Below are 109352 nucleotides of genomic sequence, written 5' to 3' on the forward strand. Positions count from 1 at the left end.
GATGTTCGTGATCTAAGCAGTCAGATCATCGCAGGTCGGAGGCACCTTCTTCAGTTATCGATCTTCAGAGTGAAATACCGGCTGAATAGCCGAGGCCGACGCGTTCGGGTGGGCGGTCTACCGGTTCCCGCCGAGGAACCCGCCAGGCTCAGCTCGCGCACCAGCTGAGATCCTTCTGCTCATGAGCACACCACCAGACGGATTGCCCATCTACCGAGTCCTGACCGGCCCGGACGACGCCGCGTTCTGCCAACGTGTGAGCGAAGCGATCGGTCTTGGCTACGAACTCCACGAAGGCCCCGCCATCACCTTCAACGGTGAGAACGTCATCGTCGCCCAGGCGTTGGTCTGGCGAGCACGCACGCCGTAGGTCAGTCGAGCGAGGTGTCGCCCATCGACTCGAGCACCAGGCGCAGCAGCCCCGAGAGCTGATCACGTTCGGCGGGGCCGAGGACGGCCAGCAGCCTGCTTTCGTTCTCGACGTGCAGCCCGACCAGCTCGTCGATGAGCCGCAGCCCTTCGGGGGTCAGCCTGATCCGCACGGACCTGCGGTCCTCGCTGTCGCGGATGCGCTCGACCAGCCCCTTGGCCTCCATCCTGTCGATCCTGTTGGTGATCGCTCCCGAGGTCACCATCGCCGCCTTGAGCAGCGAGCCCGCCGTCAGCTCGTACGGCGGGCCCGATCGCCGCAGCGTGGCCAGCACGTCGAACTCGAAGCTCTCGAGTCCGTGCTCGGCGAAGAACCGCTTGAGCGCCTGCTCGACGAGCCGGGTCAGCCGCGAGAGCCGTCCGACGACGCCCATGGGCCAGACGTCGAGGTCGGGCCGCTCCCTGTTCCACTGTGCGATCACCGCGTCCACCGCGTCGCTCATAGCCTGTCCTCTCAACGGAAATAATCTCAACGTTCACAGACTTGACGTTCACACGAGCATGATGATGTTATCTCAACGTTGAGATTATCAATGAGAGGTGATGGACGTGGCCACGATCGAAGCCCCACCGATCGAACGCACGCGTTACACGACGAGCGACCTGGCCCTGACCGCCCTGGCGCCGGTGAGCTGGGGAACCACCTACGTCGTCACCGCGACGCTGTTGCCGCCCGACCGGCCGCTGCTCGCCGCGACCTTGCGAGCGTTGCCCGCCGGACTGGTGCTACTGGCCATGACCCGTCGCCTGCCACGCGGTTCGTGGTGGTGGAAGGCCACGGTGCTCGGCATGCTGAACTTCGGCGCTTTCTTCCCCCTGTTGTTCTTCGCCGCCTACCGGTTGCCCGGCGGCGTCGCGGCCACGATCGGCTCGGTCCAGCCGCTGGTCGTTGCGCTGCTGTCGATGCTGATCCTGCGGTCGACACCGGCCCGCGCCGTGCTGTACGCCGCCGTCGCGGGCACCGGCGGCGTGGCCCTGCTGACACTGACCGCGCAGGCCCGCCTCGATCCGCTCGGCATCGCCGCCATGCTGCTGGCCACCTCGCTGATGGGGGGCGCCATCGTCCTCACCAAGAAGTGGGGTCAGCCGGAGTCGCCGCTGGTCATGACCGGCTGGCAGCTCACCATCGGCGGGCTCGTCCTGGCACCGTTCACGCTGGCGGTCGAGGGTCTGCCCTCGGCCTTCACCGTCCAGAACCTCCTCGGCTTCGCCTACCTGGGCATCATCGGCACCGCCCTCGCCTACGCGCTGTGGTTCCGCGGCATCGACCGCCTCGCGCCCACCTCCGTCTCGTTGCTCGGCCTCACCAACCCGCTGGTCGCCACCCTCGGCGGCCTGGTGGTGCTCGGGCAGACCCTCACCGGCTGGCAGATCGCCGGATTCGCCATCGCGCTCGGCGCGCTCGTCGCCGGCCAGACCCTGAGCAGGAAGTCAGCATGACCACCACCGTCTTGTCCACCGACCGGGTCCCGTTGAAGACCTGGCTGGCCGTCGCCGCCGTGGCGGTCGGCACCTTCTCGGTCGTGACCGTCGAGCAGTTGCCCGTGGGCCTGCTCACCTCCATCGGCGGCGACCTCGACATCACGGAGGGTACGGCCGGCCTCATGGTCACCGTGCCGGGTCTGGTGGCCTCGGCTGCCGCGCCCCTCCTCCCCGTGGCCATCCGCCGCCTCGACCGGCGTGTGGTGCTCATCGGCCTGCTCGGCCTCATGGTCCTGGCCAATGCGATGTCGGCCTTCGCGCCGAACTTCGCCGTCCTGCTGGCTTCACGCTTCCTCGTCGGGGTGAGCATCGGCGGGTTCTGGGCGCTGGCGGCCGGCATCGCCGTACGGCTGGTGCCTGACAGGCACGTTCCCCGCGCCACCTCGCTGACCTTCGGAGGGGCGACGGCGGCCAACGTGCTCGGCGTCCCCGCGGGCACGCTGATCGGCGGGCTCACCGACTGGCGGGTGGCGTTCGCCGCCGTGGGCGTGCTCGGCCTGCTCGTGGTCGCGGGCCTGTGGCTGCTGCTGCCGCGACTGCCCGCCACCGAGCCGGTACGGCTGCGCGCGCTGCCCCGGCAGTTCCGCAACCCCGTCGTCAGGACCGCGGTCCTCTCGACGTTCCTCCTGGTGAGCGGTCACTTCGCCGCCTTCACCTTCGTGAGCCCGATCCTGCAGGGCATCTCGGGCGTCAGCGAGAGCATGATCGGCCCACTGCTGCTCGCTTTCGGCGTCGCCGGTGTGGTCGGCACCTTCGTCGCGAGCGCGGGAGCTTCACGCGACGTCAGGAAGACCATCATCACGCTCGGCGTCGCGCTCGCGGCGATCATGGCGCTGTTTCCCCTGCTCGGTGGCAGCCCGCTCACCGGGTCGGCGCTGCTGATCCTGTGGGGCCTGGCCTTCGGCGGGGTGCCGGTGGCCGTACAGACGTGGATCTTCAAGGGCGCGCCCGACGCGGCGGAGGCGGCCACCGCGCTGAACACCTCGGTGTTCAACCTGGCCATCGCGCTGGGAGCGCTGCTGGGTGGCCTCTTCGTCGACGCGGTCACCGTCACCGGCGTCCTGTGGTTCGGCGCGCTGCTCACGGTCCTGACCTCGCTGGCGGTGTGGCGGACCAGAGACGCCTGACCGGCCGGAGCCGCCAACGGTGGAGGGGGCCGTGGGATGCCACGGCCCCCTCCACCGAAGGTCGGCTACGGCCGGGTCAGCCGCGGCCGGTGAAGAAGGCCCTGACGTCGGCGGCCAGCACCTCGGGTACCTCGTGCGCGGCGTAGTGGCCGCCCACCTCGTAGGTGTTCCACTGCTCGATGTTCTTGTGGTCGCGCTCGGCGAAGCGGCGGATCGACTGGAAGTCGTTGGCGAAGCCCGCCAGGCCGATCGGGACCGTGGTCGGCTCGGTGGGGTGCTCGGACTTGGCGTCCTCGTAGTAGAACCGGATCGACGAGCCCGCGGTGCCGTAGAACCAGTGGATCGCGATGTTGGTCAGCGTGAAGTCGCGGTCCAGGTGCCCGCCGATGAGCTGCCCCATCCAGCCGAGCAGCCCCGCAGGGGAGTCGGCGATCGCGTGGGCCAGGGTCTGCGGCGACTGCGACTGGAGCTGGTTGAAGGCGCCCATGTTCTCCCAGAACCACTGCAGGTGCCGCATCGCCGCCTGCTCCTGCTCGGTGAGGTCCTGCAGCTCGGCGGGGTCGCCGGAGGGGAAGGAGAAGATCTGCGTGACGTGCAGGCCGACGACGTTGCCGGGGGCGATCCTGCCGAGCTCGGGCGAGACCAAGGAGCCGCCGTCGTTGCCGACCGCGCCGTACCGCTCGTAGCCCAGGCAGGCCATCAGCTCGGCCCACGCCTGGGCGGTCCTGTACCTGTTCCAGCCCTTCTCGCTCGTCGGCCCCGAGAACCCGAAGCCGGGCAGGGAGGGGATGACCAGGTGGAAGTCGCGCGAGAGGTCCTCGATCACGTCGAGGTACTCCACGACCGTGCCGGGCCAGCCGTGCGTGAGGATCAGCGGGAACGCGTCCTGCTTGGCCGAGCGGACGTGGATGAAGTGGATGTTCTGTCCGTCGATCTCGGTGGTGAACTGCGGGTGGGCGTTCAGCTTCGCCTCCCAGGCGCGCCAGTCGTAGCCGTCGCGCCAGTACGCGACCATCTCCTTGACCCACTCGACGCTCACGCCGTACTCGGAGTCGGTGCCGGGGATCTGGTCGGTGAAGCGGGTCAGCGCGAGCCGCGCCTGAAGGTCGTCCAGGTCGGCCTGCGGGATCTCGACGCGGAAGGGGCGGATCTCGGACATGGGCTTCTCCTCTGAACGGAACAGCTTGTTCTGTTCCAATAATAGCAGAGTAAAGCATTCCGTTCCACTCGAAAGAGACGCGTCCCTCCACTACGGGACCATCAGGGGGAAGTACCATCAGCGAATGATCGAAAATACCGAAACCGTGCCAGGGTGGCTTGCTCCAGACGAGCTGGAGTCGATGCGCGGGCGGATGCCGATCCTCTACGTCGACGCCGTCCCCGTGCGGGTCGACGACACCGGCGTGGTCACCCACGTCGGGCTGCTGCTGCGCATCTCGGCCGACGGCACGGTCAGCAGGGCGCTGGTCTCCGGGCGGGTCCTGCACCACGAACGGATCCGCGACGCGCTGCTGCGCCACCTGGAGAAGGACCTCGGGCCCGTGGCGCTGCCGCACATCCCGGCCTCGCCCCAGCCGTTCACGGTGGCGGAGTACTTCCCGACGCCCGGCGTCACGCCGTACCACGACCCGCGCCAGCACGCGGTGTCGCTCGCCTACATCGTTCCCGTGGTCGGTGACTGCAGGCCCCGCCAGGACGCGCTCGACCTGGTCTGGTTCACGCCCGAGGAGGCGGCCTCGCCGATGGTGCAGCAGGAGATGATCGGCGGGCAGGGCGTACTGCTGAAGCAGGCGCTCGCCTCCGTCGGCCGCCTGCCCTGACCCTGCCACCGCCCGGCTAGGAGATCGCGTCGAGGGCGGCCGACAGCCTGGTCAGCGCCTGGAGGGCGGCGCTCCACTCGGCCTCGCCCAGCTCGGCGGCCAGCCGTTCGGCCAGCTCCTGGTGCCCGGGATCGATCCTGCTGACGGCGGCCAGCCCCTCGGGAGTCGGCCGCAGCAGTTTGGCCCTGCGGTGGGCCGGGTTGGGGAGGTATTCCGCCAGCTCCTTCTCCACCAGCAGGTCGGCGATGCGCTGCACGCCCTGGCGGGTCATCCCCATCTCCCTGGCGATGCCCGCCACCGGCAGCGGCTGCTTCAGCACCGCGCCCAGCACCTGCCACCAGGAGGCGGTGAGGCCGGCCGGTCTGGCCAGCCCCTCCGCCACGGCCATGAACTGCCCGTTGAGCCGGAAGGCCGTCACCGCGGTCGTCGACAACAGCTCTCCCGGGTCGCTCACGGCGCCATCAGCACCTCGATCGCCGACGCGTCGCTGTGCTTGAACAGCCTGAACCACGCGTCGAGCTTGTGCGGCGGGAAGACGTCGAGCCTGGCCAGGACCTCCCTGGCGAAGGCCACGGGCTCGGTCGGCCCCGCCGTGATCAGGTCGCCGTCGGTGACCGCGTCGGCCTCGACGTAGTGGTCGGCGCCGTTGTAGCCGTCGACCTGCACGTAGCCGGGGAAGGCGCTGGTGTGGTCGCGATCGTCGAGCAGCCCCTCCCTGGCCAGGCCGGGCACCGCGCCGCAGATGGCCGCGACCGGCACGCCCGCGGCGAGGAACTCGGCGGCCTTCTTGGCGAACGCGCCGTTGCCGCCCTCGTCCCAGAGGTCGGCGCCGGGCAGGATCAGCATCGCGCTGTCGGCCGGAGAGAGCTGGTCGAGCGTGATGTCGGGCAGGATCCGCGTGCCGCCCATCGTGGTGACCGGGTCGGTCGTCTCGGCCACGGTGACGATGTCGTAGTGCTCGCCGCGCACGTGCGCGGTGGCGTATCCGGTCTCCCAGTCGGCGAGGGTGTTGTAAACGGCGAGGTGAACGATTCGCTTCATGGCAATAGCTTGTCATATCGACAACATGTTGTCAATCGAAAATCTGCGAGGATGGACCCTATGGCAGAGATCGTCGGCGGCGGACACCCGGTCAACGACGCCGAACGGCGCGTGATCGCCCATCTGCGCGACCACGCGCCCGACGACTGGTTCCTGCTGCACAACATCGAGATCCCACGCCGCGGCGATCTGTTCGAGGTCGACCTCATCGTGCTGACCGGCCACTCCCTCGTGGTCATCGACGTCAAGGGCACCAGAGGCCGCATCGAGGTGTCGGGCCAGCGCTGGTTCCCGCCGCGCAGGGAGGCGTTCGGCTCGCCCGTGGCCAAGCTGCGCGGCACCGCCAGGGCGCTGAAGGGCCTGCTCGTCGACAAGCACCGCGAGCTGGAGCGGGTCTACGTCGACAGCCTGGTCGTGCTGTCCTCTCCCGACGCCGAGCTGGTCGATCCAGGGGGGCGCGAGCTGGCCAACGTCGCCTACCTGCATTCCCTCGTCGCCACGCTGGCCGACCCCGGCAGGGTACGGCGGGGCGGCACCCACGACGCCAAGCCGTACCTGCCGAAGATCCTCGACGCGCTCAACGCCACCGTACGGCGCAGCACCGCCCCGCCCAGGTTCGGCAACTGGGAGGTCGCCGAACGGCTCGGCGGCGACAGCAAGGTGACCGAATACCGCGCCTTCAACGCCACGGTGCCGGGCAGCGAGACCGTGCTGCTGCGCGTCTACCAGGCCGACCCCATGGCCGACCAGGAGCAGCGGGCGGCCGAGCGGCAGCGCATCGCCAACGCCTACGAGTCGTTGACGCGGATCCCCGCCCATCCCGCCGTCGTCAGGTCGCGCGACTTCTTCGCCATCGACGACGAGAGCAGGTTCGTGCTCGTGCTGGACGACGTCCACGGCAGGGCGCTCCATCTGAAGCTCCAGGAGCGCAGGAGCGAGCTGATCAAGGGGGCACTGCGGGGCATGCTGTCCGGCCTGGCGCACGTGCACGCCCACGGCGTGGTCCACCGGGCGCTGACCCCCGCCTCCGTGCTGGTCACCGAGGAGGGGCAGGCGATGCTCACCGGGTTCGACTACGCCAAGGGCGCGCCCAGGGCCTACACCGTGGCCAACGAGCTGAGCAACGTCCTCGACGCCCAGTACGTCGCCCCCGAGTGCCATGACCGGCCCGACCTCATGACCGAGGCGTCCGACGTCTACGCGGCCGGCGTGATCGCCCACCAGCTGCTGCCCGGCGACGCCGACGGCCTGCTGTCGGAGATGCTGCACCCCGATCCAGGCAAGCGGCCGAGCGCGGCCGAGGCGCTCGCCGTGCTCGACGGCGCCCCCGTGGCAGCCAGGCAGGGGCGGATCAGACGCCTTCTGCGGCGAGTGATCCCCTGAGCGCGACGGCCTCGCTCAGATAGCCGCTGGCCAGCTCCACCCGGCCCGCCGAGCGGTACAGCTCGCCGAGGAGTTCGGCCGAGGAGGCCTGCCCGCTGCGGTCGCCGAGCCGCCTGAAGACCGCCAGCGCGCGTTCGAGCCCCGTCGAGGCGTGGACCAGCTCGCCGCGCGCGGCCTGCAGTCCCGCCAGGCGTTGCAGCGCGTAGGCGCCGCAGTGCAGGTCGCCCAGGCTCTCGAAGATCTCCAGCGCGCGTTCGACGTGGTGGCCGCCGAGCTGGACCGACACGCACCCTTCCCGGTGGACGTCGCCGAGCTCCTGGGCCAGGCGCAACGCCTGGCCCAGCCAGTGCGCGGCCTGGGCCTGGTCGCCCGACTTCAGCCAGACCCTGCCGATGGCCTGGCGGGTGTAGGCCGCGCCGGGCAGGTCGCTCATCGAGTCGAACATCGCCAGGGCGCGGCGGAAGTGCGACAGCGCGGTGGGGTGCCGCCCGCGGAACTGCGCGACGGCGCCGAGCCCGCACACGGAGGTGGCCTCGGCCCTCATGTCGCCGAGCTCGCGGAAGGCCTGGCGGGCGCGGGCGAACATCTCCTCCGACTCGGCGTAGCGGTCCTGGTAGAGGCAGACCTGGGCGAGGCCGCGCAGCATGGCGGCCTCGCCGTACCTGTCGCCCGCGACCCTGGCGGCGGCCAGCGCGGTGCGGTGGGTGCGCTGCCAGGTGTCGAAGTGGCAGCGCAGGTCGAGGTAGGGGACCATCGCGGCGGCCAGCCCCCACGCCTGTTCGGCCAGGCCCGCGGACGCGGCCAGGCCCACGGCGTCCTCCAGCGCCCCGTGCTCGACCTCGAACCAGGCCAGCGGGTCGGCGGTGAGCATGTCGAGGGCGCCAGGCGGCTGCCACCAGCGCTGCGCGGCGGCCGAGCTGAGTGTGAACACCGTGGGCGGCAGCTTGGCGATGGCCAGCTCGGCGGTCGCGGTCCATCCGGCGACGACCCTGGCGAGCGCCGCGGGGTCGGGGCGCTGTTCGAGGGCGTGACACCGGACCAGGTCGGGAAGCTGGAAGCGCGGCTGGCCGAGCCGGTCGGTGCCGACCAGCCGTAACAGGTCGGCGTCCACGAGGGCGTCGCTGACGTCGTCGGCGAGGTGCCGGTCGAGGACGGCGTCGACCACCCAGCCGGGTATCGCGGCGCCGCCCAGCCTGCCGAGCGTGTGGAGGGCGCGGGCGGCCTCCATCGGCAGGCCCCGGTAGCTGTGGTCGAGGCCGGTGCGCACGTCGAGGTCGCCGATGCGCAGCTCTCCTATCCTGCGGTTCTCGTCCATGAGCCGGTTCTGGAACAGCGCGAGCGACCAGCCGGGGCGCGCCGCCAGCCTGGCCCCGGCGATCCGTACGGCCAGCGGCACGTACCCGCACGCCCGCACGATCGCCGTGGCCGCCTCAGGCTCCCGCGCCGTCCGCGCCTGGCCGACGATCCTGCGCAGCAGGTCCTCGGCCTCCGGCCGCGACAGCGGCTCGAGGTGGACCTGGAGCGCGCCGGGCAGCGAGGTGAGCTTCGACCTGCTCGTCACGATCACCGAGGACCCGTGGCCGGGCAGCAGCGGGCGCACCTGCGAGGCGTCCATGGCGTCGTCGAGGACCACAAGCATCGGACGGTCGGCCAGGATCGAGCGGTAGAGGGCCGAGCGCTCGGCGGCGCCGTCGGGAACCGAGGTCGCGCCCAGCGCCCTGAGCGCCTGGGCCAGCAGCTCGGCGGGGTCGGTGGTGGCCATGCTGAGGAACAGCTGTCCCGCGGGGAACCGGTCGGTGAGGGCGTGGGCGGCATGGACGGCCAGCGCGCTCTTGCCTGATCCCGGCGGCCCCGAGATCACCGCGAGGGGCACGGGTGCCGCCAGCGCCACCGACTCGCTCACCCGGCCCACGAAGTCGGGAACGTCAGGAGGAAGCTGGCGCGGGACGGGCGCGACCACCTCGGCCACCCTGACAGTGCCGGTGGCCGCGCCGGGCGGCGGCTCTCCCTCCAGCACCCTGGCCTGCACCTGGCGCAGCCCCGCTCCCGGCTCGACGCCCAGCTCGGCGACCAGTTGCCGCCTGATCGCGGTGTAGCAGGCCAGCGCCTCCGCCTGCCGCCCGCTCCAGTGCAGGGCGAGCATGAGCTGCCCCCACAGGTCCTCGCGGAAGGGATGCTCGGCGCACAGGGGACGCAGCAGGGCGACCGCCTCGCCGTACGCGCCCTGCTCCAGGAGGGCGGCGATCAGCTCGCGGGCGGCGGCCAACCGTACTTCATGGAGGGGGGCGAGCCTGCGCGCCCACATCGGGTGGTCGGGCAGGTCGGCCAGCGGCGCGCCGCGCCACAACGCGAGCGCGGCGGCCAGCGAGTCGGGGTCGCGGCCGGCGACCAGCCGCTCGAACCGGAGCAGATCGAGATCCTGGGGGGCGACCTCGATCAGGTAGCCGGACCCTTCCGCGCGGATGCGCGCGCCGAGAGAGGAGCGCAGGGCGCTGGTGTAGGTGCGCAGGTTCGCCTGGGCCGAGCGGGGCGGGCGGTCCCACAGCACCTCGACCAGCAGGTCGGCGCTGACGAGGTGGTTGGAGTCGAGAAGCAGTGTGGCCAGCAGCATGCGCGGCTTCCTGCCGGAGATGCGCAGTGGCCGCCCTCCGGCCCACACCTCCAGCGGGCCGAGCACATGGAAGGACACCATGGCAGCCCTCTGTACGTTTTTTGTGCGCATTATTCCCACCCTGGGCCCTGACAAGCCATGTCCGGTGTGGAAGGGGTCCCAGTGAAACTCACAGCAGTCGCCATCGCGGGCTTAGCCCTGTTCTTCAGCGTCGCCGCCGCCGACCCTGGAACGGAGGGCGGCGACCCGCCCAACGAGGTCACGGCCGAGGTGAGCGTCATGGCCACCAACTTCCAGCTGCCCTTCCCGTGCGGGCAGGCGTGGACCGGCAACTCCAGCGCGAGCAGCGCCCACCAGTCCTGGGAGATCGACTTCAACAGGGGCAGCACGCCCGACGCCGACCTCGGCGACCCCGTGCTGGCCGCCGCGTCGGGCACCGTGGTCATCTCCGCCCACCAGGGCTCGACCAACGGCTACGGCAACCTCGTCAAGATCGACCACGGTGGCGGCTGGTCCACCTACTACGCCCACCTGAACGTCCGCTCGGTCAGCGCGGGCCAGGCCGTCTCCCAGGGCCAGAAGATCGGCACCGTCGGCAACACCAGCAAGCCGGGCAACAACATCTCCCCCCACCTCCACTACGAGGTACGGCTCGGCAGCAGCTACCCGTCCAACATCCAGAAGGCCGTCTTCAACGGCACGACCTTCGGCTACCCCGTCCAGACGGTCACCTCACGCAACTGCGGCGGCAGCACCAACCCCTACACCCCGCAGGAAGTCTGCGGCGCCGGCTACAGCGTGATCGACTCGGCGGCGCTCGGCTCCTCCGGCACGGTCTACCTGCTCTACAACAGCGGCAACGGCTACAACTGCGTCACCACCATCAAGCACACCTCCCTCGGCACCCCCACGGCGACGACCGCCTACCTGGAAGTGCAGGGCAGTAGCAGAATCACCGACTCCGGCAACTTCGGGTACTACGCGGGACCTGTACGCGCCTCCGCCGCGAACAAGTGCGTGAAGTGGGGCGGCAAGGCGGGCTCCTCCACCTACGACAGCCCCTTCGAGCACTGCGGCTGATCGTCTTCGGCGGGACCTCCACAGCGTGGTGGGGGTCCTGTTCCATGTCGTCACACGGTGTCGATGAGGTCGACCACGTAGACGAGCCTGGACCCTCCGGGGACCGGCATCCCGCCCGTCGTCAAGCCTGCCTTGGCGACGGGGGGCGCGGTGATCGCGACCCTGCTGCCCACCCGCCTGCCGGTCAGCTCCTCCACCCAGCCCGGCGGCACCGCCCCTTCCTTCAGCACGACGGCGCTCGGTCCGCCCCTGTCGAAGACCTTCCTGCTGGGCCAGCGGGCGCCGACGTACCGCACGACCACCCTGTCGCCGGGCGCCACCGTGGGCCCCGAGCCGTCGATCAGGACGCCAGAGCGGAGGGTGCGGGGCAGGTCGGGCAGCCGCCGGCCGACCAGTCTCGCGTCCGGCGGATAGCCGGCCAGGATGTCGAAGACCAGCACCAACGTCTCGTCGCCGTCGGCGTGCCCCGGCACGCCGTGCGGGCCGTACCCGAGGCGGGCGGGGGTCACCAGCATCACCCTGCTGCCGACGGGACGGTCGAGCAGCGCCCGCTCCCACGCCGGCGAGACGTGCCTGCCGTCGAGGACGACCGTGGTGGGCTGGTTGGTGTCGTAGGTCGTCAGGTACGGCTTGGCGCCGTCCCACCGGCGGATCTCCACCTCGGTCAGCACCACCTCGCCCCTCCTGGTGCGCGGGCCCGTCCCCTCCGACAGGACGCTCACCGTCGGGGTGGTGGGTTCGGGGCGGGAGGGCAGCTCGATGACGGGCCGCTCCCCGAACGCGCCGACCACCGTGGGCGTGGCGGTGGAGGCGCAGGAGACGGCGAGCAGCAGGCAGAGCAGGACGATCGGGCGCACGGTGATGACGTAGCCGCGATCGCCCCAAGCGACTCCTGACCGCCCTCCATCTCCGCGCAAACAGGTAGTTCGTCTCGCGAATTGTGCGGCGCCGGAATGTACCATGGTCACGTGGCTAGAGATAACGAGGGCCAGATCGGGGTGGTGGCCGGGCTGGTGCGGTCGACGTTCCTGGTGAATGCCGTGTACGCCGATTCCGCCAGGGAGTACGGCATCACCTCGCAGCAGGGCCAGCTGCTGTGCGTGCTGATGGCCCAGCCGTACGGCATGAGCGAACTGGGCGCGGTTCTGCGGCTGGCGAAGTCGAGCCTGACCGGCCTGGTCGACCGCACCGAGCGCAACGGCCTGGTCGACCGCAAACCGGACCCGCAGGACTCGCGTGCGGTGCGGGTCACCCTCACCCGGCGGGGCAGCAGGCTCGCCGAGGAGTTCTATGTCGAGACCTGCCGGCGCATCGAGAAACTGACGTCGGGGCTCGCCGCCGGCGAACGAGACGCGCTCGCCGGTCTGCTCGGCCGCGTCGTGCAGGACAACGCGGTTCCCGTGGTCTTCATGGAACCCGACGAAGGAGCCGCCGTCGACCGGAAGCAATAACACCGATCCGCCGGAGGAGTTGCAGTTCGTAGCACGAACTAATATGGTTCGTAGCACGAACTGCAACTCCTTGTCTGTGGAGGCGTGAAATCATGAGTCGTACGGTTGCGATCATCGGCGGAGGTTACGGAGGATCGGCGCTCGCCAAGGCGCTGGACCCCGAGGCCGACGTCGTCCTCATCGATCCCCGTGACGCGTTCATCAACTCGGCGGGGTCGCTGCGGGCGCTGACCCAGCCCGACTGGGCAGGCAACATGTTCTTCCCCTACGACGAGTGGCTGACGCGGGGCACGGTGATCCACGACCGGGCGGTCTCGGCGGACCCCGGCGGCGTCACCCTGGCCTCTGGACGGCGGGTCGAGGCCGACTATCTGGTCCTGGCCACCGGCTCCAGCTACGCCTACCCGGCCAAACCCGTCGCCGACTCGACCGACGAGGTTCTCGACGACCTCCGCCGAACCCACAAGGAGCTGGCCGACGCCGAGCGGGTGCTGATCCTCGGCGCCGGGCCGGTCGGCCTGGAGCTGGCCGGAGAGATCAAGGAGGTCTGGCCGCACAAGCACGTGACCATCGTCGACCCGGCCGAGCGGCTCCTGCCCGCCTTCCAGCCGGAGCTGCGGCAGGACTTGCACCGCCAACTCGACGAGTCGGGCATCCAGCTGCGGCTGGGCGCCGGCCTGGCCGTACCGCCGCCGACCGAGCCCGGCCAGGTCGGGGCCTTCACCGTCGCCACCACCGGCGGGGAGGACATCACCGCCGACATCTGGTTCCGCGCCCACGGGGTGCGCGTCAACAGCGACTACCTCGCCGACGGCCGGCTCACGACCCGCACCCCGCAGGGACAGGTGCCCGTCACCGAGACCCTCAACGTTCACGGCTACGACCACGTCTACGCGATCGGCGACATCACCGACGTCGCCGAGGCCAAGATGGCCGGATACGCGATGCAGCACGCCGAGGTGGTGGCCCGGAACATCACCGCCCAGCTGCGCGGCGAGCGGCCCACGGCTGCCTACCAGCCCCTGCCCCATCCCATGATCCTGCTCCCGCTCGGACCGCGGGGCGGTGTCGGCCAGCTGCCCAGCCCCGACGGCCCGGCCGTCGTCCCGACCGAGACGGTCGTCGCGTACAAGGGCGCCGACCTGTTCACCGCCCGCTTCACCGACCAGTTCGGCGCCTCCTGAAAAGCGGCCTCCTGGAAGCGGCCGCCTGAAAGCGCCTCCTGAAACGAAGGAAAGAACATTGTCCGGACAGAAAGTCGTCTTCGGTTTCGGCGCGCATAGCGGCATCGACGAGGTGCCGGAGCTGCTGCGCATGGCCGAGCAGGCCGACCGCTACGGGCTCGATCTCTTCTCGCTGTCGGATCATCCCTATCTCGGCGGGCGCCTGGACGCCTACGCCGCCCTCGGCTTCGTTCTGGGGCGGACGGCGCGCATCTCCGGCTTCGCCAACGTCACCAACCTGCCGACCAGGCCCGCTCCCATGCTGGCCAGGACGGTGACGTCGCTGTCGGCGCTGTCGGGAGGCCGCGTCGTGCTCGGCATGGGCGCGGGCGGGCTGTGGGATCGCATCGCCGACATGGGAGTGCCGCGGCTGTCGCCGGGCGACGCCGTGGACGCCTTCGAGGAGGCGATCACCCTGGTCAAGTCGCTGTCGGGTGGCGGCCCTGCGGTCACCTACCAGGGCGACCACTACCAGGTGCGCCAGATCGAGCCCGCTCCCGTCGCCGCGCCTCCCGTGTGGACCGGATCGGTCGGCCCGAAATCCCTGGCCGCCACCGGCCGGGTGGCCGACGGCTGGATTCCCGGCCACGCTGCGGACTGGCTCAGCGAGCGATACCGGGCGTCGCGGCCGGTCATCGACGAAGCCGCGGCAACCGTGGGCCGCGATCCGCGGGAGATCCGCACGGTCTTCAACTTCCCCGGGCGCATCACCGACCGGCCGCTGCCCGCCACGCGTGACCGCGACGGCCGGTGGGTCGGCGGCTCCGTCGGCCAGTGGGTCGAGGAACTGACCGGAGCGGTGCTGGAGCACGGCGCGTCGGGCTTCGTGCTCTTCTCCGCCGGTCACGGCAGTCCGGACCTCGACGTCCTGGCCCGCTGGGCCCGAGAGATCGTCCCAGCCGTCCGCGAAGCGATCGCGAAGGAAACCGGCTGAGCCGTGGTCCTGGGCCTTGTACCCGCGCTGGGGCGCTCGGAGGGCGAGGGCCGGAGATGGGCGCGAGGGGAGTCGGCTCACGGGCACACTGGAGTGCTGTGAGCCGGACGAACCTGGCGCGCAGGGTCGCGGATGCGGCCGAGATCGCGCTCACCACCCGCAAGTACGTCACCTTCCTCGACGTCGTGACCGGCCTGCGCTGGCTGCACAGCCGCCACGTCGACACCTGGCGCCAGGGCCGGGCCGCCACACTCGCCGAGCTGGCCGCAGTCGACGACGCCCGCCTGGCCGACGCCGCCGCGGCGCTCGGCGTGTGGGCGCGGTCCAAGGGCCTGCGCCCGGTGGAGACGCCGTACCTGTCGGGCGGCAGGGACCGCCGCGAGCTGCGCTTCACCACCGAAGGCGAGCAGGGCGCGTTCAGGGTTCACTGGATCTCCCCCGACCTCAGCGACGCGCGCGTCAGGCAGCTCACCGAACGGCAGAGCAAGGCGCCCGACCTGGTCGTGGTCGCCCCGCTGCAGGTGTGGGAGTGCGCCTCGTGCGGCGACACCGGCCCGTACCTGATCATGGAGGACGACCACCCACTATGCCTGACCTGCACCGACCTCGACCACCTCGTCTTCCTCCCCTCGGGCAACGCGGCGCTGAGCCGCAGGGCCAAGAAGGAGAGCGTGCTGTCGGCGGTGGTCGTGCAGTTCAACCGGCGGCGCAAGGTCTACCAGCGCCAGGGCGTGCTGGTGGAGGAGGCCGCGCTGGCCCGCGCGGAGGAGCAGTGCCTCGGCGACGAGCAGGCGCGCGAGGCCCGCAGGGTGCGCGACCGCGAGCGCCGGGCCGAGCAGGACCTCGACTACCAGGCCAGGATGGCGGCCGAGATCGTGCGGCTGTTCCCGAACTGCCCGCCCGAGCGCGCCGAGTCGATCGCCGTCCACGCCGCCCTGCGCGGCAGCGGCAGGGTCGGCCGTACGGCGGCCGCCAAGGCCATGGACGAGAACGCGATCACGCTCGCGGTCGTGGCCTCGGTCCGCCATCTGGACACTGACTACGACCGGATGCTGATGGACGGTGTGCCCCGCATGGAGGCGCGCGACCGCATCCGGCCGGTGATCGAGGCCAAACTGTCGGAGCTCAGGGGTACAAATCAAGGATGAGCGACTGGCACGCCGCCCGGAAGGCCATCCACAACTTCGCGCTGAGCCTTCCCGAGACCCACGAAGACTTCCCGTGGGGCGAGAGCGTCATCAAGGTCAACAAGAAGGTGTTCGTCTTCCTCGGCATCGACGAGCCGACCGACAAGTGGAATCCGGCGTTCGGGGTGAAGCTGCTGTCGGAGGCGCACGGCCACGCGCTGACCGTCGAGGGCGCCGAGCCCAGCGGCTACGGGCTGGGCAAGGCGGGGTGGGTGACGGTCCCGTTCGAGAGCGAGCTGCCGGACACCGAGGTGCTGCTCGACTGGGTGGAGGAGAGCTACCGGGCGATCGCCCCGAAACGGGCGATCAAGCTACTGGACGGCCAGGCGCAGCGCGAAACCGACCAGTAGCACGCCGGTGATCCGTTCGACGCGCCGCCGTACGCGGGGGGTGCGCAGCAGCGCGCCCAGCCTGTCGATCACGAGCACGTAGACGAGGAACCACAGGAAGTACAGCCCCGCGAAGACGGCCGACAGCAGCAGCGCGTCGTCGGGCCCCTTCATGAACTGCGGCAGGAACGTCACCTGGAACAGCAGCACCTTCGGGTTGAGCACGTTGGAGAAGAAGCCGTTGCGGATGTGCCGCTGCCCCGCGGCCTGCGCCTCCTGCGGCCTGGCCCGAAACGACTGCACACCCAGCCAGAGCAGGTAGGCGATGCCGATCCACCTGAGCGCGGCGAATGCGGTCGGTGAGGCGGCCAGCAGCGCCGACAGGCCGAGCGAGGCGGCGGTGGCGTGGACCGTGAGGCCCAGCAGGCCGCCTGCCATCGTGAGCAGTCCGGCGATCCGGCCGTGCGTGAGGGAACTGCGCATGATCAGGGCCGCGTCGGGCCCGGGGATCATGATCATGACAAGGGCGGTGACCGCGAAGGTCAGCAGCATGGCGGGGGTCTCCCGGAAGCTGGGCGCGCTCCGGGAGACCCGCGGGTGTGCAGGCCGCACGGAACCGCGGACGTACATGGGGCGCCTTGTGGGCGCCCTTGATGTTACTTGTCCGAGTTCCGGTACGGCGCCGCGGGCTTGCCCAGGGTGGGGGCGCCCAGCAGCTTGGCCGAGGAGACGGCGTAGATTCCGTCGTTGGTGAACACCCAGACGATCTTGCGGTCCCACTCGACGTAGATGGCGTGGGTCTGGTTGCCGAGCGCGTAGTCGGGGACGTTCTTGCTGAACCCGCTGGGCACGAACTGCGCGACCCGCTTCGGCTTCCGCACGTCGGAGGTGTCGAAGAACTGCACGCCCGCGTTGTAGAAGGCGTAGGTCAGCAGGCCCTGCTTGGGGTCGCCCGGCGAGGTGTAGGAGCCGGAGCGCTTGGGCCCGAAGCTGCCGCCCCGCTGGCAGTAGTCGGCGAACTTGGCGTCCGCCACCGGCTCGGGCCTGGGCAGCGTGCCGACGATGCGCGGGTGGCGCGGGTCGCGGGCGTCGACCTGGAAGACGTCCTTGTACGGCTCGTGGCAGTCCTCACCGAGCGGGTAGCCGGAGACGTAGACCATGCCGGTCTTGGCGTACTGGGAGACGTCCACGTTGTCGGCCTCGGTGCCGCCGACGGACATCGGCAGGTCGAGGTGGCCGACCTCCTTCATCTTGGCGGGGTTGGAGATGTCGAGGATCGACAGCCCGAAGCCGCCCATCGCGGCGAAGCCGTACTTGCCGGAGACGAAGAACGGCATGCGCGCGCCCATCCACGAGGTCTGGTTGCCGCAGCGCGGGTTCTTGGCGTAGGCCGCCTCCTCGCCCGCCACCTGGCCCTTGCGGTGCCATTCGCCGACCTTCTTCGGGTGCTTCAGGTCGGACATGTCCCACGCCTGGTAGCCGGGCGAGTAGAGGTAGGTGGGCACCTCGTTGTTGCGCCAGGTGTCGAGCGGGGCGACGGCGATGTACATGTACTTGCCGCCGGTCCAGTACGGCACGTCCAGCGAGCCAGAGCCCTGCTGCACGCCCGGCTTCGGGTCGGTCAGCGTGGGGTCGGTGGTCACGGTGGACAGCAGCTTCCAGTCCTTACGGCGCGGGCCGTCGAGGCGGTAGACCTTGAAGCCCTTGAAGGTGGTCTCGCCGCGCAGCTCCTCCACGCCCTTGGGGTTGTGGAACTTGGTGCGGTCGTGGGCGTCGCCGAGCTGGTCGACCTGGCGCTTCTGCTCGAAGGACTGGATCATCACGTAGTGGCCGTCACGCCACTGGATCGTGGAGGCGCCCCAGTAGTCGGCGCTCTTCCAGTCCTTGCCGGTCAGCTTCTCGACGATCTTCACCTTGCGCACGTCGGTGACGTCGTAGACGCGGGCCTCAGTGCGGTCGTACTGGAACAGGTAGCGGCGGCCGTCGAAGTCGACGACGTTCTGCCAGGTGTGGAAGTAGTCGGGGGTGAAGTCGGGGCCGCGGTAGGCGGCCTCGAGCTTGATCGGGCCCTCGACGTAGCTCTTCGGGTCGTAGCCCTTGGTCTTGGGGAAGAGGTCCTGCGCGCCGCCGGGGAAGCGGAAGCGCTCCTCGCCCGCGGGGGTGAGTGCTGGGTGGCGGAACGAGCCGTCGAGCTGCATGCCGTACTCGCCGGGGGCGGGGTCGCTGGGCCGGCGGTCTCCGCAGACGGTGGGGAAGTCGTCGCCGGGCTCGGCCTGCGCGGGGGCGGCCACCAGCAGGCTTGCCAGGCAGGCGGTGGTGGCGAGAGTCGCTCTGAACATCTTGTGACCTTTCGGGGGATGCACACCAGAGTGGTGGGTGTGCATCCCGTTCCCCAATGCCTGGTTCCGCGTTACGGAACCAGGCATCCAGGCTCAGGTGACCGCGAGCCGCTGGGTGTACTTCTCGTCGCGCCACAGCTCCTTGCCGAGCACCTCCAGCAGGGTCTGGGCGGCGTCGTAGACGTCGACGTGCCTGATGTACAGCGGCGCGAACCCGAAGCGGAGGATGTCGGGCGCCCTGAAGTCGCCGTGCACGCCTCTGTCGATCAGCGCCCGCATCACCGGGTAGCCGTCGGGGTGGTAGAAGCTGACCTGGCTGCCCCTGCGCTCCGGGTCGCGTGGGGAGGCCAGCTCCAGCGCGTCGCCGACCAGGTCGACGAAGAGCGAGGTCAGCCGCACGCTCTTGGCCCTGACCTCGGCCATGTCCACGCGCTCCCACACGTCGAGCGCGGCCTCAAGCGCGGCGAACGACAGCACGTGCGGGGTGCTGACGGTGAAGCGCCTGATGCCGTCGGCGGGGCGGAAGCGCGGCTCGAAGGCGAACGGCTCGGCGTGGCCGTACCAGCCGGACAGGACGTTCTCGGCGGCCTCGTGGTGGCGCGGGTTCACGTAGAGGAACGCGGGCGCGCCTGGCCCGCCGTTGAGGTACTTGTAGGTGCAGCCGATGGCGAAGTCGGCCTGCGAGACGTCCACCCGCAGCGCGCCCACGCTGTGGCAGAGGTCCCAGATCATCAGCGCGCCCGCCTCCTGGACGCGCGCGGTCACCTCCGGCACGTCGTACCGCTCGCCGGTGCGGTAGTTGACCTCCGACAGCAGCACGGCCGCCACGTCGTCGCCGACACCCTCGGAGATGTCGCGGATCTGGCAGCCGAGCCCTTCCAGGATGTAGTTGTCGGTGGGGAAGTTGGTCACGTCGGCGACGACCACGGGCCTGGACGGACGCAGCCGCATCGCCGCCGCCACCGCCTGGTGCACCGCGATCGACGTGGTGTTGCCCACCACGACCGTCCCGGGGCCCGCGCCGATCAGCGGGGCGAGCCGGTCGCCCGTGGTGAGCGGCTGGGCGTACCAGCCCGCGCTGTTCCACCCGCCGACCAGCTCGCGGCCCCACTCCTCCTCCACGGCCCTCCGCACCCTTTCCGAGGTACGGCGGGGCAGCGCGCCAAGGGAGTTGCCGACGAGGTAGACGACGCCCTCGGGCAGCACGAACTCGTCCCTGAACTCCCTCAGCGGGTCGGCCGCGTCAAGAGCCAGGCAGTCTTCACGATTCACGGTATTTCTCCAAGAAAGGTCTCGGCATTGCCTCCCAGAATCCTGGCGCGGGCCCGGTCGGAGAGGAAACCCGCCCCCTTGACCAGCTTCCCCACGGGAGACTCGCCGAGCGGGTAGGGGTAGTCGGAGCCGAGCATCACCCGGTCCTCCCCCATGGTGTCGACCAGCAGCCGCAGCGCCCGCTCGTCGAAGACCACGGAGTCGACGCTGAAGCGGTCGAGGTAGTGCGAAGGGGGGTGCTCCGAGGTGCCGATGACGTCGTTCCTGCGATGCCAGGCGTTCTCGAAGCGGCCCAGCCAGAAGGCGAACGAGCCGCCGCCGTGGGCGAAGCAGATCCGCAGCGTCTCAGGCACGCGGTCGAAGACGCCGCCGAGGATCATGGCCAGGATCGACAGGTGGGTCTCGGCCGGCATGCCGACCAGCCACTGCGCCATCCACCTGTCGAGCCTCGGGCCCGTGGGCAGGTCCCACGGGTGGACGAACACGGGCGCGTTCCTGTCGGCGCAGTGCCGCAGGAACTGCACGATCCCCTCGTCGTCGAGGTCCCTGTCGCCGACGTGGTTGCCGATCTCGACTCCCCTGTGGCCGGCCGCCAGGCACCTGTCGAGCTCCTCGCAGGCCAGGTCGGGGTCCTGCAGCGGCACCTGGCAGAACGGGATCAGCCTGCCGCCGTCGCAGATCTCCAGCGCGAGGTCGTTGAAGATCCGGGCGACGTTCGCCGCCTCCTTCGCCGGGCGCTCGTAGGCGAAGAACACCGGCGTCGGCGAGACGACCTGCCGGTCCACGCCCATCGTGGCCAGGCGGACCTCGGGATCCCAGCAGTCGTCCTGGATCCTGCGGAAGTCGCGGTCGTTGACGACGATCATCGCCTCGCGCTCCGACTCGATCCGCAGCCGGGGCGCGCCGGGCCAGCCCAGGTCGGGCCAGCCCTTGGCGACGTAGTGCGTGTGGACGTCGACGATCACGCGTCAGCCCTTGCCGGGGTGCAGCGCCCCGCAGTTGTCGCAGGTGCGCGCCTTCTCGTCGGTGTAGAACGCCTCGAAGACCGGCGGCAGGTCCTTGACGATGTCGCGCACCTGCAGCTCCACCTCGTGGACCACGGCGTCGCACTCCTGGCAGTACCACCGGAACTTCTCCAGCGTGCCCTCCTCGCGGATCCTCTCGATCACCAGGCCGATCGAGTCGGCCTCACGCTGCGGGGAGTGCGGCAGGTTGCCGGGCAGCAGCCACATCTGGCCTTCGCGGATGTGGACGGTGTCCGGGCCCTCGGGCGTCATGACGTTGAGGTGCATGTTGCCCTTGATCTGGAAGAACAGCTCCTCGTAGGGGTCGACGTGGAAGTCGGTGCGCTGGTTGGGGCCGCCGACGACCATGACGATGAAGTCGTCCGCCTGCTCGAAGACCACCTTGTTGCCCACCGGCGGCTTGAGCAGGTGCGCGTGCTCGTCGATCCACTGGTTGAAGTCGATGGGCGGAATCATGCTCACTCCTCTGTTAGTGGCGAGTAGGCGACGGCCTGCATCTCGATCAGTAGATGAGGGTGCGGCAGTTGGTGGACTGCCACCGTGGTGCGGGTGGGTCCGGTCTCGTCGAAGAACTCGGCGTAGACCTCGTTGTAGCCCTTGAAGTCGTTCATGCTGACCAGATACGTGGTGATCTGGACCAGGTCGTCGAGGCTCGACCCCGCGGCCCGCAGGATGTCGCCGATGTTCTCGATCACCGCCCTGGTCTGCACTCGGATGTCGAGGTCCGTAGTGCCCATGGCGTCGACCGCCACGCCCGCGAACGTGTTGTCCGGCCGCCTGGAGCTCGTCCCCGACACGTAGAGGAAGTCTCCGGCCCGCCTGACGTGCGGGAAGCGCCCTCTCGGCGTCGCCTTCCCCTCGACCAGCATCACAGCGCCACCTTTCCGAGCCGCTGGATCTCCACCTCGACGTGCGCGCCGGGCCGTAGCGGCTCGGCCGGGGTGGCCGCGCCCGCCAGCAGGATCGCGCCCTCCTCGATCACCAGCCCCACCTGTACGGCCAGCCGCGCCGCCTCGACGATCGCCCTGCGCGGGTCGCCAAGGATGGCCGCCGTCGACCCGACGTGCGCGGTCCGGCCGTCGATCGTGAAGACCACGCCGAGGTTCCAGTCGTCGACGTCGTAGGGCCGCCACGGCCCGATCGTGTAGCCCGCGGCCGAGGTGTTGTCGGCGATGACGCTCTCCAGCGAGAACCTGAAGTTCTCGTAGCGCGAGTCGATCACTTCGAGGCCCGCCGCGACGGCCACGACGGCGCCGGGCCTGGCGGCGTCCTCGACGCTCTCGATCCTGCGCCCGACCAGGTAGGCCACCTCGGGCTCAACCCTGGGATGGATGTACTTGTCGTGGTCGACGACCGCCATCGACGGGGTGAGCCGCCCCAGGATGAGGTCGTTGACGCCCATCTGGCGGCGTTTGCCCTCGCTGGTGAAGCCCAGCTTGACCCCCGACAGGGGCTCGCCGCGCAGCCTGACGACCTCCTCCTGGACCTCGTAGGCGGTGGCGACGTCGAGCTCGTCCACAGGCTGTGGAATGGGCATCCGGGTGAGCGCGGCCTCGTGCAGCGCCTGGGCCAGCTTCATTTCGTCAGGTCCAATGCGATATCGACGATCATGTCCTCCTGCCCGCCGACCATCCTGCGGCGGCCCGCCTCGGCGAGGATCTCGCGGGTGTCGACGCCGTAGCGCTGGGCGGCGGCCTCGGCGTGGCGCAGGAAGCTGGAGTAGACGCCCGCGTAGCCGAGCGTCAGCGTCTCCCTGTCGACCCGCACGGGGCGGTCCTGCAGCGGCCTGACCAGGTCGTCGGCCGCGTCCATGAGCGCGTAGAGGTCGCAGCCGTGCGCCCACCCCATGAGGTCGGCCACGGCGACGAACACCTCCAGCGGCGCGTTGCCCGCGCCCGCGCCCATCCCGGCCAGCGAGGCGTCCACGCGGGTGCAGCCGTTCTCCACCGCGACCACGGAGTTGGCGACGCCGAGGCTGAGGTTGTGGTGGGCGTGGATGCCGATCTCGGTCTCGGGCCTGAGCGCGTCGCGGTAGGCCCTGATCCGCTCTCTGGCAGCGTCCATGGTCAGGCCGCCGCCCGAGTCGGTGACGTAGACGCAGTGCGCGCCGTACGACTCCATCAGCCTGGCCTGCTCGGCCAGGACGGCGGGCGGGGCCATGTGCGCCATCATCAGGAACCCCGCGACGTCCATGCCCAGCTCGCGGGCGGTGGAGATGTGCTGGGCGGAGATGTCGGCCTCGGTGCAGTGGGTGGCGATCCTGACCGACGTGACGCCGAGCGCGTGGGCTTTCCTCAGGTCCTCGATGGTGCCGATGCCGGGCAGCAGCAGGGTGGTGAGCCTGGCGTTCTGGACGGCTCCCGCGACGGCCTCGATCCACTCCTCGTCGGTGTGGGCGCCTGGGCCGTAGTTGAAGCTCCCGCCCGCCAGGCCGTCGCCGTGCGCGACCTCGATCGCCGCCACGCCCGCTGCGTCGAGCGCCCTGGCGATGGCGACCGCCTGGTCGATGGTGTAGCGGTGGCGGATGGCGTGCATGCCGTCCCGCAGGGTCACGTCCTGCACGTAGATGCGCGCGCTCATGCCAGGCCTCCCTCGTCGGCGTGTGCGGCTCCGACGGTCAGCGCGGAGGTCTCGGCGAGGCGTTCGGCGGTGCGCAGCGCGGCCGAGGTCATGATGTCCAGGTTTCCTGCGTAGGCGGGCAGGTAGTGGGCCGCCCCCTCCACCTCCAGGAAGACGCTCACCTTCGTCCCTCCACGCGCGCCCTGCGCCAGCGTCCACACCGGCTCGTCGTCGGCCACCGGCGTGAACTGCACCTCCTGCTTGAGCCGGTAGCCGGGCACGTACTCCTGCACCGAGGCCACCATCGCCGCCACCGAGGCGGCCACCTCCTGCTCGTCGCACGACTCGACCAGGCAGTAGACGGTGTCGCGCATGATCAGCGGCGGCTCCGCCGGGTTGAGCACGATGATCGCCTTTCCTCGGGCCGCGCCGCCGACCTGCTCCAACGCCCTGGCGGTCGTCACCGTGAACTCGTCGATGTTGGCCCGCGTGCCAGGTCCGGCCGACTTCGACGCGATGGACGCCACGATCTCCGCGTAAGACACCCTGGCCACCTTCGACACCGCGGCCACGATCGGGATCGTCGCCTGGCCGCCGCACGTCACCATGTTGAGGTTGGGCGCCGCCAGGTGGGCGTCCAGGTTGACCGACGGCACCACGTACGGGCCGAGCGCGGCGGGCGTCAGGTCGATGACGCGCTTGCCGTACGAGCTGACGACGGCGGCGTTGTGCGCGTGGGCGCCCGCCGAGGTGGCGTCGAGCACCACGTCGACCGCGTCGAAGGACGGCATCGATACGAGCCCCTCGACGCCCGAGGCGGTCGTCTCCAGACCCCTGCGCCGCGCCCTGGCCAGCCCGTCGGAGGCGGGGTCGATCCCCGCCATCGCCACGACCTCGACCTTCTTCGACAGCAGGGCCTTGAACATCAGGTCGGTCCCGATGTTGCCGGAACCGATGATCGCGATCCTCACCCGAACACCGCCCGCACCGAGCCGAGCCCGTCGATGATCGCCTCGAACGCGTCGCCTTCCTCGACCGGCACGACGGGGCCGAGCGCGCCGGTCAGCACGATGTCACCGGCGCGCAGCGGGTAGTCGGTACGGCCGAGCGTGTCGGCCAGCCAGACGGCCGCGTTGAGCGGGTGCCCCATGCAGGCCGCGCCCGCGCCGGTGGACACCTCCTGCCCGCGCCTGGTCATCGTCATCCCCGCCAGGCGCAGGTCGAGCCCGCGCGGCCCGACCGGCGTGTTGCCGAGCACGAACGCGCCGCTGGAGGCGTTGTCGGCGATGGTGTCGGCCAGCGTGATGTCCCAGTCGGCGACCCGCGAGTCGACGATCTCGATCGCGGGCAGCAGGAAGTCGACCGCCCTGATCACCTCGGCGACCGTGAACGGCCCGCCCACCAGGTCCTGGCCCAGCACCAGCGCGATCTCCGCCTCGGCCCTCGGCTGCAGGAACCTGTCGTACGGCACGGGCAGCCCGTCGAGGTAGGCCATGTCGGCGAACAGCATGCCGAAGTCGGGCTGGTCCACCCCGAGCTGCTTCTGCACCGCGAAGTTCGTCAGGCCGATCTTGCGCCCGACCAGCCTGCGCCCCGCGTCGAGCGCCCTGCGGGTGTTGATCTCCTGTACGGCGTAGCCCTCGCCCGCCGTGCTCACGAGGTCCCTGACGGGCGCGCACGGCTTGCCCGAGCGCTGGGCCTCGAGCAACCGGTCGGCCGCCTGTGTGCGGACGTCGACCGCCTCTGACCACTCGTCGTTCATGCGCCACCTTCCAGCTTGATCGTGATCGTCGTCGGCTCGGAGTAGAAGTCGAGCGACTGGACGCCGCCCTCCCGGCCGATGCCCGACAGCTTGACGCCGCCGAACGGGGTGCGCAGGTCGCGCAGGTACCAGGTGTTGACCCAGACGAGCCCCGCCTCCAGTCGCTGGGCCACCCTGTGCGCCCGGTCGAGGCTGCTCGTCCACAGGGTGGCGGCCAGCCCGTAGTCGGAGTCGTTGGCCAGCGCGACGGCCTCGGCCTCGGTGTCGAACGGGGCCACGTGGCATACCGGGCCGAAGATCTCTTCCCTGTTGAAGCGGGAGCTCTCCGGCAGCCCGGTCACCACGGTCGGTTCCACGAAGTAGCCGGGACCGTCGGGGGCGCCGCCGCCGGTGAGGAACTTCGCCCCCTCGTCGCGGGCGAGCGCGTAGTACGACAGCACCTTCTCCCTGTGCTGCGCGGAGATCATCGGCTGCGGGGTGACCGACGCGGCGCGCTCGGCCAGCAGCGCGCAGAACTCCTCGAAGATCGGCCGCTCGACGTAGAGGCGCTCGGTGCACAGGCACACCTGGCCGCCGTTGGTGAACACCGACCTGACGCTGCCCTCGACCGCCTTTTCGAGGTCGGCGTCGGCGAAGACCAGGCCCGCGTTCTTGCCGCCCAGCTCGAAGGAGATCGGCTTGACCCGGTCGGCCACCGACTTCATGATCGTCGATCCGGTGCGGGTGGAGCCGGTGAACGTCACCCCGTCGACTCCTTCGTGGGAGACCAGGAGCTGGCCCGCCTTGCCGTACCCGTGGATCACGTTGACCACACCGGGCGGCAGGCCGACGGAGGCGCAGATCTCGGCGAAGAGCGCGGCCGAGCCGGGCGTGTTCTCCGACGGTTTGACCACGACGGTGTTGCCCGCGACCAGCGCGGGGCCGAGCTTCCACGTCATCAGCAGGAACGGCAGGTTCCACGGCACGACGACCGCGACCACGCCGAGCGGCCTGCGCACGGTGTAGCTGAGCACGTCCGGCAGGTGGAAGGCCTCCGCCGGGCGCTGCGCGGCGATCTCGGCGAAGGCGCGGAAGTTGGCCGCGCCGCGCGGGATGTCGAGCGTGCGGGTCTGCTCCAGCGGCTTGCCCGTGTCGGCGATCTCGGCGGCCACCAGGTCGTCGAAGCGCGCCTCGATCCCCTCGGCCAGACGGCGCATCCACGCGGCCCGCTCGGCCACCGGCAGCGCGGCCCAGCCGGGCGCCGCCTCGCGCGCCGCGCGCACCGCCCTGTCGACCACGGCCTGGTCCGCCTCATGGACCTGCCTGTTCACCTGCCCGGTCATGGGATCGTAGGACGGGAACGGCTCGCCTTCGGCCACCCACGCGCCCCCGATGAAGTGGGCTACCTGCTCAAATGACATCATTCCTCCACCTAGGGGTATAGAACTTCCCGGCGGTTTCGGACAAGAATGCGTTCCGTGACACGGAACACCGACCGTCTGTCGATGCTGGAGAAGTCATGGCTGGTTCTGGACGCGTTCCGTCCGACCGGCGGCCCGCTCCGGCTCATCGACGTCGCCCAGCACTGCCATCTGCCCAAGACCACCGCCTTCCGGCTGCTCACCGAGCTGACCGAGATCGGCGCCGTCGCGCGCCGGGAGAACGGCTACTACCTCGGCCGAAGGTTGTTCGAGCTCGGTAGCATCGTCCCTCTCGAACGCGACCTGCGCCACGCCGCCCTGCCGTTCATGCACGATCTCTACGAGGCCACCCGCGAGACGATCCACCTGGGCGTCCGCGACGGGCTCGACGTGGTCTACGTCGAGAAGATCCGCGGCCAGGAGTCGTTCTCGCTGCCCTCACGGGTGGGCGGACGGCTGCCGCTCAACTGCACCGGCGTCGGCAAGGCGCTGCTGGCCTACTCCGGCCCCGAGTTCATCGAGGAGGTGCTGTCCCGGCCGCTGCGCAGGCTCACCCCGCACTCGATCGTGGACCCCAAACGGCTGGAGGAGGCCATCGGGCAGGTCCAGGCCGCGGGCCTGGCCTACGAGCGGGAGGAGGCACAGCTCGGCGGTGCGTGCATCGCCGCGCCCGTCTTCAGCGGCGGCACCGTCGTGGCCGCGCTGTCGGTGTCGGTGCCGCTGGCCCGCTTCCACCCCACCCGGCTGGCACCCGCGGTGAAGACCGCCGCGCTGGGGGTGTCCAGGGCGCTGACGAGATCGATCTAGCGGTCGTGGCTGCGCTAGGCGCCCCCGCCAGCACCGTAGCCACTCGTGAGTCGCGGGTCGGGAGATGCCCATCTCGGCGGCCACATGTGCGACGGGGCGGGCGGCCATGAACGGTCAGCCGGGCGTTACGGTGAGACACGAAGCCTCCGTGTGTGCTGCAGATTTCGACATCTACACCACACCGGAGGCCCCTTTGTTGATCAAGTACCGTGGTCAATACACCTAGCGGGCCGGACGGAGCGTGGCGGGCGGGTCGTGCCGGGTGAACGCCGGGGGCATGGCCTTGTCGGCTCCGCTCAGGAAGTCCAGCGGTGCCTGATACTCCGGGCCGATGGCGCGGGCCGCGGCATTCATCCGGCCGGGGTCCGTGGCCGGCCACTTTCCTGTGTCGATGCGGGTCAGGAGGGTCTGCAGGGTGACGATCTCTTCCGCCGCACTGAGCGCGCAGTGGCTGCCGCGGCTGAGGAAGACCTGGCGGAGCCGGACCCCAACCGGGGTGGGTGAATTCATCGACCCTGGCTCGCATCCCCGGGGGTGTAGGTGAGAACGACGACGCCCGAGGCGAAGGTCGTGGTCTTCACCAGCTTCAGGTGGGTGGTGTCGATACCGTCGAGAAGGCGACCGCCGCTGCCGGCGACGACGGGGCAGATCCACAGGTGATATTCGTCGACGAGCCGGTGCTCGAGCAGCGTTGTGTCGAGCTCACCGGTGCCGAACTTGAGGATGTTCTGCCCGGGCTGCTGCTTGAGCTTGGCGACCTCGTCGGGCACGTCGCCCTTGATGATGGTGGCGTTCCAGGTGGCCTCGGTGAGGGTGCGGGAGGCGACGTACTTGGGCAGCGTGTTCATCCTGACCGCGTAGTCACCCTCGACAGATTCCAGTCTCGGCCAGCTCCGCGCGAATCCCTCGTAGGTCTCCCGCCCCAGCAGCAGCGCGTCGGAGGCGAACAGGAGCTCGCGCGCATACGCCGAATATTCTTCATCCCAGTACGGCGCGCTCCACTTTTCCGCGGAGCTGATGACACCGTCGATGCTCATGAACGTGGACTCGATCAGTTTTCTCATGGTGGTCTCCTTCAGCGGGTCGGCTGGTAGGTGAGCAGGATCGCGCCGGTGGCGAAGGTCGTAGAGCCGACGAGCTCGACCGGGGTGGCGCTCTCCTTGCGGAACAGCGGCTCGCCCGCGCCCTTCAGCACGGGGTAGATCAAGATCTGGTACTCGTCGAGCAGTCCGGCCTTGGCGAGCGCGTCGGTCAGCCGCCCGTTGCCCCAGATGAGGATGTCGCCGCCGGGCTGGTTCTTCAGTTCGGCGACCCGCGCGAGGAGGTCCTCGCCCGGGATGACGACGGTGGGGCTCCATACGTCGGTGTCGACGGGCTGGGAGGCGACGACGTATTTGGTGATGGCGTTGACGTGGTCGGCGAACGCGTCCCCGCTCATGTTCGGCCAGGCCTGTGCCATGCCCTCGTAGGTGACCCGGCCCAGGAGCAAGGCGTCGGCGGCCATGGTCATCGTGATGGCGTACGACTCGGTCTCCTTGTCGGAGTGCTGCGTCGACCATTCGTGCGGGTTGTCGATGAAGCCGTCGAGCGTGGCGTGAGTGGAAGCGATGATCTTTCGCATGAGGTCCCCTTGTCTCGGTGGGACCTATACTCACAAGCGGCTGTTTTGGCTGGTAGTGCACAGGTTCACCAGGTGGGTGTGAAGGATTCACATGATCCGTGTGATGGTCGCCGAGGACGTTCGCATCCTGCGGGAGACCCTGACCGCCGTCCTCGATCTCGAGGACGACCTCACGGTGGTGGCCGCGGTCGAGCGGGGCGACGAGATCGAGCCGACCGCTCTCGAGGTGCGGCCGGACGTTGCCGTGCTCGACATCGACCTGCCGGGGATGGACGGGCTGGAGGCGGCAGCGGTCCTCCGTGACAAGCTTCCGCACTGCCGTACCGTCGTGCTCACCGGGCTGAACAAACCGGGTCACCTGCGCAGGGCGCTGGAGGCGGGCGTCGCGGGCTTCCTGCTCAAGCACTCGCCGCCCGACGAGCTGATCGAGGCGATCCGTCAGGTGGTCGCCGGCCGGCGGGTGGTGGACCCGCAGCTCGCGCTCGCCGAGCTCGAGCGGGCGGAGAGCCCGTTGACCGTGCGTGAGGCCGAGGTCCTGCGGATCGCCGCCACCGGCGCGGAGCCGGACGAGATCGCGAAGACGCTGTTCCTGAGCCTGGGAACGGTGCGCAACTACCTATCGTCCACGATCATGAAACTAAACGCTCGCAACCGGGTCGACGCCATCAAGATCGCTACCGACCAGGGCTGGCTGTAGAGGTACGGTCGCCTCCAGCACGAACCGGTCTCCGCGCATCCCGGCGGACAGCTCGCCGCCGACCGCGCGCACCCGCCTGGCCAGGCTTTCCAACCCCATGCCTGGTGGCGAAGCCGCGTCCGGCCCGACCCCGTCGTTGGTCAGGCGCAGCCGCACTGTGCCGGCAGTCACCTCAACGGCCAGCTCGGACCGTACGGCCGCGCTGTGCCGTACGACGTTGGTCGTCCCCTCCCTCAGCACCGCCGCGAGCGCCGCATCAGCGGCGGCGTCCAGGGACAGCGGCGGCACCGAGCTGCGTACCTCGACACCCGCAGCGGTCAGCGCCCCCGTCACGGTCTCGATCTCGTCGGCCAGCGAGATCCCGCCCGGGCCCGCCGCGACGGATCGCATCTCCGTCAACGCCTGCCGCGCCGCGTCGATCGCCGCCGACAGCTCTTCCCGTGCACGGCCCGCATCCTTGTTGAACAGCCGGAAGGCCAGCTCGCTCTTGAGCACGACCACGGAAAGCCTGAGCCCGAGGAGATCGTGCAGATCTCTCGCGAAGCGGAGCCGTTCTCGCGCCACCTCGGTCCGCGCGAGGTCGGCCCGCGCCACCTTGAGCGCCACCACCAGCTTCCCCGTCGCGACCAACCCGAACACGATGAGCGCGCGCTCGGCGACCCACACCAGCTCGTAGACCGGGCTCAGCACCGTGGAGTCACCCAGCTGCACGGCCCACAGCCCCATCACGCCGCCGGTCAGCACGGACACCACGACCCAGCGCAGCCAACCGGACAGCAGCACGAGCCCGACACCCGGCAGGAAGTACACCAGGTGCCACAGCGCCAAATCGAAGATCCACAAAGGTCCAGCAGCCGGTACGGCCAGCGCCACCAGCATCAGGACAGGCCGCCTGATCGTCCGCCCGGGCACACATGCACGCAGGAACAGCAGCACGAACACCGCCAGCGCGACCCAGAAGATCACATCGTGCAGCACCGGAACGTCGACGCGGAAGATCCTCCGTACCTCATTAGGCACGATCATGAGACAGATCGTCGCGACGCCCAGGACAGTCACCCCGATGGTGGTCAGGTCATCGGCCACCGGCCTGAACTCCGGCGCGGCCTCCCGGCGATGCCCATGGGCGACGGAACGCGTCTCGCTCAGCGCCGCCCTCGAAGTGTCCAGGCTCGATGCCAACCGCTCACGTGCGTCCGCCGGTCGCTCGGCTTCGAGCACCTCCTGGCCACGGGCGACGATCCCCTCCAGACTCCCGCCCACGCGCTCGTTCAGCTGCCTGGCGAAAGCCAGCCGCTCGCGCGTGACCTCGGCTGCCGCGAGCCCCGCCCGCGTCCGCTGAAGATCGGTGACCAGGTCGGCGAGCCGCGCCACCACGAAGAGCGCGAGCCCGACGAACGCCGCCTGCCCGATCGCCAGATACAGCGCCTCGGCCACTCCGGAACCGTCCAGCAGCGTGGCTAGGGCCTGGGCGGCCAGGACGAGCGCGAAACCCGTCCACGCAAGCCAGCGACGCCTGATCAGCAGCAGGATCGCGGCGGCTGTGAAGCCGGAATTGCCGTACCAGGTGTCGGTGTACCACACCATGCCCAGAGCGGTGAGCACCACCTGCGCGGCCAGCGTCCACGGCCAGCCCGCCGGCCGCTTCGCCGCCGACCAGCGCACGCAGTTCCGCAAGTGCAGCGCCAGCAATGCCACCAGGAGGACCGATGCCACCGGCCGCTCGGCCGGCTCCCCATTGACGATCCCGACGAACCCGCCGAAGGCGAACCCGCAGCTCGCCACCACCGCCACGAGCCGCGCCACGCGCAGCGCCGACTCCGAGGGCACAGAGGAGTCCACGGAAACCCTCCAAGAGCAGACATTTCGGGCAGACTATCTCGGTCCGGCTCGGGTCACCGACCGTGGCGGTTCCGCGCGGACGATTCGGCTTTCCTTCGCGACACTTTTGTGTACCACTGCATGATGGCTCCGTGGGCCGAACGTGGGACTTGTGGGGACATGTCATCGTCGCGGGATTGCTGGGGATTCCGCTTGCCGTACTGGCGGCTCTGACGCTGGCTCGCGCCCGGCGTGGGCGCGGGCACCCCGCGCCCACCCGCACGGCGATCGCCGACGTGGGCATCGTCGCAGGCACGGCCCCGTGGATCTGGATGATCCTCACCCCGGCGAGCGGTCAGAGCGGCGTCAATCTCGTCCCGTTCAGGGACCTCACCTGGGTCTTCTCCTCGCCGCCCGCGACGGTGTTCGTGCAGGTCGGCGGCAATCTGCTGGTCTTCGCCAGCCTGGGCGCGCTGCTTCCGGTCCGTTCGGCGCGCTTCGCGGGCCTGGCCCGCGTGGCGGCCGTGGCGGCGGGCGCCTCGGTGACCGTCGAACTCCTGCAGTACGGCCTGCGCCTCGGCCGCTTCTCCTCGATCGACGACGTCCTGATCAACACGGCTGGGGCGATCGTTGCCGCTTTGATTACTCGCCGCTGGTGGCGCCCCCAATAGTGGCCAGGACCGTTCCACGGTAACGGCCCGAGAAAACTCGCGACGGTCACCACACGGGCACGATCCACTCAAAAGAAGCTCGGGACCATCCTCCGTATCTGTGCGATCGTGGACAAGGCGGGGCAAGTTCTCTGGAGACGCCAAACCTGGTTGGTGACAGAGGGTGATCAAACGTGTCTGAATCCCCGGTACCTCAGGAGCCCCCGATCTATCGGCGCATCGCAGACGGCCTGCGCGCCAGGATCCTGTCCGGCGAACTGCGCGACGGGGACCGACTACCGGGCGAGAACGCGCTCATGGCCGAACACGCAATCGCACGCGCCACCGCCCGCCAGGCGCTGGCCGTACTGATCAACGAAGGGCTGGCGGTGCCGAAAAGAGGTTCGGGGGTTTACGTGCGACAGTTCAAGCCGATCCGCAGGCACGGATCGCGACGCCTGTCCCGCGAGCACTGGGGTCAGGGGCAGGCGATCTGGGACGCCGACACGCGCGGCCGTCCCTTCACCGTGGACGGGGTGGAGGTGGCACGCGCGCGGGCGAGCGAGGCGACCGCCGCCGTCCTCGACAGCGCGGAGGTGTGGATCAGGCGCCGCAGGTACTCGGTCGACGCCCGGCCGGTCCAGCTGGCCACGTCCTACTTTCCCGCCGACCTGGTGGAGGGCAGCGCGATCACGCTGCCGGACACCGGGCCAGGCGGCGTCTACGCCCGGCTGCGGGACCTCGGCCTGCCGCCCGCCCATTTCACCGAGGAGGTGCGCGCCCGCATGCCCCAGCCAGGGGAGGCGGGCCTGCTGGAGCTGCCCGCGGGCACTCCGGTGATCGCGATTTGCCGTACCGCCTACACCTCGGGCGGCCTGCCCGTCGAGTACAACGAGATGGTTCTCGACGCCGCGTCCTACGTACTCCAGTACGACTTCGATGCTTAGGTCAAGCCGATTTGTCAAGCGATAGGTTGACCTGTCCCCCGCGATCATTGATTTCTCTAGAGATGTGCCGCACCTTCTAAGTGAAGGCACCACACGTGGGGGACCCGGAAAGGGTGACCAGATGTCCTTTGACCGGCATCTCGCCGAGATCGCCCTGGAGTACCCCCACTGGACCATCTGGCGGAGCGACGCTGGCCGCTGGTGGGCCACCCGGCACCACCCGCTGAGCGCCGAACAGCGCGATGCGGGATGTGCCATGACCATTGACGCCGACGACCCCGAGGGCCTTCGCGAACAGTTGAGGGACCAGGAGAGGCGGGCCGGGCCCGCCCCTTGACGCGCGTGCTGTGGATCGTTCGAGGCGGGGGATCCACGGCACGCGCCCGGCCTCGTCATGAGGCCACGAGCAGCCCGGTGCCGGGTTCAGCGTCTCGGCGGCTCCGGCACCGGGCCCCCAGGCGCGGAAGTCTCCGACCCTATCGGGGGCGGGGGCTTCCGCCCTAGCTTGTCGGCCTCTCGTCTACTTGTGCGCCAGCGTGCCCAGGTTGACGTCGGTGTCGTCGGAGACCTGACGCCGCTCCTCCAGCGCCTCGGCGGGCTCGTCCTCGACGATCATCCGCACGTCGTCGACCTCCTCGACCGTGACCTCATCGACCGCGTGCTCCTCAGCCGGGGGCTCGATGGCCGGGGGCTCGACCACGTCCTCGACCGCGGGCTCGGCGACGACGGGGATCAGCGGTCCTGCGGTGTTCTCCCTGCGCATGAGGTCGCCGAGCACCGAGCTGATCTCGTTGAGCCGCCTGACCACCTCGCCGTGGGTGTCGGTGAGGTAGGTGACCCGCCGGCCCGCGTGCTCGTCGAGCGCGTTGACCCGCTGCTCGGCCGCCGCCAGCGACGACTGCGCGTGCGCCTGGGCGCTCGCCACCGTCGTCTCCGCCTCGGCGCGCGCGGCCGCCAGGGTGGACTCGGCCTCCTCGCGAGCGCTCTCGACGGTCTGCTCGGCCTCCATCCTGGCCGACGTGAGCATCCTGTCGGCCTCGTTCCTGGCGGCCCGTACCGTCTCCTCGGCCTCGGCCCGCGCGGTGGTGAGCGTCTCCTCCGCGTCGGCGCCGGCCTGGGCCAGCATGCGCTCGGCCGCGCCCGTCGCCTCGCCCACGCGGCGCTCGGCCTCGGCCTGGGCGCTGGTGAGGATGTTGTCGGCGGTCTCCCGGGCGGAGGAGACCATCCGCTCGGCTTCCATACTGGCCGACTCGCGCAGCCTGTTGGCCTCGGCCTGGGCGTCCTCCCGCTTGGCGGCCGCCTCCTCCTCGCCCAGCTTGAGGATCTGCGCGAGCCGGGGGCTGAGGTCCTCGTAGCTCTGGGGCGCCTCGACCATCCGGCGTCTGGCCTCGGCGAGCTCGATTCGGCCCTGCTCCGCCTGGTCGATCGCTCGTGCCAGCCGCTCCTCCAGATCCCTGATCTGGTTGCGGGAGCGGATCATGTAGTCGTGTACCTGACGACGGCTGTAGCCGCGCATGACGACTTCAAAGGAGTCTTCCTGCATCAGGTCGGGAAAGCTCTCGTGCTGGTTTGTCATGAGGAGTACCTAGGTGGGGAGCTTGCGGTTTGTGAGGGTCCGACAACGACGTGTCAGGAGACGACTTTCCTGCCATCTGCCCAAGTCCGCAACCCGAACGCCATACCTGCCCGGAGAATCCTGATGGGAAACGCGCCCTGCACGCCCGCTCAGCGGCCGCCGAGCTGGCCAGGCACGATTCTCGCCAGGTGCGACAACTACGATGTCCAAGATGTACATCGCAGCCCTGGACGACAGTGCAATTCCTGACATTCACCCAGACGCCTATATCGCACCGGGCGCGGTTGTTGTCGGGAACGTCAGAGTAAACCGTGGAGCCAACATCTGGTACGGCTCGGTCCTGCGCGGCGACGACGAACGCATCGAGATCGGCGAGGAGTGCAACGTCCAGGACCTGTGCTGCCTGCACGCCGACCCGGGCGAGCCTGCCGTACTGGAGCCGAGGGTGAGCCTCGGACACAAGGCCATGGTCCACGGAGCGCACGTCGAGACCGGCGCGCTGATCGGCATTGGGGCGATCGTGCTCGGCGGCGCGCGCATCGGGGCGGGCACCCTGGTCGCGGCGGGCGCGCTGGTCGGCCCCGGCAAGAAGATCCCCTCAGGCGTGCTCGTGGCGGGCGTGCCCGGCAAGATCGTCCGTGAGCTCACCGATGACGACCGGGCGAGCTTCGCCGAGACCCCCGACCGGTACATGGCCAAGGCCCTCAGGCACCGGCGGGCGTCAGCAGTTTGACCAGCACGGCGTCGGGGACCGTCATGAGGTCGCCCTCCGGGGTGGCCGGGCGCAGGAAGCGCACGTAGTCGACGGTCATCCTGAGGTCGGGGACCCCCTTGATCGTCTTGGCGGCGTTGGCCTTGGCGGCGTCCTTCTTGAGCGCGCCGAAGCTGTCCCAGTCGGTGTAGCCGGTCACGCCCCACTCCAGCACCTTCGGCAGGTCGGGGCGCAGCCACCGCTGCCCGACCTTCCACGCGCCCGCCTCCTCCTTGTACAGGGCGGTGACCACGGTTCCCGTCCTGGCCAGGATCAGCTCCATCCAGCCGCTCTCGACCGGCACCTCCTTCGGCTTGGAGCTGCCGTTGAGCGTCGCCTTCAGCTCGACGCGCCCGGCGTTGTCGCCCGTGCCGGTGGTGACCGAGACCCAGTTCGGTTTGTCGTTCGACTGCGGCACCCGCAGCATCGCGCCGCCCAGGGAGAACTTGCGCCGCGGCGAGCCGTTCTTCCTGCCCTCGACCTTGACCCTGGTGTGCAGCACGATGTCGCCCGCCAGCTCCTGGTAGACGAAGGGGCCGCGGAAGCCGTCGAACCAGGTGGAGGTGGTGGGTTCCAGGTAGAGGGCACCCTTGGCGGTGGCGTTGACGTCGATCTTGGCGAGCCTCTTGTGGTCGCCCTGGGTGTCGCTCAACCTGCTCCACACCGTCAGGTCGGCGGCGCTGGCGAACTCGCTGGAGGCGGAGCCCACCTCGCCGCCCGGATCGGGGGCGCTGACGTCGGCCACGGTGAGCGCCCTGGGCTTGGCGGACGGGCTCGGCTCGGCCGTACCGCACCCCGCGAGGGCACAGGCAGCGAGCAGCGTCACCGTGATCTTGACTCTCATAATGGGACATTCTGCCGCGTCACAGGGGCGGGCTACGATGCCGCCATGCGGTTCACGGCCATCGAGGCGGACGTCCGCGCCATGGTCACGGACCCGCGCTGGGCGACGCTTCCCCTCCCGACCAGGGCCAACGCCATCGCAGCCAGGGTGCTGGCCACCCCCGACGGCGGCCGGTGGGTCTTCGGCGCGCACGCCCGCTGGTACCTGCAGGATCCGGGCGACGGTCGCTGGCACCTGTCCGCGCCGCCACGCAACTGTCCCGCCCGCGTCGAGCACTACGCGGGGGTCCTGCTGCCGCACCTGGTGCCCAGCGGCCCCGACTTCGCCGTCGGGCACTGGTCCAGCCAGGCGTTCGTCGGCCCCGACGTGCCGTCGGCGCTCACCTCGGAGATCCGCGCTCTGGTCAGGGCGAACGGCAGGCGCTCGGTCGACGCCTACCCGCTGACCTCCTTCGGCGAGGTCTTCGCCGCCGACGTGCCGAGCACGGTGGCGGCGATCTGGGCGACGATCATGTGGTGCGCCTACGCGCCCGCCTTCGACGGCAACGAGCAACTCCTGTCGGTGTTCGGCGAATACCTGGGCCGCCCGCTGCCGGGCGACGAGTGGGTGCGCTGGCTGCCGTCCCCGCCGCTGAAAACCCTCGTCACCCTGTACGGCGAGCGCGTCCGCTCGGGCGCTCCCCGCGCGGCGTTGCGCCTAGCCGCCCTGATGGCCGACACGGCGGGGATCGTGGCCGCCGACGCGCGCTTCCGCCCGAGGGCCGAGGCGCTCATCACGATGCTGGAGCCCGCGCTCCGCAACCCGTCCCTCGACCACCAGACGGCCACGGGCCCGCTGCCCCGCCTCGCTCCTGCCGCGCCGCCCGCCCCTGCCTCGACCGGGCCGTTCCCTCCCCCGCCTCCGCTCGCCGCCACCGGGCCGTTCCCGCCCCCTTTCGCGGCCACCGGACCCTTCCCGCCCCCGCCAGGCCCCGGCCTCACCGGGCCGCATCCGGCCACCTGGCAGACCACCACGGGCGCGCACCCCGGAGCACCCGTCCCCGGCGACCCGCATGCCACCGGGCCGTGGCCGCCCACCGACGCCTCGGGGTGGCCACCAGGCGACGCCCAGGGCTGGCCCCCGGGTGACTCCTCGGGAGGGCTTCCAGGCGACCCCTCCGGATGGACCTCCGCCAGCAACTCGGGAAGGCCCCCGGGCGACCCCTCCGGAAGAACCTCCACCGGCGCCCCGGGAAGGCACCCGGGCGACCCCTCCGGAAGAACCTCCACCGGCGCCCCGGGAAGGCCGCCAGGCGACCCCTCAGGAAGGATCTCCTCCGGATCCTCGGGGAGGGCCGCCTCCGGCCAGGGAGTCGATGACAAGGCCGCCAGAGACGCCGACAGGGCCCTGCGCGGGACGTGGCTGGCCAGGGTGCCCGATCGCCTCGCCCGGGCCGTCCTCGCCGAGACCAACCCCGGAGAGCACTTCCGCCACACCGTCGGTGACCTCCTGGAGGCCGTGGCCTTCTCCCCCGACCCGCACCGGACGGCGGCCGCGCTGCTCGCCGCCGACCACGCCGACGCGCCCGAGGGCCTGCCGACCGTCGCGGCCTGGCTGGATCACCGGCTGCGCCAGGCGCTCCACGTCCAGCTCGCCGCGCCGAGGGGCGAGCAGACCGAGCCCGACGGGTTCGAGGTGGGTCCGCGGTGGCTCGACGCCGTACCGCCGACGAGGGACGGGGCGGCCGCGGTGCTGGGCGCCGCCTACGCGGCGGGGCTGGCGTGGTGTCGGCTCACCCGCACGCCCGCGCCCGAGCGGGGTTTCCCTGGGGCCGCCGCGATCGTGCACAGGCTCATCCATGAGCGCGACGATCCCCACCTAAACCACTAATCTCGTTATTTCACCCTTACTAGGTAAATATCGTTCTAGAACGAGAATTCGCCGAATTGTGATCTCGGAAACGGGAAATGATCCTTGTGGGGGCAGGATGGCGCCGCAAGGAATGACCCCGATGGGCCATGTCGCCGGAACGGCCTCCGCCGTAACCTCGAAGAGGGTGTGGGCTGCGGAAGGAAGGACGACGCGGTGGGGCACGACGATCTGGACTCTCGGGTCCACGACCGTGTCGCGTTGGACGAGATTGCGCTCTACGCCGAGGTGCTGACCGCCGTGGCCATCAGCGAGCGACGGCTCACCTTGGACGAACTCGACGACGCGCTCGGATTGCGGACTTCAGCGGGACGCTGAAGACCATCACATTGACCTAGTCCCGGACTCCCGCGGGGTCCGGGACGCGGCTTTTCACGTAGCTCCCCGAAGCCCGGGATGACTAGTCACGACCGTACGAGCCGGGCGATCGCCGCCGACGCCTCCTTGACCTTCGCCTCGGCCTCGGGCCCGCCGGTGCTGATCGCGTCGGTCACGCAGTGGGAAATGTGCTCCTCCAGCAGCCCGAGCGCCACCGCCTGAAGCGCCCGCGTCGCCGCCGAGACCTGGGTGAGGATGTCGATGCAGTAGGCGTCGTCCTCCACCATGCGCTGCAGACCCCTGATCTGACCCTCGATCCGCCGCAGACGGGTCAGATAGGCCTGCTTCTCTCCGCTGTACCCATGCATGCATCAAAGGTACCCAGTCAACGGAGCCCGGCGATCAGTCCTTCCCAGAGCGCCGAGACCTCGGAAGCCTCGTGCCTGGAGGCCGTGTCGAGCGCTCCCGCCGCGAGCGACCTGCGCCTGCGGTCGTCGTCGATCAGCGCGAGCAGCGCCGCGGCGTACATCTCGATCTCCCCTTCGGGCACGAGCACGCCGTTGTAGCCGGTGACGATGTACTCGGCCGGACCGCGCGCGCCGTCGAATCCGACGACGGGCACGCCGCATCCCATCGCCTCCAGGACGGCCATGCCGAGCGTCTCGGCGCGCGAGGTGGTCGCCACGATGGACGCCTTGGCGAACTCTCCCGCAAGGTCGGGCGTCGTGCCCATGAAGTAGACGTGGTTGTGCAGGTTCAGGTCGCGCACCAGGTCACGCAGCCTGCGCTCCTCGGGGCCGCCGCCGTACAGTCGCAGCCGCCAGTCGGGGCGCTTGTCGGCCACGATCGCGAACGCCCTGATCAGCCGGTCGTAGGCGCGGGTGGCGACCCAGCGCCCGCCGGTCGCCACGATCCTGTTGTCCATCCTGGAGCGCGGCCAGAGGCCGCCGGGCAGCGCGTCGGGCACCGCGCGGACGGCGGGCCCGCCCTCCAGCAGCCGCTCCCAGTCCTCCCGCCCGCTCTCCGTGGCCGTCACCACCGCGTCGAGCCGCGGGTAGTACCGCCGCACAGGACCGGGTACGGCAGGCCGCCCCCACTCCCGCGCGATCTTGAGCAGCTCCCTCGGCGCGTACCTGGCCGCCTGGACACTGATCGCGGGCCTGGTGGTGATGAGAACGTCACTCCTGAGCGTGCGCAGCAGCCGCCACAGCGCCACCTCCGTGCGCATCTGCCCGCGGGGCAGCAGATGCCTGGCGCCCGGCCTGGCGTCGATGAGCGAACGCATCCGCACCTCGCCGCTGACGGCGAAGAACGGCTTCTCCTTCTGCCGCCTGACGCTGATCACCTCGACCTCGTGCCGCTCGGCCAGGTCGGAGGCGAGGTTGAGGATCGAGCGGACGTCGCCGCGCATGCCGTATGCGGAAGGGAGCACGAGGCTGACCTTCACGCGCCCACCTCGATCCGCAGCTCGTCGTCGGCGGTGTAGCAGGGACGGACCGGCACGCCGTCCACGCGTAGCGCCGGATAGTGCAGGCGGCGCCGCTTGCCGTCCACGTCGTCGAGGCGGGAGGCCAGCCGCAGCGGCGTAGGCACGCCCTCCACCTCCAGCGACGGCTCCCAGGTTCCCATGCCCTCGGGATCGGCGGAGACCACGTCGACCAGCGAGACGGCGGCGTGGAAGCGCACGCCCTGCACGGTCGCGGCCGCGGCCACGGTCGTGCCGCCTTCGTGGGTGTGCCTGCGCTGAAGGGACAGCCTGGCCTCGTGCCTGGAGTCGTCGTCGTCGAGCCCGGTGTAGGCGAGCAGGCCGGTGACCTCGAACCGGCCCTCCCTGAACCAGATCGCCCGAACCTCGGCCGCGGGCTCGGCGGCGGCGACCTTCAGCGCCAGGTAGCCGTTCCTCGTGCGGTAGGCACGGTAGGCGACGGTCCGCTTCGACAGCGCGTAGGTGTCGAGGTGGTCGAGGGAGAAGCCGGGATCGACGCTCCTGATGCGGGTGCGGCCCTCCTCCTGGCACAGGTAGGCGTCCCAGCGACCGGCCGAGAGGGTCAGCGGCGCCAGGCACACCGCGAGCGTGGCGTCGCGCCGCACCCCCGACGTGCCGAGCGCGACCTCCCGCTCCACACCCGTCGCGCGATGGCGCAGCACCAGCTTCGTACCGGGTGGCAGCGGACCTTCGATGGCCAGTCGCAGGGAGAGCACGTCAGCCAGGGTGACTTCCGCGTCGGTCACGACGACGCGCATCCGCAGCCCCCTCCCCGTCGAATGAAGCCATGCGACGTTGAGGTTACCGTGATTTTCCCGTTATGTGGAGAAAGCTTTTCGGTCTCTTCGCCCGCCTGACGTGCGAAAGTCCGCAACACGCGGTGTTGCGGACTTCCGACTCAGCCCTTGACAGACTTGATCAACAACTGGGCGACGTCGACGACTTCGAGGGATTCCTTCGCCTCGCCGTTGTTCTTCTTCTCGTTGATCGCGTCACCGAGCATCACCATGCAGAACGGGCACGCGGTGGAGACGGTGTCCGGATTGGTGGTCAGCGCCTCGTCCACCCGCTCGGTGTTGATGCGCTTGCCGATGCGCTCCTCCATCCACATGCGGGCGCCACCGGCGCCGCAGCAGAAGCCCCTGTCCTTGTGCCGGTGCATCTCCTGGGTCTGCACGCCCGGCACCTTCGACATGATGTCGCGCGGCTGGCTGTAGACCTTGTTGTGGCGGCCGAGGAAGCACGGGTCGTGGTAGGTGATCTTCTCCTCGATCGGGGTGATCGGGGTGAGCTTGCCCTCGTCCACGAGCTTGGACAGCAGCTGGGTGTGGTGCACGACCTCGTAGGTGCCGCCGAGCTGCGGGTACTCGTTGGCGAGGGTGTTGAAGCAGTGGGGGCAGGTCGCGACGATCTTCTTGACGCCCGCCTCGTTCAGCGTCTCGATGTTCTGCTGGGCGAGCATGTTGAACAGGAACTCCATGCCCAGACGGCGGGCCGGGTCACCGGTGCACGCCTCGGCGGGCCCCAGCACCGCGAACTTCACGCCGGCGATGTGGAGCAGTTCGGCGACGGCCTTCGTGGTCTTCTTCGCCCGGTCCTCCAGCGCGCCCGCGCAGCCCACCCAGAACAGGTACTCGGTGTCCTCGGGCATCTTCTCGTCGATGAGCGTGACCTCGAAGTCCAGCTCCTCGATCCAGTCGGCCCGCTTCATCTCGGACATCCCCCACGGGTTGCCCTTGTTCTCCAGGTTCTTCACCATCACTCCCGCCTCGGACGGGAACGACGACTCGACCATCACCTGGTAGCGGCGCATGTCGAGGATGTGGTCGATGTGCTCGATGTCGACGGGGCACTGCTCGACGCAGGCGCCGCAGTTGGTGCACGACCACAGCACGTCAGGGTGAATGATGCCTTCCTCGCCGACCAGCGGCTTCTCCAGCAGCGCGAGCACGTCGGTGTCGGCGTGGCTGGTGTCGCCCTGCAGCAGGTACGGCGCGACCTTGAAGGCGTGGTCGCGCTGGTCGAGGATGAGCATCTTCGGCGACAGCGGCTTGTCGGTGTTCCACGCCGGGCACTGCGACTGGCAGCGGCCGCACTCGGTGCAGGAGTAGAAGTCGAGGAAGCCCTTCCACGTCGTGTCGCCGATCTTGCCGCGGCCGAGCCGTTCGGGATCGAGGTCCTCGTCCTCGAAGTCGACGGGCTTGCCGTCGATGCGCATCTCGGGCGCGGCGCCGAGCCCGTCGGGCCGGCGGGAGAACAGCACGTTGAGCGGCGCGGTGAAGATGTGCAGGTGTTTGGAGTTCACCACGATGACGAGGAACACCAGCATGAAGCCGATGTGCAGCAGCAGCGCGATCTGCTCCAGCAGGTGGCTGGCCGGCAGCACCTGCCCGAGCGCCAGCGACACGAACGCGCCGCCGTCGTAGGGGAGGTTGCCGTTGGCCGCCGCCACGCCGCGGGCCAGGAACAGCGTCCAGATGATGTTGAAGATCATGAACAGGACGAGCCACGCGCCGCCGAGGTGCGAGCCGGAGAAGCGCGACTTGCGGCCCAGCGTCTTCGGCGAGTTCTTGACCCTGATCACCGCGAACGCGACCAGGCCGAGCAGGCAGGCCACCGCGATGAAGTCCTGCAGGAAGCCCAGCACCGACCACTGCCCGATGAGCGGGATGTGGAAGTCGGGCCTGCCGGTGATCGCGCCCTGGATGACCGCGCCGTAGGCCTCGATATAGACCGTCAGGAGGATGAAGAAGGCCCACATGACGAAGAAGTGCGCGACGCCCGAGGGAGTCCACTTCAGCAGCTTCTTCTGCCCGAAGACCTCGACGAGCTGCGCCTTGACCTCGGCGCCCGCGTTCGCCTTGGCGTACTCGATGCGCTCGGGCGCGGGCGGGCCCACCGTGGCGAGCTTGAACAGGAACAGCGCCCGGCGACCCGCGACGGCGACCGCGGCCACGGTCATCGCGAGCCCGATGATGGCTACCCAGAGCACGTGTCCTCCCACTGACGGCGTTGGCTGCCCATTTATCTTACCGACGGGTAACTTTTGGTCGGTACGGCCCGCCGCGACCATAGTAGAACGATGCTCTACGGCACCAGATAGCGCTGTACGGTCGGGCCGAGCAGCTCCACCAGATCCTCAAGATCGGCCGAGGCCAGCGGTTCGAGCCTGAGCACGTATCGGGCCAGCACCACCCCGATGAGCTGGGCGAACGCCGCCTCGATCCGCAGGTGCGAAACCCCCAGACCGTCGGCCACCCGGTAGAGCAGCGCGTTGGTGACGAACTCCCGCATCATGCCCACGACCTGCTCGTTCGTCATCGCCGAACGCATGAGCGCGAGCACCGGCGTCCTGGCCCGCTCGTCGGCCGTGACGGTGAGGATGAGCCTGACGAGGCGCTCGCCGACCTCCTCACGCGGGCCGTCCAGCAGCTGCCCCAGCACCTCGACCGGGTCGAGCGGCAGCTGCATCGCCGCGACGAACAGGCCCTCCTTGGTCTCGAAGTAGTGGTGCACGAGCGCGGGGTCGACGGCCGCCTCCCTGGCGATGCCGCGGATCGTCGCCTTGTCGAACCCCTTCTCCGCGAACACCTGCCTGGCCGCGTCGAGGATGTCGCCCCGCGTGTCGGAGGCCCCCGGCCTGCGTCCCGTGCGGCGCTTGACGGTCATCGGCCGACCGCCAGGTAGACGCGCATGGGAACGGTCAGCACGCCCTCGGGGAAGACCCGCAGCAGCTCGGCCCGCTGCATGGCGACCAGCTCGTCTGCGGCCTCGGCCGCCATCGTCACCATGTAGGAGTGGGAGCGCAGGTCGAGCAGGAAGTCGTCGACGGCCACCAGGCGCGTCCAGTGCAGCCAGCGCTCCTCGACCGGCAGCGCGGCGGCGATCCGCGGCACGCCCCACTCGGGCAGCGCCGGGCCCCAGTAGGTGGGGCACGACTCCGCCAGGCGGACCTCGTAGGCGGCCAGCCAGTCCGCCTGGCCCGCGTCGGTCGTGTTCCACCAGGCGGCGATCGCCCCGCCGTCGCGCAGCACCCGCCGCGCCTCCGCGACCGAGACCGCCGGGTCGAGCCAGTGCCACGACTGGGCGTAGGTCACCAGGTCGGCGCTGCCATCCCTGATCGGGAGCACGTTGCCGTCCCCCTGGACGGCTGCCACCCTGGAGCCGCTTCCCTGGACGGCGGCCACCCTGGGGCCGTCCCCTTGTACGGCGGCCACCATGGGGCCGCCCTCCGGCATGGTGGCGCCATCGCCCTCCTGGTGGACCACCGGCATCGCGGCGCCATCGCCGGGGAGTTCCTCCGGCGCCTGGGGCAGGGCCGTGCCGTCCCCCGGGAGCTTCTCCGGCGCCAGGGGCAGGGCCGTACCGTCGCCCGGCAGGTCCTCGGCGCGGGGCTCCGCCGTACTGACCGGAAGGTCGCGAGCCACCAGCCGCGCCAGCATCTCGCGCCCGGGGTCGAGGGCCACCACGCGGGCTCCGCGCTCCCGCAGGGCGCGCGCCGAGATGCCGGTGCCCGCGCCGACGTCGACCACCGTCGCGCCCGCCAGCTCCACGCCCGACATCTCACCCAGGGCGCGGAACAGCTCGTCGGGGTAGCCAGGACGGGCCGCGTCGTAGGCGTCGGCGACCCGGTCGAACACCCTGCCCAGCGCGCGGGAGGGGCCAGTGACACTCATGAGAACACTTTGCCCCACGCCGCGCCCATCTAGACGCCGCTCACGCGACGCCGCCCATCTGGACGCCGACTCATCCCGACACCGCTCATCCGGACCCTGCTCATCCGAACGCCGCTCATCCGGACGCCGCTCATCCGGACGCCGCGAGATGCAGCCTGGCGAAGGCGAGCCCCTCGGCCAGGTCGTCGATCCTCTCGGTACGGCTGACCGCCTTGCGCGTGTTGATCTCCAGCACCACCAGCCCGTCGAACCCGGTGTTCGCCAGCCGTTCGAGGATCGGCGCGCAGGGCTGGTTGCCCCTGCCGGGCACCAGGTGCTCGTCCTTGTTCGACACCCCGAGGCCGTCGGCCAGGTGCAGGTGCGCCAGCCTGTCGCCGAGCTTGACCGCCATCTCCATCGCGTCGGAGCCCGACACCGCCGTGTGCGACAGGTCGAGGGTGACCTGTGGGAAGGCGTAGTCGATCGGGTTCCAGTCAGGTGAGTACGGCACGACGTCGTTGCCCCGCGCCTTCAGCGGGAACATGTTCTCCACCGCGAAGGCCACCTCGGTCTCCTCGCGCATCCTGGCCAGGCCGTTCTCGAAGTCGCGCGCGTAGTCGCGCTGCCAGCGGAACGGCGGGTGGACCACGACCGTCTGCGCGCCGAGCCGCTCGGCCGCCTTCTGCGCCTTGAGCAGCTTGGCCCACGGGTCGCGCCCCCACACGCGCTGGGTCACCAGCAGGCAGGGCGCGTGGATCGCCAGCACGGGCACCTGGTAGTGGTCCGACAGCCGCTCGATCACGTCGATGTCCTGGCTGACGGGGTCGGCCCCCACCATGATCTCCACACCGTCGTAGCCGAGACGCGCGGCCAGCTCGAAGGCATCAGGGGTACGTTCCGGATATACCGAAGCCGTGGACAATGCGATCTTCGCATTGGGCACGCGGATGACATCTGCCACGCTGCCAGCCTACGCGCGAGGCCGTACGGTGGGGTTCATGCCGCGCATCGCCCACGGAGCCATCCCCAGCCCCAACATCTGGAACACCCCCACGATCTACGAGCTGGAGAACCGCGCGGTCGACCCCGACGGCGCGGCGAACGCGGCGATGCGCGCGATCCGCCCATGGGACGGCGCGACCGTGCTCGACATCGGCTGCGGCAGCGGTTACCACCTGCCCTCCTTGGCCGCCTCCGCCGCCTCGGTGATCGGCGTCGAACCCCACGGCGACCTGGTCGGCCTGGCCCGCCGCCGCTGCTCCGCGCTGGCCAACGTGACCGTCCACGCCGCCACCGCACAGGCGCTGCCGCTGCCCGACTCGAGCGTCGACGTGGCCGTCGCCCGGTGGGCGTACTTCTTCGGGCCAGGCTGCGAGCCGGGGCTGCGCGAGCTCTCCCGAGTGGTACGGCGGGGCGGCGCGGCGTTCGTGATCGACCTCGACGCTTCCAGGGGATCGTTCGGCAGGTGGTTCCACCGGACGGTGCCCACCTACTCCCCGAAGGACGTGGAGAACTTCTGGTCGCGGCAGGGCTGGAAGCGCGACGAACTCGACCTGCGGATGGTCTTCGAGCGCAGAGCCGACCTCGAGGCGGTGCTGCGCATCGAGTTCACGCCCGAGGTGGCCGAGGAGGCGATCAGGGAGACGAGCGGGGTGGAGCTCGCCTACCCCAACGTCCTGCGCTGGCGCTACTTCTGACCCGGCTTGACCTTGACACCGGCGTCAACGTTTAGCGTGGGGGGCATGCGGATCGGAGAGCTGGCCGAACGAACCGGCGTGAGCGCCCGTTCGCTGCGCTACTACGAGCAGCACGGGCTGCTCAGCGCGCGCAGGGAAGCGAACGGCTACCGGGAGTACAGCGCCGAGGACGTGAAGCTGGTCAGCGAGATCCGCTCGCTGCTCACCGTCGGGTTCACGCTCGAAGACGCGCGGCCGTTCGTCGACTGCCTGCGCGCGGGCCACGCGACGGGCGCCTCGTGCGCGGAGTCCGTCGCGGTCTACCAGCGCAAGCTGGCCGAGATCGACGACGAGATCCGCCTCCTGCTGGCCAGGCGCGCTGAGGTGGCGGGGCAGCTCACCGCCGCCTGCCCGGGATGTTTCGCGAAGGAGCAACATGATCAAGCTGACGACTGACAACTTCGAGGAGCTCGTGCTCAAGAGCTCCGAGCCGATCCTGGTGGACTTCTGGGCCGAGTGGTGCGGGCCCTGCAGGATGGTGGCGCCCGTCCTGGACCAGATCGAGGCGGAGCACGGGCTGACCATCGGCAAGCTCAACACCGACGAGAACCCCGAGATCATGACGCGGTACGGCGTGATGGGCATCCCCACCCTGCTGCTGTTCGAGAACGGCGAGCCGGTCAAGCAGGTCGTCGGCGCCAAGCCCAAGCGCCTGCTGGAAGCCGAACTCGGCCTCACCTGAGCCCATCCGGCCGCACTCCCGGCCCAGACCCGCCCGACGCCCCTCTCCGGTCGCCGAGGCGGAGAGAGCGCGGCCGGGCCGCCCGACCAAAGACACCCGCCAGGCCGTCCAGCCGGGCCGTTCGACCGGGAAGACGCCCGCCCGCGGTCCCCGGGGGCTGACCGCCGTGACGTCCAAGGTGTGACCGATGTGCCGCCTGGGGTGTGCTCATCGGGGTGCGGCGGATTGTCGGCGGTGCAGGCTCATCGACTTTACTGGTTACTCCTAGTGTTGCTTATGTATCGTTCTGTTCATGGAGTTGCTGTGCACGTCCAAAGCCACCAAGTGTCCGGGTGTTCACCCGATGACGCTCACGGCCCGCCTGCACGGGATGCGCAGCGCGCAGGCCCGCAACCGGCTGCTCGCAGCGACAGGCCAGTACCCCGACAGCGGTCATAGCGCGTGAGCCGGAAACTCCCGCTCGCCGATGGCGAGACCTGCCGCACCGCGTGCGCACCCGCTCTGCTGCGTACCGGTGTGGATGAGAAGACCGGCGAACTGCTGTCTGCCACTGCGCTGGCCGAACGTGTGGGCTGGTGTATGGATCTGGTGTCCGGCATGGTCAGCGCGCTGACCGTCGAGCACTGGAACACCTGCGACGTTGACATGCTGGCCTGCGGGATCGACGCGGGCGGCAGGAAGCTGCCGTCGAACGCGTGGATGGCGCTGCGCCGCCTGGGCTGGACCGTGACCGCAGCGGAAGATATCCGGGTCAACGACCGGATCGTCCGCATGGCCCAGGAGCAGGCCGGGCGCGCTCTGCGGGCGGCGAAATGGCGGGCCGACCTGACCGCCGGTGTCCTGGCCACCTGGCCCGCCGACCCAGCCGAGCGCATCGCCGAGGAGTGGGACCGGGTACGTCAGGCGGTGCCCGGCGGGCAGCATCTGCCGTCCAGTGTGATCAAGTCCCGCACCCGGCAGGTGTCCGCCTTCGCCCGCAAGGACGGGCGGCTGCCGGTCGATGTGTACGAGCTCGAAGCCGCGCCCCGCGTCGCACGCATGCTGCTGCTGGCGGCCTGCGACCGGCAGCAGGCCACCATCGAACGCGCCGACACATCCGGCCGCGCCCTGGTGCGCCTCCAACTGCCCACCCGGCCGGACCCGCGCTCCTACCAGGACTGGACATGGGTCGCCTGCCCGATCACGCTACCGCCGACGATCCCGGCCTCGGCGGTGCTGCACCTGCCCACCCTGCGCATCCACGCCGGCCGGGTGCGGGCCGATCTCGCCTACACCCACGCCGTCCCCCAGACCGCCCGCACCGGACACACGATCGCGCTCGGCGTGGACTGGGGCTTGAACACCCTGCTCAGCGCGGGCGCGGCACGCCTGCACGACGACGGTCGTATCACCACCATCGGGGCCGGGGCTCAGTTCCGCGCCGCGGGAATCCTGGCCAAACAACACCGGCTGCGCCGCCTGTCCGAGCGCCTGCACGCCAAGGCCGACCACTACCAGCGGCTCATCGGCGCAGACGAACAGCACCCGCTGACCGCCACACACACGGTCCTGGCCGAGGAGATCCGGCACGTTTCCGACCGCCGGTCGAACCTCAACGACGCTCTGGCCTGGGCCGCCGCCCGCTGGACCGTTGATCAGGCCATCGCCGCCAAGGCGAGCGTCATCTACGTCGAGGACCTGCGGTCGATGGAAGCCAAGGGTATGGGCCGCACCCACAACACCCGCCTGTCCCAGCAGGTGCGCGGGCAGATCGCCGACCGTATACGGCACCTGGCCGCCGAGACAGGTATCGCCGTCGTGACCGTCCCGGCGCGCGACACCTCCAAGCACTGCCTGCAATGCCTGGAGGTGTTGCGACACCGCAAGGCCCCCGACCGGCCCACCACACCCGGCTGGAAATGGGCCAGCTGCCCCAACCCCGCATGCGGCTGGCAGGGCGACCGCGACCACGGCGCGTGGCGACGCATCGCCGCCCGCGGCCTCACCCACCAGGCCACCACCGTCGTCGACCGCGCCAGCAATGTCATGTCCATCCGCACGGTGGTGGACGAGCTCGAAACCCGCGCCGTCATCACCCCCACGAAGACCAGCCGGAGCGACCGGTCCAAGACCGGCCCCACCCGGCACCAGCCAACACGCCCCGCGCCCAGGCGACACGGGGCACCCTCCCCCATCGGACCTTCGGGTCCGGCGGGCCAGCGTCCGGAGGGACACGCACCAACGGGCCGGATCCGGCTGCCCCGCGCAGCCCATCGGCACCAGGGCGTGACAACGATCAGCACACCCATCCCCCGACACCGGCCACGCGGGGTAGCACTGGGCGCGGGCTTCCACCTGCACGCTCACGCCACCCCGCCACGGTGGGCAGAACCCGTGTCAGAGACTATGTCTGACATAGGATCCCTAAACTGATCTGAGACGCTAGCCTGCTCGGCATGGCACCGAAGACCGCACAGAAGCCCGGATACCGCTGCGCCGAGTGCGGTTGGCGCACCACGAAGTGGGTCGGCAGGTGCGGCGAGTGCCAGGCGTGGGGCACGGTCGACGAGGAGGGCGCCAGAGCGGGCGTCAACGTGGTGCAGCCCGGCGCCACGAACGGCCCCGCCGTACCCATCGGTGACGTCAAGGCGGAGATCGCGGCCGCCCGCACCACCGGCGTCAGCGAGCTCGACCGGGTCCTCGGCGGCGGCCTGGTCCCCGGGGCGGTCCTGTTGCTGGCCGGCGAGCCGGGCATCGGCAAGTCCACCCTCCTGCTGGAGGCCGCGGCGCGCATCGCCGAGCGGGCCACCGTCCTCTATCTCACGGGCGAGGAGTCGGCCGCCCAGGTCCGGCTGCGCGCCGACCGCATCGGCGCGATCCGCGACAACCTCTACCTCGCCGCCGAGACCGAGCTGTCGGCGCTGATGACCCACGTGGAGAAGGTCCAGCCCCAGCTCCTGATCGTCGACTCGGTGCAGACCGTCGGCTCCGCCCAGGCCACGGGCGTTCCCGGCGGCGTGACGCAGGTGCGGGAGGTGGCCGCCAATCTCGTACGGCTGGCCAAGGAGCGCAACATGGCCACCGTGCTGGTCGGCCACGTCACCAAGGAGGGCTCGATCGCGGGCCCGCGCACGCTCGAGCACCTCGTCGACGTCGTGCTCAGCTTCGAGGGCGACCGCCACTCCAGGCTGCGCATGGTCCGCGCGATCAAGAACAGGTTCGGTCCGACCGACGAGGTCGGCTGCTTCGACCTTCACGAACGCGGCATCGAGGGCATCACCGACCCGAGCGGCCTGTTCGTCTCCCGCCGCAGCGAGCCCGTGCCGGGCACCTGCGTCACCGTCACCGTCGAGGGCACCAGGCCGCTGCCCGCCGAGGTCCAGGCGCTGGTCGCGCGCACCGAGGCCCAGCAGCCCCGCCGCACCTCCTCGGGCCTCGACCCCTACCGGGTGCAGATGATCCTGGCCGTCCTCGAACGCAGGCTCAACGCCAGGCTCGGCGGATGCGACGTCTTCACCGCCACTGTCGGCGGCATCAAGCTCGCCGATCCCGCCGTCGACCTGTCGGTCATGCTCGCCGTGGCCAGCGCGGCGGGCGACAAGCCGCTCCCCCAAGGGCTCATCGCGCTGGGCGAGGTGGGGCTGGCGGGCGAGCTCAGGCCCGTGCGCGACGTCCGCCGCCGGTTGTCGGAGGCCGCGCGGCTGGGATTCAAGCGGGCGCTCGTCCCGCGCGGCTCGCTGGAGGAAGGCGGCCGCCGCCGTCCCGGCGAGCAGCGCGCGCTCGTCCCCGTCGGGCCGGTCGCGTTCGCGCCGGGGTTCGAGGTGATGGAGGCGGAGAACGTCTGGGACGCCCTCACCCACGTCACCTGACCCACCCTGACCCAGCCCCCTCGGTCGATCGTCGCGACAACCTTCAACCGTGGTCCACGGGCGGGCGCGCGTAGTCTGCCCCGGCCGCCTCCTGCCGGTTCATCACGGCAACGGTTGGATAACGACTTCGCGGACAGGGCGACGCCCGTCGTGCTCCGCATCGTCATGAGAGGTGATGAATTCGCGTGGAAGGGGCAGGAGGAGGGCGGTCCATGGGATCCGACGTAACGGCGGCCGGCCCCGTGGGCCCGCAGTAGCGTGATGGACGGCGCGGCACCGGCGGACCACGGTGGCCTATCGTCGGCTTGCCGTACGGACGGCGGAGGGTCGTCGCCGTGACAGCGGATCGCACCCTGACCGCGGTTCGATCGCACCGACAGCGGGCCGATCGCCTGACTCCGGGTCGGTCGCCTGACTCCGGGTCGGTCGCCTGACTCCGGGTCGGTCGTCTCGCCAGCGGGGCGCCGCACTGACTGCGGGCGTCGCGCTGACTGCGGGCGTCGCACTGACTGCGGGCGTCGCACTGACTGCGGGCGTCGCACTGACGGCGGCCGTCGCACTGGCCGCGGTTCGCCGGGAGACGGAGGCGAGGTTGTCCTGCGGGAAACGCGGTCTGTCCTGCGGGAAAGGCATGCCCGGCGCAGGGCCGCTCCACGATGAGGGTGGGGTTGGTGAGACTGCGGGTGCGGCACACAGGTTGGCCGGTAAGCTGGATTTGAATAGGACACGGGGGTCAGGTGGCAAACGACAGGAGTCTTGACGACCGTCGTCGTACAGCCCTCGCCTCGGTTGCTCCCGGCACTCCGCTGAGAGACGGTCTGGAGCGCATTCTGCGCGGCCAGACGGGCGGGCTCATCGTGCTCGGCTACGACAGCGTAGTCGAGGAGCTGTGCAGCGGCGGGTTCGAGCTCGACGTGGAGTTCTCCGCGACGCGGCTGCGCGAGCTTGCCAAGATGGACGGCGCGATCGTGGTGCGCCACGACAATCACAAGATCGTGCGGGCGGCGGTCCATCTCGTGCCCGACCCCTCCATCCCCACCGACGAATCGGGCACCAGGCACCGTACGGCGCAGCGCGTCGCCAGGCAGACCGGCTTCCCGATCATCGCGATCAGCAAGTCCATGCGGATCATCGCCCTCTACCTCGACGGCATCCGCTACGTCCTGGAGGAGTCGGCGGCCATCCTATCCAAGGCCAACCAGGCCCTGGCCACGCTCGAACGCTACAAGCACCGCCTCGACGAGGTCTCCGGCACCCTGTCCGCCCTCGAGATCGAAGACCTGGTGACGGTCCGCGACGTGGCCGCCGTCGCCCAGCGGCTCGAGATGGTGCGCAGGATCTCCGAGGAGATCCAGGGTTACGTCGTCGAGCTCGGCACCGACGGCCGCCTGCTGTCCCTGCAGCTCGACGAGCTGGTCGCGGGCGTCGACTCCGACCGTGAGCTGATCGTGCGCGACTACCTTCCCGCCTCGTCGGCGCGTACCAAGCGCAAGGTGAGCGACATCCTCCACGACTTCGACAAGCTGTCGGCCAGCGAGCTGCTCGACCTGTCGGCGGTGGCGCAGGTGCTCGGACGCGGCGCGAACGAGACGCTCGACAGCCCGGTCAGCCCGCGCGGGTTCCGGCTGCTGGCGAAGGTGCCCCGGCTCCCCGCGGCGGTCGTCGATCGGCTGGTGGACCACTTCGGCGGGCTGCAGAAGCTGCTGGCGGCCAGCGTCGACGACCTCCAGGCGGTGGGCGGAGTCGGCGAGTCCAGGGCCAGGAGCGTGCGCGAGGGGCTGTCCCGCCTGGCGGAGTCCAGCATCCTCGAACGCTACGTGTGACCCTGCCACACTGACCCGGCGCCGTTTCCTGACTCCCCACCGGAACACGGTGGTGCCGCGTGGCCCGGATGGTCTCGAACCCACACCGCCCCCTCATCACAAGAGACGGCGGCCTTGCGGAGCCCCCGGAAACGCTTGCCCAGCGACCACCTTCTCCCACGAGACCGCCACGAGACCGTCCCCCGGCAAGCCCAGAGACCCCACGAGCCCGGAGACCCACCGAACCCCGGCGAGAGACTGGGGTCAGCGGAGGTGGAAGACCGCCTTGCGGCTGCGCATGCCGCCCGTCCGCACCACCGCGACATACGTGCCCGGCAGCGCGGCGGCCCGCTCGCCCGAACAGTCCGCGCCCGACCGGCGGCGATCCCAGTCGAGGCTGCGAACGTATGGGATGCCCCGCTCCAGCTTGCGGATCTCGACCCCGTCGCCGCTCACGCAGTCGGACGTCGACCACACGCGGTCGCTGCCCGACGTGATCCGGATCTCCATCGCGCGCGGCCCCACATCGGCCGTGCACATCACCGGGCCGGTGTTGACCAGGGTGAGCATGAAGGTCGGCTGCGTCTGCGACGAGTAGACCTCCTGCCGCTGCTCCAGGTTGAGCACCAGGTCCTTCTCCTCGCACGGCATCCCCGCCCTGCGCACCCGCTGCGTCTGCGTCGGCGATGGCGAGGGGGACGGCGACGGCGAAGCCGTGACACGCGCCTTCGACGGCTTCGGCGTCGGCGTCATCGTCACGGACGGCAACCCCGCGAGCACCGGCTCCGCCGACGGCGTCGCCGCCTTCTCGGCGTTCGAGGCGTGCTGCGGCCCACCCGTGGCCGAACACGCCCACGCGACGAAAGCCACCACGACCAGCACCGCGACGAGTACGGTCATCCGCCGACGCCAGTAGACATCCCCAGTGCCGCCACGCAGGGTATCCGGATCCATACTCACAGGATGCTGATGACGCGCGCACGGAGGGTGACGACACGCCGTAACCCACTAGTCTGAGCGGGTGGCCGACCCGAACCTCCTACGAGAGCCGATTCTCGACTGGTACGCGGACAATGCCCGCGATCTCCCCTGGCGTCGCCACGACGCCGCCCCCTGGGGAATCCTGGTCAGCGAGATCATGCTCCAGCAGACCCCCGTCGTCCGCGTCCTGCCGGTGTGGGAACAGTGGATGCACCGCTGGCCCACTCCCGCCGACCTCGCCGCCGAACCCCCCGGCGAGGCCGTACGCCACTGGGGCCGCCTCGGCTACCCGCGCAGGGCGCTGCGCCTGCACGCCTGCGCCAAGGCGATCACCGCCGAGCACGGCGGCGAGGTGCCTTCCGACCACGCCACGCTGCTCGCCCTGCCCGGCATCGGCGAGTACACCGCCGCCGCCGTCGCCAGCTTCGCCTTCGGCGGCAGCCACCCGGTCCTCGACACGAACGTCCGGCGCGTGCTGGGGCGAACCGTCCGCGCGGAGGAGTACCCGCCGACCGCCACCACGGCCGCCGAACGCCGCCTCGCCCACGACCTGCTGCCCGCCGTGGGCGCGCCCGTGTGGGGTGTGGCGGTGATGGAGCTCGGCGCCCTGGTCTGTACGGCACGCAGCCCCCAGTGCGAGCGGTGCCCCGTCCAGGCGCAGTGCGCGTGGCGGCTCGCGGGTAAACCACCCGGCCAAGCGCGCAAGGGACAGACGTACGACGGCACCGACCGACAGTGCAGGGGACGCCTCCTGGCGGTACTCCGCGCGGCCCACGGCCCGGTCCCGAAAACGGCGCTCGACGCGGTCTGGGACGAACCGATCCAACGGGAACGCGCCCTCGACGGGCTGATCACCGACGGCCTGGCCGAAGTCCTGGCCGACGGCACCTACCGCCTCCCCACCTGACCGACCCTCGCCCCAGGCCCTCGCCCGGTCGACAGTTCGCCGGTCAGGCGGCCAGTTGGAGACCCAGGGAGGTGAGGTTGGTGCGGGCCCAGTCGAGCTCCTCGGCCAGCAGCGACACCAACGCCCCCGGCCCCTTGGCGCGTCCCGGCACAGCCAGGTTGTGGGTCTCGACCTCGATGTGCGCGGTGCCGTTCACCGCGCCCGACAGGATCGCCGTCAGCGTGTCGTGCAGGACCGCGCCGGTGTCGGTGTGGTTGTGAACGTGTCCCAGCTTGACCACGGGCGCACCGACCTCGGCCAGGCCACGCAGCGCGGCGCCGGATTCCTCGCCGCCACCACACGCGAGGTGACAGGCGTCGAGACACACGCCGAGGTGCTCGGAGTCGATGCCGCCCACCCGCTCAAGGGCCTGCTCGGTCGTCTCGAGAACGCACCCGGGCCACGGCTCGAAGCCCACCCTGATCGTCTTCCCCGTGACGCTGTGGATGCCGCGCAGCTCGCGAGCCAGGCGCTCCAGCCGACGGGTGGCGATGGAGTGCAGGTCGGCGGGCCAGTCGCGACGCCAGCCGATCGGGATGGTGGAGATGCTGCCGAACCGCACGTCCTCCGGCAGCAGGAACGCGAGAATCTTGGCGAGGGCCATCGTGTAGCGGTAGCGCTCGGGCTTGGCCCAGTCGGGACCTGGGACTTCCTGGTTGCGTCCGCCGGTGCCGTTCAGGCTGACCACTTCGAGACCGCGCTCGTCGAGGGAACGGCGCAGCCGTACGAGCTCGATGCGGTCGGCGACCAGGTGGTCGGCCACGGCGGGTGAGAGCCACAGCCCGACGCCCATCCGCTCCACGCCGAGGCGCTTGCGCACCGGCACGGCGTAGCGGGTCAGATGGGCGATCAGGTTCTCGAGGTCCTCCGCGGGGTGCACGCCGGCGTTGTAGGCCAAGTGAACGAGCGTTCCGTCGTCGTGACGCAGGCGCATCGGCTTCCTCCACGGCTTGCACTGGGGTTGTGTCCATCGCCCGGACGTGCCGAGCTTGCCCGCCCGACGGGGTCCTCCGCGTCCGCCCTGAGTTGATTCCTGACTACGCCTCAGGGATGAGCCCCAACGTAGGGACGCCTTCTTGTGGGTCACTTGTGCGGGACTTGGCAGGCTTTGCTCTACGAATTGTAGTACTACTTCCGGTGGCGGTATAGCCGATCTCCACCTGGAGTCACCAATCTGACATCAAACCGATGCGCCCGCCGTCCGCCTGGCGCCGGGACCCGTTCGAGAAAGCCGACATCGTACGGCCCGGCGCACGCCACCCCGGCGGGAGCGCGGCCTGTGCGGCCCGGCGTACACCGTGGCGGGAGAAAGCCGAGTCCTGTACGGCCCGGCATACGCCGTCCCGGTAGCAGCAGCCCTGTACGACCGCGCGTAGCCGTAGCGGGAGGGAACCCAGGTCCTGTAGGGCCTCACGTGCGCCGTTGCGGCGGGAGGCGAAGTCCTGCTGGGCGGCGCGCCTTCGGCGGACGGAACCACGTGCCGGACGGAGGCGCCAGACCGGCTTGCCGTACAGACTGGCGGATATCACCAGGTGATCAATCCGCATGTCGTCACAAGGCGATCAACCAGCACGCGACGCAGGCCCGGCTCCTCACCTCGGCCCCGCACCCCGGCCGGCGGATTACGCGGGACACCATCACGGTGGGCAGCGGTCCTGAGGAGTGGATGGTGAGTGCGGCTCGGCGGATCCCGAAACAGAAGTCGGTGTGGCCCGGAACGGAGAAAGACGCCGGGCCCGCGTGGAAGTTCCACGCGGGCCCGGCGGAAAACCCCTGCGCTAGTTCTGGATCGGCTCCGCGATGGCGGCGGCCGAGTCGGGAACGCGCGAGGCGGTCTCTCCGGTGAAGGTGAACTTGGCGTTGTCGCCCTCGCCCTCGATGTCGACCTTGACCACCTGGCCGGGACGCAGCTCGCCGTACAGGATCTTCTCCGACAGAGAGTCCTCCAGCTCGCGCTGGATCGTACGGCGGAGCGGACGGGCGCCCATCACCGGGTCGTAGCCGCGGTCGGCCAGCAGCTGCTTGGCGGCGGGCGAGACGTCGAGCCCCATGTCGCGGTCCTTCAGCCGCGCGTCCACCATGGCGAGCATCAGATCGACGATCTTGATGATCTCGTTCATGGTGAGCTGGTGGAAGACCACGATGTCGTCGACACGGTTGAGGAACTCGGGCCTGAAGTGCTGCTTGAGCTCCTCCTGGACCTTCGACTTCATCCGGTCGTAGTTGGAGTCCGCGTCGTTGGACTTCGCGAACCCGACCCCGATGCCCTTGGAGATGTCCTTGGTACCGAGGTTGGTGGTCATGATGATGACCGTGTTCTTGAAGTCGACCACCCGGCCCTGGGCGTCGGTCAGGCGACCGTCTTCCAGGATCTGCAGCAGCGAGTTGAAGATGTCGGGGTGGGCCTTCTCGATCTCGTCGAACAGGACCACGGAGAACGGCTTGCGCCGCACCTTCTCGGTCAGCTGGCCGCCCTCTTCGTACCCGACGTAGCCGGGCGGGGAGCCGAACAGCCTGGAGACGGTGTGCTTCTCCATGAACTCCGACATGTCCAGCATGATCAGAGCGTCTTCGTCGCCGAAGAGGAACTCCGCCAGAGCCTTGGACAGCTCGGTCTTACCGACGCCCGAGGGGCCGGCGAAGATGAACGAGCCGCCGGGACGGCGCGGGTCCTTCAGACCGGCGCGGGTACGCCGGATGGACCGCGACAGGCCCTTGATGGCGTCGTCCTGGCCGATGATCCGCTTGTGGAGCTCGTCCTCCATGCGGAGCAGGCGCTGGGACTCCTCCTCGGTCAGCTTGAAGACCGGGATGCCGGTGGCGGTGGCCAGGACCTCGGCGATGAGCTCCTGGGTGACCTCGGCCACGACGTCCATGTCGCCGGCCTTCCACTCCTTCTCGCGGCGCTCACGCTTGAGCTGGAGCTGCTTCTCCTGGTCGCGGAGGGCAGCCGCCTTCTCGAAGTCCTGCGCGTCGATCGCGGACTCCTTGTCGCGGCGGACGTTGGCGATCTTCTCGTCGTACTCGCGCAGGTCCGGCGGAGCGGTCATCCTGCGGATGCGCATCCGGGAACCGGCCTCGTCGATGAGGTCGATGGCCTTGTCGGGAAGGTAGCGGTCGCTGATGTAGCGGTCGGCCAGCTGCGCGGCGGCCACCAGCGCGTCGTCAGTGATGGACACGCGGTGGTGCGCCTCGTAGCGGTCGCGCAGACCCTTGAGGATCTCGATCGTGTGGCTGAGCGACGGCTCTGCCACCTGGATCGGCTGGAAGCGGCGCTCCAGCGCGGCGTCCTTCTCGAGGTACTTGCGGTACTCGTCGAGAGTGGTGGCGCCGATGGTCTGCAGCTCGCCGCGGGCCAGCATCGGCTTCAGGATGCTGGCGGCGTCGATCGCGCCCTCCGCGGCACCCGCACCCACGAGCGTGTGCAGCTCGTCGATGAACAGGATGATGTCGCCGCGGGTGCGGATCTCCTTGAGCACCTTCTTCAGGCGCTCTTCGAAGTCACCGCGGTAGCGGGAGCCCGCCACGAGCGCGCCGAGGTCAAGCGTGTAGAGCTGCTTGTCCTTCAGCGTCTCGGGGACCTCGCCCTTGACGATCTTCTGCGACAGGCCCTCGACGACGGCGGTCTTGCCGACGCCGGGCTCGCCGATGAGAACGGGGTTGTTCTTGGTCCTCCTGGAGAGGACCTGCATGACCCGCTCGATCTCCTTCTCACGGCCGATGACCGGATCCAGCTTGCCCTCGCGGGCGGCCTGGGTCAGGTTGCGGCCGAACTGGTCGAGCACCAGGGAAGTGGAAGGCGCGGACTCCTGCGGGCCACCCGCGGCGGCCGGCTCCTTGCCCTGGTAGCCGTGGAGCAGCTGGATGACCTGCTGCCGCACACGGTTGAGATCGGCTCCAAGCTTGACCAGCACCTGGGCTGCCACACCTTCACCCTCGCGGATGAGCCCGAGCAGGATGTGCTCGGTGCCGATGTAGTTATGACCCAGCTGCAAAGCCTCACGGAGCGACAGCTCAAGAACCTTCTTGGCCCGCGGGGTGAACGGAATGTGCCCCGACGGAGCCGATTGGCCCTGGCCGATGATCTCCTCGACCTGCTGACGCACACCCTCAAGGCTGATGCCGAGGCTCTCCAGAGCCTTGGCGGCTACGCCCTCACCTTCATGGATCAAGCCAAGAAGAATGTGCTCAGTGCCGATGTAGTTGTGGTTGAGCATCCTGGCCTCTTCTTGGGCCAGGACGACAACCCGCCTCGCTCGGTCGGTGAACCTCTCGAACATCTCGTCGCTCCTCACAGAGCGGTCAGTCAGGCCGGTAAATCCGGTCCCGTCCTCCCGCATGCTAGCCCTGGCTCGGCGAACCATGCCTCTTGCCGCTGACACGCTCTATAGCAGAGACGTTCCCCGAGAGCAGGGCGTTCACCCTCCATCCAACTACCTACTGGGGGTGCTGTGTTCCCGATACGCCGCAAGCGAACGACGTTTGACGCGCAGATCATCGCCCACGCGACCTGCCCGGTTATCACGGGCAAACAGGATCATGCGCTTATGGCGACCTCCGGGGTTCAAGGCGATCGGCATAAGCGCATGATGTCAGTGGGCTGCTTCGTACTTCTCCACGATCGCGGAGGAGATGCGGCCCCGCTCGCTGACCTGGAGGCCGTGGGCCTTGGCCCACTGCCGAATCTCGGAGCTCTTCTCACGGCTCATCGAACGCGCACCACCGCGCACCCGGCGACGGGCGGCAACGGCGCCCGACTTGCGAGCGGACGACACGAAAGGGGTCAGCGCGTCGCGCAGCTTCTTGGCGTTAACGTCGCTGAGGTCAATCTCATAGGACGCTCCGTCAATGGCGAAGCTGACCGTCTCATTGGCCTCGCCCCCATCGAGGTCATCGATGAGAATCTCCTGGATCTGCTTGGCCATCTACGGAATCCTTTCCCGGAGCATTGTTTCATTGTCACGCCAAACATATACCCGAAAAGGCGACGAGACAATTCAGCGCTTCGCGGATTCCCTGACCGAGGAGTCAGATCTGGTTCCCGCGGAGCCGTCCTGTTTGGACGACGCCCGACGGCTGCATTCCGCCCCCACTCCGCCTCATGGGGTTTGTGGGAGACGCGCCCTTTATGCACGAGCCGCCCGCTGGCGGACGGGCCACGGCTGTTGTCGACTCTCCGCCCCGACGATAGCGCCCCAAAGACGGCGACCACCTGGCGGGGTGTGGGACCTAGCCTAATGCCAGTCTCTCCAGAGTTCTTACCCGATCGCCCGGAAAATCCTGAAAAATCGGCGTCTGGGGGTAGATGCACACTTCAGCGAGGGTCTTTGATCATCAAGGAACCCGCCCACCTGTCGTGCAACCCCCGCTGCAAGGGCTTGTCGATCAAGATAGACAGCCCCACGGCGAACACGAGGATTCCCACAACGAGATTGACGACAGGAATCTCCACCAGCACCAAGGGCCCGGGATAGAGGAGCGCGCGTTTCGACAGATCCGCCAGCGACAGCCGCCGCCCCGGCGCGGGCGCCAGCCTAATTTTCATGATCGCTTTCCCGAAGGTACGGCGCCGCCGGTAATGAGCCAGGCAGTCATAGCCCGCATAAGCCAGCCCGACGACGAGCCAGGCCGAGAACCCGGGCAGCCAGTCGCCATAGACGGCCAGCAACCCTACAGTCCGCCACAAGGCCCAGGCCGCGATGAACAGAATGTAATAGAAGACCCCGACCACGAGGCCCTCAATACTTCGCGCGACGAGCCGTTCCCACCAATCAGCCGGTACGGCCCGCACGCCCGGCGGCGGCGCGACCATAAGCCCCATTCTGTACGAGCGCCGACGGCGATTACAGGGCCAAGACACGAAAACGGGGACCGGCGTCAAGCCGGCCCCCGTTTTCCCGCGTATACGGTTACTTGATCTTCACGACCACAGTTCCCGCGACCTTGTCGGCGAAGGTCTGCTGCAGCGGCTTGTCCCAGAGCTGGGAAGCGCCGTTGACGCCCACGGCGGCGAAAGCGAGAAGCCCGCCGACCACCGGCACCGCATTCAGGATGACGCCACCCCAGGTGACGCCCGCCCGCTTGAGGGCGACGTCGCTGGACAGGCCACCCGGAGGCACGGAGCCCCCGACCGGGACGATCTTGATGCCCATGACCATCTTGCCGAGAGTCTGGCCCTTGGACTTGGTCAGCAGGAACTCGTAGGCCACGTAGGCCAGTGCCGCCACGACCGCTGCGATCGCCGACACCACGATCGTGCTCAGGCCGCTCGTGGCGCCGGTGCTGAGGTCGTAGGTGGCCACGAAGATGATGGCCAGGATGATGCCCAGCACGAACCAGACGATTCCGAAGATCACGCCGTCGACGATGCGGGCGACCAGGCGCTGCCACCACTCGGCGAGCGGGGCGGGCGCGCCGGGCGGCTGCACTCCGGCCGGCGCCCCGTAGGGCTGACCGTAGGCGGGCTGCCCGTAGGCGGGCTGCTGGCCGTAGCCGGGCTGGCCGTAGGGCTGCTGCTGCCCGTAGGGCGACGGCTGGCCGTAGCCGGGCTGCGACTGGCCCTGCTGCCCGTAGCCGGGCTGCTGGCCGTACCCGGGCTGCTGTCCCGAGGGCTGACCGTAACCGGGCTGCTGGCCGGACGCGGGCTGCCCGTAGCCGGGCTGCTGGCCCTGCTGCTGGCCGTAGCCGGGCTGCTGACCGTAGTCGGGCTGGCCGCCGGGCTGCTGACCCGAGGAGGCCTGCTGGCCGTAGCCCTGCTGCTGGCCGTACTCAGGCTGGCCGTAGGAAGGCTGCTGACCGTAGCCGGGCTGCTGGCCCTGCTGCTGGCCGTAACCGGGCTGCTGACCGTAGTCGGGCTGGCCGTAGCCGGGCTGCTGGCCAGAGGAGGCCGCCTGCTGCCCGTAGCCGGGCTGGCCGTAGGGGGGCTGCTGGCCAGAGGGCTGGCCGTAGCCGGGCTGCTGACCCTGACCGTAGCCCTGCTGGCCGTATCCCTGCTGCTGCTGGCCGTAGCCCTGCTGCTGGCCCTGCTGCTGGCCGTAGTCGGGCTGGCCCTGGGGCGGCTGGCCGTAGCCGCCGCCCTCATGGCGGTAGCCCACGACCGTCACGTCAGGATCGGGCTGCTCGCCCGGGCGTCCCGCGTTCTGCTGACCGTATCCGGAATTGTCATCAGGTTGATCCTGCGGATACGGCGGCTGTCCAGTGCTCACCGTGTCACCTCGCTTCGATGGCGCATGTGGCACATGTCAGGACACATGCTTGCTGTTGCCCAACGTATCGACATGAGTATCAACAATCACCTTTCCCCTTGGTCAACCCCATAGTCAACTGCGTCCAGATGGAGCAACATCCTGGTGTTGCCAAGGGTGTTGGGCTTGACGTGCTCGAGGTCGAGAAACTCGGCCACACCCTCGTCGTAGGAGGCCAGCAACTCGGCGTAGACCTCGGGCGACACCGGTGTCCCCTGGATCGGCACGAAGCCGTGCCGGGCGAAGAAGTCGACCTCGAACGTCAGACAGAAGACCCTGCGAAGCCCCAGGTCACGGGCCGCTGCCACGAGCGCGGTAACAATACGGTGACCGATTCCTGAACCTTTGACGGCGGGGTCCACGGCGACCGTGCGAATCTCGGCGAGGTCCTCCCAGAGCACATGGAGCGCGCCGCAGCCGACGACCTGGCCGCCGCGCTCGGCGACCCAGAACTCCTGGACGTCCTCGTACAGCGTGACCGTGGCCTTTTCCAGCAGCTTGCGGCCCGCTCCCGCGTAGATGTCGACCAGGCGTCTGATCGACCTGACGTCCGGCGTGCGGGCCCGCCGTACGACGATCTCGGTGTCCTGCATTGTGCGCTCGACGACCTGCTCCATGGCCCTTCAGCGTACCTAGCTCGTTTCGGCCCACCCTTAACTACCGTCACATGACTCACTGTGGCTGGGCGAGCACGTTACGCATCCCTGCACGACAAACCCGACAAACCTTCGCGAATCTCGGTAAAAGCTTTGCAATCCCCTGGTCGATCGGGCTTTTGCGTGATCTGTCCGTGATCCTTTGGATGCGCGTCCTCTACTGGATTGGCAGTTCTGGTTGAGCACGAACCTTGCTTGCACTAGTGTCCACCGACGATGTCCCCCGCGCGCCAAGGCGTGGGGGCGCGCCTAATCCCCCCAACACGGGGAGCCGGGGACCCGCCGGCGGCCGCCAGTCGCCAAGGGGTGAGTCCGAGCCACGCTCGGTAGGGCTGCTCCGGCCCGAACCCGTCAGCTAACCCGGTCGGCGACTACGAGAGGAGCTGGTTGGTGAAGCGCAGGCGCAGCCGCGAGGGGAAGTCCGCGGGCGAGCACGCCCGCCCCCACGAACCCGGTTCCCGCCGGATGCGGTTCGCGATCGTGGGCGCCGCGATGGCCGTCCTGGCCCTCACCACGCCACTCGGTACGGCCACAGCCGACCCCAAACCCACGCTCAAGGAGCTCGCCGAGCAGGTCGAGAAGCTCCACAACGACATCGAGACGCTCACCGAGCAGTACAACGGCCAGCGCGAGAAGCTCAAGGGCGTCAAGAAGTCCGCGGAGAAGGCCAAGAAGATCCTGGCCACCAGCGAGGCCGACCTGGCCGCCAAACGCGCGCGGGCCACGATCCTCGCCGAGAGCACCTACATGACCGGCGGCTTCTCCAACGGCCTCGCCTTCGCCAGCTCCGCCGACCCCGACGCCTTCCTCGACGCCGCCGCCACCTCCTACGCCCTCGGCCAGCAGCAGGGCCAGGAGGTCAAGGAGCTCGCCGAGTCCATCGCCGCCGCCGAGCAGGCCAGGGCGACGGCCAAGTCACGCCTGGCCGAGGTGCAGAAGCTCGTCGACGACCTGGACGGCAGGCGCGACAAGATCTCCTCCATGGTGGCCAAGGTCGAGAGCAGCCTGTTCAGGCGCGCGCTCGGCGAGGCCGGGCGGCCCGGCACCCGCGCCACCAAGGTCAACCTGCCGATCGTCGGCAGCGGCAAGGCGGCAGCCGCCGCGCGCTGGGCGCTGACGCAGCAGCTCAAGCCGTACGTGTGGGGCGCCGAGGGCCCGAGCTCCTACGACTGCTCCGGCCTGGTCATGGCCGCCTACCAGCGGGTCGGCATCAGCCTGCCGCACTACACGGGCGACCAGTGGACGTCTGGCACCCACATCACGCGCGAGCAGATGCGCCCCGGCGATCTGATCTTCTTCTACAGCGACCTGCACCACGTGGGCATCTACATCGGCGGCGGCATGATGGTGCACGCGCCCCGCACCGGCGACGTCGTCCGGATCGCCTCCATCGCCAACCGGCCGTTCGCGGGAGCCGTACGGATCGCCGACTGAAGCAGCCGGTGAGAGCCGACCAGAGTCGGCTGGAGCCGACGAGATGCCGGGTCAGATGAGTCTTCGGCGTGCCGCCCAGGCCACCGCCTCGATCGCCGTGGCGACGCCGATCCTGTCGCAGATGACGCGCAGGCGGCGACGGACCGTGCGGCCGCTGATCTCCAGCGTCCTGCCCACGCGGTCGACCGTGACGCCCTTGGCCAGCTCCGCGAGGAGATCCAGGTCATCCTGGCTCAGCACGACTCCGTCGTCGGTGAGCACATCCATCGGGGCCCTCCCCCCAACAGCACAACTCGGCGACGTCTCGGCCCGAGCAAGCTGCTCGTCTCGCAGACGGTAAACGCATACGGGAAAGGTCGTCAAGGTCGTTTCGTGCGGCGCTTGACGGCCGCTATTGACTTGATCATTTCTATATGAAGAACTCGCGTGGCTTGTGGTGCGAAGAACGGTCCACAACCGCCTTACAGGAAACTGCCCTTATCCCGAATTGGCGTCATACCGTTCGCGGGCGCGCTCGACATCCTCGATGTGGTTCTCGGCCCATTCCTTGATCGCGGCGACAACCGGCAGCAGACTCGTTCCGAGTGGCATCGGCTACTTGTCTGGGTCGGGGCCGTACCACTGGAGGGGTTGGCCGGTGACCTGGGCGATGCATTCGAAGTCGCGGTCTCGGTGGAGGAGTGTCAGACCTTGGAGTTCTGCTGTGGCTGCGAGGACGAGGTCGACAGGGCCTGCGATGCGGTGATGTCCTCGTTTGGTGAGGGCTTCTTGGACTTTCCAGCCCCTGTCGTAGGCGCGGTCGTCGATGGGGGTCCAGCCGAACAGCAGGCGCATGTCCTCGATGCCCTGCTCGCGGTCCGCGATGGATCGAGCACCGTAGAAGAACTCGAACTCGGTGATCGGGCAGACGGCGATGAGTCCTGCAGAAGCGGCCTGGTCCCAGCCGTACTGGTCGGCGTCGGGGAGTATGAAGCGGGCGAGGGCGCTGGTGTCGATGAGGAACTGGGCCGCGTTCATCGGCGGTAGTTGCTCTTGTCCTCGAAGAGATCGAGGTCGAAGCCGCCTTCGGCGGCGATGGCGCGGAGTCTGGTGAGCGCGAGAGCCCGCCGCCGATTCTCCAGCACCTCACGGAGAGCCGTGTTGACAGTCTCCTTCTTGGTGCTGGTTCCAAGTGCCTTGGCGACGTCGGCGACCAGGTCGATCACGGTACGGCCCATGATGCACCACCTTGGATATCAAGTGTTCCTCCAATGATATCCAAGGAGGGCCTGCACCCCGAGGGTCAGTGGGTGGGCTTCACCAGCGGGAACAGGATCGTGTCCCGGATGTTCTTGCCGGTGAAGGCCATGATCATCCGGTCGATCCCCACCCCGACACCACCCGTCGGCGGCATCGCGTACTCCAGCGCCTGCAGGAAGTCCTCGTCGAGCTGCATCGCCTCGAGGTCGCCCCCGGCGGCCAGGATCGACTGCTCGGTCAGGCGGCGGCGCTGCTCGATCGGGTCGACCAGCTCGGAGTAGGCGGTGCCGAGCTCGGTGCCGAACCCGATCAGGTCCCACTTCTCGGTGAGCAGCGGGTTGTCGCGGTGCTGCCGGGTGAGCGGCGAGGTCTCCAGCGGGTAGTCCATGACGAACGTCGGCTGGATCAGCGTGTGCTCGACGAGCTCCTCGAACAGCTCCTGGACCAGCTTGCCCTGGCCCCACTTCGGGTCCCAGTAGATGTCGCGCTTGTCGGCGTACTTCCTGACCTGGTCGAGCGAGGTCTCGGTGGTGACCTCCTCGCCGAGCGCGGAGGAGACCGCGCCGTACAGCGAGATCCGCGGCCACCGCGCCTGGCCGAGGTCGATCTCGACGCCGTCGTGGACGACCACGGTGGTGTCCAGGGCGGCCACGACCGCCTTCTGGTACATCCGCTGCGTGAGGTCGGCCATGTCGTTGTAGTCGAGGTAGGTGCCGTACGCCTCGAGCATCGTGAACTCGGGGTTGTGCGTGGAGTCCGCGCCCTCGTTGCGGAAGTTGCGGTTGATCTCGAAGACCTTCTCGATGCCACCGACCACGAGCCGCTTCAGGTAGAGCTCGATCGCGATGCGGAGGTAGAGCTCCATGTCGTAGGCGTTGATGTGCGTCTTGAACGGACGCGCCGCCGCGCCGCCGTGGATCGGCTGCAGCATCGGCGTCTCGACCTCGAGGTAGCCCTCCTCGTGCCAGAAGTCGCGCACCGCCCTGACCGTGGCGCTGCGGACGTGGGCCATCCTGCGCGCCTCGTCGTTGACGATGAGGTCGACGTAGCGCTGCCGTACCCGGGCCTCGGGGTCGGTGAGGCCGACGTGCTTCTCCGGCAGCGGGCGCAGGCACTTGGAGGTGATCTGCCAGCTGTCGGCCAGAATGGACAGCTCGCCGCGGCGGGAGGTGATGACCTCGCCCTCGATGCCGACGTGGTCGCCGAGGTCGACGTCGTGCTTCCAGGCGGCCAGCGACTCCTCGCCGACCTTGTCGAGGGAGATCATGACCTGCAGGTCGCCGCCGCCGTCGCGCAGGGTGGCGAAGCAGAGCTTCCCGCCGATGCGGTTGAGCATGACGCGCCCCGCGACGCCGACCTTGTCGCCGGTCGCGGTGTCAGGGTCGAGACCCTGGTATTTCTCCCTGATCTCGGCGTTGGTAGCCGTGCGGGGAAAGGTCACCGGGTAAGGGTCGACGCCCTCGGCGCGAAGGCGGTCGAGCTTCTCCCTCCGGATGCGCAGCTGCTCGGGAAGTTCGTCGCTCACAACACCAAAGGGTACCGATATGGCGGGATGCAAGAGTTCGTCAGCTCTTTGCAAAGGGCGTGCAAGGAGGCGGGGTTACCACTGACTCAAGAGCCCGGGGGGATCCGGCAGGGAGCCGGAACCGTAGGGCTCAAGGAGAAGATCATGATGAAGAAGCTCGCGACAGGCTTCCTCGCAGTGGCCGCCACCGGCACACTGGCCCTGTCGCTCCCCGCCCCCGCGAACGCCTCGACCACCACCACCACCGCCTCCTCGTCGAACTCGTCGAACTCCAACTCCTACGACTACGAGGACTACTGGGGCTCGTACTACTCCAAGTACGGCCTGGCCAAGGCGCGCGGCTGGATCGGCGTCGACGGCGACTACGAGGACGGCAACTCCGTTCACGTCACCGGCCGGCTCTACGACCTCGACGACAGGACCTACAGCCAGGGTGGCAAGTGCGCGTACGTGAAGTTCCAGGCGGCCGACGACGAGTACGACTGGTACCAGGTCTACTCCCGCTACTACTGCGGCTACCCGGGCTACAAGAAGTTCGAGTTCCACGAGGACGACGTGTACGCCCTGCGGGCCAAGGTCTGCCAGTACAACCCCTTCACCCACAAGGTCAGCAAGTGCGGCAAGTGGCAGGACCTCTACGACTACGAAGAGATGTGATCACCACCGCCGCAGGGCCCCTTCCTCGAAGGGGCCCTTTCTCATGTCGCGTTGCGGTTGTAGATGAGCCTGAGCCCGATGAGCGTGAGCCACGGCTCGTGCACGTCGATGGAGCGCGACTCCCTGACCACGAGCGGGGCGTGACCGCCGGTCGCCACCACGGTGACGTCGTCGGGGTCGTCGGCGAGCTCTGCCGCCATCCGCTCCACGATGCCGTCGACCTGCCCGGCGAAGCCGTAGATGATGCCGGACTGCAGCGCCTCGACGGTGTTCTTGGCGATGACCGAGCGCGGCCTGATCAGCTCGACCTTGTGCAGCTGGGCTCCCGCGGCGGCCAGCGCGTCGACGGAGATCTCGATGCCTGGCGCGGTGACGGCGCCGACGTACTCGCCCTTGGCCGACACCGCGTCGAAGGAGGTCGCGGTGCCGAAGTCGACGATGATGCAGGGCCCGCCGTACTGGTCGATGGCGGCCAGGGAGTTGACGATCCGGTCGCTGCCGACCTCCTTGGGGTTGTCCATCCTGACCGGCACGCCGGTGCGGATGCCGGGCTCCACGATGACCGCGGTGACGTCGCCGTAGTAGCGGCGGCACATCTCGCGCATCTCGTTGAGCACCGAGGGCACCGTCGAGCAGATCGCGATGCCGCTCACGTCGGCACCCTTCAGCAGGGGCGACTGGCCCAGCAGCCCCTGCAGGACGACCGCGATCTCGTCGGCGGTACGGCGGGCATCGGTGGCGATCCGCCAGTGCTCGATGACCTCCTCGCCCTCGAAGAGGCCGAGAACCGTGTGCGTGTTGCCGACGTCGATCGCGAGCAGCATTTAGTTCCCCCGTAGATCCAGGGCTATGTCAAGCGCAGGTGCCGAGTGCGTAAGCGCTCCCACAGCAACGTAGTCCACGCCAGTTTCGGCCACATCACGGGCCGATTCCAAGGTCAGCCCGCCACTTGATTCGAGCCGGGCCCTTCCGTCGACGAGCTTCACCGCTCGGGCCAGCTCTTCCACGGTGAAGTTGTCCAGCAGGATCTCCTCGGCGCCCTCGGCGAGGAGGGGCGCGATCTGGTCGATCCGGTCCACCTCCACCTCGATCGGGAGGTCCGGATACAGATCTCTCACCTTGCGGAAAGCCTCGGCGACGCCCCCCGCGGCGACCACGTGGTTGTCCTTGATGAGCGCCGCGTCCGACAGCGACATGCGGTGGTTGACGCCGCCGCCCGCCCTGACGGCGTACTTCTCCAGCGCCCTCAGCCCCGGCAGCGTCTTACGGCTGTCGCGCACCCTGGTGCCCGTCCCCTCGACCGCCGCGACCCAGCGGGCGGTGAGCGTCGCGATGCCCGACAGGTGGGTGAGCAGGTTCAGCGCGGTGCGCTCGGCGGTGAGCAGGGCGCGCGTCTCGCCCTCGACGGTCATGAGCACGTCGCCGCGGCGCACCCGCTCGCCGTCCTTGACCCGGCGCTCGACGGCGGTGACGCCGAGCCTGCGGAAGACGACCTCGGCGACGGCCAGGCCCGCGACCACCCCGTCGGCACGAGCCACCACGTCGGCGGTCGCGCTCTGGCCCGCGAGGATGGTGGCCAGGGAGGTGACGTCCCCCGCCTCCTGCAGGTCCTCGGCGAGCGCGCGTGAGACGACCTCGTCCACGGCGGCCGGGTCGAGCCCCGCCGCCGCCAGCTCCTCGGCCAGCCGCGGCGCTGTCCCGTGCGGCGTGTAGGTCATGGCCAGTCCTTCCGGTGTCAGCGTGATGTCCAGGTGTCCGAGCCAGTTCTCGTCGTCGCGGTCGGGGTGGTCCTCCCGCCAGTGCGAGCCCCTGGTCTCCAGGCGCGCGTGGGCGGCGGCCACCAGGACCGAGGCCACGGTGAGCAGGTTCGTGGTCTCCCACGACTCCACGCACGGCTGGACGGCCACCGGGGTCCACCTGGCGTCGCGCAGCGCGATGCCGGTCTCGGCGACCGAGGACCTGCTGCGCAGCACTCCGGCGCCCCTGCTCATGTGGGCCTGGATGCGCGCGCGGGCCCTGGGGTCGACCAGGCCCTCCTCGGGGGCGGCGGTCACGGGCTCGCCGGGGGCCGGCCGTACCTGGTGGATGTCCTCGGCGATGCGCTCGGCGAAGACCAGCCCTTCCAGCAGCGAGTTGGAGGCCAGCCGGTTCGCGCCGTGCACACCTGTGCAGGCGACCTCACCGCAGGCGTACAGGCCCTCGATCGAGGTACGGCCGCGCAGGTCGGTTCTGACGCCGCCGCTGGCGTAGTGGGCGGCGGGCATGACGGGGATCAGCTCGGTGGCGGGGTCGAAACCGTGGTCGAGGCAGATCCCGTAGATGGTCGGGAAGCGGCTCTTCCACGTGTCGAGGCCGAAATGGCGGCCGTCGAGGTAGACCTGGCCAGGCTGGCGCATGATGGCCTTGGCCACCACGTCGCGCGGCGCGAGCTCGTCGGTGAACCTCTGGCCCTCGGCGTCGACGAGGTAGGCGCCCTCGCCGCGCACGGCCTCGGAGATCAGCGGCTGCTGGCCGGTCGAGTCCTCCCCCAGCCACAGCACGGTGGGGTGGAACTGGACGAACTCCAAATCCCTGACGACGGCTCCGGCGCGCAGCGCGAGCGCCACGCCGTCGCCCGTGGAGACCACGGGGTTGGTGGTGGAGGCGTAGACCTGGCCCATGCCGCCGGTGGCCAGCACCACGGCCCTGGCCCGCACCTGGCCCACGCCGTCGCGCGCGCCCTCGTCCATGACGTGCAGCGTGACGCCCCTGGCCCGGCCCTGGGCGTCCTTGACCAGGTCGAGGACGAGCGCGTGCTCGATCACCTCGATCGTGGCGTGCGCGAGCACCGCCTCGATGAGCGTGCGCTGCACCTCGGCGCCCGTCGCGTCGCCGCCGGCGTGCACGATGCGGTTGCGGTGGTGGCCGCCCTCGCGGGTGAGCTGGAGCTCGCCCCGCTCGTCGGTGTCGAACCTGGCGCCCCTGGCGATCAGGTTGCGCAGCGCGCCAGGCCCCTCCGTCACCAGCGTCCTGACGGCCTGCTCGTCGCACAGGCCCACGCCGGCGACCAGCGTGTCGTCCAGGTGCTCGGCGGGCGAGTCCGCGGGATCGAGCACGGCGGCGATGCCGCCCTGCGCCCACCTCGTGGAGCCGGACGACAGCACGTCCTTGGTGACGACCAGGACCTTCGCGGTGGGTTCGAGCTCGGCGTAGCGCAGGGCCACGGTCAGCCCGGCCACTCCGGAACCCACCACGACGAGGTCGGCGTCGACCGTCCAGCCTGCCGCGGGGGCGGTGAGCTTCATGGGGATCGCCGGTGCGCTCATGGGGGACCTCCTCATATTTCGTCAACATGACGATAACGCCCGGCGGCCCGTGGTCCCTTCCCGCCCCCCTGGTTTCAGATGTGGACTTCGTCTCCCCGTACGGCTCCCTCCACGGCCGCCGCGAGGTCGGAGCCCAGGTCGACGATGCGGTTGTCGCGGTCGACGTGGACCACCCGAGGCGTGAAGACGCGCGCCTCGGCGTCGTCGAGCTGGCCGTACGCGATGATGATCACCAGGTCGCCGGGAGAGACCAGCCGGGCGGCGGCGCCGTTGATGCCGATGATCCCCGACCCGCGCGGTCCGGTGATCGCGTAGGTCACCAGGCGGGCGCCGTTGTCGATGTCGACGACGTGCACCTGCTCGCCCTCCAGGAGGCCGGCCGCCTCCATCAGGTCCTCGTCGATGGTGAGCGAGCCCACGTAGTGCAGGTCGGCCTGCGTGACCGTGGCTCGATGGATCTTGGACGTCATCATGGTCCTGAACACGGGGGGCCTCCTCAGAACGTCACAAGGACGTTGTCGATCAAGCGGGTGGTGCCGACTCTAGCCGCCACCGCCAGGACCGCCTGACCGGCGAAGGAGTCGGGAACCTCCGCGAACGTCGCGGGGTCGACGAGCACGAGATAGTCGACCGCGAGCCCCGACGCGGCCAGCTCCGCGGTCGCCGCGGCGCGCACGGCGGCGGGGGCGCTCTCGGCGGCTCCCGCGCGCAGGGCGCGCGACAGCGCGAGCGCGGCCCGCCGGTCGTCGGGGGCGAGGTAGCGGTTGCGGCTGGACAGGGCCAGGCCGTCAGGCTCGCGCACGGTGGGGGCGCCCACGATCTCCACGGGCACGTCGAGGTCGGCGACCATGCGCCTGATGAGCGCGAGCTGCTGGGCGTCCTTCTGGCCGAACACCGCGACGTCGGGCCGGACCAGGTTGAACAGCTTGAGCACCACGGTGAGCATGCCGTCGAAGTGCCCGGGGCGGACCGCGCCCTCGACGATCGTGCCCATCTGGCCGGCCGAGACGCCGACCTGGCGGTCGGGGCGGTACATGTCGTCGGCCGAGGGGGCGAAAACCACGTCCACCCCCTCCTGCGCGCAGACGCCGAGGTCGGCGCCGAAGGTGCGGGGGTAGCGGGAGAAGTCCTCGCCGGGGCCGAACTGCAGGGGATTGACGAAGATGCTGACCACGACCTGGTCGGCCAGCGTGCGGGCCAGCCGCATCAGCGAGCGGTGACCCTCGTGCAGCGCTCCCATGGTCGGGACGAGCGCCACACGCCCCGAGGAGCGGGCTTTGTCGAGGTCGGCGCGGTCGTGCGCGACGATCGGTTCCACGGTGTCCTCCTAGACAGATCAGGTCCAGGCGGAACGTCCCGGCCCGATCAGGTCCACATGTTCCCCCCGAGCGCGTCGAGCAGTCGCTCGGCCGCCTCGGGCTTCAGCAACCCGGCGGCGAGCGCCCGGTCCGCCGTGAGCCTAGCGAGTGCCACGTATGCGTCGGCAGCCTCAGGAGCCGCCAGGATGAGCGCGTCGACGTGCTTGCGCACGGTGCCCGCGTCGCCGCGCACCACGGGCCCCGTCAGCCCCGAGATGCCGAGCCTGAGCACGTTGTCGAGCGCGGCCCCGAGCAGCGGCCCCAGCATCCGTCCTGGGTGCTCGACGCCGATCCTGCCCAGCAGCTCGGACGACTCGGCGATCAGCGTCACCATGTGGTTGGCGGCGTTGGCGAGGGCCGCGTGATAGAGGGCGCGGTCGGCGTCGGCGATCCAGACGGGCTCGCCGCCCATCTCGATGACCAGCGCCTCGGCGATCGGGCGCAGCGGCTCGGGCGAGGTGACGCCGAAGGAGATGCCGGTGATCCTGTTGAGGTCGTCGTCCCTGCCGGTGAAGGTCATCACGGGGTGCAGGGCCAGCGGCAGCGCGCCCTCCTGGGTGGCCGGATCGAGTACGGCCAGGCCGTACGCGCCGCTGGTGTGGACGAGCAGCTTGCCGCGCAGGTCGGCGCCCGTGGCGGCCAGCCCGGCGACCAGGCCGGGCAGCGCGTCGTCGGGGACGGTGAGCAGGATCAGCTCGGCCCTGGCGACGACCTCTTCGGGGTTGAAGGTGCGGGCACCGAGCCGCTCGGCCGCCCAGCGCTGCGAGGTGTCGGAGACGCCGCTCGCGGCCACGACCCTGTGGCCGGCCCTGGCCAGCGCGGAGCCGAGCACCGAGCCCACCCTGCCCGCGCCGAGCACGCCGACGGCCAGCCGTCCCGGGCGTTCCCCTGTGTCCATGACGTCGCGCTCCCCTGCCATCCAACACTGCTGACCAGGGTAACCGCCGCTTCTCAGCGGCCACGGTCATGGGTCTTTTGCCGCATGTTGGGCGGGGACAATGCCCAACAATGGCATACAAACAGGACACCCCCGCCAGAGGGCGGGCGTCGAGCCGCGGTGACTCGGCGCCCGCCCGCGCACGCGGGCGCACGAGAGGGCCGACCCTCCGCCGATGGGCCGGCCCTCCCGGTGCGCCAAGCGCGCGGCTGTCACATCACCAGTGGTTGACCACCGAGGCGCCGCCCTTGCAACCGGCGACGGCCACGCCGAAGAGCGCCACGGCGTTGCCGCACACGTTCACCGGAATCGAGATCGGCGCGATGATCTGGTTGCCCGACAGGATGCCGTTGTTGCCGCTGGTGACGTTGTCGGCGTGGGCGGCGGGGGCGCCGAACGCCATCATGGCCAGCACGCCCGCGACGACGGCAGACTTCTTGAACATGGGGGATGTCCTCTCATTGCGCGGCACGAGGCCGCGTTACGGGTGCGTGCACCAGACGATCGAGCCGCACCCAGGTAGGCTCGGAGCGATCGTCCGATGACACCGGGTAACCGTAGCGCAAAGCTGCGACAGGGAGTAGTCATTACATCACCGAGCGTGCCACGGGACGACCATGAGATCATCCGTGGCATGTGGCTCACCTGGCGGGCGGCGATGGAGCGGGCGCTTTACGGTGAGAGCGGCTTCTACCTGCGCGAACGACCCTCGGGACACTTCCGCACCTCGGTCGGCGCCTCGTCCGTCTTCGCCGGGGCCGTGCTGACCCTGCTGCTGCGCCTCGACGCCGAGCTCGGCCGGCCCGACCGGCTCGACCTCGTCGACATCGGCGCGGGTGACGGAGCGCTGGCCGCCCACGCGTCGGCGGCCGCCCCGCAGGAGCTGCGCGCCAGACTGAGGGTCACGGCGGTCGACCTCTCCTCGCGTCCAGCGGGCCTGCCCGAGGCGGTCGCATGGAGCCACACCGTCCCGCGGGGCATCACCGGCCTGGCGATCGCCAACGAATGGCTGGACAACATCCCCTTCGACGTCGTGGAACAGACGGCGGCGGGCCCTCGCCTGGTACTCGTCCACACCGAGACCGGCGAGGAGCGGCTCGGCCCTCCGCCCGCCGACGACGATCTGCGCTGGCTCGAACGGTGGTGGCCGCTGCGGTGCGTGGGCCAGCGAGCCGAGGTCGGCAGGTCGCGGTGCGCGGCGTGGGCCACCGTGGTCGAACGACTCGACAGGGGTCAGGCGATCGCCGTCGATTATGCACACCCTGTGGATAACCGTCCGTCCCGCGGCACACTCGCCGGATACAGGGATGGTTCGGCCGTGACGCCCATACCCGACGGGACCTGCGACATCACCGCACACGTCGCACTCGACGCGTGCGCGGACGCGGGCCGGCGAGCCGGTGCGATATCCACAACCTTGTCCACACAGCGCGACATTCTGCGCACTCTCGGAGTGACCGGCGTCCGCCCCTCACTCGACCTCGCCCGGACCGATCCAGCCGGGTACCTGAGAGCGCTGGCACGCGCCTCGCGGGAGGCCGAGCTGGTCGACCCGACAGGGTTGGGGGGATTTGGGTGGCTCAGCCAGATACGTTAGACGCGTGGAGATCGAACAGACCCCGCTTCCCGGCATCGGGCTCAAACACGAGTTCAGCACCCAATCAGGTCGCCACGTCGCCGTCGTCTCACACCGCTCGGGACGCCGCGACCTGGTCATCTACGACCGGTCGGATCCCGATCGGGCGTGCGAAGCCATACAACTCAACGACGAAGAGGCCGACGCGCTGGTCGAGCTGCTCGGGGCGCCCCGGATCGTCCAACGGCTCAACGCGCTCCACCGCGAGATCGAGGGCCTGGTCAGCCTCCAGCTGACGATCGTCGCCGGCTCGCCGTACGACGGAAGGACGCTGGGCGACGCGCGCATCCGCACCCGCACCGGCGCCTCCGTGGTGGCCGTGGTGCGGGGGCCGCAGGTCAACGCGAGCCCGACGCCCGACTTCAGGTTCACCGCGGGAGACGTCGTGGTCGTCGTCGGCGACGCCGAGACGACCCATGCCGCCGCCGACGTCCTCACGGACGGCTGATGCGAGACCTGCTCTCCCCTCCGTCAGAGGCAATCTGACGTGCACGACACCGCAATAGTCTTCCTCGAACTCGGCGGAATCATCCTCGGTCTCGGCGTGCTCGGCGCGCTCGCGATGCGCGCCGGGATCTCCGCCATCCCCCTCTACCTCATCGCCGGCCTCGCCTTCGGCAAGGGCGGCATGCTCCCCCTCGCGACCAGCGAGGAGTTCATCGCCATCGGCGCCGAAATCGGCGTCGTGCTCCTGTTGCTGACGCTCGGCCTGGAGTACAACGCGGGCGAGCTCGTCTCCAGCCTGCGCGGCAACGCCAGGGCGGGCCTGGTCGACATCGTCCTCAACGCGGCCCCCGGCGCGATCGCGGCGCTGCTGCTCGGCTGGGGCCCGGTGGCCGCGGTCGCCATGGCGGGCGTCACCTACGCCACCTCCTCCGGCATCACCGCGAAAGTCCTGTCGGACCTCGGCTGGATTGGCAACCGCGAGACACCCGTGGTCCTGTCGCTGCTGGTCTTCGAGGACCTGGCGATGGCCATCTACCTGCCGTTGCTGACCGCCATGCTGGCCGGCGTCTCGCTGATGACGGGGGCGATCTCCCTGGCCATCGCCCTGGGTACGGTGACCGTCGTCCTGGTGATCGCGCTGCGGTTCGGCAGGTTCATCGAGGCCTTCGTCTCCAGCCCCAACAACGAGGTGCTGCTGCTGAAGGTGCTCGGCCTGGCCCTGCTGGTGGCCGGCATCGCCCAGGAACTGCAGGTGTCGGCGGCCGTCGGCGCGTTCCTCGTCGGCATCGCGCTGTCGGGCGAGCTCGCCCACGAGGCCAGGGCGCTGCTGATGCCGCTGCGCGACCTGTTCGCGGCCGTGTTCTTCGTCTTCTTCGGCCTGCAGACCGATCCCACGAAGATCCCGCCCGTGGCGCTGCTCGCGCTGCTGCTCGCGGCGGTCAGCATCGTCACCAAGCTGCTGACCGGCGCCTACGCCGCGCGCAGGGCGGGCATCGCCAAGGCGGGCCGGATGCGCGCGGGCATCGCGCTGGTGCCGCGCGGCGAGTTCAACATCGTCATCGCGGGACTGGCGGTGGCGGCCGGAGCCCATCCCGACCTCGGCCCCCTCGCCGCCACCTACGTGCTGATCCTGGCCGCCTTCGGCCCCCTGGCGGCAAAGCTGGTGGAGCCGATACTCACACGGACACGTCGAGCGACCGAAGCCCTCGAATGATGTAGCCGGGGTTCCAGACGGGCTCGCTCGTCAGCTCCATCGCCGGCGCCCTCCTCAGGAGGGCGCCGAACGACTCCACCAGCTCGATCCTGGCCAGCGGCGCGCCCAGGCAGAAGTGGATGCCCGCGCCGAACGAGATGTGCGGGTTGTCGGCCCTGCCGACGTCGAGCGTGTCGGGGTCGGCGAAGACCTCGGGGTCGCGGTTGGCCGAGCCGAACAGCAGGGCCACCTCCACACCCTTCGGGATGGCCACGCCACCGACCTCGATGTCCTCCAGCACCCAGCGCTCGAACATCTGCAGCGGGGTGTCGTAGCGCATCAGCTCCTCGATCGCCGTGGGCAGCAGCGAGAGGTCCTCGCGCAGCCGTACCAGCTCGGAGGGGTTGCGGAACAGCGACCACCAGCCGTTGCCGGTGACGTTCACGGTCGCCTCGTGACCGGCGTTGAGCAGCAGCACGCAGGTGCCGACCAGCTCGTCCTCGGTCAGCTCCTCGATCTGGGCGAGCGCGCTGATCAGGTCCTCGCCCGGGTCGGCCTTGCGGGCGCGGGCGAGCTCCTTGAGGTAGTCGGAGAACTCCGACGCCGCCCTGACCGCCGTGTGCTGGGCCTCGGGCGAGGGGTTCAGCTCGTACATGCCGCAGATGTCGGCCGACCACGGCCGCAGCAGGTGCCGGTCGGCGTCGGGGACGCCGAGCATCTCGGCGATGACGGTCACCGGCAGCGGCTCGGCCACCTCGGCGATGAGGTCGCCGCCGCCCTTCTCGACGAAGCCGTCGACCAGGTCCTCGACGATCGCGCGGACCCTGGGCCGCATCGACTCGACCATGCGGGGCGTGAACGCCTTGGACACCAGGCGGCGCAGGCGGGTGTGGACGGGCGGCTCGACGTCGAGCATGCCCGCCCTGACCACCCGCCAGAACGGCTCCTGGAACTCCGGCTCGGGCTCGCGCCCGAACTCCTCGTGCGTGGCCAGATGCAGGTAGGACCGGCCGAGACGGCGGTCTCTGAGCAGCGCGTTGACGTCCGCGTGCCTGGCGATCAGCCACTGCCCCGTGGGCTCGAAGAAGCTGACGGGCGCCTCGCGCCGCAGCTCGTCATAGACGGCGTACGGCGAGGCCACAAAATCCGGATTCCAAGGATCAAAGCGCACTACTGCATATTAGATTCGGCTTTCGCGTGCCTGCTCCGCATCCGGATGTTGAGCATCTCGACGATCACCGAGAACGCCATCGCGAAGTAGATGTAGCCCTTCGGGATGTGCTGGTCGAGGCCCTCGGCCAGGAGCACGACGCCGATCAGCACCAGGAACGACAGCGCCAGCATCTTGATGCTCGGGTGCCTGTCGACGAACCTGCTGATCGGCCCCGAGGCGAACAGCATCACCAGCACCGAGACGACGACCGCCGCGACCATGACGCCCAGGTCGTTGACCATGCCGACCGCGGTGATGACCGAGTCGAGCGAGAACACGATGTCGAGCACCATGATCTGCAGGATGACCGAGGTGAACGAGGTCACCTTCCGCTCCTTGCCGTCCGTGCTCTTCAGCTCCATGCTGTGGCCGATCTCCAGCACGCTCTTGGCCAGCAGGAAAAGCCCGCCGAAGATGAGGATCAGGTCGCGCCCCGAGATCTCGTGCCCGAAGACCGTGAAGAGCGGCTCGATCAGCTGCACCACCCAGGACAGTCCCAGGAGCAGCAGCAGGCGTGAGATGAGAGCGGCGGCCAGGCCGAGGACCCTGGCCCTGTCGCGCTGCTCGGGCGGGAGCTTACCGGCCAGGATCGAGATGAAGATGATGTTGTCGATGCCCAGCACGATCTCCAGGGCGACCAGGGTGAAGAACCCGATCCAGATCTGTGGGTCTGCCACCCAGTCCAACATCATGTACCTCCTTGGTTCGCTGTCCCCAACCCCAACGAGTCGATCGCCCCAGAAGTTCGCGGCTTGCGAAGTGGCACCCCGTGTCGGTTATAGTTCCGGCGTAGGTCATGAGTGCCAGCGCTTAGCCCCGGCTTGCTGGCCGGCAACCCTCGCGTCCGCGGCGGGGTGCCCCGGGTGAAGACCTGGTCCGTCACGAGGTGTGGCGGGCAAGCGCGGGCTCCGATGCGCCACGGCCAGGGGTCCGACAACCCTGGAAGGGCTGTGCCGTGTCCGTTGCGACGATCTCCATTCCCGTGCAGGTCAAGGTGCTGGGCGAGGACCTCGAGGTGCCCGTCAAGGGTGGCCGCCTGGTCTCCTACGCCAACCTCGACTACGCCGCCAGCGCGCCCTGTCTGGAGCCGGTCAGCGCCGCCGTCGCCGCCGCGCTCCCGGCCTACTCCAGCGTCCACCGCGGCGCGGGCTACGCCTCCCAGCTGACCACCGCTCGCTACGAGCAGGCCCGGCACACCGTCCGCGCGTTCGTCGGCGCCCGCACCGACGACGCGGTCATCTTCACCCGCAACACCACCGACGCCACCAACCTGCTGGCCAGGTGCCTTCCCGAGGGCACCACGACCGTCGTCTTCGACACCGAGCACCACGCGTCGCTGCTGCCGTGGCAGCGGGTCGTCCGCCTCGCGCCGCCCGCCTTCCCCGGCGAAGCCGTACGGCAGGCCGACGACGCGCTCGCCGCGATCGAGGGCCCCAAGCTGCTCGTCGTGACCGCCGCCTCCAACGTGACGGGCGAGCTGTGGCCGATCGCCGCGCTCGCGCACATCGCCCACCGGCACGGCGCCCGCATCCTCGTCGACGCCGCCCAGCTCGTCCCCCACCGCAAGCTCAACCTGACCGCGCTCGACCTCGACTACGTCGCCTTCTCCGGCCACAAGCTGTACGCGCCGTTCGGCGCGGGCGTGCTGATCGGGCGGCGTGACTGGCTGTCGGACGGCGAGCCGTACCTCAAGGGCGGCGGCGCGGTGAAGTCGGTGGGCACGCTCGACGACGCGACCACCGAGTGGCACGAGGACGCCGAGCCCCGGCACGAGGCGGGCACCCCGAACGTGCTGGGCGCGATCGCGCTGGCCGCCGCGTGCGACGCGCTGACCGCGACGGGATGGACGCCGCTGGTCCGCGAGGAGGAGCGGCTGATCGCCAGGCTGCGTGAGGGGCTGGCCGCCGTCGAGGGGGTGCGCGAGCTGTCGCTGTGGGGGCCGGAGCACCCCCGCGTCGGCATCGTGTCGTTCGTCGTCGACGGCTACACCGCCAGGGAGGTGGCCGAGGCGCTGTCCACCGAGTACGGCATCGGCGTGCGCGACGGCAAGTTCTGCGCGCATCCGTTCGTGCGGCACCTGCTCGATGTATCTGACGGTGGCTGTGAGGACGGCACGGCGTCGGCCGTCCGGGCCTCGATCGGCATCGGCACGACCGAGGAGCACGTCGACCGGCTGATCATCGCCCTGCACGACCTGGCCGCCCGCCGCCAGGGCTGAATCGCCCGCCGCTGAGGCCGGACGACACGTCACTGGGGGCGGGTGGGCGCGTCCGGCGGCAGGTCGTCGCCGCGCCGCGGCAGGTCCTGGTCGCGCCGCGGCAGGTCTTCTCCTCGCTGCGGCAGGTCTTCGTCGCGTCGCGGCAGGTCTTCGTCGCGCCGCGGCTCGTCGAAGATGTCCATGGGGGCTCGCTCGTCGGCCCGCTCGGCCTCCCGCCGCTCGGCCTTCTTCCTGGACGAGCGGACGAACAGGCCGTCGACGCCGAAGCGGCCCCCGCCGAGCGCCATCAGCAGCAGGCAGCCCGCGGCGAGCGCGCCGACCAGCTCCCAGCCACCCTCCGACACGAAGACGCCCTTGCCGGCGTGCACGAACACCAGCGCGCCCACCATGTCGGCGAACAGGGCGAGCGCCGCCAGCCGGACCAGCGCGCCGATGATCAGGAAGGCGCCGCCCACCAGCTCGGCCGCGGCGGCGAACGTCGCCGACAGCTCCGGCAACGGGACCCCCATCTTGGTGAACATCCCCGTGACCGCGCCGAGCCCGCTCTGCCACTTCTGCCAGCCGTGGGCGACGAAGATCACCCCGATCACCACGCGCGCCACCAGCGCAGCCAGATCGAAAGCTCCTTGTTTCATGGGCCCTATCTCCCCGCCGCCACCTGGCGAAATGCGCAAATAGACCATTCCTTGACTGGATCACTAACAGCGCCAGTGGCAGCATGACGGTATGGAAGAACGCGTGGTCGGCATCGGAGCTGGCGCCAAGGAGCTGGCCACGGAGGACATGATCCTCAACATCGGCCCCCAACACCCCTCGACGCACGGTGTCCTGCGGCTGCGCCTCACCCTCGACGGCGAACGCATCGCCACGGCCGAGCCGATCATCGGCTACATGCACAGGGGCGCGGAGAAGCTGTTCGAGGTCCGCGACTACCGGCAGATCATCATGCTGGCCAACAGGCACGACTGGCTGTCGGCCTTCGCCAACGAACTCGGCGTGGTAATCGCCACCGAACGCATGCTCGGCATGGAGATCCCCGCCCGCGCCGTCTGGACCCGCACCCTGCTGGCCGAGCTCAACAGGGTGCTCTCCCACCTGATGTTCCTCGGCTCCTACCCGCTCGAACTCGGCGCCATCACCCCGATCTTCTACGCCTTCAACGAGCGCGAACGCATCCAGGGCGTCATGGAGGAGATCTCGGGCGGCCGGATGCACTACATGTTCAACCGCGTCGGCGGGCTCAAGGAAGAGCTGCCCGCAGGCTGGCTCGACCGCGTCACCGCGGTCGTCGCCGCCACCCGCGCCAAGGTGCCCGACATCGAGGACCTCATCCTCGGCAACGAGATCTTCCTGGCCCGCACCCGCGGCGTCGGCGTCCTCGACCGCGACACGATCATGCAGTACGGCGTGAGCGGCCCCATCGCCCGAGCCTCGGGCGTCGACTTCGACCTGCGGCGCGACCAGCCGTACCTCGCCTACGGCGAACTGCCCGTCAAGGTCGTCACCCGTACGGCAGGCGACTGCCACGCCCGCTTCGAGGTCCTTCTCGAACAGCTCAAGGTCTCCCTCGACCTGGCCGACGCCTGCGTCGAGCGGCTGCGCGCGCTCCCCCAGGGCCCCATCAACCAGCGCCTGCCCAAGGTGCTGAAGGTGCCCGAGGGCCACACCTACGCCTGGACCGAGAACCCGCTCGGCATCAACGGCTACTACCTGGTCTCCAAGGGCGACAAGACGCCGTGGCGGATGAAGCTGCGCTCGGCCTCCTACAACAACATCCAGGTGCTGCGCGAGATACTGCCAGGGCACCTGGTCGCCGACATGGTCGCGATCCTCGGCTCGATGTTCTTCGTGGTGGGTGACATCGACAAGTGAGGGACAAGTACGTCGACTGGCTGCGCGCGGTCAGCCTCATCACCGTGGTCGTCTGGCACTGGGCCTTCACCATCCTCGTCTGGACGCCCGAGGGCCCCTCCCCGACCAGCCCTCTCGGCTTCACCTCGGGGCTGTGGATCCTCACCTGGCTGTTTCAGGTGCTGCCGCTGTTCTTCTACGTCGGCGGGCACGTCCACCTGCTGTCCTGGCACCGGGCCTGCGAGCGCGGCACCGGCATCGGGGCGTTCGTCTGGCGGCGCATCAAGGCGCTGGCCGTACCCGGCCTCGCCCTGACCGGCGTCTGGTTCGCCATCGGCGCGGCCGTGACCACGCTGTTCGACGTGCCGTGGATGTGGCGGGTCGTGCTGCTCGTGCTCAGCCCGCTGTGGTTCCTCATCGTGTACGTCATGCTGGTCGCGCTGCTGCCCGTCGCGCTGTGGCTGCACCGGCGCTACGACGTGCTCGCCCTCATCTGGCTCGGCGGCGCCGCCCTGGTCGTCGACGTCATCCGGCTGCGCTACCACGTCGAGTGGGTCGGCTGGCTCAACATGATCCTGGTATGGGGTCTGGCCCACCAGGCGGGCTTCTTCTACGACAGGGTCGTCATCCTGCCCCGCCGCTACGACTACGCCATCCTGTGGACCGGCCTGTTCGGGCTGTTCGGCCTGGTCTACTCGGGCCTGTACCCAGGCTCGATGGTCGGCGTGCCCGGCGACAAGCTGTCGAACATGGCCCCGCCCACCTTCGTCATCGTGGCGCTGCTCATCTTCCAGATCGGCCTGGTGGAGGTGCTCAGGCCGACAATGGAGCGGGTACTGGAACGGCCCCGGTGGAAACAGGTCAAGGAGACGGTCAACCGGTTCGCGCTGCCGTTGTTCCTGTTCCACACCACGGGGATGGCGATCGCGCTGGGGGTGTGGTGGGGGCTGTTCGGCTTCCCTTCGGCCGACCCGCGACCGAATCTGATGTGGTGGCTGGAACGGCCCCTCGCCATCATCGGCCCCCTGGTGTTCACCCTCCCGGTCATCTACCTGTTCTCCCGGAGGAAGAAAGCAGACCCCGCCCCCACGCCCTCCTGATCCGCACAACAAATGCATGACAAATGTTGAACGCTGGGCTAGCATCGAAACATGATGGCGAACATCGGATTCAGGGCGACCCCTGACGACGAAAAGATCATCAGGGCGGCCATGCGGGAGGGTGAACGGACCAGCGACGTCATCCGTCGCGCACTCCGCCTCCTTGAGCGCGAGGTCTGGCGCGAGCGGGCATGGGCCGACATGGAACGGCTGGCTGACGAAGATCTCTCCAACGAAGAGGACGCCTGGTGATACGCGGCGCGGTCTACCGGGTCGACTTCGGCGAATCCAAGCGCGGACACGAACAGCGTGGCCGCCGCTACGGGCTCGTCATGAGTCATGCCCCCGACAACTGGAGCGTGGCCACCATCATTCCCACCTCCACCAAAGCTCAGCCCGCCGTGTTTCGACCCAGAATCGACCTGTGCGGGACGCAGACATGCTTCCTCGTCGACCAGATCCGGAGCGTGGACACCGCCTTCATCCACGGCGCGCCGGTCTACTACCTCGGGCGAGACGAGATGGCCGAGATCGAAGAAGCCGTCGAGCTCTACCTCGGTCTCTGAAGCTCGTCCTCGGGGTCCTTGGGGACGCGGCAGGAGTTCTCCAGGTACAGCCCCGCCACCACCAGCACCACGCACGCCACGAACGACCCCGTCGCGACGAAGAACTCCGCGCGCGGCGTCTCCCTGGTCAGCAGCTGGACCGTCGTCAGCGAGAACCCGGCGAAGACGCCAGCGAAGACCGCGCCCGCGTACGCCGAGGCCTTGCCCAGCGCCGCGAGCCGTGCCACGGCCAGCGGCTCGACCGGCTTGGTGTCGGGCTTGCGGGCGATGCGCGCACGCGTCATCCAGCCGCTGTAGAACTCGCCGATCGCCAGCAGCAGCACGGTGGGGATCGCCGTCCACGGCACCAGCGGCAGGTCGGCGTAGAACTGCCTGACGATCAGCCAGGACGCCAGGGCGACGACGACCAGCACGCCTACCAGGACGGCGGGACGGGTCGGAGTCAATCCGGCCCCTGCAGCTTGAGGTCGTCGCGCAGCCGTACGCCCGACTGGTCGAGGCCCGCCAGCAGGTCGGCGACGGGCCCGCGGCCAGGCACCACGGCCGAGGGGTCGGCCTCCGACCACGGCACCAGCACGAAGGCGCGCTCGTGGCAGCGGGGATGCGGCAGCGTCAGGTCGGGGTCGTCGGAGACGACGTCGCCCGCGGTGATGATGTCGACGTCGAGCGTGCGCGGGCCCCAGCGTTCGGCGCGGACCCTGCCGAAGGCGTTCTCGACGCTCTGCGCGCGGTCGAGGAGGGTTTCGGGGGTCAGCTTGGACTCGGCGATGACGACCGCGTTGAGATACGGCTTCTGGTCGTCGGGGCCGCCGACGGGATCGGTCTCGTAGACCGGCGAGACCGCGACGAAACGCAGCCCCGGCGCGTCGAACAGCGAGTCGATCGCATCCTGGAGGGTCTGGAACCGGCTTCCGAGGTTGCTGCCGAGTGCGAGGACGACTTTCATGCACGGCTCCGCAGGATCGTGACGGCCACGTCGTCGAAGGGCAACGGGATCGGGGCCGACGGCTTGTGCACCGTGATCTCGGCCGCCCGCACGATCTCGCTGGCCAGGCAGAGCTCGGCCAGCCGCTCGGCGAGGGTCTCGATCAGGTTGACCGGCTCACCTTCGACGATCTTCGTCAGGTCCTGGGCCAGCTCGCCGTAGTGGACGGTGCGGGTGACGTCGTCGGCGTCGGCCGCGGGCCTGGTGTCGAGGAACAGCGTCGCGTCGATCACGAACTCCTGGCCGAGCTCGCGTTCGGCGGGCAGCACTCCGTGGCGGCCCCGCGCGCGCAGCCCCTTGAGGGTGATCCGGTCAGCGGTCACGTTCGGCTTCCTCCTCCTCGTCCTCGTCGTCGACCTGCAGCACGGGCGAGCCATGGTGCATCCACAGCCGCCAGCCCTTGCCCGACCGCACATAGACGTTGCTGGCCACGACCTTGCCCGCGGCGAAGCTGGCCTCACCCTCCTCGCCCGCGGTCAGGATGTTCTCCACGCAGGTCAGGATCGCCAGATCGCCCAGCACGGTCGTCTGCACATCGGTGAGCACGAACTGGATGTAGGTCGTGTTGGCCATGATGAGCGCCCACGAGCGCAGCACCTCGGCCCTGCCCGCCAGCATCGACCAGCCCGGGTGCACGCACGTGACGCGGCCTTCGAGTGTGTCTTCGGCCCAGATCTCGGTCATCTTGTCGAGGTCGGCGTCTTCGATCGCGGTGTAGAACGCCTGGTTGATCGTCTCGATCGCCACGGTGTCGACACTCATCGGCCGGCTCCTCGCTTCCAGGCGGCCGCCACGCGGACGGCGTCGGCGTTGGGACCCACCTCGTGCACCCGCACGCACCACGCGCCCGCCTGCGCGGCCAGCGCCGTCACCGCGGTGGTGGCGTGGTCGCTGCGGCCGAACGGGCGCGCGGCGCCGTCGGCGTCGGCCAGCAGCCTGCCGAGGAACCGTTTGCGCGAGGCCCCGATCAGCAGCGGGAAGCCCAGCTCGGCCAGCTTGTCGATGCCGGCCAGCAGCGCCCAGTTGTGCTCGGCGTTCTTGGCGAAACCCAGCCCTGGATCCAGCACGATCTGGCTCTCGGCGACGCCCTCGGCCAGCACCAGCGCGACCCGCTTGGCCAGCTCCTCGCGCACCTCGGCGACGACGTCGGAGTAGATCGCCCTGCGCTCCATGTCGTGGCTGTGGCCCCGCCAGTGCATCACGACGTAAGGAACGCCGGTCGCGGCCACCACCCTCGGCATGTCGGGGTCGGCCAGGCCGCCGCTGACGTCGTTGACGAGTGCGGCGCCCGCCTCGACCGCCGCCTTCGCGACCTCGGCGCGCATCGTGTCGACGCTCACCGTGACGCCCTCGGCGGTCAGCGCGCGGATCACCGGGACGACCCTGGCCAGCTCCTCCTCCTGCGACACCCGCGCGGCGCCCGGCCTGGTGGACTCGCCGCCGACATCGACCAGGTCGGCGCCCTCCTCGACCAGCTCGAGACCGTGGTGGACGGCGGCGCGCTCGTCGAACCACAGGCCGCCGTCGGAGAAGGAGTCAGGCGTCACGTTGACCACGCCCATGACGAGGCAGCGCTCCTCAACTGGCAGCCCCATCTTCATATCCCCAAGCCTAGGTGTATCACTCGTGTCGTCTCCCCGCCGGGTCTCCCCTTGTGGATAACGATCTGGTCCGTCACCCACCCCGGCCACGCGCGCTCGGTGACGCGTATCCCTCGACAGACGCCGGCCACGTGCGGTGGGCGGCGCCTGTCCAGGCTTGCCGTACAGGGGAGAAAAAGGGTCAGCGACCCAGAATGAGGGCCATCGCCTCGGCGCGGGTCTTGTCGCTGGTGCGGAAGTCGCCGCGCACCGCGGACGTCATGGTCTTAGCGCCCGGCTTGCGGACCCCGCGCATGGTCATGCACAGGTGCTCGCACTCCAGCACCACGATCACGCCGCGCGGCTCCAGCACCCGCATGAGCGAGTCGGCGATCTGCGAGGTCATCCGCTCCTGCACCTGCGGCCGTCTGGCGAAGACGTCGACCAGCCGGGCCAGCTTCGACAGCCCCGTCACCTGCCCCTTGTCGTTGGGGATGTAGCCGACGTGGGCCAGCCCGTAGAACGGGACGAGATGGTGCTCGCAGGTCGAATAGACCTCGATGTCGCGAACCAGGATCATCTCATCGTGGTCGACGTCGAACACCTTGTTCAGCACGTCCTCGGGGCTCTGGTTCAGCCCCGAGAACTGCTCGGCGTACGCGCGGGCCACCCGGGCCGGGGTGTCGAGCAGGCCGTCACGGTCGGGATCCTCGCCGATGGCGTAGAGGATCTCTCGGACGGCCTTCTCGATCCGAGCGTGGTCGACGTCGCGCGGCTTCACGCACCCTCGCCAGAGGGGAGAGCGTGCTCGGCGTGACCACCGGTCAGCGCGCCGTTGCCGGACTGCTCCTTCGGCGTCAGCACCGGCGGGCGGTCCGAGGGGAGCCGCTTGCCGTAACCCGCGTAGGACGGGCGGTGCTCCTTGACGACGACAGGAGCGAAGATCTCGAGCACCTGGTCGCGGGAGAGGGTCTCCTTCTCCATGAGCTCGAGCACCAGGTTGTCGAGGACCTCGCGGTACTCCACGAGGATGTCCCAGGCCTGGTCGTGCGCCGTCTCGATCATCCGGCGCACCTCCTCGTCGATCGTGGACGCGATCTTCTCGGAGTAGTCGCGCTCGTGGCCCATCTCACGGCCCAGGAAGACCTCGGCCTGCCCGCTGCCGAACTTGCGGGCGCCGAGCTGCTCGCTCATGCCGTACTCGGTGACCATGCGGCGGGCGACGGCGGTGGCCTTCTCGATGTCGTTGGAGGCGCCGGTGGTGGGCTCGTGGAAGACGAGCTCCTCCGCCGCGCGGCCGCCGAGCAGCATCGCGAGCTGGTCCATCATCTCCGACCGCGTGGCGAGGAACTTGTCCTCCATCGGCAGGGTCATGGTGTAGCCGAGCGCGCGGCCACGGGAGAGAATCGTGATCTTGTGCACGGGGTCGCTGTTGGGCAGCGCATGCGCCACGAGCGCGTGACCGCCCTCGTGGTAGGCGATCATCTTCTTCTCCTTGTCCGACATGACCCGGGTCTTGCGCTCCGGGCCCGCCATGACGCGGTCGATCGCTTCCTCGAGGGTGTCCATCGAGATCAGCTTCTGGTCGGCGCGCGCGGTGAGCAGCGCCGCCTCGTTGATCACGTTCGCCAGGTCGGCGCCGGTGAAGCCCGGCGTACGGCGGGCGATGACGTCGAGGTCGACCTCGGGCGCGAACGGCTTGCCGCGGCCGTGGACCTTGAGGATGCCCTTACGGCCCTCCAGGTCGGGACGGTCGACGGTGACCTGCCGGTCGAAGCGACCCGGGCGCAGCAGCGCGGGGTCGAGGATGTCGGGCCGGTTCGTCGCGGCGATGAGGATCACGCCGCCCTTGACGTCGAAGCCGTCCATCTCGACGAGCAGCTGGTTCAGCGTCTGCTCGCGCTCGTCGTGGCCACCGCCGAGGCCTGCGCCACGGTGCCGGCCGACGGCGTCGATCTCGTCGATGAAGATGATCGCCGGGGCGTTCGCCTTCGCCTGCTCGAACAGGTCGCGGACGCGGCTGGCGCCCACACCCACGAACATCTCGACGAAGTCGGAGCCGGAGATGGAGTAGAACGGCACGCCCGCCTCACCCGCGACCGCGCGGGCGAGCAGGGTCTTGCCGGTGCCGGGCGGGCCGTACAGCAGCACGCCCTTGGGAATCTTGGCGCCGATCGCCTGGAACTTGGCCGGAGCCTGCAGGAACTCCTTGATCTCCTGCAGTTCCTCGATGGCCTCGTCCGCGCCTGCGACGTCGGCGAACGTCGTCTTGGGGGTGTCCTTGGTGATCAGCTTCGCCTTGGACTTGCCGAAGTTCATCACCCGGCTGCCGCCGCCCTGCATCTGGTTCATGATGAACAGGAAGATCAGCACGATGAAGACGATCGGCAGGAAGCTGACGAGGAGCCCGAGCAGGAAGTTCTCCTGCGGCACCTCGACGTTGAAACCGTTCTTGAGCTTGCCGGCCTGATCCTGCTTCTCCAGCTCGCCGACGAGCTGAACGCCCTGCCCCGCCACCCAGCTCGACTGGATGCGGTTGGTGGAGACGTCGCCCACCTTGACGGGGCTGTTGAGAGTGAGCTCGATGCGCTGGTCCTTGTCGACGACCTTCGCATTGGCAACATTGCCGTCGCGGATCTGCTTGAGCACCGTGGACGTGTCGGCAGTCTTGAAGTTGCCGTCACCGCTCCACATAGTGGTGACAAGCAGGAGCAGCACGACGATGCCCAGGATCCACAGCAGTGGCCCACGTGTAAATCGCTTGAGATCCATCCGATGCGGAACCCCTGCGGGCCCGTCCCTTCCTGACCATGGCCTGGAACCCCGGAACCATCCGGGGCTGCGGCATCCGACACCGCTCCTACTGACTACCCGAGGGCGACACGCGGTCACCCCCTCGGTGTCAGAAGGTACACCGGGGGAGGCGCAGGGTCACTGCCCGCTCCTCCGGCCTTGCCCTACCAACGTACGTCAGGTGGCTCGATGTTCCCTGCGGTTCGTCGTCTGTCAACCGTTGTAGACGTGTGGGGCCAGTGTCCCGATGAACGGAAGGTTGCGGTAGCGCTCCGCGTAGTCGAGGCCGTAGCCGATGACGAACTCGTTGGGAATGTCGAAACCGACGTACTTCACCTCGATCGGCACCTTGATGGCGTCGGGCTTGCGCAGCGCCGTGCAGATCTCCAGCGAGGCGGGGTTGCGCGACCTGAGGTTGTCGAGCAGCCAGCTCAGCGTCAGGCCCGAGTCGATGATGTCCTCGACGATCAGCACGTGGCGGTTGATGATGTCGGTGTCGAGGTCCTTCAGGATCCGCACGACACCCGACGACTTGGTGCCCGCGCCGTAGGAGGAGACCGCCATCCAGTCGGTCTGCACGGACAGGTGCAGCGCCCTGGCCAGGTCGGCCACCACCATCACCGCGCCCTTGAGCACGCCGACGAGCAGCAGGTCCTTGCCTGAGTAGTCTTCGTCGATCTGAGCCGCCAGCTCCTTGATCTTCGCCTGGAGCTCGTCTTCGGAGATGAGGACCTTCTCGAGGTCCTTGCCCATGTCGGCTGCGTCCACCTGGGTGTCCTTACGCTTGGTTCGCGGGCGCTTGGTTGTCTTGCGCGGGGTTGTCTTGCGCGGGGTTGTCTTGCGCGGGGTTGTCTTGCGCGGGGTTGTCTTGCGCGGGGTTGTCTTGCGCGGGGTTGTCTTGCGCGGGGGCGAACACAAGGGTGCCATACCGTCGAACCACGCCAACTCCCCCGGGTAGGTCCGCCCTCCCCTGCCCTCGCCAGGCCGTGATCAGCCGGTCCACCGCCATCACGTGGCCCGCCGACAGCGCTCCCGAGGGCGCGCCCGCGGCGATCGCCGCCCGCCGCACCACCCGCCGCCGCACGGCGGCGGGAAGACCTTCCAGCCCCGGTACGGCAAGCGTCACGGCTGCCCCGATATCGCTAAGAGCGCAATCGGTGAAGGCCTTCGCGGCCCATTCGTCAAGGGCGTCGGAATCGTCCCGTGCCAGATCGGCGGTCCTCGCGAGCGCCTGGGCGACGCCGGGGCCGAGCTCCTTCTCCAGCACGGGCAGGACCCTCGTGCGCACCTTCACCCTCGTGTAGCGGGCGTCGGCGTTGTGCGGGTCGTCCCAGACGTCGAGGCCGAGCGCGGCGCACGCGTTCTCGGTGGTGTCCCTGCCCAGGTGGAGGAACGGCCTGCGGTAGCGACCCGCGCGTTCGGCCATTCCCGACAGCGACCTCGGGCCGCTGCCCCTCGCCAGGCCGAGCAGGACGGTCTCGGCCTGGTCGTCGCGGGTGTGGGCCAGCAGGACGGCCCCGGCGCCCAGCCGGTCGGCCGCCGCGGCGAGCGCGGTGTAGCGGGCGTCGCGGGCGGCGGCCTCGGGGCCGCCTGCCGTACCGACGTCGACGGTGAGGACCTCGACGGGGTCCAGGCCCCACGCCTTCGCGGTGTCGGCGACCTTGACCGCCCTGTCCTTCGAGCCGTCCTGGAGCTGGTGGTCGACGGTGAGGAGGCCGGCACGGATGTTCGCCCTCGGCGCAACGAAAGCCAGGGCGGCGGCCAGCGCCAGCGAGTCCGCGCCGCCGCTGCAGGCCGCCAGGACGAGGTCGCCGGGGCTCAGGTCGGCCAGTGTCTCCCGTACGGCTCGCCGTACGTCCGCGACGGCGGGGTGTGGACCCATGCCCCCCATTCTCCCGCCCCGGCCATCGACGAACGCCCGCGCCGCCGGAGACGGTCGGCGCGGGGAGAGGGCCGTGGCGGGTCAGGCCTCGGGTTCGGGGGCCTGGGCCGGGATGGAGGGCGGGGTCCGCGGGACGACGCGGGCGATCCAGCGGTCCGGCTCGGCGATCTCGTCCGACATCGGCAGCGTCTCGGGCGAGGTCCACACCCGGTTGAAGCCGTCCATCCCCACCTTGCCGACCACGTGACGCACGAACGCCGACCCCTCGGCGTACTGCTTCATCTTCATCTCGAGGCCCAGCAGCTTGCGCACCGTGCGGTCCAGGCGCGAGACCCCCTCGCGGCGCTGGCTGAACTTCGCCCTGATGTCGGCCACGGACGGCACCACACTCGGTCCGACCGCGTCCATCACGAAGTCGCCGTGCCCCTCCAGCAGCGTCATCACCGCGGTGATCCGGTCGAGGATCTCCTTCTGCTCCGGCGTCTGGATCACGTCGATGAGGTTGCCGTCGCCGGTGCCGCGCACCACGTCGGCCACGGTGTCGGCGGCGGCGCGCAGCCGTTCGAGCAGGGTGGTCAGGTCGAGGTCGGAGGCGAGCAGGAAGTCGGTCATCTGCGACCTGACGTACTCACGCAGCCACGGCACCCCGGTGAACTGCACCCGGTGGGTCTCCTCGTGGAGGCAGACCCACAGGCGGAAGTCGCGCGGGTGGACGCCCATCTCGCGCTCCGCGTTGACGATGTTGGGCGCGACGAGGGTGAGGCGGCCGATGGGCTCGCGTCCCGCCGGGTCCGGCGGGAGGAACAGCTCGTACTGCCCGAGCACCCGCGAGGCGAGGAAGGCGAGCACGGCGCCCACCTCGACGCCGGTGATGCGGGAGCCCACGGCGCTGACGATGGCGGGCGGCGGGTTGCCGCGGTTGGCCATCCGCTCGGTGAGCGGTTCGAGCACGACACGGAAGCCCTCGACGTTCGCCCTGATCCAGCCGGGCCTGTCGACGATGGTGGCGGGCTGCGGCGGCGTGGCCGCGTCTATCTTGGTGAACTCGCGGACGTGGCCCTCAGCCTCTCGCGAGAGCGTTCGCAGTTCGGTGACGGCGTGGCGGGCCTCCTCACGACTCACCTGTGGTCCGGGGCGCACCAGGCGCGTTCCGGTGGAGACGGCCAGATCCCAGTCGATCACCTGCATACCGTCCACCGTACGTGGTCCGCTCGGTGGCTGCGAAGAACTGACCCGCGGCCTCGGTTTCCGTCGAGTCAGGAGCGGGCGACGATGGCGGCGAGGCGGTCGAGGACGGGTTCGGCGGTGTAGGGGACCTTGTCGGCCATGAAGGCGAAGGTGACCAGCCGCCCCGCGCGGGTGGTGGCGAAGCCCGCGAGCGTGTTGACGTGGTTGAGGGTGCCGGTCTTGCCGCGGACCAGCCCGACCTCGGCCTTGCTGTCCGCGCTGGTGAAGCGGTGGCCGAGCGTGCCGGTGAACCCGGCGATGGGCATGCCGGACAGCAGGGGCCGCAGCGCCGGGTCCTTGGCGGAGATGGCCAGCAGGCGGGCCATGGCGTCGGCGCTGATCCGGTTCTTGATGGACAGCCCCGACCCGTCGGAGACCATGACGCCCTTGTCGCCGCCCAGCCGCTTGAGCACCGACTGTACGGCGCGCGAGGCGCCCTCGAAGGAGCCCGGCAGGCCCTCCTTGATGGCCACGTGCCTGGCCAGCGCCTCGGCGAGGTCGTTGTCGCTGCGCGTCAGCGTGCGTTCGACGAGCGCGTAGACGGGAGCCGATTCGACCGAGGCGATCGGGGCGGCGCCGGGAGTCGCCTTGGCGGGGCGGACCGACTTGCCGACGCCGATGCCGTACTTGCCGAGGGTTCTGGCGAACGCGGAGGCCGCGAAGGCGGCCGGGTCGCCGACGCGCGGGCTGGAGGACGCCGGGTTCAGGCGACCCGCGTCGATCGCCAGCGCGCGGACGGGGGCGACCTCGCCGTCGGGGATGTAGTTGGTCTTCCAGCCGGGCGCGGAGGTGTCGCCGGTGAACAGGGACGCGTCGTAGGACAGCGTCACCTTGGTGACGCCCGAGGCCTTGAGCGCGGCGGCGGTGCGGGAGGCGAGCTGGACCAGCGACGCCTGCTTGGGATAGGCGCCTGGCTTGGCCGACGGCCCGGCCAGCGTCGGGTCGCCGCCGCCGACGAGGATGATCGTGCCGCGCTTCGGGCCCTGGACGACGGAGGTCGTCAGGCGGGCGTCGGGGCCGAGGGAGGCGAGCGCGACGGCGCAGGTCACCACCTTGGTGGTGGAGGCGGGGGTGATGCCGGTGGCGGCGTCCGCGGCGAAGATCTGCTGACCTGTCGCGGCGTCGATGACGACCGCGCCGACCCTGTCGCCAAGCGCATCGTCACCCAGCGCGTCGGTGAGTCTCGCCGCCAAAGTACCCTTGGTGGGGAGAGGTCCGTCTCCACCCGTGGCCAGCACCGGCCCCGAGGTGACCACAGGGACGGGCGAAGGTTTTGCCGGCTCGCTCGGAAGTGGCTCAGGCCTCGTCAGCGCGCCCAGGCTGAAGTCGTTCGTCATCGCGTAAGCGCCGATGGTGATCGTCACCGCCTGGAGCATGGCGAGAGTGGTCAACGCCACCCACCGCTCGCGCCGCACCACGTCGCCGACCTCTCTCTCAGTTCGCCTACGAGACATTAACGCCCAACCGGGGGTACCCGGGGGCTCGAGCGGAGGAACCGCGGTGGAGTTCGACGTTGTCGTTGAAATTCCGAAGGGACAACGGAACAAGTACGAAGTGGACCACGAGACCGGCAAGATCAGGCTTGACCGGCTGCTGTTCACCTCCACGCAGTACCCCGCCGACTACGGCTTCATCGAGAACACCCTCGGTGAGGACGGCGACCCGCTCGACGCCCTGGTGCTGTTGCAGGAGCCGACCTTCCCCGGCTGCTACATCACCTGCCGCGCGGTCGGCATGTTCCGCATGACCGACGAGAAGGGCGGCGACGACAAGGTTCTGTGCGTGCCGTCCACGGACCCCCGGATGGAGCACATTCGCGACATCCACCACGTCGCCGAGTTCGACCGCCTGGAGATCCAGCACTTCTTCGAGGTGTACAAGGACCTCGAGCCGGGCAAGTCGGTCGAGGGCGCCAACTGGGTGGGCCGGGTCGAGGCCGAGGCCGAGATCGAGCGTTCGTTCCAGCGGCTGAAGGACCAGGGCCACACCGCTCACTGATCGCCACTCTCGCGGGGCGCGGGGTTTCGTGTCTCACGGAACCTCTCGTCTGCGCGGCTCTCCGAGCCTCAGCGGGGACGGGTCGCACCGACCAGGTCCCTGCGCCACATGGAGGCGACGCGGACCACGTCTCCCGTCTGGGGAGCGTGCACCATCATGCCTTTCCCGACGAAGATGCCCACGTGATGGATGTCGCCGGGATTGCTGGTGACTCTGCCGTAGAACAGCAGGTCACCTCGTTGAAGCTGGTTCAGCGGGATGTGCGGGCCAGAGGTCCACTGGGTGCCGGTCCAGTGGTCGATCCGCACTCCCACCTTCTCCCAGGCCCTCATCGTCAGCCCCGAGCAGTCGTAGCTCGACGGCCCGTCGGCCGCCCACACGTACGGCTTGCCGAGCTGGGAGAGCGCCCAGTTGGCGGCGATGTCCCCGGCCGCGCCGCCTGAGGACATCCATCTGGCCGCCGACCCTCCGACGCGTCCCATCCTGGATCGTTCCAGCGCCGCCGCCCGCTGTCTGGCCAGCCGTTGCGCCTGGGTGCGGGCCGCGTCGACGCGTTTTTCCAGCGCGGCCTTCTCGGCCTCGATCTGCTCGGTCTCGCGCTGCTGTCTGTCCACCGCGGCCTCGGCCGCCGCCTTGGCCTGCTCGGCCAGCGCCGCGGCCTGTTCCTGCTCGTTGTAGGCATCGGCGGCCTGCGCTCGCAGCACGGCCGCCACCTGTTGGGTGTCGCGCACCTGTTTCAGCTTCTCGGTCTGCTCATGGCCGATGGATTCGAGCATCGCCGTCCTGTGCAGATAGCCCTCGAACCCGGCGCCGCCGCTGAACAGGCTGACCATGGGGTTGCTGAGATCCATGCCGCTGTAGGACTGGGCCGCCAGCAACGAGACGGCCGCCTTGGTCTCGTTCACCTTGGCCTCGGCCGCCTCCAGCCGTTCCATGGCGATGGCGTGCCGCTGCCGCTTCTCGGCCAGCCGTACTTGCTGGCCGTTGTAGGCCTCCACGAGACGGCCCGCGCCGGCGGCCAGGTCGTCCAGGCGGGTGTTGGCGGTGGCCAGCCGTACGCTGGCCGCGCCCAACGCCTTCGCCCTCGCCTGTACGGCGGCGCGCGCCCTGGCGACCTCTGCCGCGGATGGCGCGGGTTCGGCTGCCGCCGGTGGGCACGTCGCCACCACCAGACAGCAGGCGAGCACCAGCCGTGTCTTGACGGTGTGCATAAGGTACTCCCTTGCGCATGCGTCGTCACTCTATGCACACGATTCCCACTAGTCACTCTCCGCACACATGAAGCTCACGTACCGTGATCATCGCAGGCGAAACAGGCGTTCTATCCACGGGCGGAGGCCCGTTGAGGCAGGTACCGCCCCTCGCGGATAGGCGAAGACAGGGGCCTCGCTCCCATACGCAGCGTGAAGTTCGGCGGCCTTGCACCAGTCGGCGGTGACGCGCGCGGCGGCCCACGCGGCGGCTATCGCGGGACGCGCCTCGGGATGCCGGTCGTAGGTCTGCAAGAGGGTCATTGTGGCGTGGGCGGCCTGGTGGCCGACGCGAGGATAGGCGGCGCCCGCGAGGTAGGGGGCGGTGACCCTGCCGCCGTAGGAGGTTCCGAGCACCCAGGTCCAGTCGGCGACGACGAGCGCGAGGACCTGGTCGGGTACGGCGGCGGCGGCGCCGTACATGCGCTCCTGGCGGGGGCCGGTCAGCCTGCGCCTGGTCCACAGCCAGTCGAGGTCGGCGGGCTGGTCGCCGAGGGCCAGCCACGAGAGGGTGGCCAGGGAGCGCGCGGTGAGCAGGCGGGACAGGTCGAGCACATCCCGCAGCATGCGGGGACCAGGGTCGAGCCAGGTCGGCCAGTCGACCTCATGGATGCGGGGCACCAGGTCGGCCAGTTCCCCTGGGACGGGAAGCGGGCAGACCCGATGCCCCTTGACGGTGAAGCGCTCCACCGGGCTTACGTGTTCTCCCGCTTCTCCTGCACGGACGACTGCTGCTTCTCCTGCGCGGGCGACTGCGCGGACGACTGCTGGGACTGCTGTGCGGACGACTCGTGGAGGACCTGCGGGGACTGCTCGGCGGTCGTGACGACGGGCGCGCCTGCGTCGCCCGCACCGGACCCGGACCCGCCGGATCCCGAGCCACCCGACCCGGAACTGCCGGAAGCAGACCCGCCGGACCCGGAACCGGAACCACCGACCCCAGACCCGCCCGAGCCGGACCCTGAACTACCCGAGCCGGCGCCAGACCCGCCCGGCCCCGAACCACTGGAGCCGGTGGATCCGGAGGGGCCGCCCGGCACGCCGCCCTGCTGCGGGCTCTTGGTCGGCGGTGGATCGGCAGGCGTGGGAGTGGGGTCGGGCTTGGGGGGTTCGGTCGGCACCCGCGTGGCCGTGGGCGCCGGAGTGGGTGTCGTGGTCGGTGTGGACGTGACGGTCGGCGTGGGCGTCGTCGGCGGCGTGGTCGGCGGTGTTGTCGGCTGCGGACTGGGCGTTCGCGTCGGGCACGGCGACGGTGGCCCGCCATGATGGCCGTGCGCAGGACACGGCGTCTTCGTCGGCCTGCCCTGGTGGTCATGCGGCGGGCTCGTCCAGGGCGGCGTCCCTGGCGACAGCGTCGACGGCGGCTCGCCCGGCCCCGTCGTCGGGGGGGTGGTCGGGGCGGGCCCCGTCCGGGTGGGCACCGGGATGGCCCGGGGCGGCGCCCATACGGCGTCCGGCGTCGTCACGGTCACCGGTGCCGTCGACCGGATGGCGCCGATCGGGTAGGTCGCCGAGCTGTCGAGGATCGGCTCCACCCTGATCGGCGTCTCCTGCGGCTCGGGCAGCCACGGCAGCCTGATCCCCGGAGGCTGACCGGTCGCGGGAAACGCCCCCGAGGCGATGCCCGTGATCCCGTCACCCTCCTTGCCGAAGTAGCTGAAGATCATCCCGATGGCGGCGACGGTGGCGACCGCCGCGAGCGCGCCCGCCAGCGCCTGCGACCAGCGACGCCCTTTCCCCTCTCCTGCCTGGGGATATCCGGCCGCGTCGAGCAGCGAAGACCTGCGCGCCACATACCTCCGGTACGGCAGCAGCTCGGGGTCGACGAAGCAGCTCATCACCCTGACCCTGAGCGTCTCCGGCAGCACCACGGTCGGCAGCAGCTCGAAGACCTTCGCGATCGCGACCTGCCTGGACCTGTGCGGCGCGCAGGTCTCGCACCTGCCCAGGTGGGCGATCACCTCCTCGCGCATCCGCGCGGTCAGCTCGCCGGAGAAGCCGGTGAGGATGGCGGCCCGCTGCGCGCAGTCGTAGGGCCCCTTCCTCGCCAGGACCTCGGCGGCGATCGCGTCGCCGAGCCGTACGCGGGCGCTCTCGTGGGCGACCTCGACCTGGCGCGGCGTGACCCCGAGAACCGCCGCGACGTCGAAGGTGGAAAGGCCGTGCCTGGTGGCCAGTTCGAGCAGCTCGGCCTCGTCGGCCGTCAGACCGCGGACGGCGTTCCAGGCCATGACGCGCAGGTCCGCGTCGGCGGGGTTGGCGATGGGCGGGATCGCGACCATCGCCTCGGTCGCCTCCTCGACCGCGCTGGTGCGCCGCCGCAGGCATTCCTGCCTGGCCAGCGCGTAGAGCCAGCCGCGCAACCGATCGGGTTCGGCCAGCGCGCCGACGTGGGCGTCGGCGGCGATGAGGGTGTCGCGCAGGGCGACCTGGGCGCTGTCCGGACTGTTGAGGAGGGTCCAGCAATATTGGTAGATGCTCTCGGCATGCGAGTCGTAGAGCGCTGCGAGGGCACCCGGGTCGCGGGCGCGGAGAGCCTCGACCAGGACGCGATCGTTCATCTGCGGTGTGGCGCGCACCCTTGGCGGGGGCAGGGGGAAGCGCCACCCTCCTTTCGACGCTCTTGCGGCGGATGGGGAGCCCGGCAGACTCCCTTCAGCCAGACGGGCCGACGTGTGACTGAAGGTAATGGATTGGTAACTTGCAGTTCTACCCTTTCATTCGGGTCCGCAAAGAAAACCCCGCCCTCCTGACCGATTTATCGGCTTATCGGCGAGCAGACCGCCGAAGAAAACCAATTCGGAAATTTCGCGAATGAGGGCACAAAAATATGGCCCGCGGATTCCGCGGGCCATCGTCGGAAGGGTCAGTCAGCGGGCGCTCATGGCTTGCTCTCGCCGGTCAGCACCTGCCGCCCCCTGTCCTTCGCGAACGGCGCGGTGGTCGGCTTGACCGTGTGCACGGGCACCGCCCCGCCCAGCGCCAGCTCCTCGTACGGCCGTCCGGTCGATCCCCACGTCCCGGCCGTCACGTCCGTCCTGGCGACCTTGGCCGAGTTGGGCAGCCCCTCGACGGTGAGAATGAACCGCGGGGACTTGCCCGCCCGCACGTCGTCGACGAACGTGTTCGCGCCGCCCAGCAGCTTGCCCGCCTTGTCGCGCAGCAGCGCGGTGACGAGCAGGCCGCTCGTGGGCAGCACGTACGGGTTGCCGACCTGACCGGTGACCAGGTAGGTGCCGTTCTTCTGCTTGAAGGTCTGCACCCTGGTGACCGGGAACTTCAGCAGCGACGACGGCACCCGCGCCGCCTGCCGCCACTGCGTGGAGCGGTAGTCGATCGTCACCTTCACCGGCTTGGCCGATGCCTTCGCCTGCCCGGTGAACGCCAGCGTCCCCGCGGGCGGCACCGCGTCGAGCTGCTGGTCCATGCGGACCACCTCGGCCCCCTTGGCGTCGCGCCCGACGACCGTGGCGACGACCTGCTCACCGAAATGCCACGGGTTGCTGTTGGACAGCACGCCGGCGAAGTTCACGACGTACCCGTCGGCGCTCTTGGCGACCGTCGAAGCCTGCTCCTTGAGGACGAGCGGCTTCATCTGGACTGGCGGCTTCTCCGCCGCGGAACAACCCGCCACGAGAACCAGGGCGAGGGCGGCGATGGTACGGATACGCGGAATCACTTTGCCGTGATAACCGGTCTCAGGGGTACGGCAAGCGCTGACACGCGCCTGCCGTACCAACTCTTTAACGTGCCCGCACTTGGGCTCTATAACGTGCCCGCACCTGGGCTCTATAACTCATCTCTGCCGGACTACACGAGTCTCGTCCCACACCGGCTCTGACGACTCGTAGACGTTTCCATCGGAGCCGAACACCAGGAACCTGTCGAAATCATCGGCGAACCAACGGTCGTGCGTGACCGCGACCACCGTGCCGTCGAAGGCGTTCAGCCCCTCCTGGAGGGCCTCCGCGCTGGCCAGGTCGAGGTTGTCGGTCGGCTCGTCAAGCAGCAGCAGCGTCGCGCCCGACAGCTCCAGCAGCAGGATCTGCAGCCGCGCCTGCTGCCCTCCCGACAGCGTCTCGAAGCGCTGGTCGGCGATGAGCCCGGCCAGCTCGTAGCGGGCCAGGATCTTCATGGCCTCGTTCTTGAGCCTGGCGTGCTCGGTCATGACGATCTCGCACGGTGTGCGGCGGTGCAGGTCGGGACGGGCGTGCGTCTGCGCGAAATGGCCAGGGACGACCCGCGCGCCGAGCCTGGCCACGCCCGTGTGCCTGACGTTGTCCTCGGCGAGCAGGCGGAGGAAATGGGATTTTCCCGACCCGTTCGAGCCGAGGACGGCGACGCGCTCGCCGTACCAGACCTCGAGATCGAACGGCTTCATCAGCCCGGTCAGCTCCAGGCTCTCGCAGATCACCGCGCGCTTGCCGGTGCGGCCGCCGCGCAACCGCATGTTGATCTTCTGGTCGTTCGGCGCCGACTCGGGCGGCCCCGCCTCCTCGAACCTGCGCAGCCGCGTCTGCGCCGCGTGATAGGCCGGCGCCATGCCGTCGTTGTACCTGGCCTTGTTCTTGAGCATGTTGACCAGGGCCTTGAGCTTGGCGTGCTCTTCGTCCCACCGCCTGCGCAACTCGTCGAGGCGCTCGTTGCGGGCTCTGCGGGCCTCGGCGTAGGTGCCGAACCCGCCACCGTGGATCCAGATGTTGCCCGACTCGACGGTGACGATGCGGTCGGCGGCGTTCGCCAGCAACTGCCGGTCGTGACTGACCAGCAGGACGGTCTTGGGCGTCTCCTTGAGCTGCTGCTCCAGCCAGATCTTGCCGGGCACGTCGAGGTAGTTGTCCGGCTCGTCCAGCAGCAACGTCTGGTCGGGCCCGCGCAGCAGCGCCTCGAGAACCAGGCGCTTCTGCTCGCCGCCCGACAGCGTGGACGTCTCCCGATATTTCACCCTGTCGTACGGCACGCCGAGCGCCGCGATCGTGCAGGTGTCCCAGAGCACCTCGATCTCGTAGCCCCCGGCGTCGGTGTAGTCCGTGATCGCCTGGGCGTAGCGCATCTGGGTCTTCTCGTCGTCGCGCTCCATCATCGCCAGCTCGGCCTGGTCGAGCCGCTCGGCCGCCTGCCGTACCGCGGGAGGGGCGACGCTGAGCAGCAGGTCGTGCACCGTGCTGCCGTCGCGGATGCTGCCGATGAACTGGCGCATCACGCCCAGCCCTCCCGAGCTGGCCACGCTGCCCTCGACCGGCTGGAGATCGCCCGCGATCAGGCGCATCAGCGTGGTCTTGCCCGCGCCGTTCGGCCCGACGAGCGCGGCCTTGACGCCCTCGCCGATGCGAAAGGACACATCATCGAGCAGCGGCCGCCCGTCGGGCAGAACGTAGGTGAGGTGGCTCACTTGTATGCTATGACCCACATGGTTGCGGCCGTCGAAGGAGGACATTTGAGCAGCTTAAATAGCGGTATCAAAGTCTGGCCACTGGATAAACACGCGCCCGCACCCACATTCCCGCCAGTGACCGCGGCCATCTACCTACGCATCTCCGACGACACCGAGGGGCGAGAGCTCGGCGTCAAACGCCAGGAAGACACGGTCGCTCTGGCCATCCGCAGCGGCGCGACCGAGGTAAGGCGCTACTCCGACAACGACATAGGCGCCTCGACGCGGAGCAAGAAGCGCCGCCCTGACTTCGAGAAGCTGATCAGCGATGTCGAGGCCGGCCGCATCCAGATGATCGTCTATTACTCCAACTCCCGGTTGACCCGCCGACCGATGGAGTACGAGACGATCATCTCGCTCGTGGAACGCACTCGGGTACGCCTGGTATCCGTGGCGTCGGGATCCATCGATCTCACAACGGCGGACGGCAGGATGATCGGCCGCATGCTGGCTGCGGCCGACGCAGCCGAAGCCGAGCGACTCGGCGAACGAGTGTCCCGTAAGTATCAGGAGCGGCGCGCGAGCGGTCTGCATCACGGAGGCCCCCCGGTCCTGGGATACCTCCCCCCAGATCCCGACAAGGGGATCGGTTACATGACCCACCTCGACGACTTCGCTTGCAAGGCCATCCGTAAGGGTGCCGACATGATCATTGCAGGCCAAGGGCTCACAGCCGTCATGGACTACTGGAACAAGGAGGGACTCACACGCCCCAACGGCAAGCCTTGGACGTTCCGTGACGACATCCGCCGCATCCTCCTCCGTCCCAAATGCGCTGGCCTGGTTTCCCACCAGGGAACGATCATCGGTGAGGGCGGCTGGCCCGCGATCATCGATAGGGCTACGTGGGAGGCGTTGAGCGTCCTCCTCGCCCGGAAGACCGAAGCAACGCCCGACCAGAGAATCCGCAAGTACCACCTCTCGGGGCTGATCAGGTGCGGCCTCTGCGGGGCAGCCCTGCGAATCCGGCACCCGGGACCGAGGCGCCAAGATCAGTACTCCTGCCTCAAGGGAGTGGGAGGATGCGGGAAGATCGGCCGGAACCGGAAGTGGATAGAGGACATGGTGAGCGCCTATGTCCTCCAGCGCATCGAGATCGGGTTCGAGACCCCGTCAGACCATGTGGCGGACGCCGGGGAGAAGGATCGCATCTCAGAGCAGATCGGGATGCTGGAGGATCGCATCACCGAGGCGAGAACCGCAGCGCGGGCCGGACACATGCCGATGGCCGACGCGGGCGCGATCATGGCCGACCTTCGCGCCGAGATCGACGAGCTCAAGCGCCAAGAGGTCAGAATTCTGACTACCGAGCGCCGGGCCGACACGAGCAAGGATGACCTCATCGAGACCTGGCTCACCGACGACCCGGTACAGGCCGAGGCCCGGAACCTGATCGCCCGCAAGTACATCTCCCAGGTACTCATCCACCCCCTCCCCCATGGCGGCCGATGGCTGCCCAAGATGTATCCGGCAGACTCCATCAGCATCATTCCCGTATAGCGCGAGAGCCCCCGGACTACCGGGGCTCTCTTGCCTTTAGCCGCCGCGCGCGACATTTCGCCTGATGCGCGGCCCCGCCGGGAGGGCGGGGCCGCATCGGGTTTCGTCAGACGCGGGTCGAGGGGCTGTAGCCGTGGTAGCGGACGGTGTTGTTGAGGAACGCCCACACATGGGACCTGACCAGCGTGCCCACGGGGATGCTCGCGTAGCAGGTCGTCGAGTAGGTGTCCTTCGCCGTGCACGCGATGACCTGGACCCACTCGCCGCGGTAGTACTTCTCGATACTGCCCCTGATGCGCCAGTTGCCGAGTTCGGTGAAGTCCTGGACCTTGAGGTACGTCTGCCCGCCGCTCGGGCCGAGGTGGGCCTCGCCGTACACGCTTCCGCCGCCCACGGTGGCGGCGACCACGTAACCCATCGCGGCCGACGCTTGTGCGGGGGCGCTGGTCAGGGACAGGGCAAGGACAGGCGCCGCGAGGGCGAGGATGATCTTCCTGATCTTCATGGGGGAGATCATCCAGGGATAACTGCCCGTATGTCCACAGGTGGGTGGTTATTCCGTGGCGAGGTCCATCCTGAGGAACTCGGTGATGCGCATCAGCTTCGGCGGGCGGGGCACCTCCGGGGGGAGTGTGTCGATCAGGCGGGGGGCCGTGAGGAGGAGTTCGCGGCCTTCGATGCGCAGGCGGGCGGACCGGGCGGCCAGCACATTGCGCACCCAGTCCGAGCGGGAGCCGTACACCAGGATGAAGACGTAACCGCCGTCTACCGGGAAGGCGTCCATGGGCGTGCGGTAGGTCGCGCCGGAGACGCGGCCGACGTGGATCAGCACCGGCCACTTCCCGCCCGCGATCGCGCGGGGGTTGAACACCCGCTTGTTCACCTGCCCCCACCACTTCGGCATCGGCATCGGAGTCTCTTTCTCTCGCAGGGCGACTTACATGCGTAAGGGTGACTTACACTTGTAAGGCAGTCAACCCGCAGGGGGTACTCGTGCCGCCACAACCGCTCAGCCGCAGCCGCGTGCTGGAAGCCGCCATCCGGGTCGCCGATCGCGGCGGCGTCGAGGCGATCACCATGCGCCGGGTCGCGCAGGAGCTGGGCGTCGAGGCCATGTCGCTCTATCACCACGTGCCGAACAAGGACGCGATCCTCGACGGGGTCGTCGACATGGCGTTCGCGGCGATCGAACTGCCCGATGCCACGCTCGGCGACTGGCGGGCCGCCATCCGGGTGCGGGCGAACTCCGCGCGGGCCGTCCTGTCGAGGCACAGCTGGGCGCTCGGGCTCATGGACTCGCGCCGCGACCCCGGCCCGGCGACGTTGCGGCATCACGACGCCGTGCTCGGGGTGCTGCGGAGGGCGGGGTTCACGCTGCCGATGGCCGCGCACGCCGTCTCACTGCTCGACAGCTACGTCGGCGGCTATGTGCTGCAGGAGGCCAACCTGCCCATATCCTCCCCGGACGAGATCGAGGACGTGGCCGGCGGCATCCTCGAACACCTGCCAGAGGAGGGCCTGCCGTACCTGACCGAGCTGATCGTCGAGCACGCCCTGCGGCCGGGCTACGACCACACGAGTGAGTTCGCCTATGGCCTGGACCTGATCCTCGACGCGCTGGAGGCGCGGCGAAACCGCTGAACGTTAGATTGCTTATGTTGCATGATATTATGCATCTATGAGGGCGACCCCGCCGGTGCTGCTACCCCTGCTGCGATCCAACACCGTTGGCGAGATGCTTGCCTGGCTGTACCTCCATCCGGAGAACGAATACTCCACGACCGATCTCGCCACGCACGTGGGCGCGTCGCAGTCGACAGTGAGCCGCGAGGCGGATCGGCTTTTCAGTGCCGGGCTGACCGTTGAGAGGCGGCATGGCAACCTGCGTCTCATCCGCGCCGACATGGACACCATCGTCGCCAAACCACTCACGGACCTCCTGGCGGTGACGTACGGCCCGGCAGCCGTCCTGCCGCCTCTTCTCGCCTCGATCGCCGGAATCGACGAGGCGTACGTCTACGGATCATGGGCCGCGAGATACGCCAACCACGCCGGACCGCCCCCCAGGGACGTCGATGTCCTCATCGTGGGATCCGCGGACGCCGACAAGATCTATGACGCGGCACGGACCGCCGAACGAGCCCTGGGCCGCGAGGTGAACATCAGCCAGATCCCATCCACATTCTGGACCGGCGATTCAGATGACCCCTTCGTGACGTCCTTGCGGAGCAAGCCCTTGTACCCCCTGATTCGGAAGCGGACCACCTCATGAGATGGATGTAAGGACGCGACCAGATCGACGCCATGCTGTCGTCGGGACAACTGGAACGGGTACCGCCAAGTCGGCAACACGCGGACACCTTGATCACCCAAGCCGAGCGCCACATCGCACTCGCCAGCACAGGTGCCGACACAGACCCGACGGGAACACACCGGCAGCCGTCCTGGGTGCCGTCACGGCCCAAACTGGATCCGCCGCTCAGCCAGTCACTCCGCTCGTTCGACCGCACCGTCTTGAGTGTGTCCGCCGGTGTCCGCCGGTCCAGGTGAAGGACCGGAGCGGATATCAGCGGACACGAGCGATCAAGGGCGGCACCACGGGTTGCTGTTCAGGTCGCGGGGTGGCCTTCCTCGCCGTGGCCCACGCGGAACGCACCGCCGTATCGGACCCTTCAGCCGAAGCTCGCCACCGCCTCGGCTTCGTTGTCGTACGTCTCGAAGACGGTCAGTAGCTTGGTGATCATCAGCAGGTCCTGAATCTTTTTGGTGAGATTGAGGAGCTTCAGCTGGCCACCCTGATTATTGGTGGTCGTGTAGGAGGAGACGAGTTCCCCAATTCCGGAGCTGTCCACGTAGGAGACGTTACCCAGGTCGAGCAGGATTTTCTGCCTACCATTTTCCAGCAGGTTACGCACGCTTTCCCTTAGCTGAACGCTCCCTTCTCCGATGGTGATTTTCCCGGTCGCGTCGAGCACGGTGACATCACCCTGTCGGCGTTCCTTCAATACCAGTTCGGCCATTGCGTGATCCTTCCTTTTGTGAAGTGGTTCAGTGAACGGTCAGGCGCACCTCGGTGCCCGGCGGGTCGTCACGGTGGCGCACGGACAGTTCGTCGACGAGCTCTCTGATCAGCAGCAGGCCCCGGCCTGACCCGCGCAGCGCCCCGCTCTCCAAGGGATCGGGAACGTCGCAGGGGTCGAACCCTTCTCCTTCGTCGCGAACCGTTACGGTGACGCGACCTTGCGCGAAGGAGAATCGGAGCTGAATGCTCTTGTCCGGGGAATATCGGTTGCCGTGGACGACGGCATTGGCCACGGCCTCGCGAACCGCCAAACCGAGCCGGTAACGGCCTTCCTCATCCAGGCCGAACCTGCCGGCGAAAGAATGGGTGGCTTCCTCGGCGGTGCTGATGCCGTCCAGATTGGACTCCACCCTCAATTCCGCTATGGAATTCCCCCGAACATCAGGCACGAAAACTGCTTCCTTTCTCGGCTCGTCGCCCCTCTTGCATCCTTCTCTGAACACGTTCCGATCAAACAGGGAGAAATCTCCTGATTTGTCTAAAACAGGGCGCAGTCCCGGGGGGTGCGGGCATCGGCAGCGCCAGCCCCCTGGACAACAAGTCATCTAATGACTAGAACTATTAAGCACATCCCCCAGCCGATAGGGGCCCGTGATGCGGCGACTCCTGCTCTCTCTCGTCCTCGTCCTCACCACTCTGACCAGCACCCCGGCGGCGGCGCTCGCGACAAGCCCGGCCTGCGACCTGCCGACGTTCCGCTCGGCCGCCACCAACGCCCGTCTGACCTCCCTCTTCACCGCGTACGGCAACGACAACGGCCGGCTCGACGACTGGACGGGCGCCGACGGCACCTACTCCGTCAGGCTCCCTGACGGCAAGGAGCTGTGGGTCTTCTCCGACACCTTCCTCGGCCAGGTCAACCCCGACGGTTCGCGGCCGCCGGTCAGGGAGGAGGGCGGCACGACCGTCTTCCTCAACAACACCTTCGCCGTGGAGAAGCGCGGCAGGCTGTCCACCATCTACGGCGGCACCCCCGAGGATCCCAAGGCGGTGATGCCGCCCCGCGACAAGGACCACTGGTACTGGGCGGGCGACGCCACCGTCGCCGGCGGAATCGTGGAGGTGACCTACCAGGAGTACGAGCGGTTCGGCACCGGCGCGTGGGACTGGCGCTGGCACCGCAACGTGGTCGCCAGGTTCGCTCCCGGGCGGCTCGACCGGCCGATCAGCGTGCACGACCTGCCCTCGGGCCGGAAGGTGGCGTGGGCGTCCGGCATCCACAGGGACGGCCGCCACACCTACGTCTACGGCGTGGAGGACCTCGGCTCGCCCAAGTACATGCACCTGGCCAGGGTCAGGGGCAGCAGCCTGCTCGGCAGGTGGGAGTACCTCAAGGCCGACGGCACCTGGTCGCGGAACGAGGCCGACTCCGCCCGCCTGATGGAGGGCGTGGCCAACGAGTACTCCGTCAGCCGCGTCAACGGTGGATATGTCCTGATCACGCATGACACGACCGAGGTGCTCTCCTCGCGCATCGTCGCCTACACCAGTTGCACGCCGTACGGGCCGTTCGGGAACAAGACCACCGTCTACACCACCCCGGAGACCGGCGGGAACATCTTCACCTACAACGCCCACGCGCACCCGGGGATCGCCGGGCCGGGGCTCGTGGTGTCCTACAACGTCAACAGCTTCGTCAACACCGACCACTACCGCGACGTGACGATCTACCGGCCGCGTTTCCTGGACCTGGCGTTCGAGTGACGCGTAACTGGGCCGCCAGGCTGCGGGAGATCACGATCGAGGGCATGCGCGCGCTCGTTCTGGAGAACGAGCGGCTGCGCGTGACCGTGCTGGCCGACAAGGGCGGCGACATCGTGGAGTTCCTGCACAAGCCGACCGACACCGACCTGGTGTGGCTCTCGCCGCAGGGGCTGCGCAGGCCGCTCCCGCAGCAGGCGGCCGACGACGTGGGCGCCTTCCTCGACCACTACGAGGGCGGCTGGCAGGAGGTCTTTCCCAACGGCGGCGCGCCCAGCGTCTACCGGGGCGCGCGGCTGGCCCAGCACGGGGAGGTCGCGGGCCTGCCGTGGTCGGTCGAGGTGCTGTCCGACTCGCCCGAGGAGGTGGCGGTACGGCTGGCGGTGCGCACGCGGCGCCTGCCGTACCAGGTGGAGAAGGTCTTCAGGGTCGTCTCGGGGACGGCCGCGATGGAGATCGAGGGGCGGGTCACGAACGAGGCGGAAGTTCCGATGCACGCGATGTGGGGCCACCACCTGGTGTACGGCAGGCCGTTCCTGCGGCCGGGCGCGCGGATCAGGGTGCCCGAAGGGGTGACGGTGATCCCGCACGCCTCGTCGATCGACCCGCTCGGGCGGCGGGCGGTGGAGCTGTTCACGGTGCCGCCCGAGGGCGCCCCGAGCGAGATCGTCTATCTGACAGGCTTCGACCAGGGCTGGTACGAGGTGCACGCCGACCTCGGGGTGCGCGTGGAGTGGGACGCGGACGTCATGCCGTACCTGTGGCTGTGGCAGGAGGTCGGCGCGTCGAAGGACTGGCCGTGGTGGGGCAGGGCGTACGTGGTCGGGCTGGAGCCGTTCTCCAGCATGCCGACCGACGGCCTGTCCACAGCTGTGGACAACGGGACCGCGATGCTCCTCGGGCCCGGCGAGTCGAGGACCGCGCGGTTGCGGGCAGAGGTGATCACATGAGCGAGTTCGACGGCAAGGTGGCCCTGGTGACGGGCGGGTCGCTGGGCATCGGGAAGGCGGTCGTCGAACGGCTGTCCTCGGCGGGCGCGTCCGTCGTCTACTGCGGGCTGGAGGCGCCCTTCGAGGGCGAGCGCGTCACGGGCGTCGTGGCCGACGTGCGCGACGCCGGGCAGCTGCGCGACCTGGTGGACCTGGCCGAGACCAGGTACGGCGGGCTCGACATCGTGGCGACCTGCGCGGGCGTGCAGCGCTACGGCACCGTGGAGGACACACCGGTCGAGGTGTGGGACGAGGTGCTCGACATCAATCTCAAGGGCGTGTACCTGACGTGCCAGGCGGCCGTGCCCGCGCTGCGCAGGCGCGGCGGCGGCTCGATCGTCGTGATGTCGTCGGTGCAGGCGTTCGCCTCCCAGACGCGGGTGGCCGCCTACACCGCGAGCAAGGCCGCGTTGAACGGCCTGACCAGGGCGATGGCGCTCGACCACGCTCCCGACGGGATCAGGGTGAACGTCGTCTGCCCGGGTTCGGTCGACACGCCGATGCTGCGCTGGGCCGCCGACCTGTGGCGCGGTGAGCTGTCGCAGGAGGAGCAGGTCGCGCAGTGGGGCCGCGCACACCCGCTGGGCCGGGTGGCCAGGCCGGAGGAGGTGGCCGAGCTGGTGGCCTTCCTCGCGGGGCCGCGCTCGTCGTTCATCACCGGGGCCGAACACCGGGTGGACGGCGGCCTGCTGGCCCGCAACCCCGCCGCCCTCCCCGACTGACCTCACCGCAGTCTGGTCACCGAGTCCGGGGTGAGCCGGTGGGCCAGCCGCTCCAGGAGGCCGACCACCTCGCCGATGGCATCGGGATCGCTGGTGCCGAGGGCTGCGGCGAGCGGGCCGTCGATCGGCGTGGACCGTACCTCCGCCACCCTGGCGGACGGCTCGGGCGCGGGCTTGATCACCTGGCGCCGCCGGTCGGTGGGATCGGGCGCGGTCACGATGGAGCCCGCCTCCTTCAGCCTGGCGACTGCCGCCGACACCGCGCTCTGCGGCAGCCCGGTGCGCGCCGCGACCTCGCCGACCGTGGTCTCGGGGTGCGCGCGCAGGTCGCTGACGACGATCAGCACCGTGCGCACGCTCGTGGTCTGGGGGCCGATCCCTTCGGTCGGCATGGTCTCCTCGCCGATCTTCATCAGCGTGCGGCCCAGCAGGAACAGCTCGACTCCGTTCATGGATTCATCTTACATCAGACTTGATACATCAGATTTGATGCTTTACGGTGAAGGGCATGACGAACCACACGATGCGGGTGCCAGGCGCGGAGATCTACTACGAGGTCAGGGGCGAAGGGCCGGTGCTGCTGCTCTCGCAGAGCGGCGAGGGCGACGCCGACCGGGGCAAGGACCTGGTCGACCGGCTGGTCGCCGACTTCACCGTCGTCAGCTACGACCGCAGAGGGCTCTCGCGCAGCACGCTCGACGACCCGGCGGTCACCATGGCCGTTCACGCCGACGACGTCCACCGGCTCCTCGCGGAGGTGACCGACACGCCCGCCGCCATGCTCGGCTGCAGCTTCGGCGCCGCGCTCGGGCTCCACCTGGCCGCCAAGCACCCCGGGCAACTGCACACGCTCATCGCGCACGAGCCCGTCGCGCCGTGGCTGCTGCCCGACGCCGTCAGGGAGCACCACGTGCGGGAGCTGGCCGAGCTGCAGAAGGTCTTCGAGCGCGAAGGGCTCGCGCCCACGATCAAGCTGGTGGCCGAGGTCCTCGGCATCGACCCCCACAGCGACGACAGGGAGCCCGACCTCACCGCCTTCCCCATGACGCCGCAGCGGGTGGCCAACTTCGAGTTCTTCCTGCGCCACGACTTCACCGCGGT

At 69.4% G+C, this 109352-nt stretch carries 115 protein-coding genes, 2 pseudogenes and 2 riboswitches (1 of these 119 running past the window's edge); of the genes and pseudogenes, 45 read left to right on the top strand and 72 right to left on the bottom strand.

Translation table 11 applies throughout. The annotated features are described in order from the left end of the window. Nucleotides 1-181 precede the first annotated feature (181 nt). The gene (locus ACFXJ8_RS27345; protein WP_379646827.1) at nucleotides 182-370 is read left to right on the top strand and encodes a DUF1737 domain-containing protein; all 189 of its coding nucleotides are present in this window, start codon (nucleotides 182-184) and stop codon (nucleotides 368-370) included. Nucleotide 371: 1 nt separating this feature from the next. Here ACFXJ8_RS27345 and ACFXJ8_RS27350 read toward each other — a convergent pair whose 3' ends face one another. After that, the gene (locus ACFXJ8_RS27350; RefSeq protein WP_379646828.1) at nucleotides 372-872 is read right to left on the bottom strand and encodes a MarR family winged helix-turn-helix transcriptional regulator; all 501 of its coding nucleotides are present in this window, start codon (nucleotides 870-872) and stop codon (nucleotides 372-374) included. Between the two features lie 100 nt (nucleotides 873-972). On the opposite strand from ACFXJ8_RS27350, the gene ACFXJ8_RS27355 reads away from it, so the two are divergent. Both ACFXJ8_RS27355 and ACFXJ8_RS27360 read left to right on the top strand, forming a co-directional pair. Then, entirely contained in the window at nucleotides 973-1869 is an 897-nt protein-coding gene (locus ACFXJ8_RS27355) for an EamA family transporter (protein WP_379646829.1), read from the top strand. Then, on the top strand, nucleotides 1866-3038 hold the full coding sequence (locus ACFXJ8_RS27360) for an MFS transporter (protein WP_379646830.1): 1173 nt from the start codon (nucleotides 1866-1868) through the stop codon (nucleotides 3036-3038). Before ACFXJ8_RS27355 ends, ACFXJ8_RS27360 begins: the two co-directional genes overlap by 4 nt. Nucleotides 3039-3114: 76 nt before the next feature. Here the strand turns inward: ACFXJ8_RS27360 and ACFXJ8_RS27365 are convergent, their stop codons facing one another. Continuing rightward, complete coding sequence (locus ACFXJ8_RS27365) at nucleotides 3115-4197, bottom strand: epoxide hydrolase family protein (RefSeq protein ID WP_379646831.1); 1083 nt, start codon at nucleotides 4195-4197, stop codon at nucleotides 3115-3117. A gap of 124 nt (nucleotides 4198-4321) precedes the next feature. Here ACFXJ8_RS27365 and ACFXJ8_RS27370 point away from each other — a divergent pair, with 124 nt between their 5' ends. Continuing rightward, nucleotides 4322-4858 (top strand): NUDIX hydrolase family protein, encoded by a 537-nt coding sequence (locus ACFXJ8_RS27370; RefSeq protein WP_379646832.1) that lies wholly within the window; start codon nucleotides 4322-4324, stop codon nucleotides 4856-4858. A 16-nt stretch (nucleotides 4859-4874) separates the two neighbouring features. On the opposite strand, the gene ACFXJ8_RS27375 is transcribed toward ACFXJ8_RS27370, so the two are convergent. Together ACFXJ8_RS27375 and ACFXJ8_RS27380 are read right to left on the bottom strand one after the other, a co-directional pair. Next, on the bottom strand, nucleotides 4875-5312 hold the full coding sequence (locus ACFXJ8_RS27375; protein ID WP_379646833.1) for a MarR family winged helix-turn-helix transcriptional regulator: 438 nt from the start codon (nucleotides 5310-5312) through the stop codon (nucleotides 4875-4877). After that, nucleotides 5309-5899, bottom strand: coding sequence for a type 1 glutamine amidotransferase family protein (locus ACFXJ8_RS27380; protein ID WP_379646834.1), 591 nt, complete (start codon nucleotides 5897-5899; stop codon nucleotides 5309-5311). The genes ACFXJ8_RS27375 and ACFXJ8_RS27380 overlap by 4 nt, the downstream gene beginning before the upstream one ends. 60 nt (nucleotides 5900-5959) lie before the next feature. Between ACFXJ8_RS27380 and ACFXJ8_RS27385 the strand changes: the two genes are divergently transcribed. Beyond that, nucleotides 5960-7282, top strand: coding sequence for an NERD domain-containing protein (locus ACFXJ8_RS27385; RefSeq protein ID WP_379646835.1), 1323 nt, complete (start codon nucleotides 5960-5962; stop codon nucleotides 7280-7282). Here the strand turns inward: ACFXJ8_RS27385 and ACFXJ8_RS27390 are convergent. Further along, a complete protein-coding gene (locus ACFXJ8_RS27390; protein WP_379646836.1) occupies nucleotides 7251-9974 on the bottom strand; it encodes a BTAD domain-containing putative transcriptional regulator in 2724 nt (907 codons plus the stop codon). The genes ACFXJ8_RS27385 and ACFXJ8_RS27390 overlap by 32 nt on opposite strands. Before the next feature lie 81 nt (nucleotides 9975-10055). On the opposite strand from ACFXJ8_RS27390, the gene ACFXJ8_RS27395 reads away from it, so the two are divergent. Further along, nucleotides 10056-10973, top strand: a complete 918-nt coding sequence (locus ACFXJ8_RS27395; RefSeq protein WP_379646837.1) for a M23 family metallopeptidase — start codon at nucleotides 10056-10058, stop codon at nucleotides 10971-10973. Between the two features lie 50 nt (nucleotides 10974-11023). Here the strand turns inward: ACFXJ8_RS27395 and ACFXJ8_RS27400 are convergent, their stop codons facing one another. Further along, on the bottom strand, nucleotides 11024-11830 hold the full coding sequence (locus ACFXJ8_RS27400) for an FKBP-type peptidyl-prolyl cis-trans isomerase (protein ID WP_379646838.1): 807 nt from the start codon (nucleotides 11828-11830) through the stop codon (nucleotides 11024-11026). A gap of 111 nt (nucleotides 11831-11941) precedes the next feature. On the opposite strand from ACFXJ8_RS27400, the gene ACFXJ8_RS27405 reads away from it, so the two are divergent. The 5 genes from ACFXJ8_RS27405 (at nucleotide 11942) to ACFXJ8_RS27425 (ending at nucleotide 16118) form a co-directional block, all read left to right on the top strand. Continuing rightward, nucleotides 11942-12424 (top strand): MarR family winged helix-turn-helix transcriptional regulator, encoded by a 483-nt coding sequence (locus tag ACFXJ8_RS27405; protein WP_379646839.1) that lies wholly within the window; start codon nucleotides 11942-11944, stop codon nucleotides 12422-12424. A gap of 92 nt (nucleotides 12425-12516) precedes the next feature. Then, the gene (locus ACFXJ8_RS27410; protein WP_379646840.1) at nucleotides 12517-13608 is read left to right on the top strand and encodes an NAD(P)/FAD-dependent oxidoreductase; all 1092 of its coding nucleotides are present in this window, start codon (nucleotides 12517-12519) and stop codon (nucleotides 13606-13608) included. A 58-nt stretch (nucleotides 13609-13666) separates the two neighbouring features. Further along, nucleotides 13667-14581: an LLM class flavin-dependent oxidoreductase gene (locus ACFXJ8_RS27415; protein ID WP_379646841.1), complete on the top strand. Its 915-nt coding sequence runs from the start codon at nucleotides 13667-13669 to the stop codon at nucleotides 14579-14581. Nucleotides 14582-14679: 98 nt separating this feature from the next. Next, nucleotides 14680-15729, top strand: coding sequence for a DUF2293 domain-containing protein (locus ACFXJ8_RS27420; RefSeq protein ID WP_379646842.1), 1050 nt, complete (start codon nucleotides 14680-14682; stop codon nucleotides 15727-15729). Then, nucleotides 15726-16118, top strand: coding sequence for an MmcQ/YjbR family DNA-binding protein (locus ACFXJ8_RS27425; RefSeq protein WP_379646843.1), 393 nt, complete (start codon nucleotides 15726-15728; stop codon nucleotides 16116-16118). The genes ACFXJ8_RS27420 and ACFXJ8_RS27425 overlap by 4 nt, the downstream gene beginning before the upstream one ends. Here the strand turns inward: ACFXJ8_RS27425 and ACFXJ8_RS27430 are convergent. From ACFXJ8_RS27430 to ACFXJ8_RS27480, 11 genes are all read right to left on the bottom strand, one after another. Next, entirely contained in the window at nucleotides 16080-16649 is a 570-nt protein-coding gene (locus ACFXJ8_RS27430; protein WP_379646844.1) for a LysE family translocator, read from the bottom strand. The genes ACFXJ8_RS27425 and ACFXJ8_RS27430 overlap by 39 nt on opposite strands. Before the next feature lie 104 nt (nucleotides 16650-16753). Beyond that, entirely contained in the window at nucleotides 16754-18436 is a 1683-nt protein-coding gene (locus ACFXJ8_RS27435) for a hypothetical protein (RefSeq protein ID WP_379646845.1), read from the bottom strand. A gap of 93 nt (nucleotides 18437-18529) precedes the next feature. After that, complete coding sequence (locus tag ACFXJ8_RS27440; protein ID WP_379646846.1) at nucleotides 18530-19708, bottom strand: kynureninase; 1179 nt, start codon at nucleotides 19706-19708, stop codon at nucleotides 18530-18532. Beyond that, nucleotides 19705-20673 carry an amidohydrolase family protein gene (locus tag ACFXJ8_RS27445; RefSeq protein WP_379646847.1) on the bottom strand — a complete coding sequence of 323 codons (969 nt, stop codon included), beginning with the start codon at nucleotides 20671-20673 and terminating at the stop codon, nucleotides 19705-19707. Before ACFXJ8_RS27445 ends, ACFXJ8_RS27440 begins: the two co-directional genes overlap by 4 nt. A 3-nt stretch (nucleotides 20674-20676) precedes the next feature. Next, a complete protein-coding gene (locus ACFXJ8_RS27450; RefSeq protein WP_379646848.1) occupies nucleotides 20677-21189 on the bottom strand; it encodes a 3-hydroxyanthranilate 3,4-dioxygenase in 513 nt (170 codons plus the stop codon). Between the two features lie 2 nt (nucleotides 21190-21191). Next, entirely contained in the window at nucleotides 21192-21602 is a 411-nt protein-coding gene (locus ACFXJ8_RS27455) for a RidA family protein (RefSeq protein WP_379646959.1), read from the bottom strand. After that, the gene (locus ACFXJ8_RS27460) at nucleotides 21602-22312 is read right to left on the bottom strand and encodes a 2-keto-4-pentenoate hydratase (protein WP_379646849.1); all 711 of its coding nucleotides are present in this window, start codon (nucleotides 22310-22312) and stop codon (nucleotides 21602-21604) included. Before ACFXJ8_RS27460 ends, ACFXJ8_RS27455 begins: the two co-directional genes overlap by 1 nt. After that, nucleotides 22309-23313 carry a 4-hydroxy-2-oxovalerate aldolase gene (gene dmpG / locus ACFXJ8_RS27465; protein ID WP_379646850.1) on the bottom strand — a complete coding sequence of 335 codons (1005 nt, stop codon included), beginning with the start codon at nucleotides 23311-23313 and terminating at the stop codon, nucleotides 22309-22311. The genes ACFXJ8_RS27460 and dmpG overlap by 4 nt, the downstream gene beginning before the upstream one ends. After that, nucleotides 23310-24263: an acetaldehyde dehydrogenase (acetylating) gene (locus ACFXJ8_RS27470; RefSeq protein WP_379646851.1), complete on the bottom strand. Its 954-nt coding sequence runs from the start codon at nucleotides 24261-24263 to the stop codon at nucleotides 23310-23312. The genes dmpG and ACFXJ8_RS27470 overlap by 4 nt, the downstream gene beginning before the upstream one ends. Continuing rightward, nucleotides 24260-25054, bottom strand: coding sequence for a 2-keto-4-pentenoate hydratase (locus ACFXJ8_RS27475; RefSeq protein WP_379646852.1), 795 nt, complete (start codon nucleotides 25052-25054; stop codon nucleotides 24260-24262). The genes ACFXJ8_RS27470 and ACFXJ8_RS27475 overlap by 4 nt, the downstream gene beginning before the upstream one ends. After that, complete coding sequence (locus ACFXJ8_RS27480) at nucleotides 25051-26457, bottom strand: aldehyde dehydrogenase family protein (RefSeq protein ID WP_379646853.1); 1407 nt, start codon at nucleotides 26455-26457, stop codon at nucleotides 25051-25053. Before ACFXJ8_RS27480 ends, ACFXJ8_RS27475 begins: the two co-directional genes overlap by 4 nt. A 45-nt stretch (nucleotides 26458-26502) precedes the next feature. Here ACFXJ8_RS27480 and ACFXJ8_RS27485 point away from each other — a divergent pair, with 45 nt between their 5' ends. Next, nucleotides 26503-27261 (top strand): IclR family transcriptional regulator, encoded by a 759-nt coding sequence (locus tag ACFXJ8_RS27485; protein ID WP_379646854.1) that lies wholly within the window; start codon nucleotides 26503-26505, stop codon nucleotides 27259-27261. 24 nt (nucleotides 27262-27285) lie between these two features. Here ACFXJ8_RS27485 and ACFXJ8_RS27490 read toward each other — a convergent pair. The 4 genes and pseudogenes from ACFXJ8_RS27490 to ACFXJ8_RS27505 all read right to left on the bottom strand — a co-directional run. Further along, a pseudogene (locus tag ACFXJ8_RS27490) lies at nucleotides 27286-27400 on the bottom strand (IS481 family transposase); the annotation flags it as partial. Nucleotides 27401-27483: 83 nt separating this feature from the next. Beyond that, nucleotides 27484-27771, bottom strand: a complete 288-nt coding sequence (locus ACFXJ8_RS27495) for a hypothetical protein (protein ID WP_379646855.1) — start codon at nucleotides 27769-27771, stop codon at nucleotides 27484-27486. Beyond that, nucleotides 27768-28325 (bottom strand): dihydrofolate reductase family protein, encoded by a 558-nt coding sequence (locus ACFXJ8_RS27500; RefSeq protein WP_379646856.1) that lies wholly within the window; start codon nucleotides 28323-28325, stop codon nucleotides 27768-27770. Before ACFXJ8_RS27500 ends, ACFXJ8_RS27495 begins: the two co-directional genes overlap by 4 nt. Nucleotides 28326-28336: 11 nt before the next feature. Further along, nucleotides 28337-28882, bottom strand: coding sequence for a dihydrofolate reductase family protein (locus tag ACFXJ8_RS27505; RefSeq protein WP_379646857.1), 546 nt, complete (start codon nucleotides 28880-28882; stop codon nucleotides 28337-28339). Nucleotides 28883-28973: 91 nt separating this feature from the next. Between ACFXJ8_RS27505 and ACFXJ8_RS27510 the strand changes: the two genes are divergently transcribed. Continuing rightward, nucleotides 28974-29579 (top strand): response regulator, encoded by a 606-nt coding sequence (locus ACFXJ8_RS27510; protein ID WP_379646858.1) that lies wholly within the window; start codon nucleotides 28974-28976, stop codon nucleotides 29577-29579. On the opposite strand, the gene ACFXJ8_RS27515 is transcribed toward ACFXJ8_RS27510, so the two are convergent. Beyond that, a complete protein-coding gene (locus ACFXJ8_RS27515) occupies nucleotides 29520-31421 on the bottom strand; it encodes a histidine kinase (RefSeq protein ID WP_379646859.1) in 1902 nt (633 codons plus the stop codon). The two genes, ACFXJ8_RS27510 and ACFXJ8_RS27515, sit on opposite strands and share 60 nt — an antisense overlap. A gap of 131 nt (nucleotides 31422-31552) precedes the next feature. Here ACFXJ8_RS27515 and ACFXJ8_RS27520 point away from each other — a divergent pair, with 131 nt between their 5' ends. The 3 genes from ACFXJ8_RS27520 (at nucleotide 31553) to ACFXJ8_RS27530 (ending at nucleotide 33334) form a co-directional block, all read left to right on the top strand. Beyond that, nucleotides 31553-32071 carry a VanZ family protein gene (locus ACFXJ8_RS27520; RefSeq protein ID WP_379646860.1) on the top strand — a complete coding sequence of 173 codons (519 nt, stop codon included), beginning with the start codon at nucleotides 31553-31555 and terminating at the stop codon, nucleotides 32069-32071. A 173-nt stretch (nucleotides 32072-32244) separates the two neighbouring features. Beyond that, on the top strand, nucleotides 32245-32997 hold the full coding sequence (locus ACFXJ8_RS27525; protein WP_379646861.1) for a GntR family transcriptional regulator: 753 nt from the start codon (nucleotides 32245-32247) through the stop codon (nucleotides 32995-32997). Nucleotides 32998-33118: 121 nt separating this feature from the next. Next, a complete protein-coding gene (locus tag ACFXJ8_RS27530; protein WP_354909456.1) occupies nucleotides 33119-33334 on the top strand; it encodes a hypothetical protein in 216 nt (71 codons plus the stop codon). 183 nt (nucleotides 33335-33517) lie between these two features. Here ACFXJ8_RS27530 and ACFXJ8_RS27535 read toward each other — a convergent pair whose 3' ends face one another. Next, nucleotides 33518-34573 carry a hypothetical protein gene (locus ACFXJ8_RS27535; RefSeq protein ID WP_379646862.1) on the bottom strand — a complete coding sequence of 352 codons (1056 nt, stop codon included), beginning with the start codon at nucleotides 34571-34573 and terminating at the stop codon, nucleotides 33518-33520. 211 nt (nucleotides 34574-34784) lie between these two features. On the opposite strand from ACFXJ8_RS27535, the gene ACFXJ8_RS27540 reads away from it, so the two are divergent. After that, entirely contained in the window at nucleotides 34785-35306 is a 522-nt protein-coding gene (locus tag ACFXJ8_RS27540) for a gamma carbonic anhydrase family protein (RefSeq protein WP_379646863.1), read from the top strand. On the opposite strand, the gene ACFXJ8_RS27545 is transcribed toward ACFXJ8_RS27540, so the two are convergent. After that, nucleotides 35278-36168, bottom strand: coding sequence for a hypothetical protein (locus ACFXJ8_RS27545; protein WP_379646864.1), 891 nt, complete (start codon nucleotides 36166-36168; stop codon nucleotides 35278-35280). The two genes, ACFXJ8_RS27540 and ACFXJ8_RS27545, sit on opposite strands and share 29 nt — an antisense overlap. Nucleotides 36169-36213: 45 nt before the next feature. Here ACFXJ8_RS27545 and ACFXJ8_RS27550 point away from each other — a divergent pair, with 45 nt between their 5' ends. Further along, the gene (locus tag ACFXJ8_RS27550; RefSeq protein ID WP_379646865.1) at nucleotides 36214-38037 is read left to right on the top strand and encodes a hypothetical protein; all 1824 of its coding nucleotides are present in this window, start codon (nucleotides 36214-36216) and stop codon (nucleotides 38035-38037) included. 443 nt (nucleotides 38038-38480) lie between these two features. On the opposite strand, the gene ACFXJ8_RS27555 is transcribed toward ACFXJ8_RS27550, so the two are convergent. From ACFXJ8_RS27555 to ACFXJ8_RS27585, 7 genes are all read right to left on the bottom strand, one after another. After that, on the bottom strand, nucleotides 38481-38762 hold the full coding sequence (locus tag ACFXJ8_RS27555; RefSeq protein ID WP_379646866.1) for a metal-sensitive transcriptional regulator: 282 nt from the start codon (nucleotides 38760-38762) through the stop codon (nucleotides 38481-38483). Nucleotides 38763-38779: 17 nt separating this feature from the next. Then, entirely contained in the window at nucleotides 38780-39841 is a 1062-nt protein-coding gene (locus ACFXJ8_RS27560; protein WP_379646867.1) for a glycosyltransferase, read from the bottom strand. Continuing rightward, entirely contained in the window at nucleotides 39838-40638 is an 801-nt protein-coding gene (locus ACFXJ8_RS27565) for a hypothetical protein (protein ID WP_379646868.1), read from the bottom strand. The genes ACFXJ8_RS27560 and ACFXJ8_RS27565 overlap by 4 nt, the downstream gene beginning before the upstream one ends. Nucleotides 40639-40778: 140 nt before the next feature. Continuing rightward, complete coding sequence (locus ACFXJ8_RS27570) at nucleotides 40779-42872, bottom strand: (Fe-S)-binding protein (protein WP_379646869.1); 2094 nt, start codon at nucleotides 42870-42872, stop codon at nucleotides 40779-40781. A gap of 95 nt (nucleotides 42873-42967) precedes the next feature. Further along, nucleotides 42968-43549 (bottom strand): TetR family transcriptional regulator, encoded by a 582-nt coding sequence (locus tag ACFXJ8_RS27575; RefSeq protein WP_379646870.1) that lies wholly within the window; start codon nucleotides 43547-43549, stop codon nucleotides 42968-42970. After that, on the bottom strand, nucleotides 43546-44556 hold the full coding sequence (locus tag ACFXJ8_RS27580; protein ID WP_379646871.1) for a class I SAM-dependent methyltransferase: 1011 nt from the start codon (nucleotides 44554-44556) through the stop codon (nucleotides 43546-43548). The genes ACFXJ8_RS27575 and ACFXJ8_RS27580 overlap by 4 nt, the downstream gene beginning before the upstream one ends. 130 nt (nucleotides 44557-44686) lie before the next feature. Further along, complete coding sequence (locus tag ACFXJ8_RS27585) at nucleotides 44687-45496, bottom strand: sugar phosphate isomerase/epimerase family protein (protein ID WP_379646872.1); 810 nt, start codon at nucleotides 45494-45496, stop codon at nucleotides 44687-44689. A 37-nt stretch (nucleotides 45497-45533) separates the two neighbouring features. Between ACFXJ8_RS27585 and ACFXJ8_RS27590 the strand changes: the two genes are divergently transcribed. The 7 genes from ACFXJ8_RS27590 to disA all read left to right on the top strand — a co-directional run bounded on the left by ACFXJ8_RS27590 (nucleotide 45534) and on the right by disA (nucleotide 52624). Then, nucleotides 45534-46232 (top strand): class I SAM-dependent methyltransferase, encoded by a 699-nt coding sequence (locus ACFXJ8_RS27590; protein WP_379646873.1) that lies wholly within the window; start codon nucleotides 45534-45536, stop codon nucleotides 46230-46232. Nucleotides 46233-46277: 45 nt separating this feature from the next. Beyond that, nucleotides 46278-46667: a MerR family transcriptional regulator gene (locus ACFXJ8_RS27595; RefSeq protein ID WP_379646874.1), complete on the top strand. Its 390-nt coding sequence runs from the start codon at nucleotides 46278-46280 to the stop codon at nucleotides 46665-46667. Beyond that, nucleotides 46648-46953: a thioredoxin gene (gene trxA, locus ACFXJ8_RS27600; RefSeq protein WP_379646875.1), complete on the top strand. Its 306-nt coding sequence runs from the start codon at nucleotides 46648-46650 to the stop codon at nucleotides 46951-46953. The genes ACFXJ8_RS27595 and trxA overlap by 20 nt, the downstream gene beginning before the upstream one ends. 292 nt (nucleotides 46954-47245) lie before the next feature. Next, nucleotides 47246-47398, top strand: coding sequence for a hypothetical protein (locus tag ACFXJ8_RS27605; RefSeq protein WP_379646876.1), 153 nt, complete (start codon nucleotides 47246-47248; stop codon nucleotides 47396-47398). Continuing rightward, on the top strand, nucleotides 47395-49365 hold the full coding sequence (locus tag ACFXJ8_RS27610; RefSeq protein WP_379646877.1) for a zinc ribbon domain-containing protein: 1971 nt from the start codon (nucleotides 47395-47397) through the stop codon (nucleotides 49363-49365). Before ACFXJ8_RS27605 ends, ACFXJ8_RS27610 begins: the two co-directional genes overlap by 4 nt. 23 nt (nucleotides 49366-49388) lie before the next feature. After that, the gene (gene radA, locus ACFXJ8_RS27615; RefSeq protein WP_379646878.1) at nucleotides 49389-50801 is read left to right on the top strand and encodes a DNA repair protein RadA; all 1413 of its coding nucleotides are present in this window, start codon (nucleotides 49389-49391) and stop codon (nucleotides 50799-50801) included. A gap of 737 nt (nucleotides 50802-51538) precedes the next feature. After that, entirely contained in the window at nucleotides 51539-52624 is a 1086-nt protein-coding gene (gene disA / locus ACFXJ8_RS27620; RefSeq protein ID WP_379646879.1) for a DNA integrity scanning diadenylate cyclase DisA, read from the top strand. 243 nt (nucleotides 52625-52867) lie between these two features. Here disA and ACFXJ8_RS27625 read toward each other — a convergent pair whose 3' ends face one another. Continuing rightward, nucleotides 52868-53557 carry a hypothetical protein gene (locus tag ACFXJ8_RS27625; protein WP_379646880.1) on the bottom strand — a complete coding sequence of 230 codons (690 nt, stop codon included), beginning with the start codon at nucleotides 53555-53557 and terminating at the stop codon, nucleotides 52868-52870. Between the two features lie 67 nt (nucleotides 53558-53624). Here ACFXJ8_RS27625 and ACFXJ8_RS27630 point away from each other — a divergent pair, with 67 nt between their 5' ends. Beyond that, a complete protein-coding gene (locus tag ACFXJ8_RS27630; protein ID WP_379646881.1) occupies nucleotides 53625-54491 on the top strand; it encodes an A/G-specific adenine glycosylase in 867 nt (288 codons plus the stop codon). 43 nt (nucleotides 54492-54534) lie between these two features. Here the strand turns inward: ACFXJ8_RS27630 and ACFXJ8_RS27635 are convergent, their stop codons facing one another. The 6 genes from ACFXJ8_RS27635 to ACFXJ8_RS27660 all read right to left on the bottom strand — a co-directional run bounded on the left by ACFXJ8_RS27635 (nucleotide 54535) and on the right by ACFXJ8_RS27660 (nucleotide 62391). Then, nucleotides 54535-55464 carry a TIM barrel protein gene (locus tag ACFXJ8_RS27635; protein ID WP_379646882.1) on the bottom strand — a complete coding sequence of 310 codons (930 nt, stop codon included), beginning with the start codon at nucleotides 55462-55464 and terminating at the stop codon, nucleotides 54535-54537. 844 nt (nucleotides 55465-56308) lie between these two features. Next, nucleotides 56309-58810 carry an ATP-dependent Clp protease ATP-binding subunit gene (locus ACFXJ8_RS27640; RefSeq protein WP_379646883.1) on the bottom strand — a complete coding sequence of 834 codons (2502 nt, stop codon included), beginning with the start codon at nucleotides 58808-58810 and terminating at the stop codon, nucleotides 56309-56311. A 312-nt stretch (nucleotides 58811-59122) separates the two neighbouring features. Continuing rightward, nucleotides 59123-59455 (bottom strand): Lsr2 family protein, encoded by a 333-nt coding sequence (locus ACFXJ8_RS27645; protein ID WP_358137658.1) that lies wholly within the window; start codon nucleotides 59453-59455, stop codon nucleotides 59123-59125. A gap of 389 nt (nucleotides 59456-59844) precedes the next feature. After that, nucleotides 59845-60342 (bottom strand): RDD family protein, encoded by a 498-nt coding sequence (locus tag ACFXJ8_RS27650; protein ID WP_379646884.1) that lies wholly within the window; start codon nucleotides 60340-60342, stop codon nucleotides 59845-59847. Between the two features lie 97 nt (nucleotides 60343-60439). Beyond that, complete coding sequence (locus tag ACFXJ8_RS27655; protein ID WP_379646885.1) at nucleotides 60440-61735, bottom strand: RDD family protein; 1296 nt, start codon at nucleotides 61733-61735, stop codon at nucleotides 60440-60442. Nucleotides 61736-61821: 86 nt separating this feature from the next. Continuing rightward, entirely contained in the window at nucleotides 61822-62391 is a 570-nt protein-coding gene (locus ACFXJ8_RS27660) for an amino-acid N-acetyltransferase (RefSeq protein ID WP_379646886.1), read from the bottom strand. A gap of 275 nt (nucleotides 62392-62666) precedes the next feature. Then, nucleotides 62667-62815, top strand: a riboswitch (cyclic di-AMP (ydaO/yuaA leader). Between the two features lie 5 nt (nucleotides 62816-62820). Between ACFXJ8_RS27660 and ACFXJ8_RS27665 the strand changes: the two genes are divergently transcribed. Then, entirely contained in the window at nucleotides 62821-63864 is a 1044-nt protein-coding gene (locus tag ACFXJ8_RS27665) for an NlpC/P60 family protein (protein ID WP_379646887.1), read from the top strand. A 51-nt stretch (nucleotides 63865-63915) separates the two neighbouring features. Here the strand turns inward: ACFXJ8_RS27665 and ACFXJ8_RS27670 are convergent, their stop codons facing one another. The 4 genes from ACFXJ8_RS27670 to lysX all read right to left on the bottom strand — a co-directional run bounded on the left by ACFXJ8_RS27670 (nucleotide 63916) and on the right by lysX (nucleotide 66628). After that, nucleotides 63916-64131, bottom strand: coding sequence for a LuxR C-terminal-related transcriptional regulator (locus ACFXJ8_RS27670; protein ID WP_354909400.1), 216 nt, complete (start codon nucleotides 64129-64131; stop codon nucleotides 63916-63918). Nucleotides 64132-64458: 327 nt separating this feature from the next. Beyond that, the gene (locus ACFXJ8_RS27675; RefSeq protein WP_379646888.1) at nucleotides 64459-64881 is read right to left on the bottom strand and encodes a PIN domain nuclease; all 423 of its coding nucleotides are present in this window, start codon (nucleotides 64879-64881) and stop codon (nucleotides 64459-64461) included. Beyond that, nucleotides 64878-65081, bottom strand: coding sequence for a type II toxin-antitoxin system VapB family antitoxin (locus ACFXJ8_RS27680; RefSeq protein WP_379646889.1), 204 nt, complete (start codon nucleotides 65079-65081; stop codon nucleotides 64878-64880). The genes ACFXJ8_RS27675 and ACFXJ8_RS27680 overlap by 4 nt, the downstream gene beginning before the upstream one ends. Before the next feature lie 65 nt (nucleotides 65082-65146). Then, a complete protein-coding gene (gene lysX, locus ACFXJ8_RS27685; RefSeq protein ID WP_379646890.1) occupies nucleotides 65147-66628 on the bottom strand; it encodes a bifunctional lysylphosphatidylglycerol synthetase/lysine--tRNA ligase LysX in 1482 nt (493 codons plus the stop codon). A gap of 144 nt (nucleotides 66629-66772) precedes the next feature. Between lysX and ACFXJ8_RS27690 the strand changes: the two genes are divergently transcribed. Further along, nucleotides 66773-67285, top strand: coding sequence for a hypothetical protein (locus ACFXJ8_RS27690; RefSeq protein WP_379646891.1), 513 nt, complete (start codon nucleotides 66773-66775; stop codon nucleotides 67283-67285). 41 nt (nucleotides 67286-67326) lie between these two features. Here ACFXJ8_RS27690 and ACFXJ8_RS27695 read toward each other — a convergent pair whose 3' ends face one another. The 6 genes from ACFXJ8_RS27695 to ACFXJ8_RS27720 all read right to left on the bottom strand — a co-directional run bounded on the left by ACFXJ8_RS27695 (nucleotide 67327) and on the right by ACFXJ8_RS27720 (nucleotide 73330). Further along, the gene (locus ACFXJ8_RS27695; RefSeq protein ID WP_379646892.1) at nucleotides 67327-68109 is read right to left on the bottom strand and encodes a type III pantothenate kinase; all 783 of its coding nucleotides are present in this window, start codon (nucleotides 68107-68109) and stop codon (nucleotides 67327-67329) included. Continuing rightward, the gene (locus ACFXJ8_RS27700; protein ID WP_379646893.1) at nucleotides 68110-70590 is read right to left on the bottom strand and encodes an L-aspartate oxidase; all 2481 of its coding nucleotides are present in this window, start codon (nucleotides 70588-70590) and stop codon (nucleotides 68110-68112) included. Nucleotides 70591-70664: 74 nt separating this feature from the next. Next, complete coding sequence (gene panD, locus ACFXJ8_RS27705; RefSeq protein WP_379646894.1) at nucleotides 70665-71075, bottom strand: aspartate 1-decarboxylase; 411 nt, start codon at nucleotides 71073-71075, stop codon at nucleotides 70665-70667. Between the two features lie 11 nt (nucleotides 71076-71086). Beyond that, nucleotides 71087-71908, bottom strand: coding sequence for a pantoate--beta-alanine ligase (gene panC / locus ACFXJ8_RS27710; RefSeq protein ID WP_379646895.1), 822 nt, complete (start codon nucleotides 71906-71908; stop codon nucleotides 71087-71089). Between the two features lie 47 nt (nucleotides 71909-71955). After that, nucleotides 71956-72846 carry a Rossmann-like and DUF2520 domain-containing protein gene (locus ACFXJ8_RS27715; RefSeq protein ID WP_379646896.1) on the bottom strand — a complete coding sequence of 297 codons (891 nt, stop codon included), beginning with the start codon at nucleotides 72844-72846 and terminating at the stop codon, nucleotides 71956-71958. Nucleotides 72847-73102: 256 nt separating this feature from the next. Further along, complete coding sequence (locus ACFXJ8_RS27720) at nucleotides 73103-73330, bottom strand: chaplin family protein (RefSeq protein ID WP_379646897.1); 228 nt, start codon at nucleotides 73328-73330, stop codon at nucleotides 73103-73105. A 189-nt stretch (nucleotides 73331-73519) separates the two neighbouring features. On the opposite strand from ACFXJ8_RS27720, the gene ACFXJ8_RS27725 reads away from it, so the two are divergent. Genes ACFXJ8_RS27725 through ACFXJ8_RS27735 form a run of 3 tightly spaced genes read left to right on the top strand, consistent with a single transcriptional unit; the run spans nucleotide 73520 to nucleotide 76181 of the window. After that, entirely contained in the window at nucleotides 73520-74482 is a 963-nt protein-coding gene (locus tag ACFXJ8_RS27725; RefSeq protein WP_379646898.1) for an SAM-dependent methyltransferase, read from the top strand. Between the two features lie 4 nt (nucleotides 74483-74486). After that, nucleotides 74487-74969 (top strand): cation:proton antiporter regulatory subunit, encoded by a 483-nt coding sequence (locus ACFXJ8_RS27730; RefSeq protein WP_379646899.1) that lies wholly within the window; start codon nucleotides 74487-74489, stop codon nucleotides 74967-74969. A gap of 39 nt (nucleotides 74970-75008) precedes the next feature. Further along, nucleotides 75009-76181 (top strand): cation:proton antiporter, encoded by a 1173-nt coding sequence (locus ACFXJ8_RS27735; protein WP_379646900.1) that lies wholly within the window; start codon nucleotides 75009-75011, stop codon nucleotides 76179-76181. Here ACFXJ8_RS27735 and ACFXJ8_RS27740 read toward each other — a convergent pair. Both ACFXJ8_RS27740 and ACFXJ8_RS27745 read right to left on the bottom strand, forming a co-directional pair. Then, nucleotides 76144-77331, bottom strand: coding sequence for a cytochrome P450 (locus tag ACFXJ8_RS27740; RefSeq protein ID WP_379646901.1), 1188 nt, complete (start codon nucleotides 77329-77331; stop codon nucleotides 76144-76146). The two genes, ACFXJ8_RS27735 and ACFXJ8_RS27740, sit on opposite strands and share 38 nt — an antisense overlap. Continuing rightward, complete coding sequence (locus ACFXJ8_RS27745; RefSeq protein WP_379646960.1) at nucleotides 77331-78062, bottom strand: TerC family protein; 732 nt, start codon at nucleotides 78060-78062, stop codon at nucleotides 77331-77333. The genes ACFXJ8_RS27740 and ACFXJ8_RS27745 overlap by 1 nt, the downstream gene beginning before the upstream one ends. 103 nt (nucleotides 78063-78165) lie before the next feature. Continuing rightward, a riboswitch (SAM riboswitch) is annotated at nucleotides 78166-78281 on the top strand. 47 nt (nucleotides 78282-78328) lie between these two features. Between ACFXJ8_RS27745 and ACFXJ8_RS27750 the strand changes: the two genes are divergently transcribed. Continuing rightward, on the top strand, nucleotides 78329-79591 hold the full coding sequence (locus tag ACFXJ8_RS27750; protein ID WP_379646902.1) for an aminotransferase class V-fold PLP-dependent enzyme: 1263 nt from the start codon (nucleotides 78329-78331) through the stop codon (nucleotides 79589-79591). 29 nt (nucleotides 79592-79620) lie between these two features. On the opposite strand, the gene ACFXJ8_RS27755 is transcribed toward ACFXJ8_RS27750, so the two are convergent. Further along, entirely contained in the window at nucleotides 79621-80226 is a 606-nt protein-coding gene (locus ACFXJ8_RS27755; RefSeq protein ID WP_379646903.1) for a DoxX family protein, read from the bottom strand. Nucleotides 80227-80317: 91 nt separating this feature from the next. Here ACFXJ8_RS27755 and ACFXJ8_RS27760 point away from each other — a divergent pair, with 91 nt between their 5' ends. The 4 genes from ACFXJ8_RS27760 to ACFXJ8_RS27775 are packed head-to-tail and all read left to right on the top strand — an operon-like array spanning nucleotide 80318 to nucleotide 83108. Further along, nucleotides 80318-81463, top strand: coding sequence for an NADH-quinone oxidoreductase subunit D (locus ACFXJ8_RS27760; protein ID WP_379646904.1), 1146 nt, complete (start codon nucleotides 80318-80320; stop codon nucleotides 81461-81463). Then, entirely contained in the window at nucleotides 81460-82542 is a 1083-nt protein-coding gene (locus ACFXJ8_RS27765) for an acyltransferase (RefSeq protein WP_379646905.1), read from the top strand. The genes ACFXJ8_RS27760 and ACFXJ8_RS27765 overlap by 4 nt, the downstream gene beginning before the upstream one ends. A gap of 51 nt (nucleotides 82543-82593) precedes the next feature. After that, nucleotides 82594-82794, top strand: a complete 201-nt coding sequence (locus ACFXJ8_RS27770; RefSeq protein ID WP_379646906.1) for a hypothetical protein — start codon at nucleotides 82594-82596, stop codon at nucleotides 82792-82794. Then, nucleotides 82791-83108, top strand: a complete 318-nt coding sequence (locus tag ACFXJ8_RS27775; RefSeq protein WP_379646907.1) for a type II toxin-antitoxin system PemK/MazF family toxin — start codon at nucleotides 82791-82793, stop codon at nucleotides 83106-83108. Before ACFXJ8_RS27770 ends, ACFXJ8_RS27775 begins: the two co-directional genes overlap by 4 nt. Here the strand turns inward: ACFXJ8_RS27775 and ACFXJ8_RS27780 are convergent. From ACFXJ8_RS27780 to hpt, 8 genes are all read right to left on the bottom strand, one after another. Beyond that, the gene (locus tag ACFXJ8_RS27780; RefSeq protein WP_379646908.1) at nucleotides 83093-83554 is read right to left on the bottom strand and encodes a DUF3180 domain-containing protein; all 462 of its coding nucleotides are present in this window, start codon (nucleotides 83552-83554) and stop codon (nucleotides 83093-83095) included. The genes ACFXJ8_RS27775 and ACFXJ8_RS27780 overlap by 16 nt on opposite strands. Then, nucleotides 83551-84054: a 2-amino-4-hydroxy-6-hydroxymethyldihydropteridine diphosphokinase gene (gene folK / locus ACFXJ8_RS27785; protein WP_379646909.1), complete on the bottom strand. Its 504-nt coding sequence runs from the start codon at nucleotides 84052-84054 to the stop codon at nucleotides 83551-83553. Before folK ends, ACFXJ8_RS27780 begins: the two co-directional genes overlap by 4 nt. Then, nucleotides 84051-84416: a dihydroneopterin aldolase gene (gene folB / locus ACFXJ8_RS27790; RefSeq protein WP_379646910.1), complete on the bottom strand. Its 366-nt coding sequence runs from the start codon at nucleotides 84414-84416 to the stop codon at nucleotides 84051-84053. Before folB ends, folK begins: the two co-directional genes overlap by 4 nt. Next, nucleotides 84406-84855 (bottom strand): nuclear transport factor 2 family protein, encoded by a 450-nt coding sequence (locus ACFXJ8_RS27795; RefSeq protein WP_379646911.1) that lies wholly within the window; start codon nucleotides 84853-84855, stop codon nucleotides 84406-84408. Before ACFXJ8_RS27795 ends, folB begins: the two co-directional genes overlap by 11 nt. After that, nucleotides 84852-85655, bottom strand: a complete 804-nt coding sequence (gene folP, locus ACFXJ8_RS27800; RefSeq protein ID WP_379646961.1) for a dihydropteroate synthase — start codon at nucleotides 85653-85655, stop codon at nucleotides 84852-84854. Before folP ends, ACFXJ8_RS27795 begins: the two co-directional genes overlap by 4 nt. 220 nt (nucleotides 85656-85875) lie before the next feature. After that, nucleotides 85876-86454 carry a GTP cyclohydrolase I FolE gene (folE, locus tag ACFXJ8_RS27805; protein ID WP_379646912.1) on the bottom strand — a complete coding sequence of 193 codons (579 nt, stop codon included), beginning with the start codon at nucleotides 86452-86454 and terminating at the stop codon, nucleotides 85876-85878. Then, nucleotides 86451-88445 (bottom strand): ATP-dependent zinc metalloprotease FtsH, encoded by a 1995-nt coding sequence (gene ftsH, locus ACFXJ8_RS27810; RefSeq protein WP_379646913.1) that lies wholly within the window; start codon nucleotides 88443-88445, stop codon nucleotides 86451-86453. The genes folE and ftsH overlap by 4 nt, the downstream gene beginning before the upstream one ends. Nucleotides 88446-88679: 234 nt before the next feature. After that, nucleotides 88680-89234, bottom strand: a complete 555-nt coding sequence (gene hpt / locus ACFXJ8_RS27815; RefSeq protein WP_379646914.1) for a hypoxanthine phosphoribosyltransferase — start codon at nucleotides 89232-89234, stop codon at nucleotides 88680-88682. Between hpt and ACFXJ8_RS27820 the strand changes: the two genes are divergently transcribed. Continuing rightward, on the top strand, nucleotides 89218-89424 hold the full coding sequence (locus ACFXJ8_RS27820; protein ID WP_379646915.1) for a pentapeptide repeat-containing protein: 207 nt from the start codon (nucleotides 89218-89220) through the stop codon (nucleotides 89422-89424). The genes hpt and ACFXJ8_RS27820 overlap by 17 nt on opposite strands. Here the strand turns inward: ACFXJ8_RS27820 and tilS are convergent. From tilS to dacB, 3 genes and pseudogenes are all read right to left on the bottom strand, one after another. Continuing rightward, nucleotides 89380-90348, bottom strand: a pseudogene (gene tilS / locus ACFXJ8_RS27825) (tRNA lysidine(34) synthetase TilS); the annotation flags it as partial. The gene ACFXJ8_RS27820 and the pseudogene tilS sit on opposite strands and share 45 nt — an antisense overlap. An 81-nt stretch (nucleotides 90349-90429) precedes the next feature. Next, nucleotides 90430-91536, bottom strand: a complete 1107-nt coding sequence (locus tag ACFXJ8_RS27830; protein WP_379646916.1) for a zinc-dependent metalloprotease — start codon at nucleotides 91534-91536, stop codon at nucleotides 90430-90432. 68 nt (nucleotides 91537-91604) lie between these two features. Then, entirely contained in the window at nucleotides 91605-92993 is a 1389-nt protein-coding gene (gene dacB / locus ACFXJ8_RS27835) for a D-alanyl-D-alanine carboxypeptidase/D-alanyl-D-alanine-endopeptidase (RefSeq protein WP_379646917.1), read from the bottom strand. Between the two features lie 82 nt (nucleotides 92994-93075). Here dacB and ACFXJ8_RS27840 point away from each other — a divergent pair, with 82 nt between their 5' ends. Continuing rightward, nucleotides 93076-93573, top strand: a complete 498-nt coding sequence (locus ACFXJ8_RS27840; protein WP_379646918.1) for an inorganic diphosphatase — start codon at nucleotides 93076-93078, stop codon at nucleotides 93571-93573. A gap of 68 nt (nucleotides 93574-93641) precedes the next feature. On the opposite strand, the gene ACFXJ8_RS27845 is transcribed toward ACFXJ8_RS27840, so the two are convergent. From ACFXJ8_RS27845 to ACFXJ8_RS27865, 5 genes are all read right to left on the bottom strand, one after another. Continuing rightward, nucleotides 93642-94784 (bottom strand): NlpC/P60 family protein, encoded by a 1143-nt coding sequence (locus ACFXJ8_RS27845; RefSeq protein ID WP_379646919.1) that lies wholly within the window; start codon nucleotides 94782-94784, stop codon nucleotides 93642-93644. A gap of 87 nt (nucleotides 94785-94871) precedes the next feature. Beyond that, complete coding sequence (locus ACFXJ8_RS27850) at nucleotides 94872-95513, bottom strand: hypothetical protein (RefSeq protein ID WP_379646920.1); 642 nt, start codon at nucleotides 95511-95513, stop codon at nucleotides 94872-94874. A 5-nt stretch (nucleotides 95514-95518) separates the two neighbouring features. Then, entirely contained in the window at nucleotides 95519-97384 is a 1866-nt protein-coding gene (locus ACFXJ8_RS27855; RefSeq protein WP_379646921.1) for a hypothetical protein, read from the bottom strand. 320 nt (nucleotides 97385-97704) lie between these two features. Further along, entirely contained in the window at nucleotides 97705-98418 is a 714-nt protein-coding gene (locus ACFXJ8_RS27860; protein ID WP_379646922.1) for a hypothetical protein, read from the bottom strand. A gap of 201 nt (nucleotides 98419-98619) precedes the next feature. Then, nucleotides 98620-100260 (bottom strand): ABC-F family ATP-binding cassette domain-containing protein, encoded by a 1641-nt coding sequence (locus ACFXJ8_RS27865; RefSeq protein WP_379646923.1) that lies wholly within the window; start codon nucleotides 100258-100260, stop codon nucleotides 98620-98622. Between the two features lie 72 nt (nucleotides 100261-100332). Between ACFXJ8_RS27865 and ACFXJ8_RS27870 the strand changes: the two genes are divergently transcribed. Beyond that, the gene (locus tag ACFXJ8_RS27870; RefSeq protein WP_379646924.1) at nucleotides 100333-101757 is read left to right on the top strand and encodes a recombinase family protein; all 1425 of its coding nucleotides are present in this window, start codon (nucleotides 100333-100335) and stop codon (nucleotides 101755-101757) included. 106 nt (nucleotides 101758-101863) lie between these two features. Here the strand turns inward: ACFXJ8_RS27870 and ACFXJ8_RS27875 are convergent, their stop codons facing one another. Then, a complete protein-coding gene (locus ACFXJ8_RS27875) occupies nucleotides 101864-102262 on the bottom strand; it encodes a hypothetical protein (RefSeq protein ID WP_379646925.1) in 399 nt (132 codons plus the stop codon). A 48-nt stretch (nucleotides 102263-102310) separates the two neighbouring features. Beyond that, entirely contained in the window at nucleotides 102311-102667 is a 357-nt protein-coding gene (locus ACFXJ8_RS27880) for a nitroreductase/quinone reductase family protein (RefSeq protein WP_379646926.1), read from the bottom strand. Between the two features lie 83 nt (nucleotides 102668-102750). Between ACFXJ8_RS27880 and ACFXJ8_RS27885 the strand changes: the two genes are divergently transcribed. Beyond that, the gene (locus ACFXJ8_RS27885; protein ID WP_379646927.1) at nucleotides 102751-103398 is read left to right on the top strand and encodes a TetR/AcrR family transcriptional regulator; all 648 of its coding nucleotides are present in this window, start codon (nucleotides 102751-102753) and stop codon (nucleotides 103396-103398) included. 37 nt (nucleotides 103399-103435) lie between these two features. Further along, the gene (locus ACFXJ8_RS27890) at nucleotides 103436-104029 is read left to right on the top strand and encodes a hypothetical protein (protein ID WP_379646928.1); all 594 of its coding nucleotides are present in this window, start codon (nucleotides 103436-103438) and stop codon (nucleotides 104027-104029) included. 400 nt (nucleotides 104030-104429) lie between these two features. Here the strand turns inward: ACFXJ8_RS27890 and ACFXJ8_RS27895 are convergent, their stop codons facing one another. Together ACFXJ8_RS27895 and ACFXJ8_RS27900 are read right to left on the bottom strand one after the other, a co-directional pair. Continuing rightward, on the bottom strand, nucleotides 104430-104777 hold the full coding sequence (locus ACFXJ8_RS27895) for an STAS domain-containing protein (protein WP_379646929.1): 348 nt from the start codon (nucleotides 104775-104777) through the stop codon (nucleotides 104430-104432). Nucleotides 104778-104805: 28 nt separating this feature from the next. Next, nucleotides 104806-105189, bottom strand: a complete 384-nt coding sequence (locus ACFXJ8_RS27900; RefSeq protein ID WP_379646930.1) for an ATP-binding protein — start codon at nucleotides 105187-105189, stop codon at nucleotides 104806-104808. A gap of 244 nt (nucleotides 105190-105433) precedes the next feature. On the opposite strand from ACFXJ8_RS27900, the gene ACFXJ8_RS27905 reads away from it, so the two are divergent. From ACFXJ8_RS27905 to ACFXJ8_RS27915, 3 genes are read left to right on the top strand one after another with little or no spacing between them, the layout of a single operon-like run. Continuing rightward, on the top strand, nucleotides 105434-106543 hold the full coding sequence (locus ACFXJ8_RS27905) for a DUF4185 domain-containing protein (RefSeq protein WP_379646931.1): 1110 nt from the start codon (nucleotides 105434-105436) through the stop codon (nucleotides 106541-106543). Then, entirely contained in the window at nucleotides 106540-107490 is a 951-nt protein-coding gene (locus tag ACFXJ8_RS27910) for a DUF4432 family protein (protein ID WP_379646932.1), read from the top strand. Before ACFXJ8_RS27905 ends, ACFXJ8_RS27910 begins: the two co-directional genes overlap by 4 nt. Next, a complete protein-coding gene (locus tag ACFXJ8_RS27915; RefSeq protein ID WP_379646933.1) occupies nucleotides 107487-108251 on the top strand; it encodes an SDR family NAD(P)-dependent oxidoreductase in 765 nt (254 codons plus the stop codon). The genes ACFXJ8_RS27910 and ACFXJ8_RS27915 overlap by 4 nt, the downstream gene beginning before the upstream one ends. A gap of 2 nt (nucleotides 108252-108253) precedes the next feature. On the opposite strand, the gene ACFXJ8_RS27920 is transcribed toward ACFXJ8_RS27915, so the two are convergent. Next, nucleotides 108254-108703, bottom strand: a complete 450-nt coding sequence (locus ACFXJ8_RS27920) for a MarR family winged helix-turn-helix transcriptional regulator (protein ID WP_379646934.1) — start codon at nucleotides 108701-108703, stop codon at nucleotides 108254-108256. A gap of 56 nt (nucleotides 108704-108759) precedes the next feature. Between ACFXJ8_RS27920 and ACFXJ8_RS27925 the strand changes: the two genes are divergently transcribed. Continuing rightward, on the top strand, nucleotides 108760-109352 hold the 5' portion of the coding sequence (locus ACFXJ8_RS27925) for an alpha/beta fold hydrolase (protein WP_379646935.1). Its footprint extends 220 nt past the window's final position; the window shows 593 of its 813 coding nt (coding positions 1-593); it begins with the start codon at nucleotides 108760-108762; the stop codon falls past the right edge of the window.

It is taken from the genome of Nonomuraea sp. NPDC059194 (assembly GCF_042754765.1).
Lineage (GTDB): Bacteria > Actinomycetota > Actinomycetes > Streptosporangiales > Streptosporangiaceae > Nonomuraea.

Excerpts from the sequence above, each read along its gene's own strand:
- ACFXJ8_RS27345 (WP_379646827.1), top strand. The coding sequence starts at position 182 with ATGAGCACACCACCAGACGGATTGCCCATCTACCGAGTCCTGACCGGC.
- ACFXJ8_RS27350 (WP_379646828.1), bottom strand. The coding sequence starts at position 872 with ATGAGCGACGCGGTGGACGCGGTGATCGCACAGTGGAACAGGGAGCGG.
- ACFXJ8_RS27355 (WP_379646829.1), top strand. The coding sequence starts at position 973 with ATGGACGTGGCCACGATCGAAGCCCCACCGATCGAACGCACGCGTTAC.
- ACFXJ8_RS27360 (WP_379646830.1), top strand. The coding sequence starts at position 1,866 with ATGACCACCACCGTCTTGTCCACCGACCGGGTCCCGTTGAAGACCTGG.
- ACFXJ8_RS27365 (WP_379646831.1), bottom strand. The coding sequence starts at position 4,197 with ATGTCCGAGATCCGCCCCTTCCGCGTCGAGATCCCGCAGGCCGACCTG.
- ACFXJ8_RS27370 (WP_379646832.1), top strand. The coding sequence starts at position 4,322 with ATGATCGAAAATACCGAAACCGTGCCAGGGTGGCTTGCTCCAGACGAG.
- ACFXJ8_RS27380 (WP_379646834.1), bottom strand. The coding sequence starts at position 5,899 with ATGAAGCGAATCGTTCACCTCGCCGTTTACAACACCCTCGCCGACTGG.
- ACFXJ8_RS27385 (WP_379646835.1), top strand. The coding sequence starts at position 5,960 with ATGGCAGAGATCGTCGGCGGCGGACACCCGGTCAACGACGCCGAACGG.
- ACFXJ8_RS27390 (WP_379646836.1), bottom strand. The coding sequence starts at position 9,974 with ATGGTGTCCTTCCATGTGCTCGGCCCGCTGGAGGTGTGGGCCGGAGGG.
- ACFXJ8_RS27410 (WP_379646840.1), top strand. The coding sequence starts at position 12,517 with ATGAGTCGTACGGTTGCGATCATCGGCGGAGGTTACGGAGGATCGGCG.
- ACFXJ8_RS27425 (WP_379646843.1), top strand. The coding sequence starts at position 15,726 with ATGAGCGACTGGCACGCCGCCCGGAAGGCCATCCACAACTTCGCGCTG.
- ACFXJ8_RS27430 (WP_379646844.1), bottom strand. The coding sequence starts at position 16,649 with ATGCTGCTGACCTTCGCGGTCACCGCCCTTGTCATGATCATGATCCCC.
- ACFXJ8_RS27435 (WP_379646845.1), bottom strand. The coding sequence starts at position 18,436 with ATGTTCAGAGCGACTCTCGCCACCACCGCCTGCCTGGCAAGCCTGCTG.
- ACFXJ8_RS27450 (WP_379646848.1), bottom strand. The coding sequence starts at position 21,189 with ATGATTCCGCCCATCGACTTCAACCAGTGGATCGACGAGCACGCGCAC.
- ACFXJ8_RS27455 (WP_379646959.1), bottom strand. The coding sequence starts at position 21,602 with ATGCTGGTCGAGGGGAAGGCGACGCCGAGAGGGCGCTTCCCGCACGTC.
- ACFXJ8_RS27460 (WP_379646849.1), bottom strand. The coding sequence starts at position 22,312 with ATGAAGCTGGCCCAGGCGCTGCACGAGGCCGCGCTCACCCGGATGCCC.
- dmpG (WP_379646850.1), bottom strand. The coding sequence starts at position 23,313 with ATGAGCGCGCGCATCTACGTGCAGGACGTGACCCTGCGGGACGGCATG.
- ACFXJ8_RS27475 (WP_379646852.1), bottom strand. The coding sequence starts at position 25,054 with ATGAACGACGAGTGGTCAGAGGCGGTCGACGTCCGCACACAGGCGGCC.
- ACFXJ8_RS27480 (WP_379646853.1), bottom strand. The coding sequence starts at position 26,457 with ATGATGTCATTTGAGCAGGTAGCCCACTTCATCGGGGGCGCGTGGGTG.
- ACFXJ8_RS27485 (WP_379646854.1), top strand. The coding sequence starts at position 26,503 with ATGCGTTCCGTGACACGGAACACCGACCGTCTGTCGATGCTGGAGAAG.
- ACFXJ8_RS27495 (WP_379646855.1), bottom strand. The coding sequence starts at position 27,771 with ATGAATTCACCCACCCCGGTTGGGGTCCGGCTCCGCCAGGTCTTCCTC.
- ACFXJ8_RS27500 (WP_379646856.1), bottom strand. The coding sequence starts at position 28,325 with ATGAGAAAACTGATCGAGTCCACGTTCATGAGCATCGACGGTGTCATC.
- ACFXJ8_RS27505 (WP_379646857.1), bottom strand. The coding sequence starts at position 28,882 with ATGCGAAAGATCATCGCTTCCACTCACGCCACGCTCGACGGCTTCATC.
- ACFXJ8_RS27510 (WP_379646858.1), top strand. The coding sequence starts at position 28,974 with ATGATCCGTGTGATGGTCGCCGAGGACGTTCGCATCCTGCGGGAGACC.
- ACFXJ8_RS27530 (WP_354909456.1), top strand. The coding sequence starts at position 33,119 with ATGTCCTTTGACCGGCATCTCGCCGAGATCGCCCTGGAGTACCCCCAC.
- ACFXJ8_RS27535 (WP_379646862.1), bottom strand. The coding sequence starts at position 34,573 with ATGACAAACCAGCACGAGAGCTTTCCCGACCTGATGCAGGAAGACTCC.
- ACFXJ8_RS27540 (WP_379646863.1), top strand. The coding sequence starts at position 34,785 with ATGTACATCGCAGCCCTGGACGACAGTGCAATTCCTGACATTCACCCA.
- ACFXJ8_RS27545 (WP_379646864.1), bottom strand. The coding sequence starts at position 36,168 with ATGAGAGTCAAGATCACGGTGACGCTGCTCGCTGCCTGTGCCCTCGCG.
- ACFXJ8_RS27550 (WP_379646865.1), top strand. The coding sequence starts at position 36,214 with ATGCGGTTCACGGCCATCGAGGCGGACGTCCGCGCCATGGTCACGGAC.
- ACFXJ8_RS27555 (WP_379646866.1), bottom strand. The coding sequence starts at position 38,762 with ATGCATGGGTACAGCGGAGAGAAGCAGGCCTATCTGACCCGTCTGCGG.
- ACFXJ8_RS27565 (WP_379646868.1), bottom strand. The coding sequence starts at position 40,638 with ATGCGCGTCGTCGTGACCGACGCGGAAGTCACCCTGGCTGACGTGCTC.
- ACFXJ8_RS27575 (WP_379646870.1), bottom strand. The coding sequence starts at position 43,549 with ATGACCGTCAAGCGCCGCACGGGACGCAGGCCGGGGGCCTCCGACACG.
- ACFXJ8_RS27580 (WP_379646871.1), bottom strand. The coding sequence starts at position 44,556 with ATGAGTGTCACTGGCCCCTCCCGCGCGCTGGGCAGGGTGTTCGACCGG.
- ACFXJ8_RS27590 (WP_379646873.1), top strand. The coding sequence starts at position 45,534 with ATGCCGCGCATCGCCCACGGAGCCATCCCCAGCCCCAACATCTGGAAC.
- ACFXJ8_RS27595 (WP_379646874.1), top strand. The coding sequence starts at position 46,278 with ATGCGGATCGGAGAGCTGGCCGAACGAACCGGCGTGAGCGCCCGTTCG.
- trxA (WP_379646875.1), top strand. The coding sequence starts at position 46,648 with ATGATCAAGCTGACGACTGACAACTTCGAGGAGCTCGTGCTCAAGAGC.
- ACFXJ8_RS27605 (WP_379646876.1), top strand. The coding sequence starts at position 47,246 with ATGGAGTTGCTGTGCACGTCCAAAGCCACCAAGTGTCCGGGTGTTCAC.
- radA (WP_379646878.1), top strand. The coding sequence starts at position 49,389 with ATGGCACCGAAGACCGCACAGAAGCCCGGATACCGCTGCGCCGAGTGC.
- ACFXJ8_RS27625 (WP_379646880.1), bottom strand. The coding sequence starts at position 53,557 with ATGGATCCGGATACCCTGCGTGGCGGCACTGGGGATGTCTACTGGCGT.
- ACFXJ8_RS27635 (WP_379646882.1), bottom strand. The coding sequence starts at position 55,464 with ATGCGCCTGCGTCACGACGACGGAACGCTCGTTCACTTGGCCTACAAC.
- ACFXJ8_RS27640 (WP_379646883.1), bottom strand. The coding sequence starts at position 58,810 with ATGTTCGAGAGGTTCACCGACCGAGCGAGGCGGGTTGTCGTCCTGGCC.
- ACFXJ8_RS27645 (WP_358137658.1), bottom strand. The coding sequence starts at position 59,455 with ATGGCCAAGCAGATCCAGGAGATTCTCATCGATGACCTCGATGGGGGC.
- ACFXJ8_RS27650 (WP_379646884.1), bottom strand. The coding sequence starts at position 60,342 with ATGGTCGCGCCGCCGCCGGGCGTGCGGGCCGTACCGGCTGATTGGTGG.
- ACFXJ8_RS27660 (WP_379646886.1), bottom strand. The coding sequence starts at position 62,391 with ATGGAGCAGGTCGTCGAGCGCACAATGCAGGACACCGAGATCGTCGTA.
- ACFXJ8_RS27670 (WP_354909400.1), bottom strand. The coding sequence starts at position 64,131 with ATGGATGTGCTCACCGACGACGGAGTCGTGCTGAGCCAGGATGACCTG.
- ACFXJ8_RS27675 (WP_379646888.1), bottom strand. The coding sequence starts at position 64,881 with ATGAACGCGGCCCAGTTCCTCATCGACACCAGCGCCCTCGCCCGCTTC.
- ACFXJ8_RS27680 (WP_379646889.1), bottom strand. The coding sequence starts at position 65,081 with ATGGGCCGTACCGTGATCGACCTGGTCGCCGACGTCGCCAAGGCACTT.
- ACFXJ8_RS27690 (WP_379646891.1), top strand. The coding sequence starts at position 66,773 with ATGATGAAGAAGCTCGCGACAGGCTTCCTCGCAGTGGCCGCCACCGGC.
- ACFXJ8_RS27695 (WP_379646892.1), bottom strand. The coding sequence starts at position 68,109 with ATGCTGCTCGCGATCGACGTCGGCAACACGCACACGGTTCTCGGCCTC.
- ACFXJ8_RS27700 (WP_379646893.1), bottom strand. The coding sequence starts at position 70,590 with ATGAGCGCACCGGCGATCCCCATGAAGCTCACCGCCCCCGCGGCAGGC.
- ACFXJ8_RS27715 (WP_379646896.1), bottom strand. The coding sequence starts at position 72,846 with ATGGACACAGGGGAACGCCCGGGACGGCTGGCCGTCGGCGTGCTCGGC.
- ACFXJ8_RS27720 (WP_379646897.1), bottom strand. The coding sequence starts at position 73,330 with ATGTTCAAGAAGTCTGCCGTCGTCGCGGGCGTGCTGGCCATGATGGCG.
- ACFXJ8_RS27725 (WP_379646898.1), top strand. The coding sequence starts at position 73,520 with ATGTGGCTCACCTGGCGGGCGGCGATGGAGCGGGCGCTTTACGGTGAG.
- ACFXJ8_RS27745 (WP_379646960.1), bottom strand. The coding sequence starts at position 78,062 with ATGTTGGACTGGGTGGCAGACCCACAGATCTGGATCGGGTTCTTCACC.
- ACFXJ8_RS27755 (WP_379646903.1), bottom strand. The coding sequence starts at position 80,226 with ATGAAACAAGGAGCTTTCGATCTGGCTGCGCTGGTGGCGCGCGTGGTG.
- ACFXJ8_RS27760 (WP_379646904.1), top strand. The coding sequence starts at position 80,318 with ATGGAAGAACGCGTGGTCGGCATCGGAGCTGGCGCCAAGGAGCTGGCC.
- ACFXJ8_RS27770 (WP_379646906.1), top strand. The coding sequence starts at position 82,594 with ATGATGGCGAACATCGGATTCAGGGCGACCCCTGACGACGAAAAGATC.
- folK (WP_379646909.1), bottom strand. The coding sequence starts at position 84,054 with ATGAAAGTCGTCCTCGCACTCGGCAGCAACCTCGGAAGCCGGTTCCAG.
- ACFXJ8_RS27795 (WP_379646911.1), bottom strand. The coding sequence starts at position 84,855 with ATGAGTGTCGACACCGTGGCGATCGAGACGATCAACCAGGCGTTCTAC.
- folP (WP_379646961.1), bottom strand. The coding sequence starts at position 85,655 with ATGGGCGTGGTCAACGTGACGCCTGACTCCTTCTCCGACGGCGGCCTG.
- ftsH (WP_379646913.1), bottom strand. The coding sequence starts at position 88,445 with ATGGATCTCAAGCGATTTACACGTGGGCCACTGCTGTGGATCCTGGGC.
- ACFXJ8_RS27820 (WP_379646915.1), top strand. The coding sequence starts at position 89,218 with ATGTCGGCTGCGTCCACCTGGGTGTCCTTACGCTTGGTTCGCGGGCGC.
- ACFXJ8_RS27830 (WP_379646916.1), bottom strand. The coding sequence starts at position 91,536 with ATGCAGGTGATCGACTGGGATCTGGCCGTCTCCACCGGAACGCGCCTG.
- ACFXJ8_RS27845 (WP_379646919.1), bottom strand. The coding sequence starts at position 94,784 with ATGCACACCGTCAAGACACGGCTGGTGCTCGCCTGCTGTCTGGTGGTG.
- ACFXJ8_RS27855 (WP_379646921.1), bottom strand. The coding sequence starts at position 97,384 with ATGAACGATCGCGTCCTGGTCGAGGCTCTCCGCGCCCGCGACCCGGGT.
- ACFXJ8_RS27860 (WP_379646922.1), bottom strand. The coding sequence starts at position 98,418 with ATGAAGCCGCTCGTCCTCAAGGAGCAGGCTTCGACGGTCGCCAAGAGC.
- ACFXJ8_RS27865 (WP_379646923.1), bottom strand. The coding sequence starts at position 100,260 with ATGTCCTCCTTCGACGGCCGCAACCATGTGGGTCATAGCATACAAGTG.
- ACFXJ8_RS27875 (WP_379646925.1), bottom strand. The coding sequence starts at position 102,262 with ATGAAGATCAGGAAGATCATCCTCGCCCTCGCGGCGCCTGTCCTTGCC.
- ACFXJ8_RS27880 (WP_379646926.1), bottom strand. The coding sequence starts at position 102,667 with ATGCCGATGCCGAAGTGGTGGGGGCAGGTGAACAAGCGGGTGTTCAAC.
- ACFXJ8_RS27890 (WP_379646928.1), top strand. The coding sequence starts at position 103,436 with ATGAGGGCGACCCCGCCGGTGCTGCTACCCCTGCTGCGATCCAACACC.
- ACFXJ8_RS27895 (WP_379646929.1), bottom strand. The coding sequence starts at position 104,777 with ATGGCCGAACTGGTATTGAAGGAACGCCGACAGGGTGATGTCACCGTG.
- ACFXJ8_RS27905 (WP_379646931.1), top strand. The coding sequence starts at position 105,434 with ATGCGGCGACTCCTGCTCTCTCTCGTCCTCGTCCTCACCACTCTGACC.
- ACFXJ8_RS27915 (WP_379646933.1), top strand. The coding sequence starts at position 107,487 with ATGAGCGAGTTCGACGGCAAGGTGGCCCTGGTGACGGGCGGGTCGCTG.
- ACFXJ8_RS27920 (WP_379646934.1), bottom strand. The coding sequence starts at position 108,703 with ATGAACGGAGTCGAGCTGTTCCTGCTGGGCCGCACGCTGATGAAGATC.